Genomic DNA, 114,750 nt, shown 5'->3' with positions numbered 1-114,750 from the left:
CGTCACGGCGTCACCCTCGGCTCCCCGTTCGCGTTGCGCATCGGCAACAGCGAGTGGCCCAAGTGGGAGACGGTGATGAGCCCCGACCCGGTGCCCGCCGAGGCGTTCGCCGCCGCCGACGACGTCAACGCCCCGAAGGAGATCGCCCGCAACCGTCCGCTCACGCGGCCGCGGCCCGGGCACGCCGACCTCGTGGGCATGCAGAAGTACGGCTTCACCGACGCCCGACCCGTCCTCGAACGCGCCTCGGCACGTGAGACGGCCGCCCGCGTCGCGCTCGGTGCCGTCGCCGCGGCGTACCTCGCGCAGACGGCGGGCATTCGCCTCGTGTCGCACACGGTCGCCGTCGGCGGGGCGGGCGTCTCCGACGACGCGCCCCTGCCCGGCCCGGGTGACGTCGCCGCGCTCGACGCCGACCCGGTGCGCGCGTCCGAGGCCGCGGGCTCGGCGGCGATGGTCGCGGAGATCGACGCCGCCCACAAGAGCGGCGACACCCTCGGCGGCGTCGTCGAGGTCCTCGCCTACGGGTGCCCGCCCGGGCTCGGCTCCCACGTCCACTGGGACCGTCGCCTCGACGCGCGCCTCGCCGGTGCGCTCATGGGGATCCAGGCGATCAAGGGCGTCGAGGTCGGCGACGGGTTCCGCACCGCCGCGCGCCGCGGCTCCGAGGCGCACGACGAGATCGGCCGCGACGAGACCGGCGCGATCCGTCGCGCGACGAACCGCGCGGGCGGCACCGAGGGCGGCATGTCCACCGGCGACGTCCTCCGCGTCCGCGCGGCGATGAAGCCGATCAGCACCGTGCCCCGCGCGCTCGCCACCGTCGACGTCGTGAGCGGCGAGCCCGCCACGGCCATCCACCAGCGCTCCGACGTGTGCGCCGTCCCGGCCGCCGGGGTCGTCGCCGAGGCGATGGTCGCCCTCGTCCTCGCCGACGCGATCGCCGAGAAGTTCGGCGGCGACAGTGTCACCGAGACGCGCCGCAACGTCGAGGCCTACCTCGCCGCCATCCCCGAGGAGATGCGATGACCGACGCCGCCTCGACGACGTCCACCTCGTCCACCGCCCGCCCGCTCGCCGTCCTCACCGGGCCGCCCGGGGCCGGCAAGTCGAGCGTCGGGGCCGCGCTCGCGCGTCGCCGCGGGGTGGACCTCCTCGACACCGACGCCCTCGTCGAGCAGCGCGCCGGGATCTCCGTGCCCGAGATCTTCGTCGAGCAGGGGGAGGAGGCATTCCGCGCCCTCGAGCGCACGGCCGTCGCCGACGCGCTCGCCGGTCACGACGGCGTCGTCTCCCTCGGCGGCGGCGCGATCCTCGACCCCCACACCCAGGAGCTGCTCGCCGGGCACCGTGTCGTGTTCCTCGACGTGAGCCTCCGGTACGCGGCCAAGCGCTCCGGGTTCGACCAGGGGCGTCCGCTCCTCGCGCTCAACCCGCGCGGCCAGTGGCTGCAGCTCATGGAGCAGCGGCGGCCGATCTACGAACGTCTCGCATGGCTGCGGGTCGACACCGACGAGAAGGACGTCGAGCAGATCGTCGACGAGATCGCCGACCGCCTGGCCGCCGACGGCTCCGGGCGCGGCGAGCGAACGGGGGAGTGATGGGCGAGGACACGCGCGACGAGACCGTCGTCCACGTCGGCGGCGAACCGGGGACGCCGGGCGCCTACGACGTCGTCATCGGCCGGGGGATCGCCGGACGGGTCCGTGACCTCGTACCGGAGTCGGCCGCCCGGGCACTGCTCGCCCACGCGGCCCCCGTCGCCGACCTCGCCCGGCGGCTCGCCGACGCGCTCGCCGACCGCGGCGTCGAGGTCCACCTCGAGGAGCTGCCCGACGCCGAGTCCGCGAAGACGATCGAGGTCGCGACCCACCTGTGGGGCGTCCTCGGACGTGCCGGATTCACTCGCACCGACGTCATCGTGGCCGTCGGTGGCGGCGCCGTCACCGACCTCGGCGGCTTCGTCGCCGCGACGTGGCTGCGGGGCGTGCCGCTCGTCGACGTGCCCACGACGCTGCTCGGCATGGTCGACGCGGCCGTCGGCGGCAAGACCGGCATCAACACCGCCGAGGGCAAGAACCTCGTCGGCGCGTTCCACCCGCCGGTCGGCGTCCTCGCCGACCTCGACGTCCTCGCCACCCTGCCGCGGGCGGACCTCGCCGCCGGGCTCGCCGAGGTCGTCAAGGGCGGGTTCATCGCCGACCCCGTCATCCTCGACCGCATCGAGAGCGACCCGGAGGCCGCGCTCGACCCCACCTCCGACGTGTTGCGGGAGATCGTCGAACGCAAGATCGCCGTCAAGGCCCGCGTCGTCACCGAGGACCTCCGCGAGTCGTCGCTACGGGAGATCCTCAACTACGGCCACACGTTCGGCCACGCGATCGAGCAGGCCGAGTCCTACCGGTGGCGCCACGGCGACGCCGTCGCCGTCGGCATGGTGTTCGTCGCCGAACTCGCCGTCCGCACCGGGCATCTCGACGCCGACACCGTCGCCCGGCACCGCCGCGTCCTCGCGTCGCTCGGCCTGCCGACGCGCTACGACGGGGCGAGCTTCGAGGAGCTCCTCGTCGTCATGGGCCGAGACAAGAAGACCCGCGGGGCGACCCTGCGGTTCGTCGTCCTCGACGGCGTCGGCGCCCCCACCCGGCTCGTCGGCCCCGACGTCGAGGACCTCCGCGCCGCGTACGAGGCGGTGGCGGGCAGCGCCGACTGACCGGACGCGTTTCCCCGACACGTCCGAGCCGGCCCGACCCGACGGGGCCTCGGCGACAGGCGCGTGCGGCGTCAGAGTCGTGCGGGGTCAGAGGAGCTCGGCGTCGTGGACGCGGACGGCGATCTGGACGCGGTTCTCGAGGCCGAGCTTCTCGAAGATCTTCGAGACGTGCGCCTTGACGGTGGGGACGCTCATGAAGAGTTCGGCCGAGATGCGGGCGTTGGACCAGCCGCGGCCGACGGCGACGGCGACCTCCCGCTCCCGTTCGGTGATCGCGGCGAGGGAGTCGAGCGCCTCCTGGCGCCGCCCGCCGCCGTCGCCGCGCGTCGCAGCGGCGACGACCTGCGCGATGACGGTCGGGGAGAACGCGGGTTCCCCGGCGGCGACCGCGAGGATCGCCGCGACCATCCGCTCCGGCGGCGTCGCCTTGAGGAGGAACCCGGCCGCGCCCGCCCGCAGCGCGTCGAGGACGAGGTCGTCGGCGTCGAACGTCGTGAGGACGAGGACCGGCGGCGCGTCGGGGGCGCTCGAGATCGCGCGGGTCGCGGCGATGCCGTCGCGGCGAGGCATGCGGATGTCCATGAGGACGACGTCGGGGCGGCATCGCGCGACGGCCCCCTCCGCCTCGAGCCCGTCGGCGGCCTCGCCGACGATCGTGACGGGTCCCTTGCCGCCGAGGACGAGCGCGAGACCCTGGCGGACGAGGGCGTCGTCGTCGACGACGACGGCACGGACCTGCGCCTGCTGCGGTCCGGTGCCCTCGGGGGCGGCGGAGATCTGCTCGGGGTGGGGCGTGGTCATACGGGGCTCCGTTCGGGCCAGGGGACGACGAGTCGGGTGCGGTAGCGGCCCCCCTCGGGGCCGTGGTCGAGGTGGCCGCCGGAGAGTTCGGCCCGCTCGGCGAGGCCGAGGAGGCCGACGCCGCTCGTCGGGACGGTCTCGGCGGCGGGGACGCCGGAGGTGTCGCCCCGCGCGGGCAGGGTCGCGAAGAGGCCGGGCGTGCCGGGGACGTCGCCCTGGCCGGGGGCGGAGGCGGTGAGGGGATTGCTCACGTCGACGACGAGGAGGTCACCCGCTCCGCCACGACCGAGGGAGCGCAGCCCGGCGAGGGCTCCGGTGGGCGCGCTCTCGCGGGCGATCCGGACGTCGAGGGGCGCGCCGGGCGCGTGCTTGCGGGCGTTCGTCAGGCACTCCTGCACGGCGCGGTAGACGTGGCGGCCGAGAGGGCCGGGGACGTCGCCGGCGTCGATGTCGACGTCGAGAGAGACGACCTGCCCTGCGGCGACGGCCTCGGCGACGAGGGTGTCGAGGTCGGCGATCGTCGGCTGCGGAGGTTCGGGTACGCCGTGCGCGTCGTCCTCGGCCGTCTCGCGGAGCACCCCGAGGATGTCGCGCAGCTCGACGAGGGCGCTGTGGGCGTTCTCCTGGATGAGGCGGGCGGCGCCGGACACCTCCTCGGGGGTGAGGTCGGTGCGGTAGGCGAGCGCGCCGGAGTGCATCGCGACGGTGGAGATGCGGTGGGCGAGGACGTCGTGCATCTCGCGGGCGATGCGGGCACGCTCGGCGGCGCGGGCCTGGGCGGTGCGCGAGTGCTGTTCGTGTTCGGCCGCCTCGGCACGTTCGCGGAGGGAGTCGAGGAGGGCGTCGCGTGCGCCGAGGTAGAAGCCGACGGCGAGGGCGAGGCTCTCCATGAGGGCGACGAGCACCCCCATGACCCACCAGGAGACCTCGGCCTCGTCGGGCGAGGACGGGTACGGGAACCACGCCTCGTAGGCGAGGGCGGACGCGGTCGCGAGGACGAGGACGAGGACCGCGGGGGCGACCCGGCGTCGCCTCCCGAGGGAGACGGCGGCGAAGGACCACGCGCCGGTCGCCGCGCCGGAGACGGCGAGCACGAGGGACAGGCCCACGGCGACACCGACGGGGAACCGGCGGCGCAGCGGGAGGACCGCGAGGACGGCCACGCCGAGGAAGAGGTCGAGGAAGAGGAAGGCCTCCACGGTCGTGACCGGCCCGGTGGGATCGGTCTCGGGGAGGCCGAGGGCCCACGTGCCGAGCCCGACGAGGAGGGCGGTGGCGTACTTCGCCGCCGCCTGCGGTCGGGAGATGCGTGGTCGCTCGACGGTCGGCATGTCCTCCAGCGTAGGGAGACGGCCGTGATCGCCGGAACGGTCACAGGTCGATGAGGATGCGACGAAAGTCGGTCCCGGGGAGGGACCGGCGGCGCGGCGTGCGGAAAATGGGGTGAGGGGGCCCGGTTCGCTCTCTACCATCGGTGACGTGACCCCTTCCGCGCCGGCCGTGCCCATCTCCTCGACGCCGGCGACGGGAGACCCGGACCGCACCGTGACGTGGCGTCGTCTCTCCTCGCCCGTCGCTGCGGCCGCGCTCGTCGCCCTCACCCTCGGTGCCGTGGGCACGTCGGCGGGCGCCGTCGTCGCGGGGCGCCTCGCGGAGCACGTGACGTGGTCGCTCGTCGGGTGGTTCGCCGCGTGCGTCGTCGGCGGTGCGGTGCTCGACACCGTGGGGCGGTTCCTGTGGGCGGGCGTCGCCGACCGGGCCGAGGGGCGGCTCCGCGAGGACCTCCTCGACGCTGCACTCGGCCAACCGCTGCCCGCGCTCTCGGAGCAGGCGGTCGGCGAGGTCCTCGACCGCGTCGACGACGACACCCGCGAGGTCGGCTCGCTCGTCCGTCTTCAGGTATGGATGATGCTCCGAGCGCTCGTCTCGATCGTGCCGATGCTGGTCGTCGCCGGATGGACGTGGGGGCCTGCACTCGTCGCGTTCCCGCTCTTCGCGGTCGTCGCGTTGTGGTCGATCCGTGGCCTGCTCGGGCCGATCGCGGAACGCAAGGTCGTCGAGGAGGCGGCGTGGACCGATCACGCCGCGGTCCTCGAGGAGGGCATCGCGGGCCGGGACGACCTGCGCACGAGCCTCGGGCAGGCGTTCGCCGTGAAGCGTCTCGCGGGTCTGTCGGCGGAGGTGCACCGGCGGTTCGTCGACGTGCTCGTCCTCGAACGGGCCGTGACCCTGCGCACGGGGCTCGTCCTCCACGGCCTCCTCGCCGTCGTCGCCGCGATCGGGGTCACCCTCACCGTCACCGGCGGCCTCTCCCTCGCCCAGCTCGTCACGCTCTTCCTCATCACGGCGACGTTCGTCGGGTCCATCGGCCGCGTCGCCGAACAGCTGCCCGACCTCCAGGCCGGGCTCGGCGCGATCGTGCGGCTCCGGCAGATGCTCGGCGTCGAACCCGAGCCGGTCGGCGGGGCGCACCTGCCGGATGGTGCCGTCGGTCTCGAGTTCCGGCACACGTCGTTCGCGTACGCCGAGGGGGCGTTCGCCCTGCAGGGCGTCGACCTCGCCGTCCCCGCGGGGGCGACACTCGCGCTCGTCGGGCGCACCGGCTCCGGCAAGTCGACGCTCGCCTCGCTCGTCTCCCGGGCCGTCGAGCCTCGCCCCGGAGAGGTCTTCCTCGGCGGCGTCGACGTGCGGGACCTCGACCTGCAGGCGTTGCGCCAGTCCGTCGGCGTCGTCACCCAGCGCACCGAGATCCTCGCCGGTTCCCTCGCCCAGAACATCACCCTGTTCGCCGACGTGCCGACGGGCCGCGTCGAGGCGGTCGTCGACGAGCTCGGCCTCACCGACTGGGTTGCCGGCCTCGACGAAGGTCTCGACACCCTCCTCGGTCCGGGCGGCACGACCCTCTCCGCCGGTGAGGAGCAGCTCCTCGCGTTCGCGCGCCTCCTCATGCGTGACGTGCAGGTCGTCGTCCTCGACGAGGCGACCGCCCGCATGGACCCCCTCACCGAGGCACGCGTCGTCGCCGCCTCCGACCGCCTCCTCCGTGACCGCACCGGCATCCTCATCGCCCACCGTCTCTCGACGATAGCCCGCGCCGACCTCGTCGCCGTCCTCGCCGACGGCCGCGTCCTCCAGGCCGGGCCGCGGGCCGAGCTCGCCGCGTCGCCCGGCGCCTACCGCGACCTCCTCGACGCGGCCGAGGTGACGCCCGACGCACCCTTCGACGCCGTCACCCGCGACGAGGCAGACGCCCCCGACGCCGAGGTCGACATCGACGCCGAGCGGGCCGTCCCCGTCGACGCCCCCGACGCGACGCCCGCCGCCACGGGCGGAAGGCCCCCCGCCGTCGCGGCCGCCGTCCCGGGGAGCGACCCCGCCGAGGCGACGGGCGCCGAGACGGGACCGGAGGCCGCCCCGGTGCCGGTCACCGCGCTCGGTACGGCGCGGCGTCGCGGAGAGGTTCCCGAGGTGCGCGACCCCGGAGACGGGCCGTCCCTCGCCCGGGGCGTCGTCAACGCGCTCCGCGTCCGTCCGTCGTGGGGACTCGTCGCCGTCGCACTGTTCCTCGTCTTCTCCCTGAGCGGTGCGATGGGCGGCCTCACCGGCTACACGTGGGGCCACACCGTCGAATCCCTCGAACGGGGCGAGACGCCGTGGGTGTGGCTCGTCGCGACCGTCGTCGCGATCCTCCTCGGGCCGGTCGCCCTGTCCGCGGCGGTCGTCCGCTACCCGCGCTGGTGGGTCGAGGTCCTCCTTCGCGTGCGCATGGCCGTCCTCCGGGGACAGACCGACCAGCGGCGCCTCCCCAAGGTCCCGCCTGGCGAGGTCGTCGCGCGCGCGATGGACGCCGACCGGTTCGCCCGGTACGCCGACCGCTGGGTCGACTTCACCAACGGTCTCCTCATCGCGGCGTTCACGGCGCTCGCCGCCCGCACGTGGCTCGCCGGGCTCGTCCTCCTCGTCGTCATGGTCGCCTCCGCGGGGGCGTCCGCCGTCGGGCGTCCCGTCGCGGGGCGCTCGGCCGCGCGTGCGTCCGCCGCACGGGCCCGGTTCGGGCGGGTGCTCGTGTCGACGCTGGAGTCGGCCCGCACCGTCAAGCTCGCCGGCCGGACGGCCGAGATCCGCCGCCACCTCCGCGCCGTCGACGGCGGGCGAGTCGAGGCCGCCGTGCGCGAGCACCGCGTCCAGGCGCTCCTCGACGGGGTGCCCACCGTCATGGTCCAGGCCGGCGCCGTCGCCGCATGGGCGGCCGTCCTCACCGGGCAGTGGGGTCTCGCCACCGCCCTCCTCGTCGTGAGCACCGTCGGCGGCTTCGACTGGTTCGGGCGCGTCGCCGGCGCCGTCGTCACCGAGGCGCCCGGCACCCGGGCATGGCAGGTGGCGACGAGCCGCATGGCCGGTGGTGTCGACCTCGTCGACCTCGCCCCCGGCATCGACCTCCTCACCGGTGAGGCGCCCGAACCGCCGCCCGTGCCCCGCGTGCCGCTCGAACGCGTCTCGATGCGGGGTCTGTCGGCGATGCACGAGGACGGGACGATCGGCGTCGAGGACGTCGACCTCGACATCGACCGCGGCGACCTCGTGCTCCTCGTCGGGCAGGTCGGCGCGGGCAAGTCGAGCCTCCTGCGGGCGCTCGCCGGACTCACCGACCACCTCGGCGAACTGCGGTGGAACGGCACGGACGTCGACGACCCCGAGCTGTTCCTCCGGCCCGGGCAGGTCGCCTACGTCGCGCAGGTGCCGCGCGTCCTCTCCGGCACGTTCGCCGACAACGTCCAGCTCGGACACGACCGGCCGTTCGGCGACCCCGTGAGCGACGCCCGGCTCGACCCCGACGTCGAGCAGGCCGGTGGGGCGCACTCCCTCGTCGGTCACCGCGGCGTGCGGCTCTCCGGCGGCCAGGTGCAGCGCCTCGCCCTCGCCCGGGCGCTCGCGGCCGACGCCGAGCTCCTCCTCGCCGACGACGTGTCCTCCGCCCTCGACGCCCGCACCGAGATCGAGCTGTGGCGGGCGTTGCGTGCCCGTTCGACGACGGTCGTCGGGGCGAGCTCGAAGCGTGCCGCGCTCGCCCAGGCCGACCGGGTCGTCGTCCTCGTCGAGGGGCGCGTCGCCGCCGTCGGCCCGTGGACGGAGTTGTCGCAGCGGTGGGGGCACCTCGCCGGGTGATCCCACCCGGCGGGCCGGCCGGGACGTGTGTCGGCGACCGGCCCGTGGGGTCGGAGCGTCGTCAGCCCTCGCGGGGGCGTCGGATCTGGGTGTAGGCGGGGGAGCCGAAGACGTCGTAGCGCACGTCGGTGACCGCCGGGGACGACACCGCGGCGACGTGGACGTCGAGGAGCGGCACGACCGGCATCGAGGTGAGGATGCGGCGCGAGGCGGAACGGAGGCGCTCCGTGCGTTCGGGTGCCTCCGTGGCGAGGGCCCGACCGAGGGCGGCGTCGGTGATCGGGTCGGCGTAGCCGGTGTCGTTCGTGCGGCCGTCGCCGAGGAACCGTGGCACGAGGAAGCTCTCGAGGAGCGGGTAGGCCATCTGGCGCGTGGCGAGGTGCGGGCCGGTCTCCTCGCCGCTCGCGACCGCGGTGCGGAGTGCTTCCGAGGTCGGGTAGGGGCGTCCCGTGCAGCGCACGCGCAGGTGTTCGACGACGTCGGCGCAGATGGCCGTGACGGTGGGTCCCTCGTCGATGTCCTCCGCGTAGGCGATCGTGAATCCGCCGGGCAGACCTCCCACGCCGTCGAGGATCTCGGCGGCGGTCTCCGGGTCGAGCGTGCACGCGTCGCCGCACAGGTCGGGGGAGTGGCCCTCGACGACGGGGGGAGCGAGGTCGGTCGCGACGTCGCGGGTGCGGGCGTGCACGTCGACGGCGAGGGCCTCCCGGTCGATCGCCATCGAGAGGGCGGTGCGGCGTGCGCTGCCGTCCTTCCCCGTCCACGGGGCCCGATGGACGGGGAAGGCGAGTCCGGTGGACCGGCCGACGGGCTGGTCGACGACGCGCTGGGCGAACGTCGCGCGGAGCGTGGGCAGGCTCGACGGGGAGAGGACGTCGAGGACGTCGAGGCGCCCGTCGCGGACGTCACGGAGCGCGCGGGCCGGGTCGGTGTAGGGACGGAAGTCGATACCGGAGTTGAGTGCCGGGTCGCCCGCCGTGTACGTCGCGCTCGGGCGGAGGGGCAGGACGCCGCGGGCGGACCATCCTCTCGGCAGGAGGTAGGGGCCGTTGCCGACGGGACGGGTGGCGAAGCGATCGGGGTCGGTGAAGGCGACGTCGGGCAGCGGCGCGAGGGCGACGTGGCCGAGGCGCTGCTCGAACCCCGGATGCGGGTGGGTGAGCGTGATGGTGAAGGTGCGCGCGCCGGTGACGGTGAGTCCGGCGAGACGGGGCGAGCGGCCGGTGGGGCGGTCGCGGGCGGGGCCGCGGTCCGTCGCGTCGGACGAGCGGCCGGGCGTGCCGGCGGCGACGGGGACGAATCCGGCCACGGGGGCGAGGAGGTCGCGCATGCGCTTCGGATGGGTCGGGTCCGCGAGGCGGTTCCACGCGTCGACGAAGGAGTCTGCGGTCACCGGTTCGCCGTCGCTGAACCGCCATCCGGGAGCGAGGGTGACCTCGTAGACACGGTGGTCGGTGCTCTCGACGGAGGCGGCGACCTCGGGCACGGCCTTGCCCTTGGCGTCGTACCGGAACAGTCCGCGCTGCACCAGCCCCGCGATGCGGCCCGTGTAGGGGTCGTCGGTGTCGGTCGGGTCGAAGCGGGCGGGCAGCGGGAGGGAGTTGACGACGATCGGATCGCCCGCATCGGGGGAGTGGGTGGGTGAGGCCGTCGGTGGCGGAGTCGGCGTGGTGGGCCCGCAACCGGCGAGCGGGAGAGGCACGACCGCGAGGAGGGCGGCGAGGCCGACGTGCGCCGGTCCCCGGCGTCGAGGGGTCCGTCGCGCGTGGCGGCGCGGACCCGCGGGGACGACGCGGGGAGCGGGGCGCACGACACCTCCTCGGGCGGGGACGGGCGCGCCGCCGGTGGGGCGCGCCCGGTTCGACACCCCGGGACCGGGGCTGCAGGCCGCCATTCTCGCAGCCCGGAGACCGCCACGGGGGCGCTCGGGAGGAGGTGGGCGTCCGTCTCGGTAGAATCGACACCGTTCCCGCCGCCACCGTGCGGCACCGGCGCGCACCGGCGCTCACATCCTCGAGCCCACGCGCCCCTTGATCGACCCGACGACAGAGAGATCCCCACGTGGCGACCACGAACGACCTGAAGAACGGCATGGTGCTCAAGATCGAGGGCCAGCTGTGGACCGTGCTCGAGTTCCAGCACGTCAAGCCCGGCAAGGGCCCGGCCTTCGTCCGCACCAAGATGAAGAACGTCATGTCCGGCAAGATCATCGACAAGACGTTCAACGCGGGCACCAAGGTCGAGACGAGCAACGTCGACAAGCGCACGATGCAGTACCTGTACAAGGACGGCGACGACTTCGTCTTCATGGACGGCAAGACGTTCGACCAGATCACCGTGCCCGCCGCGGTCGTCGGCGACGCCGAGAAGTTCATGCTCGAGAACCAGGAGGCGGTCGTCGCCACGCACGAGGGCACGCCGCTGTTCGTCGAGCTCCCGGCCTCCGTCGAGCTCGAGATCACCTACACCGAGCCGGGCCTGCAGGGCGACCGCTCCACGGGTGGCACCAAGCCCGCCACTCTCGAGACCGGCGCCGAGATCGCCGTGCCGCTGTTCCTCGAGACGGGCACGAAGGTCAAGGTCGACACCCGTGACGGCAGCTACCTCGGTCGCGTCAACTGATGAGTGACCGCCTCGAGTTCTCGTCGGCTCCCGCGTCCTCCACGCGGGAGCCGCAGGACGTCGACCCCGAGAGCACCGCGCCGGTCGCGGGGCGGGAGGGTGTGACGTTCCGTGACGCGGACGCACACGCCTCGACCGACACCTCCGACGTCGAATCCCCGGAGTCGGCCCACGTCGACGACGCCCTCGACGACGCGCAGGACGACGAGCGCGACGACGTGTCGGAGGACGAGGGGTGGAGTTCGGCGCCGTTGCCGGTGCCGTCCTCCCTGCCCGAGGGCGCGGTGCTCTCCGACCGGCGTCCGCGACGTCACGACCGCGGTCGGCTCACGTCGGCGCGGAGCAAGGCGCGCAAGGCCGCCGTCGAACTCCTCTACGAGGCGGAGCAGCGCGGCATGAACGCGGGCACGCTCCTCGAGGAGCGGCTCGCGCGTCCGACGACGCAGACGCCGCTGCGCGACTACACGGTCGCGTGTGTCAAGGGTGTCGTCGACCACTGGGCCGAGATCGACGAGACCCTCGAGACCTACAGCCGCGGCTGGCGACTCAGCCGTATGCCGGCGGTCGACCGAGCGATCCTCCGCGTGGGCACGTGGGAGATCCTCCACAACGACGACGTGCCCGGCGGTGTCGCCGTCTCCGAGGCGGTCGTCATCGCCCAGGTCCTCTCCACCGACGACTCCCCGTCGTTCGTCAACGGCCTGCTCTCGCGGGTCGTCGAGGTCGCCGGCTGACCCGAGTTTCCGCGTGCACGTGGGGGCCCGTCCGATTCGGACGGGCCCCCACGTCGTTCGTGTCAGCGGTCGTCACGTGTCTTCCGTCCCGTGCGGAGGGCGACGAACGCGACCGCGCCGACGCCGAGGAGGGGGACGACGGCGAGGAGGAGACGGATCGGTGGGGCGGGCGACACGACGAACGTCGTTCGGCGCGACACGATGCCCTCCTCCCGACGACGGCGTCGTCGCCGATCGTCGTACGCCCGTCGAACCGGTGGGCGGCGTGGCGGGCGCCGGATCGTCGTCGGGCGGTCGTCGGGCGGTTGTCGGATCCCGCCTCTAAGGTGAGCGCCATGACCGACAACACGCCGCAGCGCGACCCCGAAGAGCAGATCACCGGTCCCGACGACATCATCGGCGGCGGCAACGCCGTCGCGGGCGGCGACCCCGCCCGCGGTGCCGCGTCCCCCGACCAGCGGGGCGAGGCACCCACGAACACCTCCGGCGAGGTCATCGGTGCCGGCGCCCCCGGCGACAACGGCACCGAGAAGGACCCGGCCGAGTGGGTCACCGGCGACGAGCCCATGACCGGCGCCCAGAAGAGCTACCTCGACACCCTCGCCCGCGAGGCCGGGGAGACCCTGCCCGCCGACCTCACCAAGGCCGAGGCGTCCGAGCACATCGACCGCCTCCAGGCGCAGACGGGCCGGGGCCAGAACTCCTGACCGCAGGTCGACCCGAGACGCACGCCGCCGCCCGGCACGGAGAGGATCCGCGCCGGGCGGCGGCGTCGTTCCCGGGGGCGAGGGGTGCCGTGCCCCGGGGTGGGTGGTGCGGTCAGGCCTTCTGCACCGTGATCGTCCAGCTCGCGTCACCGGTGCGGTCGAAGTGGGTGACGGGGTAGCCGTTGTCGGCGGCCCACGTGGGGATCGCCTCGGTGGCCTGGGTGCAGTCGAACCCGATGACGAGTTCGTCGCCGATCTCCAGGCCGTTCATCGCCTGCTTGGCCTCGACGAGGGGGAACGGGCAGACCTGACCTTCGGTCTCGAGAACACGGGTGGCCATGACGGCCTCCTTCCTGACCGGGGGTGTCCGGTCGGATCGGTGGGGGCGCCGCGGGTGGCGGCGTCGAGGGGGGGAGGATCAGACGCCGGTGGTGACGCTCGCCTGGGCCTTCTCGGCGGCGGGGGTGCCGGGGCGCACCTGCTCGGCGGGGCGGTGGCCCATGATGAAGACCTTCGCGGCGGCGCCGGTGCCGAGGAGCATGAACGCGAACGCGATCCAGCCCTGGTAGGTGAACTGGGCCGTCTGCACCATGGCATTGCCGATCGTGCAGCCGCCCGCGAGGGAGGCGCCGACGCCCATGAGGACGCCGCCGACGACGGAGCGTACGGCGATCTGGGCGGAGGGGACACGGACGCGGAACTCGCCGCTGCCCTTGGCTGCGAGGAACGACCCGACGAGCAGACCGACGACGAGGAGCGTGCCCCAGTCGAGGTACTTGGGCTGACCCGTGACGAGCAGGTTGACGAGGTTGCTGCTCGGGGTGGTGATGCCGAGGCCGTCGTTGCGCCCCGTCGCGGTCGACAGCGGCCATGCGGCGATGGCGATCGCGCCGATGAGCAGCGCGGTGACGAACGGGTGCCACGACTTCTCGAAGAGCACGTGGTCGAGGCCGGAACGCCGCGGCGGGAGGGTGGCGACGACGCGCTTGGGCTTGCTCAGGTGGTGGTGGGCGGCCATCGCGACGGCGCCGACGAGGACGACGACGAGCACCCACGGGGAGACGCCGAGGGTCTCGTAGATGGTCCGCACGGGCACGGTGACCGAGCGGACCCCGTCGTTGAACGGCTTGAGGAGGCCCGTCTTCATCATGGCGCTCGACCCGGCGTAGGTGAGGAGCGCGAGCCAGCTGCCGACGAGGCCCTCACCGGCGCGGTAGTAGGTGCCGGTGGCGCATCCGCCGGCCATGACGATGGCGAACCCGAACACGAATCCGCCGACGACGACGGCGAGGATCGGCAGGTCCTTGTTGACGGGGTGGATCGCGCCGGCGGCGGTGAGCGCGAAGATGCCGACGCTCTGCACGGCGACGACGATGAGGAACGCCGTGAGCCACCGCGTGTTGCGGGTGACGAACACGTCGCGGAACGCGCCGGTGACGCAGAAGCGACCGCGTTGGAGGACGAAGCCGAGCACGGCGCCCAGCAGTAGACCGGTGACGATCATCGAGGAACTCCTCGGGGACAGGGGTGGAGGCACGGGCCGTGTCGCCGAGTGGTGACCGGGCGCATGCGTGCGCGGGGCGGTCGGACGGCGGGTGCGCGTACCGGGACGGGGGTACCGGGGGGACGGGTGTGCCGGAGCGGGCCGTCGAGGCGGTGGGGCGGGGCGTCAGCGACAGAGGTCGGCGCGCAACCGCATGAGGTCGACGTGACGTCGGCGGACGAGTGTCGTCACTCGCGGCATCGACGTCATCAAGGTCTCCTCGGCTTCGTTCGGCGGGGTAGCCGTGCAGGGAACACCATGCTCCCCCTCACCTATTCCCCCCAAATGGATCTCATAATGCGAACTTATACGAATCGAGTTCCGTTGGGTCGCAACATCTCTCGTCGCCTCGTGAGCGCAAGGGAGGGGCCGAGGTGCCCGACGAGCGCCCGCGGCCCACGCGTGGAGACTCCGGAACGGCCGGGCACGACTCCACCCCCGCCGCGCGAGGCGACGGGGGCGAGCCGGAAGCGGCAGAGCGGGGCGCAGGGTCGGGGCACGACGTCCCGGGCCCGGTCGGCGAAGCCCTGCTCGGCGAAGGCCCGGTACGCGCGGGGGAACCCGACGCGGAAAGGGGGGAGACGCTGCCGCTGAAGACGAGCGGTGCGTCGGCGAGCGCATGCAGGGCGGCCGCGGCCTGCTCGCGGGTCATCGTCGTCTCGGTCTCGTTCTCGAACAGTTCGTCACCCATGTCCCCATTCGAGCGCGGGCCGCGGAGAAGGGGAAGGGGGTCGGGGAACGGCAGGGCGCCGGGCCCCTCGTGGGGTCCGGCGCCCTGCCGCTCGGTGTCGCCGTGTGTGGCGGCGTCGCCCGACACGCGCGTCGCGGGCCTGCTCAGCCCTGACGGTGGGTGCGGTAGTAGCGGATGAGTCCCTGCGTCGAGGGGTCCTGCGCCTCGAGGGCCTCGGTGTGGCCCGCGACGGCGGGGGTGATCTGCTGGGCGAGCTGCTTACCGAGCTCGACGCCCCACTGGTCGAAGGAGTCGATGCCCCACACGACGCCCTGCACGAACGTGATGTGCTCGTAGAGGGCGATGAGCTGGCCGAGGACGCTCGGGGTGAGCGCGGGCGCCATGATCGACGTCGTCGGCTTGTCGCCGTCGAACACCCGCGCGGGGACGACGGATTCCTCGGTGCCCTCGGCGCGGACCTCGTCGGCGGTCTTGCCGAACGCGAGCGCCGCCGTCTGCGCGAAGAAGTTCGCGAGGAACAGCTCGTGAACGTCGGCGTCGCCGTCCTTCAGCGGGTGCGCGGGCTCGGCGAACGCGATGAAGTCGGCGGGGACGACGCGGGTGCCCTGGTGGATGAGCTGGTAGAACGCGTGCTGGCCGTTCGTGCCCGGCTCGCCCCAGAAGACCTCGCCGGTGAGGCACGTGACGGGGGCGCCGTCCCAGCGCACCGACTTGCCGTTCGACTCCATCGTGAGTTGCTGGAGGTAGGCGGGGAAGCGGTGGAGGTACTGGCTGTAGGGGAGGACGGCGTGGGTCTCGGCCTCGAGGAAGTCGACGTTCCACACGTTGAGCAGGCCCATGAGGGCGGGGACGTTCTTCTCGAGCTCGGTGGTGCGAAAGTGCTCGTCCATCGCGTGGAAGCCGGCGAGGAGGTCGGCGAAGTTCGCGGGGCCGATCGCGATGGCGAGGACGGTGCCGATGGCGGAGTCGACGGAGTAGCGACCGCCGACCCAGTCCCAGAACCCGAACGCGTTCTCGGGGTCGATGCCGAAGTCGGCGACCTTGTCGAGGGCGGTGGAGACGGCGACGAAGTGCTTGGCGACGGCGTCGGCATGTTGCGCCTCACCGGAGATCACGCCGGCCTTCTCGAGGTTCTCGAGCAGCCAGGCCTTGGTGAGGCGGGCGTTCGTGAGGGTCTCGAGCGTCGTGAACGTCTTGCTCGCGACGATGAAGAGCGTCGTCTCGGCGTCGAGCCCGCGGGTGCTCTCGGCGACGTCGGTGGGGTCGATGTTGCTGATGAACCGACATTCGAGGCCCTCCTGCACGTAGGGCTGCAGGGCCTCGTAGACCATGACAGGGCCGAGGTCGGAGCCGCCGATGCCGATGTTGACGACGGTCTCGATGCGCTTGCCGGTGACGCCCGTCCACTCGCCCGAGCGGACCTTCTCGGCGAACGCGTAGACCTTGTCGAGGGTCGCGTGGACGTCCTCGTCGACGTTCTGGCCGTCGACGACGAGCTCCGGGGTCATGCCCTTCGGGCGGCGCAGGGCCGTGTGGAGAACGGAGCGGTTCTCGGTGACGTTGATGCGCTCGCCCGCGAACATCGCGTCGCGACGCTCGGTGAGCTTGACCTCCTGGGCGAGGTCGAGGAGGGCGGCGACGATGTCGTCGGTGACGAGGTTCTTGCTGAGGTCGACGAAGAGGTCGGCCGCGGTGAACGACAGGCGCTCGGCACGCTGCGGGTCCTGCTCGAACCAGCGGCGCAGATCGGGGTCCATGTGGAGTTCGAGCTCGGAGAGCTTCTCCCAGGCCGTGGTCTCTGTGGGGTCGATCGGCGTGGTCATGGAACGGGTTCCTCCTGGCGTCGCTACCGCGCCCGCGTCGAGCGCGTTCGCGGCCCAGCCTAGTTGCGGCGCTCAGCGCACGCGCCGTCGGCGGAGGAGACGCACCCAGAACGGGAGGACGACACCCCCGGTGAGGCCGAGGAGGGCCACCATCGCGGGGGGCGCACCCGCGCGGTATGCGTCGATGACATTCCCCAGGGCGAGCGCGGCGAACAAGGCCGCGAGGGCGAGGGGTGTCGATGGACGACGGACGTCTCCGGACGGTACGTCTCGTCGAGTCCTCGGCGGCCCTGTGCAGCCCGTCGCATGGGGCGCGTCACCCGTCGACGGAGATCGGCAGGTGTCGGGCGCCGAAGGAGCCGGCCTCCGGCTCGAACACGCCGGGGACGACGTGGCCGCAGCGGGGGCAGCGACCACGCCGGTGCGATTCGGCGGTGGGGTCGACCGCGAGGCGATAGGAGAGGACCCGGTAGCGGCCGCGCTCGACGAGGTCGAGGCCACAAACAGGGCACGCCGTCGCCTCGCCGTCGCGGTGGACGACGTTGCCCGTGTAGACGTACCGCTCACCGGCCGCGTGGGCGATGTCACGAGCCCGCAGCAGCGTCGCGAGCGGGGTGCGCTCGACCTCGGTCATCCGGTGGTCGGGGTGGAACGCGGAGAAGTGGTGCGGCACGTCCGGGCCGAGGTTCGCGACGCCCCAGCGGCACATCGCCTCGAGCTCGGCGTCGGAGTCGTTCGCGCCGGGGATGAGCAACGTCGTGAGTTCCACCCACACCCCGGTCGAGGCGAGATGGACGAGGGTGTCGAGGACCGTCGAGAGACGCGCGCCGGTGAGACGTCGGTAGAAATCCTCGGTGAACCCCTTGAGGTCGACGTTCGCCCGTACGTCGTGAGGACGAGCCCGTCCTCACTCCCGGCGCGCACGAAGCAGAACCCCCGTTGCCCCGGACGCAGACGGCACTCCCGCGGGCACAGGTCGCACTGCACCCGCCCGTCGTCGAGGTCGTGCAGTAGCGGGCGGGCGCCCCGTCGATCTCGTCCCCCACCTGTGGGCCGGGACCTGCGTCGAGACGATCGCGGGGCGGACTCACGACTCCTCCCAGGCGGTCACGGTGTACGTCGAGAGGAGGACGTCCTCGTCCCAGAAGTCCGGCGGCAGACCGGCCTTCGCCCGCAGGTGGGCGAGGAACGTCGCCGGGTCGGGCAGCTGCTCCCACACCTGCGGGAGGAACGTGCCGCGGCGCCGGCCGTGTTCGAGGATCACCCCGTCGATGCCGGGACGCAGCGCGGCGAGCGCCTCGCCCTCGTCCGCGACGAGCAGCGGGGCAGGAGCCGACAACACGGAGACCTCGATGACCGTGTCGTCGACCTTCTCGACGTCGAGGGGAGGGAACCGCGGGTCGCGGAACGCCGCGGAGGTCGCGTTGTCCTCGACGTCGTCACGCAGGCCCCGGTACGCCTCGAGCGACCCGATGCAGCCGCGCAATCGCCCCCCGAGGTGGAGCGTGACGAACGAGGCGCCGGGATCGGCCGACCACGCTGCGGCGTCGGTGGATTCGGGCACCACCGGGGGCGTCGCGTCGAGCCGTCGGGTGATCGCGCCGCGGGCGAGGGGGAGGAGGACGTCCCCGGCGTCCGCGGGGACGGGCACCGACGGGGCGCGGGACTCCCGGGAGCCGGTCATGCGCCCACCTCCGTCGTCGCCGACTCGCTGCTCGACGCCCCCGTCGAGAACGTCGCCGACGCGTATCCGACGACGCGGCGTCGATCGCCCGCGGTGTCGCCGGAGTTGCACGCCTCGACGATCCGAGGACGCAGCCCGTGCCGCCGTGCCCACGTGAGTGCACCGTCGAGGGGTGCGGCGCCGCAGGCCTGCTCGGGCAGGATCCTCGCGTCGAGGGCCTCGATCTGCGCGAGCGTGCCGGCGTCGACGCGTCGGGCATCGTCGTAGGGCAGGTAGTGGGAGAGGTCGGAGCTCACGACGACCATCGTCGCCTCGTCGTCCGCGCCGGAGGTCACGGCGTCGAGGACGTCGGCGACGGCCTTGGAGCCGACACCGCCGACAGCGAGCGGGAGGAGCGTGAACTCGCCGAGCACACGCTGCAGGAACGGCACGTGCACCTCGAGCGAGTGCTCCTGCGCGTGGGCGAGGCGGGAGTCGAGGAGCTGGGGGAACGAGGCCCGCAGCTCGGGGGAGAGCGGTTCGACGGGCACCTCACCCCACGGCGTCGCGAACGCGGCCGCCTCCGGGTGCGCGAGGCCCCGCACCGGCACCCGGTGCACGGGGCCGAGGAGGACGACGCGTGAGATGCGGTCGCGGCACGCCTCGACCCGCAGGTATCCGGCGGCGGCGGTCGGCCCGGAGTAGACGTACCCCGCGTGCGGCGCGAGAAGCGCCCGCACCGTGGCCGGGTCCTCCTCGGGCGCGGGCGGCACGCGCCGCCGTGCGTCGTCGAGCAGGCCGTCCACCGACGCGCGGAGGTCGTCGGGGTCGTCGTCGTAGAAGAGTCCCGCCACGGCGGGCGTGCGCACACCGGTCGTCATGGCCCCATGGTGCTCCCCGCGGATGCGCCTGTCGCGTCCGGCCGCCCGCGGACGTGACCGGGTGGACGGCGGAGTCCCGGCACAATGGAGCGGACAGCAACCGGAGGCGTGAGGAGGTCGGTCGACGTGATGCCGAGGAGTCGGGGTGCGCGGCACCGTCTCATCGCCGAGATCCTCGGCCGCCACGCGGTGCGCTCGCAGAACGACCTGCTCGACCTCCTCGCGGAGGAGGGCGTCGTCATCACCCAGGCCACGCTGTCGCGGGACCTCGTCGAGCTCGGCGCGGTCAAGGTGCGGCACGGACGCTCGCTCGTCTACGCACTGCCCGGCCTCGGCGGCGACGCGACCCCGCGTCCGGCCCCCGACTCACGGTTCGTCGAGGAGCGGATCCGCAAGGTGTGCACCGACCTGCTCGTCTCGGCCGTCGCGGCAGGGAATCAGGCCGTCCTGCGCACCCCGCCGGGGGCCGCGCAGTACCTCGCCTCCGCGCTCGACACGACGCCGGGCCTCGGCGTCCTCGGCACGATCGCGGGTGACGACACCGTCCTCCTCATCCTCGCCACGCCCGAGGATGCCGGGTCGTGCGTCGAGCGGCTCCTCACCCTGAGCAGCACCACCTGACCGCGAGGCCCCACCAGGAAGCGCGTCGCCCACCCGGGCCTCATCGACGGAGACGAGACGCCCGGGCACCGGTGGGGATCGCATCGATCCCCACCGGTGCCCCGGGCGTGGTCGGTCCCGATCACGGTCGGGAGTGGCTCACACGTCGAGCGTGAGTTCGTGTCGCGGGTTGAGATCGTCCGGCCCGCCGTAGTTGCCGCCGGGCGTGATGATCGTGCCCGCCTCGCCGTCGAGCATCCGCACCGCGTCGTCGAGGCGACCGATCGCCGCGAGGTCGCCGGTGAGCTCGACGAAGCGGCACGCCGCCTCGATCTTCGGGCCCATCGACCCCGCCGGCGCACCGAGGCTCCGCAGGAACGCCGGCGTCGTCGTCGTGATGGGCTCGGCGTGGTCGGTGCCGAAGTCCTTCATCACGTTGGGCACGTCGGTGAGGATGATGAGCGCGTCGGCCTCGAGCGCTTCGGCGAGACGCCCCGCGGCGAGGTCCTTGTCGATGACGGCCTCGACGCCCTTGAGCTTGCCGCGCTCGTCACGGACGACGGGGATGCCGCCGCCGCCCGAGCACACGACGACCGCACCCGAGCTCAGCAGGAGCCGGATGATGCGGGTCTCGACGACCCGCTCCGGCGTGGGGGAGGCGACGACGCGACGCCACTTGTCGCCGTCCTGCTTGACGACCCAGCCCATCTCCTCGGCCTTGGCCTTGGCGGTCTCCTCGTCGTACACCTCGCCGACGAACTTCGTCGGGTTGTCGAACGCCGGGTCGTGCGCCATGACGAGGGTCTGGTTGACGAGGGACGCCACCTGGCGGCCGGGCAGGTTGTTCTGCAGCGACTGGAGCAACCAGTAGCCGATCATTCCCTGCGTCTCTGCCCCGATCGTGTCGAGCGGGTAGGCGTGGGTCAGCGACGGATCCTTCGCCGACTCGAGCGCGAGAACCCCCACCTGCGGCCCGTTGCCGTGCGTGATGACGAGCTCGTGCTCCTTCGCCAGGGGCGCGAGCGACTTCATCGCCTTCTCGGCGTTCGCCCGCTGCGTCTCCGCATCCGGCTTCTGACCACGTTCGAGGAGGGCGTTGCCGCCCAGGGCGACGACGATCCGCATGTCAGGCCCCCAGGGTGGCGACCATGACGGCCTTGATCGTGTGCATGCGGTTCTCGGCCTGGTCGAACACGATGGACGCGTCGGACTCGAAGACCTCGTCGGTGACCTCGAGGGCCTCCATGCCGGTCGTGGAGTAGATGTCCTCGCCGACCTTCGTGTTGCGGTCGTGGAACGCCGGCAGGCAGTGCATGAACTTGACGTCCGGGTTGCCGGTCTTCTTCATGAGCTCGGCGTTGATCTGGTAGTCCTTCAGCAGCGCGATGCGCTCGTCCCAGACCTCCTTGGGCTCACCCATCGACACCCACACGTCGGTGTAGACGAAGTCGACGCCCTCGACGCCCTTGGCGACGTCGTCGGTGACCATGATGCGCGCGCCGGTCCTCTCGGCGAGCTTCTTCGCCATCGAGACGATCTCGTCGCCGTTCTGCAGCTCCTTCGGGGCCACCATGCGCACGTCCATGCCGGCGAGGGCACCCGCGACGAGGAGGGAGTTGCCGACGTTGTTGCGCGCGTCGCCGAGGTAGGCGTACGCGATCTGGCTCTGCGGCCTGTCGGAGTGCTCGATCATCGTGAGCTGGTCGGCGAGCATCTGGGTGGGGTGCCACTCGTCGGTGAGGCCGTTCCACACGGGGACGCCCGCGAACTCGCCGAGGGTCTCGACGTACTCCTGCTTGGAGCCGCGGTACTCGATGCCGTCGTACATGCGGCCCAGCACGCGCGCGGTGTCCTTCATCGACTCCTTGTGGCCGATCTGGCTGCCGCTCGGGTCGAGGTAGGTGACGCCGGCGCCCTGGTCGTAGGCGGCGACCTCGAACGCGCAGCGGGTACGGGTGGACGTCTTCTCGAAGATGAGCGCGACGTTCTTGCCCGCGAGGCGCTTCTGCTCGGTGCCCGCGTACTTGGCGGCCTTGAGGTCGGCCGAGAGCTTGAGGAGGTACGTCCACTCCGCGGGAGTGAAGTCGATCTCCTTGAGGAAGTTGCGGTTGCGCAGGTTGAAAGCCATGTCAGATGTCCTCTCGTTCGATGGGGCAGCTCATGCAGCGGGGGCCGCCGCGGCCACGGCCGAGTTCACCACCGGCGATGGTGTGCACCTCGACCCCGTGCGCGCGGAGGTAGTCGTTCGTCACGGTGTTGCGCTCGTAGGCGACGACGACGCCGGGACGGACGGTGAGCACGTTGCAGCCGTCGTCCCACTGCTCGCGTTCGGCGTTGCCGAGGCTCTGCGGTGCCGTGAAGGTGCGGATCTCGTCGATGCCGAGGGCGGCACCGATGGCCTTGTGCATGTCCTCGGGGGCGTGCTCGGTGACGCGGAACCCGTGGGGGGTGTCGTCGGGTTCGAGGGTGTAGGAGGGCAGCATGCCGAGGCCGGCGTACTTCGTGAAGGAGTGGTCGTCGACCATCGACATCACCGTGTCGAGGTGCATGACGGCGCGGTACTTCGGCATCTGGAGGCCGACGACCTTCGTCGCGGCACCCTTGGCGAAGAGCTGTTGGGCGAGACGTTCGACGGCCTGCGGGGTGGTGCGTTCGCTCATGCCGACGAGGACGACGCCGCGGCCGAGGACGTGGACGTCGCCGCCCTCCATCGTCGCGAGGCCGGTGCCGAGCCCGCCGCCCCAGAACTCGAACGAGGTCGACTCGTGGGAGAGCTGGGGGTGGAAGCGGTAGATCGCCTCGTAGTTCACCGACTCGCGCATGCGGGCGACCATCCGCATCGAGTTGACCGACACCCCGCCGTACACCCAGCAGGACGTGTCGCGGGTGAAGAGGTGGTTGGGGAGCGGGGCGAGGAGGTAGTCGCTGCCCGCATGGGTCTTGAGGACCATCGACTGGGGGTCGTGGTCGACCCGTTCGAGGGCCTCCTCCTTGGAGAGTCCGCCGATGAGGGCCTGGGCCAGCTCGCCGCTCGACATGCCGTCGAGGACGGACATGAGGGGGTCGATCGCCGCCGGGCCGAACACCTGGGAGTCGAGGAGGGAGGTGAGGAGGAACTTCCGCGCCGCGGGCACGTCCATCGTCTCGGTGAGGAGCCGGTCGAGGTAGAGCACCTCGACGCCGAGCCCGCGGAGCACCTCGGCGAACTCGTCGTGCTCCTCCTGCGCGCGGGGCACCCAGGGCAGTTCGTCGAAGAGGAGCGTGTCCTTGTTCGACGGGGTGAGGCGGGAGAGTTCGATGCCGGGCCGGTGGAGGACGACCCGCTTCAGCTGCCCGACCTCCGATCCCACGTAGGCCTTGCTCATGGATGACACCTCTCTCTCGCCGCGACGGGGTCGTGCGGCGTCGTTCGTCTGAGGGAGGGGCGCACGCGCCGCCGCCGTCCTCGTCGTCTGGTCCCCACGTCGTCGCGCACCGCGTCGTGCTCGTCGATGTGGGATCGCTCACCGTCGACGGTAGGGGGCTCGGAGAGGCGGAGGGGTGGGTTTGACGGAACCTCCGCGGGCGGGGTGAGTGGGCATGCACGCGGGGGAGGTGCCTGCCGGGGACCCCGCGGATACTCATGCAGCGCCCGGCATCCGCACCAAGAGTGATCCTCGTCACACGCTTCGAGGTGCGGGTCGCATCCTGCCGTCCGCCGCACCGCTCGGGGCCCTCCCCGCCCCGGACACGACACCGCCCGGCCACGAGGTGGTCATGGCCGGGCGGTGGCGCGAGGCGGGCGCGTCAGGTCGACGCGACGCGCCCGCGTCGGGTCATTCGGACTGCTGCGGCAGCTCGGGGCGGCCGGCGCTCTGGTCGAGCTGAACATCCTCGACGACCGTGTCGCCGAGGATGTTCGTCGCCGACTGCGGCCACGCGAAGTAACGGAACGCGGTGTTGACCATCGCCTGGAGGCGGTTGCGGCCACCGAGGAGGGTGGCGAGGTGAACGCCCACCCACAGCGCCCACGCGGGGAAGCCGGTGACGGTGCGGCCGGAGGGGAACTGGGCGACGGCGGCGTTGCGGCCGATCGTCGCCATCGTGCCCTTGTCGTCGTAGCCGAACGGCGTGGGCGGCAGGCCCTTGTCGGCGGCGACGATCTCGCGGCCGACGTGGGAGCCCATCTGCATCGCCGGCTGCGCGAGCTGCGGAAGCGGACTGCCGGGCTCGATCGCCGCGTCGCCGATGGCGTAGATGTCGGGGTGGCCCTTGACCTGGAGGTTGGGCTCGACCTCGATGCGGCCGCCCCGGCCCTGCGGCATGCCCCACTCGGACACCTCGGGGTGGGCGCCGAACCCGGAGGCCCAGATGACGAGGTCGACGTCCATCGTCGAGCCGTCGGCGAAGTCGACGGAGTCGGGACGGACCTCCTTGACCGCGGTGCCGAGACGGATGTCGACGCCACGCTTGCGGAGCTGGTGGAGCGTGTAGCGCTGCAGGCGCGGGTCGAACGGGGCGACGAGCGTATCGGCCATCTCGGCGAGGACGACGCGGAAGCTGTCCTGGCTGAGCTCGGGGTAGACGACCGGGATCGCCTCGGACTTCATCTCGGCGAGGGTGCCCGCCATCTCGACACCGGTGGCGCCGCCACCGACGACGAGGACCGTGAAGCGGCGCTCACGGTCGGGCTGGGTCGTCATCTGCTCGAGGCCGGAGAAGAGGAGGTCGCGGACGGCGAGGGCCTCGGCCCGGGAGTAGATCGTGCGGGCGTTCTCCTTGGCGCCGGGGATGCCGAAGAAGTTCGGCCCGGCGCCCTGGGCGAGGACGAGGGTGTCGTAGGGGATGGGTTCCCCGCGATTGGTGAGGACGCGCTTGTTCTCGGTGTCGATGCCGGTGACGGTCGCGCGGCGGAACTTCGTGCGCCCCTTGGAACGGGAGACGAACCGACGCAGCGGGAACGCGATGTCGCCGGGGTTGAGGCCGCCGGTGGCGACCTGGTACAGCAGCGGCTGGAACGTCGTGTACGGGTGACGGTCGACGAGCGTGACCTCGTAACCGGCCTCGGCCAGCTCGTGGTAGGCGTGCTGGCCGGCGAATCCGGCTCCGACGATGACGACGCGGGATGCCATGGGCCCTCCTGGGGAGACGAGACGGACGGGCTCGGCATCGAACCCGTGGTGCGGTGGGGCGTCCACGACCGGGTCGACGGGGTGGTGCGGTGCGCGCCGATGCGCTCCGTCGTCCCGTGGCCGTGGCGAATGGTGCGGGGCGGGGGGACGTCGTGTCCCGGCCGCTGGACGGGACCTCGGTCCCTCTACCTCAACAGTAGGACCTCCGTTCGTCTTCCTCACCGGGGGTGGGCCGCGGACGTCCGACGCGGGGGGTAGGCTTCGAGCCGTTCGACGTCCTTTAACCACCGTCCTGTGAGGCGGGGAAGGAGGTCAGGCGCGGTGACGCGACCCGACTCAGCACAGACCCCATCGGTGAACGAGAGGGGGGCTGAGTCGCTTTCCACCGCGGCCTCGGCCTCCGAGAGCACGAACCGGGCTCCCGACAGGGGCGCTCCCGAGAACAGCCGGGTGGTGCTCGGCTCCGACGAGATCAGCCGTGCCCTGCGCCGCATGGCGCACGAGGTGCTCGAGGGCAACAAGGGCGGTGAGGACCTCGTCGTCCTCGGCATCCCCACCCGCGGTGTGCCGCTCGCGAGGCGCCTCGCCGCCCTCATGAGCGAGGTCGAGGGGCGGGAGATCCCCGTCGGCACCCTCGACATCACCCTCTACCGCGACGACCTGCGCCGTAACCCCACGCGCCGCATGGAGCCGACGACGATCCCCGACGGCGGCATCGACGACAAGGTCGTCGTGCTCGCCGACGACGTCCTCTACTCCGGCCGCACCATCCGCGCCGCGCTCGACGCCCTCGGCGACATCGGCCGCCCCCGCGCGGTGCGCCTCGCGGTCCTCGTGGACCGCGGCCACCGCGACCTGCCCATCCGCGCCGACCACGTCGGCAAGAACCTGCCCACCTCCAGCCGCGAGCGCGTCCACGTCGCCCTCAGCGAGCGCGACGGCGACGACCAGGTCACGATCTCCGGAGGCGACCGCTGATGAAGCTGCCCCACCTGCTCACCGTCGACGGTCTCAGCCGCTCGCAGATCACGACGCTGCTCGACACGGCCGTCGAGATGGAGGCCGTCGGCCACCGCGAGGTCAAGAAGATCCCCGCGCTGCGCGGCGTGACGATCGTCAACGCCTTCTTCGAGGACTCCACCCGCACGCGAATGAGCTTCGACCTCGCGGCCAAGCGTCTCTCGGCCGACACGATGGCGTTCTCCTCCAAGGGGTCCTCGACGGCGAAGGGCGAGTCGCTCCGCGACACCGTCCTCACGATCGCCGCGATGGGCGTCGACGGCTTCGTCATCCGCCACATGGGATCCGGTGCGCCCCAGCGTGCGATGGACTGGACGGGACTGCCCGTCGTCAACGCCGGTGACGGCATGCACGGCCACCCCACCCAGGCCCTCCTCGACGCGTACGCCATGCGCCAGAAGCTCGGCGACCTCGAGGGCAAGCACGTCGCCATCGTCGGCGACCTGTTCCACTCCCGCGTCGTGCGGTCCAACCTCACGTGTCTGCGCACCCTCGGCGCCAAGGTCACCCTCGTCGCGCCGCCGACCCTGCTCCCGCAGGGCATCCGCGAGTGGCCGAACGTCGACGACGGCGTGGCGATCACCACGCACCTCGACGACGTCGTCCCCACGGTCGACGCGCTCATGATGCTGCGCGTCCAGCGCGAGCGGATGAGCGGCGGGTTCTTCCCCAGCGAGGCCGAGTACACCGACGGCTGGGGCCTCACCCGCGAGCGCCTCACACGCCTCCCCGAGCACGCCGTCATCTGTCACCCCGGCCCGATGAACCGCGGACTCGAGATCGCCCCCGAGGCCGCCGACAACGCGAGGTCGCTCATCCTCGATCAGGTCAACGCCGGTGTGAGCGTCCGCATGGCCGTGCTCTTCCACATCTTCGCCGGCGACCCGACGCCGGACGCCGCGCCCGCGAACGACAGCACCCCGGCCGCCGCCGGCAACGAGAACGAGGGGTCCAAGTGAGCCACAACGACAACGGAACGCTGCTCGTCACCGGCGCCGACGTCCTCGGCGGGGGTTGCCGCACCGACCTCCTCGTCGAGGACGGCGTCATCCGGCAGATGGGGGAGGGCCTCTCCGCCCCCGAGGGTGCGCAGGTCGTCGACGCAGCCGGCGCCGTCCTCCTGCCCGGGTTCGTCGACCCGCACACCCACCTTCGTGAGCCAGGCCGGGAGGACACCGAGACGATCGCCTCCGGCGCCCGCGCTGCGGCCGTCGGCGGGTACACCGCCGTCATGGCGATGGCGAACACGACGCCGGTCACCGACTCGGCCGTCGCCGCCGAGTGGGTGTACGACAAGGGGCAGCAGGCGCCGCACGTCGACGTCTTCCCCGTGGGCGCCGTCACCAAGGGGCTGAAGGGTGAGGAACTCGCCGAACTCGGCCTCATGCACCGCAGCCGCGCCGGCGTGCGCATGTTCAGCGACGACGGCAAGTGCGTCCACGACCCGCTGCTCATGCGCCGGGCGCTGGAGTACGTCACCGACTTCGGCGGCGTCGTCGCCCAGCACGCGCAGGATCCGCGCCTCGCGCCGCACACCGCGTGCTGCCATGAGGGCCCCTACTCGGGACGCCTCGGCCTGCCGGGCTGGCCCGCCGTGGCCGAGGAGTCGATCATCGCCCGCGACATCATGCTCGCGAAGGCCACCGGCTCCCGCCTCCACGTCTGCCACGTCTCCACCGCGGGCTCCGTCGAGCTCATCCGGTGGGGCAAGTCGACGGGTGTCGACGTCACCGCCGAGGCGACGCCGCACCACCTCGCGCTCACCGTCGCCGAGCTCGAGGGCTACGACAGCGTCTACAAGGTCAACCCGCCGCTGCGTGCGATGGAGGACGTCGAGGCCCTCCGCGCCGGTCTCGCCGACGGCACGATCGACGTCGTCGGCACCGACCACGCCCCCCACGGTCTCCACGACAAGCAGCACGACTTCGAGATCGCGGCGTTCGGCATGCTCGGCCTCGAGACGGCCCTCTCCGTCGTCTCGACGCACCTCGTCTCCACCGGCCGCATGAGTTGGGCCGACGTCGCCCAGGCGATGTCGGTGCGGCCGGCGCGTCTCGCCGGTCTCGAGGGTCACGGCCGCCCGATCGAGGTCGGTGAGCCCGCCAACCTCACGCTCGTCGCCCCCGCCGCCACCGTCACGGTCGACCGCGACGAGAGCGAGTCGCGCTCCCGCAACAACCCCTGGCACGGCCGCGAGCTCACCGGCCGCGTCGTCGCGACGATCCTGCGGGGCCGCCCGACGTTCCTCCACGGCGCCGTCACCGACCTCGCCTCCGAGAGCACGGTGAACGCCCGATGACCACCGACGTCAACCGGTTCCACACCCGCACCCCCGCCCTCCTCGTCCTCGAGGACGGCCGCACGTTCCGCGGCGAGGCCTACGGCGCCTTGGGGGAGACCGTGGGCGAGGCCGTCTTCTCCACCGGCATGAGCGGTTACCAGGAGACCCTCACCGACCCGAGCTTCCACCGCCAGGTCGTCGTCATGACGGCCCCGCACATCGGCAACACCGGGGTCAACGACGAGGACACCGAGTCCGCCCGTATCTGGGTGAGCGGGTACGTCGTGCGCGACCCTGCGTTGCGGCCCTCGAACTGGCGCAGCCGGCGCACGCTCGAGGACGACCTGCGTGAGCAGGGCGTCGTCGGCATCAGCGGCATCGACACCCGCGCACTCACGCGCCACCTGCGCGAGTCCGGCGCGATGCGCGTCGGCATCTTCTCGGGCCGCGCGCTCGAGGAGAGCACCGACGGGCTCCTCGCCCGCGTCCGCGAGACGCCCGCGATGGCCGGGTCGGCGCTCGCCGCCGAGGTGAGCACGACCGAGGCGTACGTCGTGCCCGCGGAGGGCGACCGGCGGTTCTCCGTCGCCGCACTCGACCTCGGGATCAAGGCGAACACCCCCCGCCTGCTCGCGCAGCGCGGCATCGACGTCCACGTCATGCCGGCGGGCACGACGTTCGTGCAGATCCGCGAGCTCGACGTCGACGGCGTGTTCTTCTCCAACGGCCCCGGCGACCCGGCCACCGCCGACGCCGAGGCGGAGCTCCTGCGGCAGGTACTCGAGGCGCGCATCCCGTTCTTCGGCATCTGCTTCGGCAACCAGATCCTCGGTCGCGCCCTCGGGCTAGGCACGTACAAGCTCAAGTACGGCCACCGCGGCATCAACCAGCCGGTCCTCGACCGCGCCACGGGCCGCGTCGAGATCACCGCGCAGAACCACGGGTTCGCCGTCGAGTGGCCGAACGCGGAACTCACCCCGATCGACACGGAGTTCGGCCGCGTCGAGGTGAGCCACGTGTGCCTCAACGACGACGTCGTCGAGGGCCTGCGTCTCCTCGACCGTCCGGCGTTCTCGGTGCAGTACCACCCCGAGGCCGCCGCCGGACCCCACGATTCCGAATACCTCTTCGACCGGTTCGTCGACCTCATGGTCGGCGTCGGCACCGACGACCGAAAGCACGAGGACGCCTGATGCCCAAGAGGAACGACATCCGAAGCGTCCTCGTCATCGGATCGGGGCCCATCGTCATCGGTCAGGCGGCCGAATTCGACTACTCCGGCACCCAGGCGTGCCGTGTGCTGCGCAGTGAGGGCCTGCGGGTCATCCTCGTCAACAGCAACCCGGCGACGATCATGACCGACCCCGAGATCGCCGACGCGACCTACGTCGAGCCGATCGAGGTGGGCATCCTCGAGAAGATCATCGCCAAGGAACGGCCCGACGCCGTCCTCGCGACCCTCGGTGGACAGACGGCGCTCAACGCCGCCATCGCCCTCCACGAGCAGGGGATCCTCGAGAAGTACGGTTGCCCGCTCATCGGCGCCAACGTCGACGCGATCCAGCTCGGCGAAGACCGGGAGGCGTTCAAGGGCGTCGTCGAGCGATGCGGCGCGGAGTCGGCGAAGAGCCGCATCTGCCACACGATGGACGAGGTGTGGGCCGCGGCCGACGAGCTCGGCTACCCGATGGTCGTCCGCCCGAGCTTCACGATGGGTGGTCTCGGCTCCGGGTTCGCCTACACCCCGGAGGACCTCGAGCGGTACGCCGGTGGCGGTCTGCACGACTCGCCGACGAACTCCGTCCTCCTGGAGGAGTCGATCCTCGGGTGGAAGGAGTACGAGCTCGAGGTCATGCGCGACCACGCCGACAACGTCGTCATCGTGTGCTCCATCGAGAACCTCGACCCGATGGGCGTCCACACCGGCGACTCGATCACCGTCGCGCCCGCGCTCACCCTCACCGACCGCGAGTACCAGCGCCTCCGCGACGTCGCGATCGACGTCATCCGCGAGGTCGGCGTCGACACCGGCGGCTGCAACATCCAGTTCGCCGTCAACCCCGACGACGGACGCGTCATCGTCATCGAGATGAACCCGCGCGTCTCCCGCAGTTCGGCGCTCGCGTCGAAGGCGACGGGGTTTCCCATCGCGAAGATCGCCGCGAAGATGGCGATCGGCTACACCCTCGACGAGGTCCGCAACGACATCACCGAGGTGACGCCCGCGAGCTTCGAGCCGACGCTCGACTACGTCGTCGTGAAGGTGCCCCGGTTCGCGTTCGAGAAGTTTCCCTCCGCCGACCCGACGCTCACGACGACGATGAAGTCCGTCGGCGAGGCGATGGCCATCGGCCGCAACTTCACCGAGGCCCTGCAGAAGGCGCTCCGCTCGATCGAGAAGAAGGGCGGCTCGTTCTCGTGGAAGCGGGGCACCCGCCCGAGCCGTGAGCAGGCGCTCGCGCTCCTCCAGGAGGCCGTCACCCCCACCGACGGACGTCTCCTCCTCGTGCAGCAGGCGTTGTGGGGCGGCTGCACCGTCGAGGAGGTCCACGACGCCACCGGCATCGACCCGTGGTTCCTCGACCAGATCGACCTGCTCAACGACCTCGCCGACCACCTCGGCGAGTCGGTGACGCACGGGCGCTCGCTGTCGCCGGAGGTCCTCGGCCTCGCCAAGCGGCACGGGTTCTCCGACGCGCAGATCGGTGAGATCACGGGGATGAAGGAGGACGTCGTCCGCGGCGTCCGCCACGCCCTCGGCCTGCGACCCGTCTACAAGACGGTCGACACGTGTGCGGCCGAGTTCGCCGCCCGCACGCCGTACCACTACTCGTCCTACGACCTCGAGACCGAGGTGGCGCCGCGGGCCAGACCGGCCGTCGTCATCCTCGGCTCCGGGCCCAACCGCATCGGTCAGGGCGTCGAGTTCGACTACAGCTGCGTCCACGCGAGCTTCGCCCTGCGCGACGCCGGATTCGACACGGTCATGGTCAACTGCAACCCCGAGACGGTCTCGACCGACTACGACACCTCGAGCCGCCTCTACTTCGAGCCGCTCACGCTCGAGGACGTCCTCGAGGTCGTCCATGCCGAGCAGGTTGCGGGTCCCGTCGCGGGCGTCATCGTCCAGCTCGGCGGCCAGACCCCGCTCGGCCTCGCGGCGGCGCTCAAGGCCGAGGGCGTCCCGATCGTCGGCACCTCCCCGGAGGCCATCGACCGCGCCGAGGACCGTGGCGCGTTCGGACGGATCCTCGCCGAGGCGGAGCTCCCCGCACCGCGGCACGGCATCGCGTACGCGGCCGACGAGGCCATCGAGATCGCCCGCGGCATCGGTTACCCGGTGCTCGTGCGTCCGAGCTACGTCCTCGGCGGCCGGGGCATGGAGATCGTCTACGACGACTCGACGCTCACCCGCTACATCGACAACGCGACGACGCTCGCCCAGGGAGACACGGCGCACCCGGTCCTCATCGACCGGTTCCTCGACGACGCGGTCGAGATCGACGTCGACGTCCTCTACGACGGCCGTGACATGTACCTCGGCGGGATCATGGAACACATCGAGGAGGCCGGCATCCACTCCGGCGACTCGGCGTGCGTCCTCCCGCCGGTGACGCTCGGCCCGGGTGAGCTCGAGCGGGTGCGAGAGTCCTCCCGTCGTCTCGCCGAAGGCATCGGCGTCCACGGCCTCATGAACGTCCAGTTCGCCCTCACCGGCGACGTGCTCTACGTCCTCGAGGCCAACCCGCGTGCCTCGCGCACGGTGCCGTTCGTCGCCAAGGCGACGGGCGTCCCCCTCGCGAAGGCCGCGGCCCGCATCATGCTCGGCGCGAGCATCGCCGACCTCCGCACGGAGGGTCTCCTGCCCGCCGAGGGCGACGGTGGCCGCATGCCGATCGACGCGCCCGTCTCCGTCAAGGAGGCGATCCTGCCGTTCAAGCGGTTCCGCACCGCCGAGGGCGGCGTCGTCGACGCCCTCCTCGGCCCCGAGATGCGCTCCACGGGCGAGGTCATGGGCATCGACCACGACTACGGCGCCGCGTTCGCCAAGACGCAGCTCGGGTCGTTGTGGGGCCTTCCCACCTCGGGCCGGATCTTCGTGTCGATGGCGAACCGCGACAAGCGCGCGATGGTGTTCCCCGTCAAGCGGCTCGCCGAGCTCGGCTTCGAGATCCTCGCGACCGAGGGCACCGCCGAGGTCCTCCACCGCAACGGCATTCCCTCCACGGTCGTGCGCAAGCACTCCCAGGGAGCGGGTCGGGACGGCGAACCGACGATCGTCGAGCAGATCCTCGCCGGCGAGGTCGACATGGTCGTCAACACGCCCGGCAGCGGCGACGCCCGCCGCGACGGGTACACGATCCGCACGGCGACGACGAGCATGGACCGCCCGATCATCACGACGGTCCAGCAGCTCGGTGCGGCGGTCCACGGCATCGAGGCGCTCATCGCGGGCGACCTCGGCGTGGCCTCGCTGCAGGAGCACGCGGACCACCTGCGCCACGTCCGTACGCAGAAGGAGACGTCATGACCGAGTCCGTCCCGGCCCCGACCCGCGAACGGGGGGAGAGCGGCGTGCGCCAGGTGCAGGCGCGCGTCGTCGCCACCCGGCGCGAGGGCGCCTACCAGTACATGACGTTCGCCGCGTCGGGCGTGCCCGGTCTCGCCCGGCCCGGCCAGTTCGTCGCGCTCACCGTCGGTGGCGACACCTCCTCGCTGCTCCTCCGCCGCAGCTTCTCCATCCACGCAGCGAGCCCGGCGAGCGAGGAGGGCGAGGAGGACATCCTCGACCTCGTCATCGCCCCGCACGCCCCGGGAACCGAATGGATCACGAGCCGGGAGGTCGGCGACGTCGTCGACCTCGTCGGCCCGCTCGGCCGCCCGTTCCCCATCCCGCGGGAGAAGGTCTCGTGCGTCCTCGTCGGTGGCGGCTACGGCAGCGCCGCGCTGTTCATGCTCGCGATGGCGCTGCGTGACCGAGGCTGCCACGTCGAGCTCGTCCTCGGCGCGGCGACGACGGACAAGCTCTTCGGCACATACAAGGCCGACCGGTACGCCGACGCCGTGACGATCACGACCGACGACGGCTCCGAGGGAACGAAGGGCTGGGTGAGTGACGTTCTCCCCGAGGTCATCGAGCGTTCCCAGGCCGCCGTCGTCTACGCGTGCGGGCCGATGGCGATGCTCGAGTCCGTCGGGCGCGTCGCCGCCGAGGCGGGCGCCGTGAGTCAGCTCGCCGTCGAGGAGGCCATGGCCTGCGGCGTCGGCGTCTGCATGACCTGCGTCATGCCCGTCGTCGGGAACGACGGCCTCACCCGCATGGTGCGGTCCTGCGTCGAGGGACCCGTCTTCCGCGGCGACCGGCTGCGGTGGGACGCGATCTCCGGCGGACGCTGCGTCGTCCCCGACGACGCCGTCGGCGCCCCCGTGCCGCAGATCCCCTCCACGCCCGTGCCCGGTGCCGAGGAGGCCGACCTCGCGGCGCAGACGCGCACCGCCCCCACAGACCTGCCCCAGGGATCGCCCGACGGGCCTCCCGAGACGGCGGTCCCCGACCCCTACGCCGCCGGCACGCCGGGGGAGACGTGGGCCGGTGAGGTCACGGGTGCTCCCGAGGTCGACGCGACACCGGGCGCCGACACGACGACGAAGGGCGGGCGCTGATGTTCGAGTGGCTCAAGGGTGAGAAGAGGGCCGAGCTGTCCCCGGTGACGGGTGTCGACGGGCGGACCGACGCCCCGGTCGGCGGCCGCCGCCGGCCCGAGACCGGGACGGCGAACCGTACCGGCGACCACGGCGGTGCCGACGCCGGCGACCGTCCCCGTACGCGGGAGGAGGAGATCGCCGAGGCGCTCGCCGCCGTCGACCTCTCCACCGACCTCTCCGCGCGTGTCCCCCTCGCCAACCCGATGATGACCGCCTCGGGCTGCGCCGCCAACGGCCGCGAACTCGACCGGTTCTTCGACATCACCGAGCTCGGCGCGTTCGTCACGAAGACCGTGATGGCGAACCCCCGCTCCGGTCGCGGCACGCCCCGCATGGCGGAGACGCCGTCGGGGATGCTCAACTCGATCGGGCTCCAGGGCCCCGGTATCGAGGCGTTCTGCGAACAGGACCTCCCGTGGCTCGCCGAACGCGGGGCCAAGGTGCTCGTGTCCATCGCAGGCGGCGACGCGGAGGAGTTCGCCTACGTCGCGGCCACCCTCCGCGACTGCGTGGCCGCCGAGGCCGTCGTCGGCGTCGAGGTCAACATCTCGTGCCCGAACGTCGCCAACCGCGGCCTCGTGTTCAGCTGCGACCCGGAGTCCTCCGCGCGCGTCGTCTCCGCCGTCGCCGCGCAGCTCCCGCCGGAGTGGCCCGCGTTCGCCAAGCTCACCGCCGACGTCACAGACATCGTCACGATCGCCCGTGCGGCGCTCGAGGCGGGGGCATCGGGGCTCACGGCGATCAACACCCTCCTCGGGCTGCGCATCGACACGACGGCGATGCGGCCCCACCTCGGCGGCATCACCGGCGGGCTCTCCGGCCCGGCGATCCGGCCGGTCGCCGTCCGCGCCGTGTGGCAGCTCCGCGCGGCGATGGAGACCGGAGCGCTCCCCCTCGCGCCGATCATCGGCGTCGGCGGCGTCGCGACCGGTGAGGACGCCCTCGAGTTCCTCGCCGCGGGTGCCTCCGCCGTCCAGGTGGGCACGGCGACGTTCCACGACCCCCAGGCCCCGAGGCGCGTCCGCGACGAGCTCGCGCTCGCCCTCCACCGCCGCGGCCTGGGTTCCGTCCGTGAAGTCGTCGGCGCGGCCCACGGCTGACCGGCGTTCCCGTCGACCCGTACGCGCGACGCGTCCGTCGCGAGGGCCCTCCTCGCTCGGACCGTCTGCGGCGGGTGACTCGGCCGGGAGACCCACCTGCCCGTCGTCCCGCGTCGCCGCCCTGCACGACGCCTCACCGCGACCCCCACGGCACACCGCCTCGGGTCGCCCCATACCCGCACCTGCACCCGCAGTCCTCCGGCCGTGCACACGCACACGCCCAGGCACACGCACACGCACGGCCAGCATCCACGCGCATCCGACGCCCGCACGACGATCGAGGAGAGACATGACCCCCTTCGGCGCCCGCCTCAGTGAGGCGATGGACACCCACGGCCCCCTCTGCGCCGGCATCGACCCGCACGCGGGCCTGCTGCAGGCGTGGGGACTCGCCGACGACGTCGACGGGCTCGCGACCTTCGCGTCCCGCTGCGTCGAGGCCTTCGCGGGCACGGTCGCCTGCGTCAAGCCGCAGTCGGCGTTCTTCGAGCGCTTCGGTTCGGCCGGTGTGGCCGTGCTCGAGAAGACCCTCGCCGACCTCCGCGAGGCGGGCACCCTCGCGATCCTCGACGTCAAGCGCGGCGACATCGGTTCGACGATGGGCGGATACGCGCAGGCCTACCTCGGGGAGTCCTCCCCACTGCGGGCCGACGCGATCACCGTGAGCCCTTACCTCGGGTACGGCTCGCTGCGCCCCGCGCTCGACCTCGCCGCCGAGCAGGGGCGGGGCGTGTTCGTCCTCGCACTCACCTCCAATCCCGAGGGTGCGAGCGTCCAGCACGCCAGCCGCGCGGGGGAGGGCGGAAAGGAATCCGTCGCCGGCTCGGTCGTCGCCGGCGTCACCGCCGACAACGTGGCCGCGGCCGCGGAGGGGCGCCTCGGCAGCGTCGGCATGGTCGTCGGCGCGACGATCGGTTCGGCCGTCTCCGACCTCGGTCTCGACCTCGCCGCCGCGAACGCGCCGCTCCTCGCCCCCGGCGTCGGTGCCCAGGGCGCCACCGCCGAGGACCTCCGCGCCGTCTTCGGTGCCGCCCTGCCCGCGGTCCTCGCCTCGAGCAGCCGCGACGTCCTCTCCGCCGGCCCGGACGTCGCCGCGCTCCGCGAGCGTGCCCGCACCGTCGCCGACGGCGTCCGCGCGATGGTGGCGTCGTGACCGCGGCCCCCGGGACCGGCACCGGGTCCGACGACACGCCCGACACTCCCGACGCGTCCCCGCAGGGGGACGACGCGACGGAGACGCAGGTGCCGGGCGCGTCGGGGGAGGCGGCGGAGGTCCCCGCCGAACTCCTCGAGATCCGCCGCAGCATCGACAACATCGACGCCGCGCTCGTCCACCTCCTCGCCGAGCGGTTCAACAACACCCAGCGGGTGGGGCGCCTCAAGGCCCGGCACGGTCTTCCTCCCGCCGACCCGGCCCGTGAAGCACTGCAGATCGCCCGTCTCCGGTCCCTCGCGGCCGGCGCCCGGCTCGATCCCGACTTCGCGGAGAAGTTCCTTCAATTCCTCGTCGAGGAGGTCATCCGCCACCACCGGGCGATCGCCCGCGAGGAGGGGGGTGCGGCCCCCGCGGACGCCCCGGACGGCGACACCCCGGGCGAGGATCCGTCCAGGTGATCGCGCCCCTTCGTTGCACTGGGACCTCGCCGCCCGCTAGGTTCGACCCTGACTGGATGCGGGCCCCCTCTTGACCTGGACCTGGCGTGCCAGCCGATCGTTCACTTCATCTTTCGCCGAGGAGACAACGTGGCACTTCCCCAGCTCACCCCCGAGCAGCGCGCCGAGGCTCTCGAGAAGGCTGCCGTGGCCCGTCGCCAGCGGGCCTCGATCAAGAATGCCCTCAAGAACGGCGAGACCCCCCTCAAGAAGGTCATCGCCGACGGCAAGAAGGACGACGTCATCGGCAAGATGAAGGTCTCCTCCCTCCTTGAGTCGATGCCGGGCGTCGGCCGCGTGCGCGCCCGCCAGATCATGGACGAGGTCGGCATCTCCGAGACGCGTCGCGTGCGTGGCCTCGGCGCCAACCAGATCACCGCACTCCTGGAGCGTTTCGGCACCGAGTGAGCACCGACATCCCCACGGACGCCACGACTCCGTCCCCGTCCCCCCGTCCCCGCCGGCGGCTCGTCGTCCTCGCGGGGCCCACCGCGGTCGGCAAGGGCGCGGTGAGTTCGTACATCCGTGAGCACCACCCCGAGGTGTGGCTCTCGGTCTCCGCGACGACCCGCCCGCCGCGACCCGGCGAGGTCGACGGGCAGCACTACCACTTCCTCGATGCGGACACCTTCTCATCGATGGTCGAGGCCGGTGAGTTCCTCGAGTACGCGGTCGTCCACGGACGCAACTGGTACGGCACGCCGCGTCGCGCCGTGGAGGAACGGCTCGACGAGAACCGTCCCGTGCTCCTCGAGATCGATCTCGCCGGTGCCCGGCAGGTGCGGCAGTCGATGCCGGACGCGTTGTTCGTCTTCCTCGCCCCGCCGAGCTGGGACGAGCTCGTGCGTCGCCTCGTCGGCCGAGGCACGGAGGACGAGGACGAACGGGCCCGCCGACTGGCCACGGCGAAGATCGAACTCGCGGCCCAGGACGAGTTCGACGTCACCGTCGTCAACGACGAGGTTCGGCGCGCCGCCGAGGAGCTCGTATCATTGATGGACGGTGCGGTCCCACCGCTCCACCACGGCCTACCCGGCGTCTCGCGCCGAGACGGCACGGCCGCCCCCTGAGAGCGGCCGTGGACGGCTCCGGCCCAACCCGCCCCACCGATTCCGACGAAACGAGATGCGACACGTGACCGCCACGCCGACCCCCGAGGGCCTCACCAACCCGCCCATCGACGACCTGCTGGACATCGCCGATTCCAAGTACGCGCTCGTCATCTACGCAGCCAAGCGCGCGCGTCAGATCAACGCGTACTACAGCCAGCTCCAGGAGGGCCTGCTCGAGTACGTAGGGCCGCTGGTCGAGACGGAGATCCACGAGAAGCCGCTGTCGGTGGCCCTGCGTGAGATCAACGACGGCCTGCTGACCTCGACCCCGTTCGAGGCCTGAGGATCGCTCCATGTCTACGACGCCCCCGGCGGAGCCCACGGGTGCCCTGACGTCCTCGGCGTCGCGGCCCGGTTCCCGGGGGCGTCGCCGTGTCGTCCTCGGGGTCGGGGGCGGGATCGCCGCGTACAAGGCGGCACTCCTCCTCCGGTTGTTCAGCGAGTCGGGCGACGACGTCACCGTCGTGCCCACCGCCGCGGCCCTCAACTTCGTCGGCGCCCCCACGTGGGAGGCGCTGTCGGGCAAGCCGGTCTCGGACCGGGTGTGGGACCGCGTCGAGGAGGTGCCGCACGTCCGCATCGGCAAGGATGCCGACCTCGTCGTCGTCGCGCCCGCCACCGCCGACCTCCTTGCGAGGGCCGCACACGGTTTCGCCGACGACCTGCTCACGAACGTCCTCCTCACGGCGCGCTGCCCGGTCGTGTTCGCCCCTGCGATGCACACCGAGATGTGGGAGCACCCGGCCACCCGGGCCAACGTGGCGACGCTCCGCGAGCGCGGCATGCACGTCGTCGAGCCCGCCTCCGGTCGACTCACCGGCGCCGACACCGGACCCGGCCGCCTCCCGGAGCCCGAGGTCATCCATGCCGCCTGTCTGCGCATCCTCGAGGACGGCGCCGACGCCGCAGGCCCGGCCGGGCAGGACTCGACCGTCTCCCCGGACGCCCCTGCCAGGACCCCCGCTCACGACTCGGCCCTCGCCGGTCTCCGTGTCGTCGTGAGCGCCGGTGGCACCCGCGAACCCCTCGACCCCGTGCGCTACCTCGGCAACCGCAGCTCCGGCAAGCAGGGCTATGCCCTCGCCGCCGAGGCGCTCCACCGCGGCGCGCACGTCACGCTCGTCACGACGGCCTCCCTCCCGGATCCCGTCGGCGCCGACGTCGTCCGCGTCGAGACCGCCCGGGAGCTGCAGGACGCGATGACCGCCGCGGCCGCCGAGGCCGACGTCGTCGTCATGGCCGCCGCCGTCGCCGACTTCCGCCCCGCGGAGTACGTCGGCACGAAGATCAAGAAGACCCAGGCCGCGCCGGGGGAGGAGGAGCCCGACGACGCGCCGGTCGTCCGCCTCGTCCGCAACCCCGACGTCCTCGCCGGGCTCGTCCATCACCGCGACGAACTCCGCACGCGCACCGGGGACCCCGACGCCGGTCCCCTCGTCGTCGGCTTCGCCGCCGAGACGGGCGACGAGACCGGCGACGTCCTCCACCACGCCCGCGCCAAGCTCGCGCGCAAGGGGAGCGACCTCCTCGTCGCCAACGAGGTCGGTGTCGGCGTCACCTTCGGTCAGGACGACACGACCGTGCACGTCCTCGCCCCCGGAGGCCGCGTCCTGCTCACCGCAGGACCCACGACGAAGGCCGCCGCCTCGGCGGCCGTGTGGGACGCCGTGGAAGAGGCCCTGCGGGGTTGAACGGGCGTCCTTTGTAGACTCGACCCCCGACCCTCAGCCCTGCCGCCGGGTCGTCACCACCAGTGAGGAGCTCCACCCGTGTCACGACTGTTCACCTCCGAGTCCGTCACCGAGGGTCACCCCGACAAGATCTGCGACCAGATCAGCGACGCGATCCTCGACGCGATGCTCGAGCAGGACCCGCACGCCCGCGTCGCGGTCGAGACGATGGTCACCACCGGCCTCGTCCACGTCGCCGGCGAGGTCGCGACCACCGGGTACGTCGACATCCCCAGCCTGGTGCGCAAGACGATCATCGGCATCGGGTACGACAGCTCGATCAAGGGGTTCGACGGTCGCACCTGTGGCGTCGAGATCTCCATCGGTGAGCAGAGCCGCGACATCGCGCAGGGCGTCGACACCGCCTATGAGAACCGCACCGGTGGCGTCGACCCGCTCGACAAGCAGGGTGCCGGCGACCAGGGCCTCATGTTCGGGTACGCCTCCGACGAGACGCCCGAGTTCATGCCGCTGCCGATCTTCCTCGCGCACCGCCTCGCCGAGCGGCTCACCGCCGTGCGCAAGTCGGGCCAGATGGCCTACCTGCGTCCCGACGGCAAGACTCAGGTCACCATCGCCTACGACGGCGACAAGGCCGTGGGGCTCGATACCGTCGTCCTCTCCAGCCAGCACGCCGAGGACGTCTCCCTGGAGGCGCTCCTCCAGCCCGACGTCGAGAAGCTCGTCGTCAAGCCGGTCCTCGCCGAGCTCGCCGACTCGGGTGTCGACCTCGACGTCTCCGACTACCGTCTCCTCGTCAACCCGACGGGCAAGTTCGTCACCGGTGGCCCGATGGGCGACGCGGGCCTCACGGGCCGCAAGATCATCGTCGACACCTACGGCGGCATGGCCCGTCACGGTGGTGGCGCGTTCTCCGGCAAGGACCCGTCGAAGGTCGACCGTTCCGCCGCGTACGCCACCCGCTGGGTCGCGAAGAACGTCGTCGCCGCCGGTCTCGCCAAGCGCTGCGAGGTGCAGACGGCCTACGCGATCGGCAAGGCGCAGCCCGTCGGTCTCTATGTCGAGTGCTTCGGCACCGAGGCGCACCCGCTCGAGAAGATCCAGAAGGCGATCACGGACGTGTTCGACCTGCGTCCGGCCGCGATCGTCGACCAGCTCGACCTGCTGCGTCCGATCTACCAGCCCACCGCGGCGTACGGCCACTTCGGTCGTCGCACCGCCGACGGTGCGACGAACCCCTTCACGTGGGAGCACACCAACCGCGTCGAGGAGCTTCAGCGCGCGATCAAGGGCTGACTCCCGCGTTCACGAACCCCCCGATCCCGGCACAGGGATCGGGGGTTCGTGCGTTCCGCCGGGAAGGGGCCGGTCAGGCGCGGGTGCCCGGTTCGAGGCGTACGCCGCGGGAGACCTCGACGCCTCGGCCGACCGCGCTCTCGCGGCCGACGAGCGAGATGTCCTCGTCGACGGGGAGTCGGGTGCCGGTCTCGACGCCGAGGCGCGACCCGGCGGCGAACTCGACGCGGTGGTCGACGATCGCGGTGCCGACGAACGCGTCCCGGCGGACGACGACGTCCTCGAAGACGACGCTGTCGACGATCTCCGCGCCGGGCTCGACGACGACGCCGGGGCCGAGGACGCTGCGCACGACCCTGCCCGCGACGTCGCAGCCGGGGGAGATCATGCTGTCGACGATCTCGGCGCCGGCGCGCACCTGGGCGCCCGGGCGATTCGTCGTCGCGCCGAGCAGCGGCCGCTTCGGGTGGGAGAAGAGGTCGACGCGCCCGTCGAGGAGGTCGCGGTGCGCCCGCAGGTAGGAGTCGGGGCGGCCCGCGTCGCGCCAGTAGCCCTCGTGGGGGTGGACGACGACGGTGCCGTGCTCGACGAGGTGGGGGAGGAGCTTGTCGCCGAAGTCGCCGAGGCCCGTGTCGCCTCCCTCGGCGTCGTCGTCGGCGGCGTGGAGCGTGCCGAGCGCGTCCATGAGCACCTCGGGGTCGTAGGCGATGACCTCGGTGGAGACGATCGACGTCTCCGGCGACGACGGCTTGTAGTCGACCGACGACACGCGGGCCCCGGCCTCGTGCCCGCCGTCCTCGAGCTGGACGACGGCGTGGTTGACCGCCTCCTTCTTCGACAGGTCGTACGTGAGGAGCGTGCAGTCGGCGCCCGTCTCGACGTGCGTCGTGAGGAGGTCGTGGTAGTCGGCGCTGTAGACGTGGTCGGCCGAGAGGACGAGGACGACGTCCGGATCGGAGCGGCGGATCTCGTGGCGGTAGCGACGCAGCAGGTCGGCGTTGCCGGTGGAGAAGCCGCTGCGTTCGGCGCCGCGGCCCTCCTCGGGGCCGACGACGAGGAGCCCGCCGCGCGTGCGGTCGAGGTCCCACGGGCGTCCCCCGCCGACGGCCCGTTCGAGGTCGACGGCGTGGTACTGCACGCACATGAGGACCTCGTCGATGCGGCTGTGACGGAGGTTCGACAGGGGGATGTCGATGAGGCGGTGGGTGCCGCCGAAGGGGAGGACGGGCTTGGGGCGTTCGCGGGTGAGGACGTCCATCCGGGATCCTTGGCCGCCGGCGAGGATCATGGCGAGCACGCGTGGGGGTCTCATGGCAGGTGTCTCCACTTCTGGGGGCGCCGCGCTCAGGGCACGCGGCGACGACGACCGGTGAACGGCGGAGGGCGGGCCGGGGTTCCGCGTGGGTGGGTCGATGCGGGGTTGTCGGTGGGAACAGGTAGAAACGGAGCATGACGTCGGCGCAGGAGGACCCCACTCTCGTGGTCGTGCCTGCCCCGACACCTGCTCCCGAGTCCGCCACCGCGCCGACCTCGACGACCTCTCGCGGGCCCGCCGAACCCACCGCCGAACCGGAGCTGCCCGTCGCGCTCGTCGCCGTCCAGGTGCCGCTGCCGCACCTCGACCGCGGGTTCGAGTACCGCGTCCCCGCCGAGATGGACGCCGGCGCCGTGCCGGGCGCGCGGGTCAAGGTGCGATTCTCCGGGCGGGAGGTCGACGGGTTCGTCCTCGAACGGCGCGCGAAGGCCGATCACGTCGGCACGCTCGCGCCGCTGCGGCGGGTGGTGAGTCCCGAGGCCGTCCTCACTCCCGAGATCGCGGGGCTCGCCCGCGCCGTCGCCGACGCGCACGCCGGGTCGCTCGCCGACGTCCTCCGGCTCGCGGTGCCGCCGCGTCACGTCCGGGCGGAGAAGGCCCTCACCGCGCGACCACCGACCCCGCCCGCGGAGGAACTCCCCGCGCCTGACGAGGAGCCGTGGGCGAGATACCCCGCCGGGCCGAGCTTCCTCCGCCGCGTGCGTGCGGGTGAGGGGCCGTGGGCGGCGTGGTCGGCACTGCCCACCGTGGACCCCACGCTCGACTGGCCGGCGGCGTTCGCCTCGGCCGCGGCGGCCACGCTCGCCTCCGGGCGGGGCGTCGTCCTCGTCGTGCCCGACCATCGCGACGTCGCCCGGGTCGAGGCCGCGCTCGTCACCGCGCTCGGGCCGGGGCGACACGTCCGGCTCACCGCCGACCAGGGGCCGCAGGCCCGGTACACCGCCTGGCTGTCGATCCTCCGCGGTCATGTGCAGTGCGTCGTCGGGACGCGAGCCGCCGCCTACGCGCCGGTACACGATCTCGGCCTCGTCGGGTGGTGGGACGACGGTGACGACCTCCACGCCGAACCCCGCGCCCCGTACGCCCACATGCGCGACGTCCTGCGCCTGCGCGCCTCCCACACCGGGGCCGCCCTCCTCGTCGGCGGGCTCGCCCGCTCCGTCGCGATCGAGCAGTGGGTCGCCGAGGGCGTCGTGCGAGAGGTCGTCGCCGACGTGCCCGAACGTCGGGCGCTCGCGCGGGTCCACGTCGTCGGCGAGGGCCACGACGAGGAACGCGACGGGCCAGGCGCCCGCGCCCACCTGCCCTCCGCGGCGTGGCGCGCGGCCCACGCCGCGTTGCAGCGGGGTCCCGTCCTCGTCCAGGTGCCCCGTCGCGGATACCTCCCCTCGCTCTCGTGCCAGGGGTGCCGGGCGCCCGCGCGGTGCCCGCACTGCCACGGACCCCTCGCGCTGCCGGGGCCCGGCGCACCGCCCGCATGCCGCTGGTGCGGGCGTACCCCTACCGACTACACGTGCCCCGAGTGCGGCTCCCACCGGCTTCGCAGCAGCGTCGTCGGCGCGCGCCGCACCGCCGAAGAGCTCGGCCGTGCGTTCCCCGGCGTACCGGTGCGCACGTCCGGCTCGCCCGAGGTACTCGAACGGGTCGAGGGCACACCGGCGCTCGTCATCGCGACGCCCGGCGCCGAGCCGCCCGCCGACGGCGGGTACGCCGCCACGCTCCTCCTCGACGCGTGGGCGAGCCTCGACCGTCCGGCCCTCGACGCGGGAGAGGAGGCGCTGCGCCGGTGGCTCACGGCCGCGGCCCTCACCCGTGACGCCGCGGCCGGGGGCGTCGTCGTCCTCGCGGGGGCCCCGCTCCACACGCCGCTGCCCGTCGTCGAGGCCCTCGTCCGGTGGGCGCCCGAGTGGTTCGCGGGGCGGGAGCTCGCCGAGCGAGCGGAGCTCTCCCTCCCGCCCACGGTGTGGATGGCCCGGGTCACCGGCGCCCTGTCCGCGGTGCGTGGGTTCGGCGACGACATGGTCGCGGCGACCCGTGCGGCGGACGTCCCACTCGAACGGCTCGGTCCGATCCCCGTCGGTGACGAGGACGCCCACCTCCTCCTCCGCGCGCCGCTCGCCGACGCCGCCACGGCCACCGCCGCCCTCGGCGCCGTGCGACGCACCCGCAGCGCCCGCAAGGACCGCGACGCCGCCTCCGTGAGGATCGGCGTCGCCGACGTCACATGAACCCGCGTGGATAGACTGACGAGCCACGTCCGGTGAGTGCGTCACCTCGCCCCCGCCGGCACCCCATCCGCCCACACGCAACCGGGCCACGGTCGTGCGCGGTGCCATCGGGTCGGCGTCCATCGGTCCACCCGCCCCATCCCGACCCTGCGGAGACACCCATGACAGTCCTCGACATCCGCCGCATCGGTGACCCGGTCCTGCGCACCCCTGCACGGGAGGTCACCGACTTCGACAGGGAGCTGCGGACGCTCGTCTCCGACCTCGAGGCGACGATGCTCGATGCGCCGGGCGTGGGGCTCGCCGCACCGCAGATCGGCGTCGGTCTCCGCGTCTTCACGTACTACGTCGACGGGGTGCTGGGCCACGTCGTCAACCCCCTCCTCACCCTCGACGGCGAGCCGGAGGAGACCGACGAGGGGTGCCTCTCGATCCCCGATCTCGTCGCCCTGCCCAAGCGGGCGCCCCGCGCCGTCGCACGCGGGTTCGACCAGCACGGCGAACCGATCCGCATCGAGGGGACCGCGCTGCTCGCGCAGTGCTTCCAGCACGAGACGGACCACCTCGACGGGGTCCTGTTCATCGACCGTCTCGACACCGTCGAGCGCCGCCGCGCGCTCAAGGTCATCCGCTCCGCCGAGTGGGCCGGCGAGGTCGTCGTCAAGGAGAGCCCGCACGACTCCCGTGCGGGTGGAGGGAGTCGCTGATGCGCGTCGTCTTCGCCGGAACCCCAGAGGTGGCCGTGCCCTCGCTGCGGGCACTGCTCGACTCCCACCACGAGGTCGTCGCCGTCGTCACGCGCCCCGACGCCCGCGCCGGACGTGGACGCACGCTGCGGCCGAGTCCCGTCTCCGTCGCCGCGCAGGAGGCGGGTGTCGAGGTCCTCACGCCGCCGAACGCGCGCGACCCCGAGTTCCTCGCCCGCCTCGCCGAGCTCGCCCCCGATGTGGTGCCCGTCGTCGCCTACGGCCACCTCGTGCCGCGGGAGGCCCTCGACGTCCCCCACCACGGCTGGATCAACCTCCACTTCTCCCTCCTGCCCCGCTGGCGGGGTGCGGCTCCGGTGCAGCAGGCACTCATCGCGGGCGACACCCGCACCGGCGCCTGCGCGTTCGTCCTCGAGGAGGGCCTCGACACCGGCCCGATCGTCGACTCCCTCGTCGTCGACGTCGACCCGGAGGAGTCCGCGGGCGACCTCCTCGACCGCCTCGCCGTCGTCGGCGCGCCGCTCCTCCTCCGCGCCCTCGACGCGCTCGAGGACGGCGCCGCCACCCTCACCCCGCAGGAGGGCACGCCGACGCACGCGCCCAAGCTCGAGCGCGCCGACGCCCGCATCGACTGGTCGCTCCCGGCGACGCGGATCCACGACCTCGTCCGCGGTTGCACCCCGGCCCCGGGCGCGTGGACGACGTGGCACGGCGCACCGGTCAAGGTCCTCGAGACGCGGGTCGTCCCCGCGGAGGACGCCTCCACCGAGGCGTTCGCCGCGACACCGCCCACCGACGAGGCGCCGACGGGGCCCGCGCAGATCCGGGCCGGCCGCACGCACGTCGTCGTCGGGACGGGGGAGGGGCTCCTCGAGCTCCTCCGGGTGCAACCACAGGGCAAGAAGCCGATGGCCGCCGCCGACTGGGCGCGTGGCGCGAGGACCGACGGGGAGACCTTCGACGATGAGTGAGCACGACGACCGACGCCGACCGCGCACCGGCGGTGACGGAGCTCCCGGCGGCCGTGGCCGCCGCGACGACCGGTCCGCAGAACGCCCCCACGACGACCGCAGTCACGACCGCCGTGACGACCGCCGTGACGACCGCCGTGACGACCGCCGTGACGACCGCCGTGACGACCGCCGCGACGACTCCTCGGCGCAGGGCACGGGACGGGTGAGTCACGGCGGGCAGGCCCGATACAGCGACCCCGCCCGGCGCAGCGCCCAGCGTCCCTCCGAGCGGCGACGTCAGGCCGACCCGGCCCGTCGCGTCGCCTTCGCGTCGCTCCGGGCGATCTCCGACGGCGCCTACGCCAACCTCGATCTGCCCGGTCGTCTCCGCGACGCCCGCCTCGGCGCCCGCGACGCGGCGTTCGCCACCGAACTCGTCTACGGCGTCACGCGGATGCGCGGGTTCTACGACGCGGTGATCGCGCGGGGCGCGGGGCGCGACGTCGAGAAGATCGACGCGCCCGTCCTCGACGCGCTCCGCCTCGGTGCGCACCAGCTCCTCGGCATGCGCGTGCCCGCCCACGCCGCCGTCGACGCCACCGTCGGCCTCGTGCGGTCCGAGATCGGTGCCGGGCCCGCCTCGTTCACGAACGCCGTCCTACGCCGGGTGAGCGAGCGCTCCGCCGAGCGGTGGCGTGACCTCCTCGCCCCGCACGCCGACCTCCCCGCGGACGATGCCGGGTCGGAACGCCTCGACCTCGAGGACGTCGCCGTCGCCCACAGCCACCCCGCGTGGATCGTCCGGGCGCTCCGCACGGCGCTCCTCGCGCACGGCACGAGCACTCCCGACACCGTCGACGCCGACCTGCTCGCCGTGCTGCGTGCCGACAACCACCCGGCCGACGTCGCCCTCGTCGCCCGGCCCGGACTCGTCGACCCCGAGGAGCTCCTCGAGGCCGGTGGCCGACCCGGCCCGTACGCGCCGACCGCCGTCGTCCTCGACCGCGGGGGAGACCCCGGCCGGTTCCGGGCCGTCCGCGAAGGCCGCGCCGCGGTGCAGGACGAGGGTTCGCAGCTCCTCGTCCACGCCCTCGTGCGGGCCTACGACGACCTCACCGCCGGGCGCGTGGACGATCCCGCCGCGTCGCCCGACGGGCCGCGGTGGCTCGACCTCGCGGCGGGTCCCGGTGGCAAGGCGGCGCTCCTCGCAGCGCTGTCGATCCCGCGGGGTGCCCAGCTGTTCTGCAACGAGGTGAGCGAGCACCGGGCCGAGCTCGTCGAGTCCACCCTCGGTGCGGCGATGGACGCCGGCGCGGAGGTGTTCGTCGGCGTCGGCGACGGCCGCGGTGTCGGCGCCGAGGAACCGGATTCGTTCGACCTCGTCCTCCTCGACGCGCCGTGCACGGGTCTCGGCGCGTTGCGTCGCCGACCGGACGCCCGGTGGCGCCGCGTCCCCGCCGACGTCGCCGACCTCACCGCGCTCCAGGAGGAACTTCTCGTCTCGGCGCTCGGCGCGCTCCGTCCCGGCGGGGTGCTCGCGTACGCGACGTGCAGCCCGCACGACGCGGAGACCCTCCAGGTGCTGCGTCGGGTCCTCGCAACCCGGGACGACGTACGCCTCCTCGACGCGCCGGCCTACCTCGACGCCGCCGCGGTGACGCCCCTGCCCGATCTGCGACCCCGCATCGACGCCGGCGACCTCGCGGCCCGCACGGTCCAGCTCTGGCCGCACCGGCACGGCACCGACGCGATGTTCCTCGCGCTCCTCGCCCGAGATCGGTGACCGCCGCAGGCTAGTCGTTCCTCATCCCACCCGCCCTGCCCGGCGCGTGGCGGCCAGCCGGTGGCCCGATCTGCCGATAGGGAGGGAGGGCCGGGGCCCGCCGGCGCCGACGAGGCGTGCATCGACGTGCGGGGCCCGTACGACGGGGCGGAGACACCATGAGACTTCTGCGCTCCCGAGACGTGGGGACGGCAGCCGGCGACGCGACGGACGACGAGCTGGTCCACTACGTCCGGGCACTGGAGACGGTCGTCGACCGCACCTCCCGGGCGACGACGACGGACGAGGTGCTCCAGGCGGCGATGGACGTCGTCCGCGACTCCTTCCACATGCAGTACGCCTCGGTGTGGTGGATCGCGCCGGGTGCGGACGTCCTCACGTTCCGTTCGGAGTCGGGGCAGGTGGGTCCGGAGTTCCGTCGCGTCACCTTCGAGGCGTCCTTCCCGCGCGGGGTCGGACTCGCCGGGCGGGCGTGGGCCGAGGGACGTCTCGTCTTCGCCGAGGACCTCTCCACGGTCACCGACTGCGTGCGTGCACCCGTCGCCTCCCAGAGCGGGGTGCTCTCCGCCGTCGCGATGCCGCTCCATCAGGACGGTGCCGTCGTCGGCACGATGGACTTCATGGCCGACCCCGCCCACACGCCCGGACCCGTGCGCCTCACGGTGCTGTCCGCGGTGGGCAAGCTGGTCTCGCAGGCGCTCGACCGCGTCGCGCAGGCCGACCGCCGGCTCGAGACCGACAAGGACATGGCGGCGATCAACGAGGTCGTCCGCCGCGTGAACGAGGCCCGCACCGAGGAGGAGGCCGTCCAGCAGGCCCTCGACACGGTGCGGGCCGAGTTCGGGTGGGAGTACGGCTCCTACTGGGTCGTCGACGAGGACGAGCGGGTCCTCAAGAACGCCCGCGAATCCGGCAGCGCCGGTGAGGAGTTCCGTGAGATCACCCGCGTCGCGACGTTCGCCGAGGGGGTCGGTCTCGCAGGCCGCACCTGGTCGACGCGTGACCTCGTCTTCGAGCCCGACATCGGCCTCGTCAGGGACTGTGTGCGTGCCCCTGCGGCGCAGCGCGTGGGCGTGAAGTCGGGCGTCTCGATGCCGATCGTCGTCGAGGGCCAGGTCGTCGGCACCCTCGACTTCTTCACCACCCGCACGATCATCCTGTCGAGGGACCGCAAGAACGCCCTACGGAACACGGCGGTCATGCAGTCGAGCGCGATCGACCGGCACCGGGCGACGGCCCAGACGCGTCACGCCGGTGAGGAACTGATGAGTTCGATCACCGAGGTGGAGCGGAACGTCCTCGAGGCGACGACCGTCGCGAACGAGGCGCAGCGCCTCACCGAGGACACGACCGCCATCGTCGGCCGCCTCAACACGAGCAGCGCGGAGATAGGCGCCGTCGTCAAGACGATCACGATCATCGCCGAGCAGACGAACCTCCTCGCCCTCAACGCGACGATCGAGGCCGCCCGCGCCGGGGACGCCGGCAAGGGGTTCGCCGTCGTCGCCAACGAGGTCAAGGATCTCGCCCGCGAGACGGCGAACGCGACCGAGGAGGTCGACGGGCGTGTCTCGGCGATCCAGGCGGACGCGAGCAGCGCCGCCTCGGCGCTGCACCAGGTGGCCGAGACGGTCGCGCGCATCAACGACGCGCAGAACATCATCTCCGGGGTGCTCACCGAGCAGAACGCCGTGACTCGCAACGTCCTCGGCGCCTCCTGAACCGGTCCTGGTCACCCCGGGAGGCCGGGGGCCGGGGTGGCCCGGGTCCCGTCGTGGGGTCCGCGTCGCCGAGGGCCCGTCCGCGGGTCGGTCGGGGCCGTGGTGAGGACCGGGGAGGACCGGCCGGGGACATCCCTTGGGCCCGGTAGATTCGGGGAGTGCAGATCTCACCCAGCATCCTCTCGGCCGACTTCGCCAACCTCCAGGACGAGTTGGAGGCGATCGCCCAGGCGGACTGGGCGCACGTCGACGTCATGGACAACCACTTCGTGCCCAACCTCACGCTCGGGCTGCCCGTCGTCGAGTCGCTCCTGCGGGTGAGTCCGGTGCCGATCGACTGCCACCTCATGATCGAGGACCCCGACCGGTGGGCCCCGCCGTACGCGGGGGCGGGCGCGAAGTCGGTGACGTTCCACGTCGAGGCCGCCCACGACCCGAAGACGCTCGCGCGGGAGATCCGCGCGCAGGGTGCACGGGCGAGCATGGCGCTCAAGCCGGGCACTCCGTGGGAACCGTACGAGGAGCTCCTGCCCGAGCTCGACATGGTGCTCGTCATGACGGTCGAGCCCGGGTTCGGCGGTCAGACGTTCATGGCCGACATGATGCCCAAGGTGGCGGCGGTGCGGCAGTCCGTGCGTCGCCACGGCGGTGAGGTGTGGATCCAGGTCGACGGCGGCGTCTCGGCCTCGACGATCGAGCAGTGCGCCGACGCGGGCGCCGACGTCTTCGTCGCCGGTTCCGCGGTCTTCAACGCCGAGGGTGCCGCGAGCAACATCGCCCGTCTCCGCGAACTCGTCACGGGGCACACCCACCCCTGACGTCGCGGCCACCACACGGAGGCCCCCGTGCCCACCCCCGCTCGGCCGGTGTTTCGCGCGTGACACGACCGGCCCGCCGCGCCGGGTGCGGGCGGTGGCATACTGAGCGGCACGTGCTCCGGGGTCGGTGTAATTCCGAGCCGGCGGTGACAGTCCGCGACCCGCGCCCTTCAGGTCCCTCCCGGGATCAGGAGGCCGGTTGACCTGGTGGAATTCCAGGACCGACGGTGAAAGTCCGGATGGGAGGCGCACGTGGCGGGCCCGTGCCCGCGGTACGTCGGACGCCGGTGGCGTCCGCGTCGCCGCGTGCGGTCCTCCGCCGAGCCTCCCCTCGCCCGGACGAGCCGGCGAGGAGGCACCGATGGGCATCGCGACCACCCGCGACACCGACGAGACGTATCTACGTCGTGCGCTCGACCTCGCCGCCCGCGGACCGCTCGGTGACCCCAACCCCCGCGTCGGAGCCGTGATCCTCGACGCCGACGGCACGGTCGTCGGCGAAGGTTGGCACCACGGCGCCGGCACCCCCCACGCCGAGGCCGAGGCCCTCCGCGCCGCCGGGGATGCCGCCCGCGGCGGCACCTGTTACGTCACCCTCGAACCCTGCGACCACGAAGGCCGCACCCCGGCCTGCTCCCAGGCGCTCCTCGCCGCCGGGATCGCCCGGGTCGTCGTCGCGGGCACCGACCCCCACCCCGTCGCCGGCGGCGGCCTCGCCCGCCTGCGCGCCGCGGGCGTCGACGTCGCCCACGGCGTCCTCGTCGAGGCGGCCGAGGCCCTCAACCGCGAATGGCTCCACGCCGTCCGCACCGGCCGCCCGTTCGTCACGTGGAAGGTCGCCTCGACCCTCGACGGCCGCATCGCCGCCGTCGACGGCACGAGCCGCTGGATCACCGGCCCCGCGGCGCGCCGCGACGTCCACGAGATCCGCGCCCGTGTCGGCGCCGTCCTCGTCGGCACCGGGACGGCGATCGCCGACGACCCCGCCCTCACCGTCCGCGACGCCGACGGGGAGGACGCGGCGCGACAGCCGCTCCGGGTCGTCATGGGGGAGCGGAGCACCGCGCTGCCCGCCGACGCCCGCCTCCGCGACGGCGCCGCCACGACGCTTCTCCTCCCCACCCGGGACCCCGCCGTCGCGCTCGCCGCGCTGACGGAGCGCGGCGTCCGCCACGTCCTCCTCGAAGGCGGCGGTCACCTCGCCGCCGCGTTCCTCCGGGAGGGGTTCGTCGACGAGGTCGTCGCGTACCTCGCCCCCGCCCTCCTCGGCGCCGGCACCCCGTGCCTCGCCGACCTCGGCATCACGACGATCGGCGACGCCGCGCGGTTGCGCGTCACCGACGTGCGGCTCGTCGGCGACGACGTCCGCCTCACCGCCACCCTCGAAAGGTCCTGACATGTTCACCGGAATCGTCGAAGAACTCGGCCGCGTCGTCGGCGTCGAACAGGGGGCGGAGTCCGCGGTCCTCCGCATCGAGGGCCCGCTCGTCGTCTCCGACGCGACGCGCGGCGCCTCGATCGCCGTCAACGGCGTCTGTCTCACCGTCGTCGAGCACGACGAGCGGAGCTTCTCCGTCGACGTCATGGCCGAGACGCTCGACCGCAGTAGTCTCGGTGCGCTGCAGGCGGGCTCGACGGTCAATCTCGAACGGGCGATGCCGGCCGACGGGCGGTTCGGCGGTCACATCGTCCAGGGCCACGTCGACGGCACGACCCAGTTGCGCTCGCGCACGCCGGGGGAGGCGTGGGAGGTCCTCGAGTTCGACCTGCCCGCCGAGCTCGCCCGTTACGTCGTCGAGAAGGGGTCGACGACGATCGACGGGGTGTCCCTCACCGTCGCCGCCCTCACGCCCGAGACGTTCACGGTGAGCCTCATCCCGACGACACTCGAGAAGACGATCCTCGGCGGGCTCGCCCCCGGCGCGACCGTCAACCTCGAGGTCGACGTCGTCGCGAAGTACGTCGAACGTCTCGCCGGTCAGGCGACCGCCCCGCACGGTGAGGCACGCCCGTGACCGAGCAGCTCCTCCGTCTCTTCGACGCGCAGGTCGACGTCGCCGGCTACCCGTTGTACTGGCGCGAGATCGTCGGCAACCTCTTCGGGTTCGCCTCCGCCCTCGGCGGACTCAAGCGCCGGGTGTGGGCGTGGCCGATCGGGATCGTCGGAAACGTCATCCTCTTCACGGTATTCGCCGGCGCCGCGTTCGCGATGCCCGACGGACGTCACCCCCTCTTCGGCCAGGCCGCGCGACAGGTGTTCTTCGTCATCACGAGCGTCTACGGCTGGTGGCGGTGGAACCACGTGCGCCGCGGTCGCTCAGCCGACGCCCCTGCGATCACGCCCCGCTGGGCCACGCCCCGCGAGCGCGGCGTCCTTCTCGTCCTCGCCGCGCTCGGCATCGTCCTCGCCCAGGCCGTGTTCGCCGCGGTCGGCGCCGGCTGGCCCGCCCCGCGCTGGTACTACTGGGCCGACGCCTGGATCTTCGTCGGCTCGATCGTCGCCACCTACGCCATGGCCCGCGGGTGGACCGACTTCTGGCTCGCGTGGATCGCCGTCGACCTCGTCGGCGTCCCGCTCCTCTGGGTCTCGCACTACTACCCCTCGGCGGTCCTCTACGCCGTCTACGGGGCACTCGTCGTCTCCGGATTCGTGGTCTGGAGGCGCGCGGCGGTCGTCGAGACCCCGCGGACAGGCATCGATGGCAAGGGAGCTGTGGCATGACGACGCAGAGCGGAACGCCCGTGACGACCGGGACGGACGAGCACGTGGATGCGCGCCGGTTCGCCCGCATCGAGGACGCCCTCGAGGCGATGCGGCAGGGACGCCCCGTCCTCGTCCTCGACGACGAGGACCGGGAGAACGAGGGCGACGTCGTCGCCGCCGGTCAGACCCTCACCGACGAGTGGATGGCGTGGATGATCCGCCACGGCTCGGGCTACGTGTGCGCCCCGATGCCGGACGAGTGGGCCGACCACCTCGACCTGCCGCCGATGGTGGCGCGCAACGAGGACACCCGCCGCACCGCCTACACGGTGACGTGCGACGCCCGCGACGGTGTGACGACGGGCATCAGCGCCGCCGACCGCGCCCACACGGTGCGGCTCCTCGCCGACCCGTCGATCGACGCGGGCGACCTCGTGCGTCCCGGCCACATGGTGCCGCTGCGGGCGCGACCGGGCGGTGTCCTCGAACGCCGCGGCCACACCGAGGCCACCGTCGACCTCTGCCGCCTCGCCGGCCTCGAGCCGGTCGGCGCGATCGCCGAGCTCGTCCACCACGACGGCACGATGATGCGCGCCCCCGCCGTCCTCGCCCTCGGTGCCGAGACCGGCCTGCCCGTCGTGACGATCGAGCAGCTCGCGGCCTACCGGTCGCGGCACGACCGGGTGCTCCGTACCGCGGCGACGCGGCTCCCCACCGACGACGGCCTCTTCACGCTCATCGGGTACCGCGACCTCCTCACCGGGGCCGAGCACGTCGCCCTCGTCTCCCCACGTGGCCTGCACGGCGATCTCGCGTCGGCGCCGGAGGGTGTCACGACCCCTCGCGACGACACCTCGCCGCAGGGACGGGTCCTCGCCCGGGTCCACTCGGAGTGCCTCACCGGTGACGCCTTCGGCTCCCGCCGATGCGACTGCGGCCCCCAGTTCCGGGCCGCGCGCCGCATCGTCGCCGACGAGGGTGGCCTCCTCGTCTACCTCCGTGGTCACGAGGGCCGCGGCGTGGGCCTCCTCGCCAAGCTCGCCGCGTACGAGCTCCAGGACGAGGGCGCCGACACCGTCGAGGCCCAGACCCGACTCGGCCTGCCCGTCGACGCCCGCGAGTACGGCGCCGCCGCCGCGATCCTCGCCGACCTCGGCGTCGAGTCCGTCGACCTCCTCACGAACAACCCCGCGAAGCGCGAGGGACTGCTCGCCGCCGGGTTCGGCGACGTCGGCACCCGCCCCCTCCACGCCGACGTCAACGCCGACAACGTGCGCTACCTCCGCACGAAGGCCGAACGCATGCGCCACACCTTCGCCGAGACCGACCTCCACGTCCCCGGCGAGGACTGACACCCACCCCTCGCCGGCCCGCCCGGCCGACCGACCCGCGAACGAAGGAGACCCACCGATGAGTGGAGCAGGAGCCCCCGACATCACCGCCGACGGCAGGGAGCTGCGCGTCGCGATCGTCGCTGCCTCGTGGCACACCGAGATCATGGACGCCCTCGTCGCCGGTGCGCAGCAGTACCTCGACGAGTGCGGCTGCACCGACGTCGAGACCGTGCGCGTCCCCGGCAGCTTCGAACTGCCCGTCGTCGCACAGGAACTCGCGAAGACGTACGACGCCGTCGTGGCGCTCGGCGTCGTCATCCGCGGCGGCACCCCGCACTTCGACTACGTCTGCGGGGCCGCGACGACCGGCCTCACGACGGCGAGCCTCCAGACGGAGACGCCCATCGGGTTCGGCGTCCTCACCTGCGACGACGAGCAGCAGGCCCGCGACCGCTCCGGCCTGCCCGGCAGCTCCGAGTCGAAGGGTCACGAGGCCGCGTCCGCCGCCGTCGCGACCGCCGTCACCCTCAAGCGCCTCCGCAGCAGCACCGAGCCCGAGCTCTGATGCTCACCCTCTCCCCGCCGGGGCGTGCCGTCCGCCGCACGCCCCGGCCGTCCCCCTCCGACGGAGCGGACATGGGCGCCTTTCGCCATGCGAACGCGATGACGCCCCTCCCCACCACGACCGATAGGCTCACCGCGTGAAGACCTTTGAGGACATGTACGCCGAGATCCTCGCCAAGTCGCAGGAGCGCCCCGAGGGATCGCGCACCGTGACCGAACTCGACGCGGGGGTCCACTTCATCGGCAAGAAGGTCGTCGAGGAGGCGGCCGAGGTGTGGATGGCCGCCGAACACGAGGGCGACGACCGCTCCGCCGAGGAGATCAGCCAGCTGCTCTACCACACCCTCGTGCTCATGGTGGCGCAGGGAATCTCGCTGGAGGACGTCTACCGGCATCTGTGACGCCGGCCCGCTGCACGATCGGCCGCGCCACCGCCCGGCGACGCCGTCGGCCCCGGCCCCGGCTCCGACTCCGACTCCGACTCCGGTCGAGCGGACCTCCGCCCCACGACGCCCCGTCCTTCCCCCACCTGCCCTCCCAGGAGAGATCCATGCTGCGTGTCGCCGTCCCCAACAAGGGATCGCTGTCCGAGTCCGCCACGACGATGCTGCGCGAGGCCGGCTACAGCGTTCGCCGCGACGCCAAGGAACTCGTCCTCGTCGACGCCGACAACGACATCGAGTTCTTCTACCTCCGTCCTCGTGACATCGCCGTCTACGTCGGTGCGGGCACCCTCGACGCCGGTATCACCGGTCGCGACCTGCTCCTCGACTCCGGCGTCGAGGCCCACGAGGTCCTCCCGCTCGGGTTCGCCCGGTCGACGTTCCGATTCGCGGGCCGCGCCGGCGTCGCCGGGTCCGCCACCGACCTCCAGGGCCGCCGCATCGCGACGTCCTACCCGGGCCTCGTGCGCCACCACCTCGCCGAGCGGGGTGTCGAGGCCGACGTCGTCCGCCTCGACGGCGCCGTGGAGACGTCGATCACCCTCGGTGTCGCCGACGTCATCGCCGACGTCGTCGAGACCGGCACGACGCTCCGCAACCAGGGCCTCGTCACGTTCGGTGAGCCCATCCTCAAGAGCGAGGGCGTCCTCATCGCCCGACCCGACCCGGCCCAGCCCGACCGCCTCGAGATCCTGCGACGCCGGCTCTCCGGGGTCATCACGGCCCGCACGTACGTGATGATGGACTACGACATCCGGGTGGAGCTCGTGGACCGCGCCACCCGGATCACGCCCGGCATCGAGTCACCGACGGTGTCTCCGCTCCACGACGAGCAGTTCGTCGCCGTCCGCGCCATGGTGCCGCGCGTCGGCATGAACAAGGTGATGGACGAGCTGTACGGCCTCGGTGCCCGCGGCATCCTCGTCACCGACATCGCCGCCTGTCGCCTGTAGGTCCCCGCCGGAGGAGGTCGCCGTGAGCACGTCGTCGGAGTCGAACCCGTCACCCCGCGCCGAGGGCGCTCGAGCAGGCGCTGCCGGGCGCGCCCGTCCCCGCCGCGACCCCTATGCGGTCATCCGGCCACGCCGCGGTCGGGTCGTCCCCGTCGTCGCCGCCGCGCTCGTCTTCGTCACGTTCACCCTCTCGGCCGTCATCGTGCCGGGGCAGGCGGCCCAGAAGGGCGACTGGGCGATCTCCGACCGGCTGCTCATGTTCCTCATGGGCGTCGCCATCGCGTGGTTCCTCCTGCGGTTCGCGCAGATCCGCGCCGTGCCCACCCGTGAGGGACTCGCGGTGCGCAACCTCCTCATCACCCGTGAGCTCGAGTGGGCCGAGATCGTCCACCTCCAGTTCGGTGGCGGCTCGCCGTGGGCGTATCTCGACACGGCGGACTTCGAGACGGTGCCGCTCATGGCTGTGCAGAAGGCCGATGGGGAGTTCGGACGCGCCGAGGCCGCCCGTCTCGCCGCCCTCATCGACTACCACTCCGCCCGCGAGCCCGAGCCGGCGTCGTCGATGCCCCCGGCCACCGCGGCCGACCCGCACCCCGACGCCACCGACGCGGCTCCGCACGACCCTGACCTCACGGGGTCCGACACCTCCGAGGACGACGGCACCGACACGTTCCGCTGAGGCCGTCGCCTCCCGACGAGGCTGCGGCGGCAGCCGTTCACGCCTCGGGCGTGCCCCGTTCCGGTCCGTCCTCGTCGTGGGGAGGTCTCGTCGCGCCGGGGCGGTGCTCCTCGTCGAGCGGCCGGCGCTCGTGCGGGTCACGATCGGCGGCGGTCCTGACCGTCGTGGTGTCGGCCTCGTCCGCACCACGTGGGTCGTCGCGAACGGAGGTGCTCGCCCGGGCGCGGTCGAGCACCTCGGGCGTCCGCGACCCGTCGGGGTCGTCGTCGGAATCGTGATCGGCGCCGTCGAGGACGAAATCGGGCAGGTAGTCGCCCTCGTCGCCACCGAGCGTGTAAGAGGTGGGAATCCCGGCGAAGGCCTCCTCGAACGACAGGCCGGTCACCATGAGCAGATCGAGGACGATCGAACGCACCTGCGCCCGGATGACCTCCGACGACAACGTCGGACGAGACGTGACGTACGTCGTCATCTCCCCGAGCTCGTACATCGCCGCACGATGCCCGTCGGGCAGGTGGCGGTCCTGGAGGTCCTCCGCCATGGCGGCGGTGATCTGCGCGAGCTCGTCGACCATGTCGATGTACCCCTTGGGGACGACCTCGCCCTGACGTAGCGCGATCGTCGCCCGCCGCACGAGCACCCGCAGGTTGCGCATCGCCCGGTCGAGAGGGGGGAGGAGATCGGCGATCTCCTGCACGGCGGGGAGGTGACGACGCCGGAACGGGGAGGACCGGATCACCGACAGGCCGTCGTCGGCGAGCGACTCGAGCGTCGCGAGGGCCTCCTCGCTGTCGCGGGCGCGGGCGAGGGCGCGTTCGGCGCGGGCGAGGTCGCGTTCCCGCAAGGACGCCGTCGTCTCGGCGAACAGCTCGGACATCTCGGAGACGATCTCGGCCGTGTGCTGCCGAGGACGCCGCAACGGCGAGGCCGGGGTGATCGTCGAGGCGAGGAGCGCGACGACACCGCCGACGACCGCGTCGATCCATCGCGACAGGGCCTGGTCGGGTTGGGCGACGAGGATCGTCACCATCGCCGACTGCAGACCGGCCTGCGTCGTCGGTAGCACCCGGCCGTCCACGACTGTCATGATCGCCATCGACGAGAAGACGATGAGCGCGAGCTGCCAGTACCCGCTGCCGATGATCGAGACGGCGACGTCACCGATGAGGACGCCGACGGCGACGCCGAAGACGATCTGCACCGCCCGTTCGATGCGCTGCCCGAACGAGAACCCGAGCGCGACGACGGCGGCGACGGGCGCGAAGAACGGCTGCGTGTGCCCGATGATGTCGCGCGAGATGAACCAGGCGATCGCGGCGGAGAGGGCGATCTGGGTGATGAAGAACAACCTCTCCTGCAACCGCCGGTACCGCTTGGCGAGGGAGTCGCGCCCACGACGACCCGCCGCGACGGTGCGTCGCGCGAGGGCGTCCTGCAACTCGCTTGGGTGGGGCACGGGCACACCCCCACGATAAGCGGCCCGGGCGTCTCTGCCCACGGGCTCCGGCCACGACGATCATGGCGAGTCCCCGCAGGTCGTGATCGGCCGTCGTGGACGACGGCCCGGCCCGTGCGCCGCAGTTCCTAGACTGGCCGCGTGAGCCTCGCGACCCGTGTCATCCCGTGCCTCGACGTCGACGCCGGACGCGTCGTCAAGGGCGTCAACTTCGAGAACCTCCGCGATGCGGGGGACCCCGTCGAACTCGCCCGCACGTACGCGGCGCAGGGTGCCGACGAACTCACCTTCCTCGACGTCACCGCGAGCAGCGGCGACCGGGAGACGACCTACGACGTCGTCGCCCGCACGGCCGAGCAGGTCTTCGTCCCCCTCACCGTAGGCGGCGGGGTGCGCAGCGTCGTCGACGTCGACCGACTCCTGCGGGCCGGGGCCGACAAGGTCGGCGTCAACACGGCGGCGATCGCCCGGCCGGAGCTCATCGACGAGGTCGCCGCGCGGTTCGGCGCGCAGGTGCTCGTCCTCTCGGCCGACGTGCGCCGCCAGCCCGAGGGCTCCGCGCATCCCCGCTGCGAGAGCGGCTTCGAGGTGACGACCCACGGCGGGCGCCGCGGGACGGGCCTCGACGCGCTCGCCTGGTGCGAGGAGGCGGCCCGGCGCGGGGCGGGCGAGATCCTCCTCAACTCGATGGACGCCGACGGCACCAAGGCGGGCTTCGACCTCGAACTCCTCGGGGCCGTGCGGGCGCGGGTCGACGTGCCGCTCGTCGCGAGCGGCGGTGCGGGAGACGTCTCGCACTTCCTCCCCGCCGTGCGTGCCGGCGCCGACGCGGTGCTCGCCGCGAGCGTCTTCCACTTCGGTGAGATGACCGTCGCCGACGTCAAGCGCGCCCTCGCCGAGGGCGGCGTCGAGGTCCGCTGACCGACGTCCACCCGCGCGCGGTGCGGGACGGCGTCGCTGGCCGCGACCTCGGCACGGCGCGCGGGCAGCAGGGTGCGCTCTCGACGACGGACACGTCTGCGTCGGGGTCGACGGGCCCTGCACCTCACCGCATCTGCGGCGTGGCGCCCTGCCGGCGTGCGGAAGACGGCCCGGAACGGACGGCGGCCCCGGTGGGGGGGACCGGGGCCGCTGGGTCCTGCACAGCCGGGGGGAGGCTGACGAACCATCGCCAGAGTACGAGGCGGACGCACGACTTGAGGTCAGGAAAGCCCTTGCGCGAGTACGAAATCGGTAAAGAAGTGCTCAGTGGGCGCCGGCGCGGGCGGCGTTCGCCAACGTGATGGCGCGAGCGGTGCCGGTCGTCACCCAGTGCGGGGTCGACGCGTCCCCGAGGCGGGCCCGTAGGCGACGTGCGTCGAGTTCGGGGACGAGTGCGGCGGCCGTGCGGCGAGGGTGGTGCGTCGTCCCGAGGAGCGACAGGAGCATCCGCGTGTCGGGGCGGGCCTCGTCGCGGGCGGCGGTGACGTCGTCGGCGAGGACGACCGTGCGCACCCGTTCGAGGATCTCGTCGCGGAGCGGGACGTCGAGGAGGGGATGGCGGACCCGTGGCAGCATGCCGAGCACCGTGTCCTCCTCCGCGCCGAGGACGCCCTCGTCGACGAGGCGGCGACGCTCGGCGCCGAGGACGGGGCGGGCGCAGTCGAACACCCACCGCCACGGCGTGCGGGGCACCCGGACGGTCGCGACGTTCGCGAGGACCTCGTCGAGGACGGGGTGGCCGGTCGGGGTCTCGTCCTCGACGCGCACCGTGCGCCCGGGGCAGGCGAGGCGCCCTGCGAGGGCGAGGTCGGCGAACGCCGCCCCCGCGACGAGACACGGCAGGTCGGTCACCGCGTGGCGGCCCTCCGGCGACGTGCCGAGGACGAGCATCTGGTCGACGACGGCCGCGGTCATGAGCCGATCGTCGCAGACCACGTCGTGATGGCGCGGGAGGGCGTCCACGCCGTGAACCCGCCGATGTGTCCGACTCGCTCGACGGCGATGCGGCCGAGGAACCCGCCGTGCCGACGGTGGGCGGCGAGGAGGAGCGCCTCGGTCTCGTGCGTCACCGCGTTCGCGACGATGCGACCGCCCGGGCGCAGGGCCGCGAGGCAGAGGTCGAGCAGGCCCGGGGCGGTGAGTCCGCCGCCGACGAACACCGCGTCGGGGGTCGGCAACCCGTCGAGGGCCTCGGGGGCCCGCCCGACGACGACCTCGAGACCGGGGGCGCCGAGCGTCGCGGCGTTGCGGGTGATGCGCTCGGCCCGGTCCGCGCGCGGTTCGACGGTGACGGCGCGGCACGACTCGTGGGCGCGCAACCACTCGATGCCGATGCTGCCCGAACCGCCACCGACGTCCCAGAGGAGCTCCCCGGGACGCGGCGCGAGGAGGGCGAGGGTCACCGCCCGCACCTCGCGCTTCGTGATCTGGCCGTCGTGCTCGTACGCCTCCTCGGGGAGGCCGGGGGTGAGGCCCCAGTCGTCCGAGGCGGGCGTGCCGGGGGTCGAGGCGCCCGGGGAGGTCGCGGCAGCGACGGGTGCGGCGGTGTCGGACACGGATGCGTCGGACACGGATGGTGCGTCGTGGGCGGAGGGCATGGTCTCCAGCCTACGGCGGGCGTGGTCGGCGGCCGGGTGGGCGTCGGGGTGGCCGGGACCTCCCGCCGCACGTCGCGGCACCTACATCCGCTGCTCCACCCCGAGGGTGAATCGGGCACGCAGCCGCGTCACCGGGGCGAGGCGTTCCACCGGGCCACGCAGGTGCCCGGCGGGCCGTTCGACGCACCACGTCGACACCTCGGCGAGGCCGAGGGTGACGACGAATGCGACGAGGGTCGAGCCGACTCGCCCGACGTGGGGGTCGAGGTGCGCGGGCAGGCCGAGGACCACCGGGTAGTGCCACACGTAGAACGCGTAGGAGACCCGCCCGACGTGCGCCATCCGCGGGGAGGCGAGGACGGTCGCGACGGGGGAGTCGGGGACGAGGACGACCACGCCGACGACGGCAGTCGCCGCGAGCGCGACGAGCGTGAGTCCGCCGAGGTAGGTCCACCTCGGGTCCTCCATGAGGCGCGGGGAGGTGACGGTGACGAGCCCGATCACGGCGGCCCCGGCGACGGCCGCCGCGGTCCAGGCGCGCCGTGCGCCGGGCGAATCCGCTCGGACCGCACCGGTGTCGAGGCCGAGGGCGAGGAGGGCTCCGGCGAGGAGTCCGTCGACGTGGGTGTCGGTCGAGTGGTACCAGTCGGTGTGGCCGGGCACGTGGCCGAGGCCGACGGCGGCGCGCCACACCCCCACGGCGACGATCGCGAGCGCGACGACGCCCATGAGCGACCGCCGGGACAGGTGCCGCAGCCCCGCGAGGAGGAGCGGCGGCCACAGGAGGTAGAACTGCGCCTCCACCGAGAGCGACCACAGGTGCCCGTCCCACGTCGTCGCCCCGCCGGTCGCGGGGAAGGCGTAGTTGTAGACGCCCGCGAGCACGGCGACGGCGTTGAGCGTGATCTGCGGCAACGCCTCGGGGCGGGTGACGGCGGCGACGACGAGGCCGACGGCGAGGAAGGTCACGACGGCCGGGAGCAGCCGGAACGCCCGCCGCAGCCAGAAGCCGACGAGGTCGATCGCACCCGTGCGGGTCGCCTCGTCGAGGAGCAGCGCCGTGATGAGGAACCCCGACAGGACGAAGAAGAGGTCGACACCGATGAACCCGCCGTGGAGGAGGTCGGCGTGGACGGTGAGGACGAGGACGATCGCGACGGCGCGGATCCCGTCGAGACCGGGCAACCGCGTCCGTCCCCGGGCCGGGGCGTCCTCGGGACGGTGGGCGGTCACCCGTCCGCGGAGTCGGCGTCGGCGGGGATGGAGCGGCCGACGATCGTGCCCGACCGGTCGATGCAGATGACGTCGACGGTCACCGGTGCGCCGCCGAGGACATCCGTCGCCTGTGCGGCGGCGGTGCGCGCGACGGCGTCACCGAGGGGCACGCCCGCCTCCCGGCACAACGTGAGGGCCTCGAGGCCGGTGTTGCCTGCGCGGATCCGCGCGGCGAGGCCGGCGTGGGCGCCCGCCTCGACCGCGAGCCCGGCGAGGTGGTCGAGGTCGACCTGTGAGCGTCCGGAGTGCAGGTCGAGGTGCCCGGCCGCGAGCTTGGAGAGCTTGGCGAACCCCCCGCAGATCGTCAGCCGGTCGACGGGGTGGCGGCGGAGGTGCTTGAGCACGGCGCCGACGAAATCGCCCATGTCGAGCAGGCTCGTCTCCGGCAGGTCGTACTCGGCGACGACGACCTTCTCGCTCGTCGAGCCGGTGCATCCGGCGACGTGGGTGTGGCCGAGGGCGCGGGCGACGTCGATGCCACGGTGGATGGAGTCGATCCACGCCGCGCACGAGTAGGGGACGACGACGCCGGTCGTGCCGAGGATCGAAAGGCCACCGAGGATGCCGAGGCGCGGGTTCCACGTCTGCGCGGCGATCCTCTCGCCGTCGACGACCCCGACCGTCACCTCGAGATCGGGTGCCACGCCGTGGGATTCGGCGACGGCGGTGACGTGCTCGGTGACGAGTCGGCGGGGAACCGGGTTGATCGCCGGTTCACCCACCTCGAGCGGCAGGCCGGGGAGCGTGACCGTGCCGACCCCGGGCCCGGCGACGAACGTCACCCCGGAACCCGGCTCGCCGCGGCGCACGGTCGCCTCGACGACGGCGAGGTGGGTGACGTCGGGGTCGTCACCGGCGTCCTTCGTCACCGAGGCGCGCGCCCACGGGCCGCGCTCGTCCTCGCCGCGCTCCTCGCGGGTGAGCGCGAAGGCGGGGGTGCGGCCCTTGGGCAGCGTGATCGTCACGGGGTCGGTGAACTCCTCGCCGAGGAGGGCCGCCGTCGCAGAGGTCGCCGCCGCGGTCGCGCACGCTCCCGTCGTCCACCCCGGCCGCAACCCGGTGTGGTCGAGCTGCGCCTGGCGCCCACCGGTTTTCGCCCCCGGTGCCGCGGCGGCGGGCGTCGTCGTCGCGGCCTCGGACGTGGGCGTCGGTGCGGCGTCGGGATCGGCGTGGGCGTGCTGCGGCTCTGTCACGCCGACATCGTGCCAGCCGCGCCCCGTCGTGCGGGCGCCGCCCGGCGGCGTCGTCGCGCGATCCTCCGGGCCCTGCGCCGACGTCGCGCCCTGAGAACGGAGTCGACGTGGCCGATCGCGCCACGGGAAGACGACGACCTGCGCCGATGCCGGCCGTGACCGGATCGAATCCGTTCTGAGGGCGCCACGTCGAGACAGCGACTGGCGTCGCGAGGCCTCCCGTGGGGTGCGGACACGTCGACGAGGCACCCGCGCGGGGTGCGGTCGAGGTGGGGTGGGCTGCCACACTGGCGGGCATGGCACCCACGCGCATCCTTCTGCTCGGCGGCACCTCCGAGGGGCGGCAGCTCGCGCGCGACCTCGTCGGGCTACCCGGGGTCGAGCTCACGAGTTCCCTCGCCGGTCGGGTGCGTTCGCCCGAGCAGCTTCCGGGCGAGGTGCGCATCGGCGGGTTCGGTGGGGTGAACGGGCTCATGGCGCACCTGTTCGCGGAGAAGGTCGATCTCGTCATCGACGCGACGCACCCGTTCGCGGCGGAGATGACGCACAACGCCGCGAAGGCGTGCTCGATCACCGGCGTCCCTCTCGTCCGCGTCGATCGCCCCGCCTGGCAGCCGCTGCCCGGTGACACGTGGCACGAGGTCGACACGCTCGCGGAGGCGGCGCGGACCGCCGATCGGATCGGGACCCGCCTGTTCGTCACGACGGGCCGCCAGGAGGCGAGCGAGTTCGCCGGGGTGAAGGCGTGGTGCCTCATGCGGAGCGTCGAGGCCCCCGAACCACCGCTGCCGGCCCACCACGAGATCCTCCTCGCGAAGGGGCCGTTCGTCGTGCCCGAGGAGGTCGCCCTCATGCGCGACCGCCGCATCGACTGCCTCGTGACGAAGAACAGCGGCGGTGGCGCGACGATCGCGAAGATGTCCGCCGCTCGTGAGCTCGGCATCCCCGTCGTCCTCGTCTCCCGACCGCCGCTGCCTCCCGGCCTCCTCACCGTCCCCGACCCCGAGGCCGCCGTCGACTGGGTCGCCCGCCGCCTCGTCCGCTGATCGTCGAACCGTCCGGCTCTCCCGACCTCAGGACACCCACCGGTCGAGCGGCGTCGCCGTGTAGGCGGCCGCGGCCTCGAGTCGTGCGAGGGCGGGATTGCCGTGCACCGCTCGGGTCAGCGCCTCGTACGTGTCCGCGCCGAGTTCGAGGCCGTGGACGCCGAACAGTTCCGTCTCGCTGTCCGAGGCGACGGCCACGGTGAGGAGGGCGCGTTCCCGGGGCTGCAGGTCCTGGACGTTCGCGCCGCGGGAGACTGGGCACGTCTGGTCCGGATCCGATCGGGGTCGGCCCCACGCCTCTCGTCGCGCCGTGGCCTACACGCGGCGACCCCGGCGGGCCACGTGTCTCTGCTCACCGGGGCGGGCGCGGGCGTGACCACGGGCGGGTGCCGGCCGCTGTGAGAGGCATCGGGATCGATGTCGATGGAACGGTGCCCTTCCGCCATCCCGCCGTACGTCACCGCTCGCACGACGGGGCCGACGCTGCAGGTGCGGGGTTCGCACGCACCGCGCATCGTCGACGGTGCGCGCGGGTCGCGTCGTCCGTGTCACGGGGTCCTCGGTCTCCCGCGGCGCCGAGGGCGTCCGGGTGCCGCTGCAGCGGCACTACTCCCGCAACACCTGGCGGACGGTGAACAGCGGCGTCATCCGCGCGAGCGGTGCGTTCATGCTCACGGCGCAGCCTCCCCGCAAGGGCATGAACACCTACCGTGTCCAGGTCGCGCCGCAGGGGCCGTGGGCGCGGTCCACCTCCCGGCCGTTCGTCATCCGGGGGCGCTGAGACCCCCGCCGGGGGCCCGCCGTCGCCGGACGGGTGGTCCCCGCTGAGGACGCACGGCCCGGGACCCCCGACTCCCGCTCCCACGCCTTCGCCGCGCCCGTAGAGTGCTCGGGCGGCGTGAAGGAGGAACGGATGAGCGAGGACACGACCCTCACCGGCGGCCACCCCGTGCACGTCCACGGGTGGATCGGGGCCGCGGCGCCCCTGCCGGCCTCCGCGCGCGCTGACATCGCCTTGGCCGACCTCGTCGTCGGCGGTCGTCGTCACCTCACCGCCCTCGGCGTCCCCGAGGAGCGCCGCGTCGTCCTCGGACCCGTCGACCCCGCCCTCGACGCCCTGCGCTCCCTCGGGCCCGGGCAGCGGGGTGTCGTCGTCGCGAGTGGTGATCCCGGCTTCTTCGGCATGGTCCGCCGTCTCCACGGCGCCGGTCTCGACCTCGTCGTCCACCCCGCCCCGTCGGCGTGCGCGCTCGCGTTCGGGCGGGCCGGGTTGCCCTGGGAGGACGCCCAGATCGTCTCCGCGCACGGCCGCGATCTCCGGCGCGCCGTCAACGTCATCCGCGCCCACGAGCGCGTCGCCGTCATGACGACCGTCGGCGCCGGGATCCGCGAGATCGCCGCCGCCCTCACCTCCTGGCCGCGGCGTCTCGTCCTCGTCGAACACCTCGGCGAGGAGGGCGAGCGGGTGCGGTGGTTCACCCGCGAGGAGGCCCTCGCCCTCGACCCCGCCGACATCGGCGAACCCAACGTCGTCCTCGCTGTCACCGACGGACTCGAGGGGGACCCCACGGGGGACACGGCCGCGCCCTCGCCGTGGAGCGGCCCCGGCATGCCGTGGCGTCTCGGCGAGCGCGGCACCCACGCCCGCGCCGCCGACCTGCGCACCGACCCCCTCTCGGCTCTCGTCGTCGGCGCGTTCGGCGCTGCTCCTGGAGACCTCGCTCTCGTCGACGGCGACCCGCTCGTCGCCGCGGCGGTGGAGGAACGCGGTGCGGCCGTGCGGGGGGCGTCGCCGGCCCCGACACTCGCGGGCCTGCCCGCCCTCGACGAACCCGACCTCGTGTTCCTCGCCGTTCCCGGAGCCCCCGACCTTGCTGCCGTCGCCGACTGGGACCGCGCCCGCTGCGTCGTCCTGGCGGGCGAAGGACCCGCACCGCACGACCTCGGCGAGGCGCCCGCGGGGTGGGGGATCTCCGCTCTCACCGTCCCCCGGATGACGCCCGCCCCCATCGACGCCCCGGTCGACGCACCGCCCACCCGCCACCTCGTCATCGGACACCGCCTCCAAGGAGCCCCATGAGCACGCCCACCCCGCTCGGCCTGCCCGCGCTCGACGACCTCGCCTGGCCCATCAGCGGCCGTGCCGCCGAGGTTGCCGCGGCCCTGCGGTCGCGCCAACCCGTCGACCTCGACGACCCGATGGGCGTCGTCGGTGGTGACCTCCCGGAGAACCTCGTCCGCGCCGCCGAGGCCCCCGCCGCGCGCGTCGTCGTCACCGACATGGATCCCGCGCTCGTCGTCGGCATGTCACCGATCCCCGTCGCCGTGCTCACCCCGCCGACCCTCGTCGTCGGCGTCGGCCTCCGCGACGGCGTCGACGCCGCCACCCTGCGCGGCCACGTCGACCGGGTGCTCGCCGACAACCTCCTCGCCGCCGCCGCGCTCGCGGCCCTCGCCACCGTCGACGGCAAGGCCGACGACCCGCAGGTGCAGGCATTCGCCGACGGACTCGGCGTCCCCGTCCGCGCCTTGCCCGCCGAGACCCTCGACGCCCAGGCCGTTCCCACCCCGAGCGACGTCGTCGCCGACGCCGTCGGCACCCGCAGCGTCGCCGAGGCCGCCGTCCTCGCCTGCGGGGCGCGGCTCGTCGTCCCCAAGCACGTCTCCGGAAGCTCGACCGTCGCCGTCGGTCGTCTCGCCCCCGAGGAGCTCTCGTGACCGTCCACTTCATCGGTGCCGGACCTGGTGCCGCCGATCTGCTCACGCTGCGGGCCGTCCGCATCCTCGAGTCGAGCCCCGTCTGCCTCTACGCGGGCGCGCTCGTGCCGCCGGAGGTCCTCGACCACTGCCCGCCCGGCGCGCGACTCGTCGACACCGCCGACCTCGACCTCGAGGCGATCACGGCAGAACTCGTCGCCGCCCACGAACGCGGCGAGGACGTCGCGCGGCTCCAGTCGGGCGACCTGTCGGTGTACTCCGCGGTGTCGGAGCAGATCCGGCGGCTGGAGGAGGCCGGGGTGCCGTACTCCCTCACGCCGGGTGTGCCCGCGTTCGCCGCGGCCGCCGCGTCGCTCGGGCAGGAACTCACGGTGCCCACGGTCGGGCAGACGATCATCCTCACCCGCGCCTCCCGCAACGCGACCACGATGCCGCCGGGGGAGGAGCTCGACAACCTCGCGCGCACGGGCGCGCTCCTCGTCCTCCACCTCGCGACGAACCTCGTCGAGGACGTCGTCGAGACCCTCCTGCCGCACTACGGCGAGGACTGCCCCGCCGCCGTCGTCGCCATGGCGAGCCGTGACGACGAGGTCGTCGCCCGGTGCCGACTCGCCGACCTCGCGACCACGGTGCGCGGCAAGGGGATCCGCCGCACGGCGCTCCTCTTCGTCGGACGCGCCCTCGAAGCGGGGGACTTCGAGGACTCCCACCTCTACTCCACCGCCTGCGCCGCCGCCCGCCGCGACGACCCCCTCCCGCCTCCGCTGCTCCGGAGTTGACCGACGTCAGCGCGGTTCACCGGATGCGGGTCGTGTCGGCCCCACGACGGTTCCTCTGCGGACCCCGCCGTCATATGACGAGATATGTAGAACGAGACCGGCAGGGGAGGGATACGCATGACCATGACAAGTGTCGACCTCGACCCGGAGCTCATCGCACGCGCCCGTGAGGTCACCGGTGAGCGCACCAATGGGGCGGTGATCGACCTCGCGCTTCGTCGCCTGGTCGCGTCCCGTCAGAAGGGCACCATGATCGAGGCAATCGCCGAGCTCGACGGCCTGGCCGAGGGGTTGGCGGCTCCCGTCGTCACTCCGCCGTCGACACGACCGACTACCTCGTCGACAACTCGATCTGGTCGCGGCTGAGCCTGGGGACCCGGCGGTCGCCGACCGGTTGCGACGTATCAAGCGCTCGCCGGCCGACTATCTCGTCACCTGCCCACCGCAGGTGCTCGAGTTCTGCCGTGCCGCACGCGATCCGCAGGAGTGCGACGAGTACCGGCGACGCATCTCGATGGGGTTCCCACTCGAACGGGCGCCGGAGGAATCGCTCGTTCTCGACATGCAGTCCGCGCTGTGGAAGACAGGTCTGGTCCGTGCCGCCGGCGCCATCGACATCCTCATCGCGGGGTATGCCATCGCGAACGACGCCACAGTGCTCAGCGCCGACCACGACTTCGTGCACATCGCCGAGTGAGTGCCCTGCGACAGGAATACGTCCCGCCCTCGCTCTGAGGAGCGCCCATCGATTCCGCGGGGGTCACCACCACGGCGCGCTCCACGCTCCGCCTGAGCAGGGGAGTCACGGGGCGGCTGCTCACGCCGTCGAGGGCGTCGTCCACTCCTCGCGGAGCAGGGCGAAGTGGAGGTCGTCCCACCACGTGCCGTCCCAGGCCAGGACGACACGTGAGGCGTGGCCCTCCTGCCGGAATCCGATCTTCGTGAGCACGCGGGCCGAGGCGCCGTGCTGGGCGAAGCACACCGCCGTCATGCGATGCACCGGCAGGTGCGTGAACATGACGTCGCAGAAGGCGCGGCCCGCGCGGGTCGCGACGCCCGCGCCCCACACGTCGGGGTGCAGCGTGTACGCGAGCGAGCACTCCCACCAGTGGGTGGGGCCCACGATCGACTTGGTCGGGGTGAGTCGACCCGCGACCTCGCCCACGGGTCGGCCGTCGCGCTCGACGAGGAACCACAGCGCCGCCGGATCGGCCAGCCGCTCCTGGAGGAACCGTGCCGTCGCCGCCCGGTCGAGCGGTGGCCGCGACGTGTACCGGGCGACCTCCGGGAGGGACCGCCACGTCGTCACCGCGTCGACGTCGGCGGACGTCAGGGGACGCAGCACGATCCCCGCGCCGGCGTCGAACGGGCCGGTCGTCGCGGCGACGGCCGCGTGGAGCTCGCCCTCCTCGACGATCGGCACGACCGGGGCGCCGAGACGCCCGGCCGCGGTGCCCGGTGACCGTTCAGTCAAGAGCGCCCTTGCGGAGCACGATGCTGCTGCCGCGCTCGCGGGTGCCGGTGACGACGACGACCGCCGCGCCGACCATGTTCTCGTAGAAGCCCGCCCGGGGCAGGGCCGCGACCTCGACGTCGCCCGCGAACAGCGGCTCGTACCGCTCCCAGCTCGGCGGTGGGTTGCCGTCGTCGTCGCCGAGGAGGATGACCTGCTCGTCGGAGGTCATGTCGAGCGGCATGAGCTCGAGGACGGCCGCGAGGAGATCGACGATCTCGACGCCGTCGGCGCGGAGCACCTGCGGGTGGACGCTGTGCGCGGGCAGGCCGGCCTCGCCGAGGACGATCTCGTCGCCCTCACCCATCTCCATGAGGGCCTTGACGAGGTCGGGGGACAGGACGGACGGGATGTGACGGAGCATCGGGAATCCTTCAGGCCGTGGGGGAGTCGGAGGTGAGTGCCGGGTCGGCGTCGGAGGTGGGCGTCGTGGCCTCGGGGTAGCGGCGCGGCGTCCACGCGACGAGTTCGCCACCGTCGGGAGCCGCGGCGCCGACGGAGCCCGCACCGCCGTGGCGGTGGTCGACACGGGTCTGGCTCGACCCGACGACGAGCATCGTGCGCATGTCGACGACCTCCGGGTCGAGGTCGTCGAGGGTCGTCACGGTGACGCGCTGACCCTCGGGGTCGCCGACGGCGCGGGCGACGATCACCGGCGTCTCGGGCGCGTGGATCGCGAGGAGGTCCTCGCGGATCTGCGCGACCTGGCTGCGCCGCTCCTTGCTCGCCGGGTTGTACATCGCGATGACGAGGTCGGCCCGGGCCGCGGCCTGCACCCGCTCCCGGACGACGTCGAACGGCTTGAGCCGGTCGGACAGCGAGATCGTCGCGTAGTCGTGGCCGAGCGGCGCACCGACGACCGAGGCGACCGCGTGCGAGGCGGTCATGCCCGGCACGACCCGCACCGGGACGCGGGAGTACCGCTCCTCGCCGGCAACCTCGAGGACCGCCGTCGCCATGCCGAACACGCCCGCATCGCCCGAGCTCACGACGACGACCCGGTGGCCGCGCATCGCGAGATCGAGGGCGAACTCGGCCCGCTCGGACTCGACCTTGTTGTCGCTGTCGTGCTTGACGAGACCGGGGCGCTCGGGCACGCGACTCACGTACGTCGTGTAGCCGACGATGTCCGTCGCCCGGGCGAGTGCCTCCTGCGCCTGCGGTGTGCGCCACTCGTCCCCGGCCGGGCCGAGCCCGATGACCTCGACGTATCCGCCCTCGGCGGGCGTTCCGGCCTCGGTCGACGGTGACGGCGACGGCGCCGACGTGGACGCCGTGTTCTCCGTGGCCGCCGCGCTGACGGCGGGAGTGGTCGTCGCGGAATCCCCTTCGGCGCGTGCGGCGCTCGGCATCCACGGCGCCGCGCCGACGCGGCTCGGGATCACGGCGAGGGAGAAGTACGGCACCTGTTCGGGGTCGACCTCGTGCAGCGGCATGACGTGCTGACGCTCGCCCATGGAGACGCGTTCGGCGTACCAGGCGTCGTCGAGGCGACCGGCCTCCTCGATCGCCTGACGCACGGCGCCGAAGGTGCGGCCGAGCTTCATGACCACGGCGCAGTCGGTGGAACGGAGCACCTCGACGAGACGGTCCTGCGGCAGCGTGCCGGGGACGACCGTGAGGAGTTCGGTGTCCTCCACCAGGGGGCGCCCGAGCGCGGCACCGCTCGCCGTGACGGAGCTGATGCCGGGGATGACGGTCGTCGGATAGCGGTCGGCGAGACGTTCGTGCATGTGCTGGTAGGAGCTGTACATGAACGGGTCGCCCTCGGCGAGGAGCGCGACGGTGCGGCCCACGTCGAGGTGGGCGGCGAGGCGGGAGGCGGCCTCGGTGTAGAAGTCGTCCATCGCGCCGCGGTAGCCGCCAGGGTGGTCGGTCGTGCCCGTCGTCACGGGGTATTGGAGGACCTCCTCGATCTGGCCCTCACGGAGGTACTCCGCGACGATGCCCCGAGCGTTCGACGGGCCCTTCGTGCCGCGGTGGTAGGCGACGACGTCGGCCGTGCGGATCGCGTCGACCGCGGCGATCGTGAGCAGCCGCGGGTCACCCGGGCCGACACCGACACCGAGGAGACGACCGGTCGTGGTGGCGGGGGCGGGGGCGCTCATGGGGACACTCGATTCGTGGGGCGAGGGGTGGGCGGGATCGGGCATGGGGTCGGTCACTCGGCCGGGGAGGCGAGGGCGTTGAGGGCGCCGCACGTGATCGCGGAACCGCCGCGGCGGCCGCGGACGGTGATGTACTCGAGGCCGAGGTCGTTCTCGACGAGCGCCTCCTTCGACTCGGCGGCGCCGATGAACCCGACGGGGATACCGAGGACGACCGCGGGCCGCCACGGCGAGTCGTGGAGCAGGTCGAGGAGGTGGAAGAGGGCCGTGGGGGCGTTGCCGAACGCGAGGACGGCGCCGTCGATGCGTTCGCCCCACATCTGCACGGCGGCGGCGGTGCGCGTGTTGCCGATCTCGCGGGCGAGCTCGGCGACGCCAGGGTTGCGCAGGAGGCAGATCACCTCGTTGTCGGCCGGGAGGCGCTTGCGGGTCACGCCGCTCGCGACCATGTTGACGTCACAGAGGATCGGCGCGCCCGCCCGCAGCGCGGCCTGCGCGGCGTCGGTGGCTCCGGGGGAGAACACGATGTCCTCGGCGAGGTCGACCTCACCGGCGGCGTGGATCATGCGGACCGCGACGCGCTCCTCGTCGGGCGTGAACCGGGCGAGGTCGGCCTCGGCGCGGATCGTCGCGAAGGAGCGGCGGTAGATCTCGGCGCCGTCGGTGATGTAGTCGTACACGTCTCGTCCTTGTCGTGGTCGTCGGCAGGGGGTGTCGGCGGGGTGTCGGCCGGGCGGGGGGCCTGTGGTGGTCGGTCAGCGGGCGGCGAGGAGGCTACCGAGGTCGTCCTGCCCCTGCGGAAGTGGTGCGCCGGTCGCGGGGGATCCGTCGGCGTGACCGGTGGCGTACTCGTCGGCGCCGGCGACGGCCTCGAGGTGCGCGCGTCGCGGGTGGCCGCAGCGTCGGTCGCAGCCGCTCACGTGGAGGGGGAGGCGTTCGTCCTGCGGCGTGGGGTCGAGGTCGGCCGCGCGGAACGTCTCGAGCGCCGCGCGGAGGTCGCCCCGCACGTCGGCACGCGACTTCTCGCATCCGGGCAGGCCCGTGCACGCGCTCGCGCCGACGGCCGGGTCGGCGGGGTCGACGACGAGACCGAGCTCGGCGGCGCGGCCCAGGAGGGCGTCGCGTTCGGCGGTGTCGAGACCGGCGAGGAGGACGCTGCGCCACGGGGTGGTGCGGACCAGCTCGTCGCCCCGGCGCGCCACGTCGGCGAGTGCGGCCCACGTCGTGGCGGGCGCCTCGCCGAGAGGCAGGACGAGGTGGGCGGCGTGCTCACCGACCGGCCCGGGCGGGACGGGCGTGCCGTCGTGGACGGGCGCGGGAGTGAATCCGTCGTCGGGGATCCCCGCCGCGCCGGCACCGACGAGCGCGTCGACGATCGCGGTGACGACGTCGTCGGACGACCGCAGTTCGGCGAGGCGCCAGCCCGTCTCCCCGGCCGCGTCGCGGGCGTCGAGGAACGCGCACGCCGCGGTGACGAGCGCGCGGGGCACGTCCTGCGCGGCAGCGACGAGGACGGGCATGCCGCCGACGACGATCTCCGCGGAGTCGGGGGAGACCCACCGGGCGGCGACGTCGGGGGCGAGGGCGAGCACGTCGCCGCGGCCGTCGTCGAGACCGAAGAGGAACCGGCCGGACAGGTCGGCGGCTCGGGGCGTGTCGAGGAGGAGGGCGTCGAGGGCGCGGACGACGTCGACGAGGCCGTGCGTGTGACCCTCCCCGTCGAGACCGGCGGTGGGGCTGACGACGACGTTGCGGACGCGTTCGTGCGTCGTCGAGGGGAGGACTCCCGCATCGGCGAGGAGCGTGCCGAGTTCGGCACCGCCCGCCTCGGAGAGGCCCCGGATCTCGACGTTGCCGCGGGCGGTGAGGTGGATCGCGTCGTGGCCGAGCCGGTGCGCGGCGTCGGCGAGGACGTCGACCTGCGCGGCGGCGAGAAGACCGCCGGGCACTCTCATACGGGCGAGGCCCCCGTCGGCCGCGGGATGCAGGCGGATCGCTCCCGGGCATCGGTCGCCGCTGACACGGGTGGGCGGGTCGGTGCTCGTCACGTCGCCGAGCCTACTGGGACGTACCGGCGGGCGTCCCGGCTCCGCGTCCACGTCGGGACCTTCGTTCGGGTCCGGACGATAGGGCGGCCCCACGCACCCCTCGACGTCAGGGGGTCGTCGTCACCGCCGTCGCGCCCGGCCCGCCCTCGTGGGGGCCGGCGGGGTCGACGGCGTGCTTCTCCCGGTGGCGCACCTGCACCCAGATGCGGTGGGCGAGGACGACGGAGCATGCCCACGCCGCCCCGACGAGCAGACCGGCGAGGACGTCCGTCGCCCAGTGCGCGCCGAGGTAGACCCGGCTCAGGCCCACGCACATCGGGTCCGCCGTGCACAGACCGATCGTCGCCCAGCGCGCGATCACGTGGCGCGCGGTGATGACCGCGAGGTAGGCGACGAGGACGGCGAGCACCGTCGTGTTCAACGTGTGTCCGCTCGGGAAGGACGGGGACGTCTCGTACGGCGGCAGCATGAACTCCCGCGGGGGACGGACGCGGTCGGTGATGCGCTTGCCGACGACGGTGAGGCACAGCGAGCCGAGCAGGCCGGTGAGGAGGAGGACGGTCGGGGTCCAGTCACGCCGATGCCACGTGAAGAGGACGAGGGCGACGACGCCGAGCAGCGGTGTGCCGATCCGCCCGGCCATGCCGGTGAGTGCGACGGCGACGTCGGTCCATCCCGGACCCCGGGCGTCCACGGCCGCGTGCAGCACCGGCTGGTCGATGGCCTCGATCCCGTCACCGGCCGCGACGGCCTCGTACACCTCCACCGCCGAATGCGTCGCGAACGCCGCCACCGCGAGCAACGCGGCCACGACGAGGAAGAACGTCACGTGGGCGGGAATCCTCGCCCGACGCGCGGCATCGGCGGCCTGGGGAACGGTCATGCCCGCCATTGTCGGTGCCACACCTGAAAGTCCGATGAGGCGATGACGCTCTCCGTGGCCGGTCGCCACGTCAGGAACCGAGCGTGCGCCACCAGGCGTCGAGGCGGTCGGTGAGGGCCGGGCCGGTCTGCATCGGGAGCGAGTGGGTGGTGTGCGCCCACGTCTCGACGAGGCCGTGGGGGAGGGTACGGGCGCGGTCGGCGGCGCGGGTGCCACCCGCGAGGGAGTCGCGTTCGGCGAGGGCGACGTACACCGGCATCGTCAGGCCACGAATCGCCTTCTCCGACAGGGGCGTCGGTGTCGGTGCGTGACCGTCGTAGTGCTCGGTGGCCAGGGCGATCATGCGGCCGAGTGGATCGTCCGTGCGGACCTCGGCCACGTCGACCCCGCCGATCTGCGCGAGCGCGTGCTCCCGCCACGTCGCGGGAACGCCGGGCAGGGACGCCACGGTCGCCCACACGAACGTCGCCGGAGCCGGATACGCCAGGGTGAACGCGGGCTCGAGGAGGGTCAGGCTCGCCACCCGTTCCGGGTGACGGCTCGCATGCGCCGCCGCGAGGGCCCCTCCGAAGGAGTGCCCGACGACGTGGACGCGAGGAAGCGACGCCCCAGCGAGAGCATCCTCGATCCAGGCCGCTTGCTCGACCTGCTCTCGCAGGGGGACGGACTGTGTCGAGAGCCCTGCGTCCCCCACCGCGTCGAGGGCGTACACGTCGCGGTGTCGCCGCAGTTCACGAACCTGGTCGGCCCACATCGGCGTCCCCGATCTCATCCCGGGGAGGAGGACCACGGGGATGGGGTCGGTCGGTCCCGACCGATCGGTGCGCCGCCAGCCGTAGAGACGAGCGGTCCCGTAGGAGGTGGCGACGTCCTCGACGGTGTCGGGACGCGGCAGGGACCGCATGGCCTCCTCGTAGGCGACGAGATAGGCCGCTCGGCCCTCGACCGAACGCCAGGAACCCACGCCGTCGCCGCCGCGGAACGCGCCTCCGAGGGCCACTCCGAGCGCGAGAGCGAGAGCCACGGCGACGCCCGTCCTGACCATCGGGCCGCTGCGGCGAGCTCTGGGTTCCCTGCCCTCGGGAGGGGGCGTGGGCCGGTGCGGACGTATTGCTTTCACGATACGACTGTATTGCTAGGGTGTGAGTGTGACAAGGGACAGCACCAGCCGCACCGACATCGTCCACGGGGTCTGGGCCGTCATCGCCGAGTCGGGCCTCGACGGTGTCTCGATGCGGAGCGTCGCCCGCGCCGCAGGAGTGTCGGTCGGGCGCATCCAGCACCACTTCGGCAGCCGTGCCGACCTCGTCCGGGAGAGCGCCCGGGCGATGATCGGCGGGGCCGCGGCGAGCTACGCGCCGCCCGAGACGGGCACCGGCGCCGTGGACGCATCCACGGCGCGCCTCCTCGTCACGCATGTCGTCCCCGTCGCCCCGGACCAGCGGCGGGGAACGACGATCTGGCTCTCCTACCTCGCCGCGTCCGTCGCAGACCCCGTGCTCGCGGAGATCCTCGGCGAGGCCAAGCGGGGGCAGGAGGGCGCCGTCACACGGCTGCTCGTCGCCGACACCGGGGAGCCGGAGGCCATCTGCCGTGTGCGCGCACGTCGCCTCATCGCTCTCGCGGACGGACTGGCTTCGCGCGTGCTGGTCGGCGACCTCACTGCGGCCGACGCCCTCGCGGTGATCGACGACGCCTGGGCGGACTGACGCGCGCGCCGCGTCGAGGGAGCCCGTCGGGGCCCTGCCGCCGCCGGACTCCCGGACTCAGTGCGCGTGCCGGTGGTGGGCATCGGGGTAGTGGGGGTGGCGGTGGGTGAGGGGTGCGTGGGTGTGTTCGTGGACGTGGCGTCCGTCGGGGAGGACGGTGACGCAGATCCCGGGGGAGTGGTCGTGGACGTGATGGTCGTCGTCGTGACGGTGGGCGTGGCTGTGGGTGAGCCGCTCGTGCGTGTGCTCGTGGTCGTGCCGCTCGGTGACGTGGTGAGGACGATCGCACCCGCCGCGATGAGGACGAAGCCCGCGACGATGCGCCGATCCGTGCTCTCCCGGAACACGACCCAGGCCAGGAGCGCCGTGAAGATCCCCTCGGCGTTGAGCAGCAGCGACGCCTCCGAGGCGGGCATGCGCGACAGGTCGAGGAGAAGCAGCGCCGGCCCCACCACCCCGCCCGCGACCACGGCACCGGCGACCGCGCCCTGGTCGCGGCGAGCCAGACGCAGGCAGGGGCCCCGCGCCACCGGCGACATCCCCACAGCGCCAGCCCGGACGACGTGTACAGGATGCCCGCGAGCAACCACGGACCCACCCCGCCCAACAACGTCTTCGACGCCGGGGTGCCCGCCCCGAACAACACGGCGGCACCGAGCGCCGCAGCGACACCGGCCTGAGACGGGCGCCTCGAGGATGCGGTCACGAGGACGAGAATCGCCGCGCCGCGGGGCGGCACGGGGATCCGGACCGGCCCGGCGCCCGCCGACGACGGGACGACCGGCGCGAGTGACGACCAGAACTGTGGCCGGTGGGCACGGTGGATGCGGTGACCTGGGGTGCCGGGCGGGGTGCGTGACTTTCGGTCGTCGTTCGGAGTGGGCGGGCGTGATGCGCACAGGGCGAGGGGCTGTCGGGTAGGCCTCGAGCGGCCCCGGGTGCGGCCACCGTCGTGATCCCGGCCCCTCGGTGCCGCCCGGCAGATCACAGGGGGCGGACGTCGCCGGTGGTCGCTGTTAGCCTCGTGCGCGGGTCCGACGACGGGCCCGTCGAATCCGACGGACGGCACAGCGGAGGAAGCCGGTGAGAGCCCGGCACGGTCCCGCCACTGTGACCCCGGCCCGCGACGCGCGGCGCGGGGGAGTCAGGAACTCCGGTCGCCCGTTACGACCCCGCGGGGCGCGGACCCCGAGAGAGGCCACGATGTTCCTCCTGCTGTCGACCTCCGACACCGACCTGCTCAGCGCGCGCGCCGCCAACGACCTCGCCACCGGCGAGGGAGCCGCGGCGATCGAGTGGCGCTACGCCAACCCCGTCAAGCTCGACCGCCTGCACCTCGGCGTCGACGAGGGGGACGAGGCCGCCCAGGCCGCCTCCCGCCGCGCGCACCTCGCAGCCCAGCTCGACGAACTCCTCGACGGGGTCGACCTCGTCGTCGTCCGGCTCCTCGGTGGGCGCCGCGCGTGGGAGGACGGCCTCGACCTGCTCCTCGCGCCCGAGCAGACCCGCCCCGTCGTCGTCCTCACCGGTGAGCAGGCGCCCGACGCCGAGCTCATGGCCGCCTCGACCGTGCCCGTCGGGGTCGCGACGCAGGCCCACGCCTACCTCGCGCACGGCGGCGCCGCCAACGTCGCGCAGCTCGGGGCGTTCCTCTCCGACACCGTCCTCCTCACCGGTCACGGGTTCGCCGCGCCGCAGGCCGCGCCCGCGTGGGGCTCCCTCGGCTGCACCGGCACGTGCCTCGCCCGGCCCGCCGCGGAGCGTCCCCTGTGCGGCGAGCCGTCGTGCCGGGCCTGGTCCGAGACCGACGGCGCCGGGCAGGGCGATGTTGCCAGTGCCGCCGACACCCGCCCCGTCGTCGCCGTCCTCTACTACCGCGCGCACCACATGAGCGGGAACACCGCGTTCGTCCACGCCCTCTCCGACGCGATCGAGGCCGCGGGTGGGCGCCCCATGCCGCTGTACGTCACCTCCCTGCGCGAGCCCGACGCCGACCTCATGGCGACGCTGCGCCGCGCCGACGCCGTCGTCACCACCGTGCTCGCCGCGGGTGGCACCGTGCCCTCGGCCGCGCAGGCCGGCGGCAGCGAGGACGCCTGGGACGCGGGCGCGCTCGCCTCCCTCGACGTGCCGATCATCCAGGGGCTCGTCCTCGGCTCGTCCCGCCAGGAGTGGCTGGACAGCGACGACGGCGTCACCCCGCTCGATTGCGCCACCCAGGTCGCCGTGCCCGAGTTCGACGGGCGGATCATCTCGGTGCCGTTCTCGTTCAAGGAGATCGACGCCGACGGCCTGCCGCACTACGTGCCCGACCCCGAGCGGGCGGCACGCGTGGCGGGCATCGCCGTCTCCTACGGCCGCCTGCGCTCGACCCCGCCCGCGGAGCGTCGCCTCGCGATCGTCCTGTCGGCCTACCCCACCAAGCACGCCCGCATCGGCAACGCCGTCGGCCTCGACACCCCCGCGAGCGCGATCCGACTGCTGCACCGCCTCGCCGAGTCCGGTTACGACATCGGCCCGCTCGCGGGCGAGGGCTCGCTGCCCGGCGTCGAGTCGGGCGACGGCGACGACCTCATCCACGCGCTCATCGCCACCGGTGGCTACGACCAGGCGTGGCTCACCGAGGAGCAGCTCGCGCACAACCCGCTGCGCGTGCCCGCCGACCTCTACGAGACGTGGTACTCCCGACTGGAGCCGGAGCTGCGCGAGCTCGTCGAGGAGGCGTGGGGCCCCGCGCCCGGCGAGCTCTACGTCGACGAGCACACCGCGCAGCGCCGGGGCGGCAAGCCCGGCAAGTCGCTCATCATGGCAGGGGTGCAGGCGGGCAACGTCGTCGTCATGATCCAGCCGCCCCGCGGCTTCGGCGAGAACCCCATCGCGATCTACCACGACCCCGACATGGCGCCCAGCCATCACTACCTCGCCGCATACCGCTGGCTCGAGGCCCCCGTCGAAGAGGGCGGGTTCGGCGCGCACGCCGTCGTCCACCTCGGCAAGCACGGCAACCTCGAATGGCTGCCCGGCAAGTCCACGGCGATGGCGGCCACGTGCGGCCCCGACGCCGTCCTCGGCAACCTGCCGCTGATCTACCCGTTCCTCGTCAACGACCCCGGCGAGGGCACCCAGGCCAAGCGCCGGGCCCACGCCACCCTCGTCGACCACCTCGTGCCGCCGATGACCCGCGCCGACTCCTACGGCGACATCGCCAAGCTCGAGCAGCTGCTCGACGAGTACGCGCAGGTCAGCGTCATGGATCCGGGCAAGGCGCCCGCAGTGCGCCAGCAGATCTGGACCCTCATCCAGGCCGCCCGCCTCGACCACGACCTCGGCCTCACCGGCGAGCGGGCCCTGGACGACAAGCTCGACGACACCGACTTCTTCGACGACTTCGTGCTCCACGTCGACGGGTGGCTCTGCGAGATCAAGGACGTCCAGATCCGCGGCGGCCTCCACGTGCTCGGCCAGGCGCCGACCGGGGAGGCGCGGGTCAACCTCGTCCTCGCCATGCTGCAGGCCGCGCAGATCTGGGGCGGCGAGCACGCCCTTCCCGGCCTGCGCGAGGCCCTCGGTCTCGACGAGGGCCACAAGGAACGCCAGGCCACCGACGACGTCGAGGCCGCCGCCCGCGGGCTCGTCGAGGCGATGGAGGCCGCCGACTGGGCGACCGACGCCGTCGCCGACGTCGCCGCCCGCGCCCACGAGCTCGTCGCCGCCGGGGTGCGCGGCGAGGCCGGGGTCGGGGCGAGCCTCGACACCGACAAGGTCGCCGCGATCCTCACCTTCGCCGCCACCGAGATCGTGCCCCGCCTCGCCGCGACGACGGACGAGATCGACCGCCTGCTGCACGCCCTCGACGGCGGGTTCGTGCCGCCGGGCCCCTCGGGCTCCCCGCTGCGCGGGCTCGTCAACGTGCTCCCCACCGGGCGCAACTTCTACTCCGTCGACCCGCGCGCCATCCCCAGCCGCCTCGCCTACGAGACCGGCCGGGCCCTCGCCGACTCCCTCGTCGAGCGGTACGTCGCCGACCACGGCGAGCCGCCCGCCAACGTCGGCCTGTCGCTGTGGGGCACGTCCGCCATGCGCACCGCCGGCGACGACATCGCCGAGGCGCTCGCGCTCATGGGCATCCGGCCCGTGTGGGACGACGCCTCGCGCCGCGTCAAGGACCTCGAGGTCGTCCCGCTCGCCGAGCTCGGCCGCCCCCGCGTCGACGTCACGCTGCGCATCTCGGGCTTCTTCCGCGACGCGTTCCCGCACGCCACGGCCCTGCTCGACGACGCCGTCGCGCTCGCCGCCGCGCAGGACGAGGCCGAGTCCGACAACTACGTGCGCGCCCACGTCGAGGCCGACAAGGCCGCCGGCGTCGACGAGCGCGCCGCTCGCACCCGCGTGTTCGGATCCAAGCCGGGCACGTACGGCGCCGGGCTGCTGCAGCTCATCGACTCCCGCGACTGGCGCACCGACGCCGACCTGGCCGAGGTGTACAGCGTGTGGGGCGGCTACGCCTACGGGCGCGACCTCGACGGCGTCCCCGCACGGGAGACGATGGAACGCACGTACAAGCGCATCCGCGTCGCCGCCAAGAACGTCGACACCCGCGAGCACGACATCGCCGACTCCGACGACTACTTCCAGTACCACGGCGGCATGGTCGCCGCGGTCCGGCACCTCACGGGCTCCGACCCCGAGGCGTACATCGGCGACTCCACCCGCCCCGAGCTCGTCGCCACCCGCACGCTCCTCGAGGAGACGTCGCGGGTGTTCCGCGCCCGCGTCGTCAACCCCAAGTGGATGGAGGCGATGCGCGAGCACGGCTACAAGGGCGCGTTCGAGATGGCCGCGACCGTCGACTACCTGTTCGGCTACGACGCCACGACCAACGTCGTCGCCGACTGGATGTACGAGCGCCTCACGCGTGAGTACGTCCTCGACCCCGTCAACCGCGACTTCCTGGCCCAGTCCAACCCCTGGGCCCTGCACGGTATGACCGAACGCCTGCTCGAGGCCGTCGATCGCAAGATGTGGGCCGAGCCCGATCCCGAGGTGCTCGCCGAGCTCACGCAGGCGTATCTCGACGCCGAGGGCGACCTGGAAGGCGACGAGGAGGACGAGGAGCCCCCGCCGCGCCGCCGCCGCACCGACGCCGCGGGGGAGGAGCGCCGATGAGCAGCGAGACGACCTTCCCGTTCTCCGCCGTCGTCGGTATGGACGACATGGGGCTCGCCCTGTGCCTGTCCGCCGTCGCGCCCGGCATCGGCGGCGTCCTCGTGCGCGGCGAGAAGGGCACGGCGAAGTCGACGATGGTGCGTGCCCTCGCCGACGTCCTCCCTCCCATCGAGGTCCTCGACGGATGCCGGTTCGCCTGCGACCCGGTCGCGCCCGACCCCGACTGCCCCGACGCCGACCGGCACCGGGGCACCGGCCACGAGCGTCCGGTGCGGCTCGTCGAGCTCCCCGTCGGGGCGAGCGAGGACCGCGTCGTCGGCTCGCTCCACCTGCGGGAACTGCTCGCGAGCAGCCAGGTCGAGTTCGAGCCCGGTCTGCTCGCCCAGGCCAACCGCGGCATCCTCTACGTCGACGAGGTCAACCTCCTGCCCGACCACCTCGTCGACACCCTCCTCGACTCCGCCGCCATGGGTCGAGCTCGAGTCGAACGTGAGGGCGTGTCGGTCACCCACGCGGCGCGGTTCGTGCTCGTCGGCACGATGAACCCCGAGGAGGGCGAACTGCGCCCCCAGCTCCTCGACCGGTTCGGGCTCGCCGTCGACGTGGCCGCGAGCCGCGACGTCGACACGCGTGTCGAGGTCGTCCGGCGTCGTCTCGCGTTCGAGGCCGACCCCGCCGGGTTCGCCACCCGGTACGCCGCGAAGCAGCGCACGCTCGCCGGGCGGGTCGCCCGGGCCGAGGAGCTGCTGACCCACGTCGAACTCACCGACGAGGCCGTGCGGCAGATCTCGACGATCTGCGCCGAGTTCGACGTCGACGGCATGCGCGGTGACCTCGTCACCGCCCGCACCGCCTGCGCCCATGCCGCCTGGTGCGGACGCACCCGCGTGACGAGAGAGGACGTCCGCGTCGCGGCCCGCCTCGCCCTGCCGCACCGGCGCCGCCGGAGTCCTTTCGACGACCAGGGGGCCGACGACCTCGAGGACATCCTCGACGAGACCCTGGGGGAGGAGCCGCCCGAGCCACCGGAGGACCCGCGCGGTCCCGACGACGGGCCGGACGACGACCCCGACGGCCCCGACGACGACCCCGACGGCCCCGACGGCGGCGGCTCGCCCGATCCCTCCGAGCCTCCGTCCGACGACGCCGCGACGCCGTCCGAGACGACACGGGAGCCCGAGCCTCCGGCGGATCTGCCCGACCCGCCGGAGACGCCCGACCCCGACGCCCCTCGCCCACCCTCGCCCCCGGCGCAGGGCGGGACGCAGGGGACGCGCCCGGATCGTCCGTACCGGACCCGGCTCTTCGCCCTCCCGCACGCGGGTGCCGGTGTCGCCGGCCGCCGGTCCTCGGCCGACGTCGCGACCGGACGCCACGTCCGCGCCGTCGGCCCGAGCGACCCCCGCGGGCGCGGTCTCGCCCCTGCCGCGACGGTGCTCGCCGCCGTGACGCGTCACGCCACAGACGACGCCATACCGGGGGAGTCCTCGTCGGAGGACGTCTGGAGCCACGGTCCACCACGCGGCCGGACCGGCGCGATCACCCAGTTCTTCCCTCACCCTCACGATGACGTTGAAGGATTCGATGCCATCGGGGACCCTCGATCCCGAGTCGAGGTGCAGCCCTCTGACCTGCGACGAAGCGTGCGACGAGGCAAGGAGGGGAATCTCGTCGTCTTCGCGGTCGACACCTCGGGGTCGATGGGTGCCGCCGAGCGCATCCGGCAGGTGAAGACCGCGTGCGTCTCCCTCCTCCTCGACGCGTACCAGCGGCGCGACAAGGTCGCGGTGGTGACGTTCGCCAGACGGGAGGCGCGTGTCGTCCTTCCGCCGACGAGCAGCGTCGACCTCGCGCAGCGGCTTCTCGCCGACGTTCCCACCGGTGGGCGGACGCCGCTGGCGGAGGGCCTCACGAGTGCCTGCGAGGTGATCCGCCGCGAGCGCGTGCGGGATCCGCATCGGCGTGCGCTCCTCGTCGTCCTCACCGACGGCCGGGCGAGCGCGGGGGGCCGTACCGCCCTCCCGCGCGCTCATCGGGTCGCCGACGGGATCGCCGAGGACGCCGCCCGCACGGGGGCGTTCGGGTGCGTCGTCGTCGACTGCGAGTCCTCCCGCGCGGGGTTCCGCCTCGGCCTGGCCCGTGAGCTGGCCGGGCACCTCCACGCGGAGTACGTCGACCTCCCCGAACTCGGCGCCCAACTCCTCCCCGCCCGCACGGCCTGACCGTTCACGCGGCCGCGCGCCCCCCGTCCGGTGTCCGGGAGAGCACCTGACGCCATCGGACCGTGGGCGCTCACCCGAGGGACGTGCGTCCTCCCAGGAGCGGAGTCCCCGCTGTCCCCGCGGCGCTCGACGAGCAACCCCTGAGCGCCTCTCCCCCGGCCGACCGTGCCGTCCGGAGATCGGCCCGGCGCGGAGCGCAGAGGGGCGCGCGTGAACGTCACCGGCCCCATCGCCGCTCCCCGCACGTGGCACGGTCCGGCCGATCCTGTCGCCGAGGGGGCTGGTCGGGTTGGCGGAGTCCTTCGTCCACTGCTCGAGCCCGGAGGTGACGACTCCGAACCGGGGTGCGGCCTTGTTCGCGACGCGTGTGATGCGCGCGAGGGGAGGGCCGAGGGGCTTGTCCACGAGCCGTGCGGGGAGGTCGGACAGAGCGGGGAGGCGACCTGTGAGGGACTGCACCGCGCGGCTGCCGGCGCGGTCGGCGGTGACAAGACCGGAGCACATCCATCCCGGGGGCGGTGGCGCCCATGCGTGCGCCCCATCCGCTCGAGAGGAGGTTCCTCGCGGCGCCGGCCACATCGCCCGGCACCCCGGCCTGCCGGTACGTCCGACGGACGGCGCGAAGCCGATTGGGATCCACGGGGGAGGCGCCGCCGGTGCCGCGCGCCGCGACGATCTGCAGGCGCTCGGCGGCGTCGTTGACGACGTCGGCGACCGCCAGGACGTTGGCGGTGAGGCCGAGCCCGGGGGAGCACCGAGGCCATCTCGGCGTGATGCTGCTGCAGACGTGTGCCGTGAGCGCGCAATGCCCCGGCGACGGCGGTGAACGTCGTGGCGACACGGGCCATGGCAGCGGACGTCGGGTCGGCACCGAAAGGACGGACCAGGAGGTGGCCTGCTGCCCGTCCACCGCGGCGATCGCGCCGCCCGCCTGCGAGACCGCCCTGCCGAGGGCGGAGAGGGAACGGCCCCACGCTCGAGTTCCGGCGTCCACGTCGGCAGCAGCGCGGCGACGGCGGCCTCCACCCGCGGGTCGGCTCCGACGAGCATTGTGGGCCGCAGCGCACGCTCGTCTCCGCCCAGAGTGGCGAGGGTCGAACCGGTGGTGCCGAGCTCGTCGGGGTCGACGTGAAACGCCGAGGATGCGCGGGGTGGGGCGTACGGTCGGCAGCATGACGTCACGCCCGGTCGACCTGCTCGGGGGCGAGGTGTGGGTCGCAGACGGGGGACTCGCGACGCAGCTCGAGGCGATGGGACACGACCTCATCGACGCGTTGTGGTCGGCCCGGTTGCTCCACGACGACCCGGAGGCGATCGTCGAGGCCCACCTCCACTTCCTGCGGGCGGGGGCGCGGATCGTCACGACCGCGAGCTACCAGGCCACCGACGAGGGATTCGCCGCCGCCGGCATGGACGCCGACGAGACGACGCAATTCCTGCGCCGCTCGGTGGATCTCGCGCGCGAGGCCGTCGACCGGCACGTCGCCGACGGCGGCACCCGGGCGCTGGTCGCCGCGTCCGTCGGGCCCTACGGGGCGATGCTCGCCGACGGGTCGGAGTACCGCGGCCGCTACGGTCTCACCGTCGCCGACCTGCGCGAGTTCCACGCGCGTCGCGTCGACGTCCTCGCCGGGGAGGTTGCCGACGGCGGGGCGGATCTCCTCGCCCTCGAGACGATCCCGGACGTCGACGAGGTGGTCGCCCTCACCGACCTGCTCGGGGCGGCCGGCGTGCCGGGGTGGGTGAGCTGCACCGTCGAGGCGGGTCGGACCCGCGCGGGACAACCCCTCGCCGACGCCGTCGCCGCGGCGGCCGACACCGGCGAGGTCGTCGCGATCGGCGCGAACTGCTGCGCGCCGCGTGACGTGGAGGCCGTCCTCGACGCCGTCGCGACGGCCGGCCGCGGCCGACCCGCCGTCGTCTATCCCAACAGCGGGGAGGGCTGGGACGCCCGTGCCCGCACGTGGACCGGTACGGGGACCGACCTCGCCGCCCTCGCGCCCGGCTGGGTCGAGGCCGGCGCCCGCATCGTCGGTGGGTGCTGCCGCGTCGGCCCGGACCGCATCGCCGCGCTGGCCCGGGCGGTCACTAAGAGCACACGGGTGAACTGACCTCCCCGACGCCGAGTCAGAGCACGAAGCGGCGGACGACGTCCTGGAGGTCGGAGGCGCGGGCGGAGAGCTCGGCGGAGGTCTGCGCGGTGGTCTCCGCGGCGGCGTCGGTCTCGGCGGACGAGGCGACCGCGGCCGCGACCTGCTCGACGATGGCGGCGGTGAGGCCCGCGGCGGCGACGGCGTTCGCGCCCATCTCGTTCGTCGTCGCGTTCTGCTGCTCGACGGCGGCGGCGATCATGCGCTGGGTGTCGTCGATCGTGCCGATGACCTCACCGATCTCGGCGAGGGCGCTCACCGCGTCGTCGGTGTCGGCCTGGATGGCGCCGATGCGTTCGGTGATGTCCTCGGTGGCGGTGCTCGTCTCCTGCGCGAGATCCTTGACCTCGTTCGCGACGACGGCGAAGCCCTTGCCGGCCTCACCGGCCCGGGCGGACTCGATCGTCGCGTTGAGCGCGAGGAGGTTGGTCTGGCCGGCGATCTGACCGATGACGGCGATCACGTTCCCGATCTCGGCGCTCGAGGTGCCGAGCTTGCCGACGGTCGCGTTCGTGCGGCCGGCGACCTCGACGGCGTTCCCGGCGACCTGTGCGGCCTGGTGGGCGTTGTCGGCGATGGCGCGGATGGAGGCGCTCATCTCCTCGGTTGCGGTGGCGACGGTGTCACGGAGTGCGTGACCTCGGTGGTCGACCCGGCGATCTCCTCGAGGCGTCGGCGCGTCGTGTTCGACGACGTGCCGAGACGGTCGGCGACGGCGGAGAGGCCCGAGGACGACTCGCCGACACGGGTGCTCGCGTCCTGCACGGCGGCGATGACGTCACGCATGGAGACGCGGGCGCGTTCGATGGCGGCGGCGATCGCGTCGATCTCGTCGGAGGTGCCGCTCTCGCACGGGACGGTGAGGTCACCGATGCCGAGCGCCTCGATGCTCGTCTGCGCGGCGCGGATGCGGCGGATGAGGCGGGTGGCGACGCGGACGGCGGCGAAGATCGCGAGCGCGGTGAAGAGGAGGAGCGTGAGGACGACGGCGGCGACCGTGTCGCGGGCGCGGTCGGCGACGATTTCCCGTTGGCCCTCGATGCGGGAGGCGACGGAGTCCCCGAGTTTCCGACCGGCGGTGTCGATCGCGTCGTAGGTCGTCACGCAGACGCCCTCGTCGATGATCTTCGTGCCCTTCTCGAGGCCGGCGGGCGTGCCGGTGCGGAACGCGGCGACGGCCTCGTCGTCCCCGGCGAGGTAGGCGTCCCAGTTCGTCCGCATCTCCGTGAGGAGCGTCTTCTCCTCGGCGGTCATCGCCGTGGTGTCGATGCCGTCGAAGAGGGCGGTCGTCGCCTTGGCGGCCTCGACGAATCCCTCACGGTTGGTGTCGGGCCCGCCCTCGACGGCCTCGACGGGGCCGAGCTTGCGCGTGTCCCACGCGTAGAACCCCTGCCAGCCGTTCGTGTCGGAGTTGCCGAACCGCAGGTCCTGGACCTCGTCGCCGAGCTTCTCGAGCGTCGCGAGCTGCGTGTTCGCCTCGCGCATGCGGCTCACGTTGACGACGGCGACGGCGCCGACGATGACAGCCGCGAGGAGTCCGAGGAGCCCCACCGTGAGGATCTGGCGGAGGACACCCCGCCGGGACGTGCGGGACGGGGCGCCGGGCAGGGCGGTCGACATGCGCGGTCTTCTTTCGCGGACGGGAGGGACGCCGTCCTATCGGTCGCGGGGTGCCCGTCGTGAGTGGTTGTGCCGCACGGGGGAGGGCCGCGGGTCGGGGCGAGTGGACGCACCCCATGTCGAGCACGCCCCGCGTCGTCCCGCGCACCCCGCACCGCACCTCGTGTCGTTCGGCCCGCCGTCGGTCCCGTTCCACGCTCCGGACGCCGGTGCCCGGCCCCGACGGGGCGTCGGCTCCGCGTCCGTGTACGGGGTCGGACTCCTGGCCCCGCCCTGCGTCGGGCGCTAACGTCGGCCGGACGAGACGGCCCCGTCTCGTCACCGACCGATCGTCGTCCACGAGGAGAACCCATGCCCCAGGGAAAGCCCACCGTCGTCCCCGAGGACGGACTCACGACCCGTCAGCGACGCAACCGCGCCGTCCTCGCCGTCCACACGGGCCGGGGGAAGGGCAAGTCGACCGCCGCGTTCGGGCTCGCGCTGCGCGGCTGGAACCAGGGCTGGGACATCGGTGTCTTTCAGTTCGTCAAGTCGGCGAAGTGGAAGGTGGGGGAGGAGAGCGTCCTCACGCGCCTCGGGCAGCTCCACGAGGAGACCGGCGAGGGCGGCCCCGTCGAGTGGCACAAGATGGGCTCCGGCTGGAGCTGGACGCGGAGCAGCGAGGGCGAGGACACCGAGGCCCGCCACGCCGCCGACGCCCGTGAGGGGTGGGAGGAGATCAAGCGTCGCCTCGCCGGGGAACGGCACGACCTCTACGTCCTCGACGAGTTCGCCTACCCGATGAAGTGGGGCTGGGTCGACGTCGACGACGTCGTCGCCACCCTGCGCGACCGCCCGGGGCGCCAGCACGTCGTCATCACCGGCCGCGACGCCGACCCGCGTCTCATCGAGGTCGCCGACCTCGTCACCGAGATGACGAAGATCAAGCACCCCATGGACGCCGGCCAGAAGGGGCAGCGCGGCATCGAGTGGTGAGCGGCGCGCACGTCCGTCCGCCCCGCCCGCACGGCACAGGAGTGTCGGGGCGGGCGGGGCGGGCGGACGTGCGATGATCCCGACACGCACGGGAATCGGGAGGGCCATGAGCGGGTTCGTCCACTGGCTGGATTCACGTCAGCGCCGCCACCCGATCCTCGGCGGCCCCCTCGCCGTGCTCTACAAGTACTTCGACGACCAGGGCTTCTACCTGTCGGCGCTCATCGCGTTCTACGCGTTCCTCTCACTCTTCCCCCTCTTCCTCCTCTTCTCGACGATCCTCGGCTTCGCCCTCGAGAACGATCCCGCGCTGCGCACGCAGATCCTCGAGTCCGCCGCCCGGCAGATCCCCGTCATCGGCCAGCAGATCGAGACCCAGCAGCTGCGCGGCAGCGGCACGGCCCTCGCGATCGCCGCCGGCACGGCCCTCTTCGGTTCGCTCGGGGTGGCGCAGGCGATCCAGAACGCGATGAACGTCACGTGGGGCGTGCGGCGCAACGAACGTCCCAACCCCGTGACGAGCCGCCTCCGCAGCGTCGGACTCCTCTGCGTCCTCGGCGTGTTCGTCGTCGCGACGACGTTCATCTCGCAGGTCGGCGCGTTCCTCGACTCGAGCCTCCCCTGGGGGCGCGACACCTCCGGGATGTTCCTCGTCCTCGGTTCGTTCGTGCTCTCGGCGATCGCCTACGTCGTCATCTGCCGCTTCGGCACCGCGCAACCGCCGGCGGTCTCCGACCTCCTGCCCGGCGCGATCCTCGCCGCGTCCGCGTGGCAGGTGCTCCAGACCGGTGGGAGCGCGTTCGTCACCTCCGTCGTCGCCCGCTCCTCGGCGACGAACGGCGTGTTCGCCATCGTCCTCGGTCTCATCGCGTGGCTCTACATCGGCGCGATCTGCCTCGTCTTCTGCCTCGAGACGAACATCGTCTACGCCAAGCGCCTCTATCCGCGCTCGCTCCTCACGCCGATGACCGACCGCGTCGACCTCACCGAGGCCGACCGGGCCGCCTACTCCCGGCTCGCCCGCGCGCAGAGCCTCAAGGGGTTCCAGAACGTCGAGGTCACCTTCGACCACGACGGCCAGTACGCGAGCGCGTACCGCCGCCGCAAGGCCGAGGAACGCGCCGACGTGGAGGTCGACGAAGAGACCCCCGTCACCCGCATCCTTCGCCTCGGCGGCGGCCTGCGACGCGCCCTGCCGAGCTCCGTCGACACCCACTTCGACGCGCTCGCCGACCTGGTGCGGAAGCCGTTCTCCGGCACCCTGACCGACATCGCCACGCCCGACGAGGAGGACGGATCCCCCGCCGCGGGCGAGCGACGGGCCGCCGCACCGGCGGATCGCACCCGGCCCGGCCCCGGTACGCGACCGGCCGGCCCCGGCCCCGCCCCACGTGGGGACGGCGCCTCCGTGGACGACGCCGACGAGCCCCCGACGGCGACCGCCCCGTCCGCCGCCTTCGGCCACGAGGCCCCACGCGACGCCCGCGGCGACCTCGGGCGCGGCACCGCGGTCACCTCTGCCGTCGGGTCCGACGAGCGTGGAGAACCACGCCCGGCGCCGACCGCCGGAACGCCGACGTCGCCGCTGCCGTCGACCCCCTCACCGGCCCGCGGCTGCGCTCGTGGGACGGAGGTCACCCCCGGGGTCGAGCGCGCCCGTCGGCGTGGGGGGCGCTGATAGGCTCACCGCCGCCGACCCGCTCGGGACGGCACGTCGTCGCAAGGCCGACACCTCGGAGGAAACCGGTGCGACACCGGTGCGGTCCCGCCACTGTGACCACGACTCGACGGGTCGTGGGAGCCAGGAACTCCGGTCGGTCGTGAGCCGTTCGGGACGCGGATCCCGGAAGGAAGGCCGTCTCGTGTCCCCCTCATCCCAGTCCCCGCGCCCGGCGGACGACGCCGCCACCGGCGACGCCGAGACCCGTTCCGGCGACACGGTCCCCGTGTCCGACGTGCGCGCGTGGACGCTCCCGCGGGTCGTCGTGGCGGCACCCTCCTCGGGCAGCGGCAAGACGATGGTGACGACGGGCCTCCTCGCCGCCCTCCACGACAGGGGCGTGCGGGTGAGCCCCCACAAGGTCGGCCCCGACTACATCGATCCCGGCTACCACGCCGCCGCGTGTGGTCGTATCGGTCGTAACCTCGACGCGCACATGCAGGGCGTCGACCGCATCGTCCCCCTCCTCCTCCACGGCGCGCACACGCCGCAGCCCGCCGACGTCGCCGTCATCGAGGGGGTCATGGGCCTCTTCGACGGTGCCCTCGGCCGGCGCGGGTTCGCGAGCACGGCCCATATCGCCGAACTCACCTCGAGTCCCGTCGTCCTCGTCGTCGACTGCGCGTCGACGTCCCGCAGCATCGGCGCCCTCGTCCACGGCTTCGCGACCTTCGGTACCGGGATGCGCCTCGGCGGCGTCCTCCTCAACAACGTCGCGTCGCCGCGCCACGAGCGGGAGGTGCGCGCCGGGGTCGCCGACGCGGGCGTGCCCGTCCTCGGCGCGATCCCGCGACGCACCGACGTCGTCGTCCCGAGCCGCCACCTCGGTCTCGTGCCCGCCGCCGAACGCGCTCCCGAGGCGCAGTCGGCCGTCGCGGCGCTCGCGCGGCTCGTCTCCGAGCATGTCGACCTCGACGCGGTGCTCGACCTCGCCCGCACCGCACCGGATCTCGTCGACACCGCCCCGTGGAACCCGGCCGCCGAGCTGCGCGCCGCCGGGTGGCGCCCGGGGTCGCGCCGCGCGCGCGTCGCCGTCGCCGGTGGGGAGGCGTTCACGTTCTCCTACGCCGAGAACACCGAACTCCTCGAGGCGGCCGGCATCGACGTCGTCACGTTCGACCCCCTCACCGACGCCCTGCCCACCGGCATCGACGGGCTCCTCGTCGGTGGCGGGTTCCCCGAGGTCCACGCCGCGGCGCTCTCCGCCAACGTCGTCCTGCGGGAGCAGATCGCGGCGTTCGTCGCGGGCGGCGGCGTCGTGTCGGCCGAGTGCGCCGGGCTCCTCTACCTCGCGCGCAGCCTCGATGACCACCCGATGTGCGGGGTGCTGCCGATCACCGGCCGGATGACGCCGCGACTCACCCTCGGCTATCGGGAGGGCGTCGCCCTCGCCGACAGCGTCCTCGGCACCGAGGGCGCCCGCGTCGTCGGTCACGAGTTCCACCGCACCGTCGTCGAACCCGCCATCGGCGCAGGCCATGAGGACGTGCCCCACCGGGCGTGGGCGTGGCGCGACTCCGACGGCGAGACCCGCCGCGACGGCTGGGTCGACGGGTCCGTTCACGCCTCCTACCTCCACCTCCACTGGGCGGGCGCCCCCCGCGTCGCCGCGTCCTTCGCCGCCGCCGTCGGTGCCGGGGATCTCTCGTGACCGACCCGGTGGCCGCCTCCGGCGTCGGTGACGCCGAAGGCGCGGGCCCGTCGACAGGCGAGGGAGTCACGGGGAGGGCGAGCACACCCACCGCGACGGATGCGGCGGCGTCGGTGACCCCCGCGACCGGCGTGACCGCCACCGAAAACGAGGCTCAGGCCGTCGACGCGGCGCACATGGGCCTGCACCACCACGGCGACGTCGAGGCCCGCGGCATGCGGGACTACGCCGTCAACGTCGCCGTCGCCACACCGCCGGCGTTCCTCCGCGACGCCCTCGCGAGCGCCCTCGACGGCCTCGCCGCCTATCCCGACCCGGCCCCGGCGACGGCGCGTCTCGCCGCACACCTCGGGGTGCCGGAGGAGCGCGTCCTCCTCACGAACGGGGCGGCCGAGGCCTTCCATCTCGTCGCCCGGCTGCGGCCCTGGCGCCGGCCCGTCGTCGTCCACCCGCAGTTCACCGAGCCCGAGGCGGCGCTTCGCACGGCCGGTCTCGTTCCCTACCGGCACATCCTCCCCGCGCCGGGGTTCGCCCTCGACGCGGACACCCTCGACGCCGGTCCCGACGCGGAGGCCGACCTCGTCGTCCTCGGCAACCCGACGAATCCGACGTCCCGTCTCCACCCCGTCGCCGAGATCCTCCGCCTGCGACGCCCGGGGCGTCTCGTCGTCGTCGACGAGGCGTTCCTCGACGTCGTGCCGCGCGAGCAGGACACGGCACTGCGGCACGCCGCCTCGGGGGAGGGGCTCCTCGTCGTGCGCAGCCTCACGAAGACGTTCGGGCTCGCGGGCGTGCGGGCGGGATTCCTCGTCGCCGAACCCGAGATCGTCGCCGCCTGCGCCGCGCTCCAACCGCACTGGTCCGTGAACTCCCTCGCGCTCGCCGCGGTCGAGGCGATCTGCAGCGCGGACGGCGTCGCCCACACCGCTGACGTCACCGCACGTCTTTCCGCCGATCGCCCCCACCTCGTCGAGGGACTCACCGCCCTCGGCCTGGAGGTGTGCGGACCCGCGGCCGCGCCGTTCGTCCTCGCCCGCCACCCCCGTGCGGCCGAACTCCGCACGCGCCTCCGGGAGAGGGGGATCGCGGTCCGCCGCGGCGACACCTTCCCCGGCCTCGACGGCGAGTACGTCCGCATCGCCGTCCGCGGACCGCAGGAGACCGACGTGCTCCTCGCCGCGCTCGCCGACCTCCTCGGGGGTGGCACGGACGACGCGCAGGACGACGCTCTACCCGGCGCGCAGGACGACCACCGGGGCGACCCGCAGCACGACCCGGCGGGCGGCACCGCCGGTACGCCCGGCGACGCCACGCCACCCCCGGGGACGACCACGCCCGGCGACGATCGGGAGGACCGATGACGACACTCGCCAGCTCCAGGAACGCGCAGTCCGCGCCCGACGTCACGCCACCGATGTCGGAGGAGGCGCGCGCGGCGTTCGCCGAGGTCGTCGCGAACCGGCGCGACATCCGCAGCGGCTTCACGATGGATCCCGTCGACGACGAGGTGCTCCTCCGCGTCCTCTCGGCCGCGCACCAGGCGCCGAGTGTCGGGTTCTCCCAGCCGTGGGACTTCCTCGTCCTCCGTGACCTCGAGGCCCGCACCCGTGTCCAGGCCCTCGCCGCGGCCCAACGCGACGCCTTCGCCGCGTCCCTGCCGGGCGGGCGAGCGCGACAGTTCGACGGACTCAAGGTCGAGGCGATCCTCTCGACGCCCCTCAACGTCGTCGTCACGTGCGACTCCACCCGTGGCGGCCCCTACACCCTCGGCCGCCATGCCGACCCGCGCATGGCGCCGTTCTCGGTGGCCTGCGCCGTGCAGAACCTCTGGCTCGCCGCCCGCACCGAGGGCCTCGGCGTCGGCTGGGTGAGCTTCTTCGACCCCGACGAGCTCCGCGACGAGCTCGGCCTGCCCGACCACCTCGACGTCGTCGCCTTCCTCTGCGTCGGCCACGTCGACGAGTTCCCGCCCGCCCCCGAGCTCGCGCTCTCGGGCTGGGCCCGCCGCCGCCCCCTCGCGTGGGCGGTCCATCACGACACGTGGGGCGAACGTCGCCTCCCGGGAGGAGAACCCATGTCACTCGTCGACGAGACGATCGCGGCGATCGAGCCGCCGGACGAGTCGGCCCGCGAGGCCGCCCTCGCCCGCCAGGGCCGACTCATCAAGCCCGCGGGGTCGCTCGGGGAGCTCGAGGACATCAGCGTGCGCCTCGCGGGGATCACGGGGGAGTGCCCGCCGCCGGTGCCCGAACCCGCGGCGCTCGCGGTGTTCGCGGGCGACCACGGCGTCTACGACCAGGGCGTCACCGCCTGGCCCCAGGAGGTGACCATGCAGATGGCCCTCGGTGTCCTCGACGGGGGTGCGATGACGAGCGTCCTCGCGCGCGGCGTGGGTGCCGAGGTCGCCGTCGTCGACATGGGCGTCAAGGGCGACCTGCCCGAGCAGCCGGGCCTGCTCGTCCGCAAGATCGCGCGCGGCACGGCCGACATGACCCAGAGCCCCGCGATGACCCCCGAGGAGTGCACCCGCGCGATCGAGGTCGGCATCGACGTGGCCCGCGACCTCGTCGCCCAGGGCAACCGCCTCCTCCTCACGGGAGACCTCGGCCTCGCGAACACGACCCCGTCGGCGGCGCTCGTCGCGGCGATGACCGAGCGGCCCGCCGCCGAGGCCACCGGCCGCGGCACCGGCATCGACGACGCGATGCTCGCCCACAAGGCCCAGGTCGTCCAGCGCGCGATCGACCTTCACGGGGCGAGCCCCGAGGACCCGCGCGCCACCCTCGCCGCCGTCGGCGGGTTCGAGCACGCCGGTCTCGTCGGGTTCCTCCTCGGCGCCGCCGCGCAGCGCACCCCCGTCGTCCTCGACGGCGTCATCGCCCTCTCGGCCGCGCTCGTCGCCGCCGCCCTCGCCCCCGACGCGCGCGATTACTGGTTCGCCGCGCACCACTCCACCGAACCCGCCTGCCGGTACGCGACGGAGAAGCTCGGCCTGCGCCCCCTCCTCGACCTCGGGCTCCGGCTCGGCGAGGGCAGCGGCGCGGTCTGCGCCGTGCCGCTCGTGCAGGGCGCTGCCCGGGTCCTCGCCGAGGGCGCCACCTTCGAGGACGCAGGAGTGTCGGAACGCGATGAGTGATCTCCCCCCGCAGACCGTCGACCTGCTCCTCGCGGGACGTCCCTGCCTCGTCGTCGGCGGAGGTGGCCACGCCATCGGCCACGTCGGCCGACTCCTCCGCGCGAGGGCGCAGGTGACGATCGTCGCGCCCACCCTCGTCGCCGCCCTCGAGGACCTCGTCGACCGCGGCCTCGTCACGTGGCACCCGCGCGACTTCGGCACGACGGACCTCGACGGCAAGCTCGTCGTCGCCGTCGCGACCGACTCCCCGGACGCCGACGCGGAGGTCCACGCCGCGGCCCTCGCCGCCGGCGTGCTGCTCCTGCCCTCGGGCGCGGGTCGACGCGGCGCGTCCCCCACGGCCGGTGCCTCGGCCGAGGACGAGCGGCCGACCTCCACCGACGCCTCCCTCGACGTCGCTCGCGCCGATGCGACGCCCACCGATCCGGCAGCGCCGGGGCGAGGATCCGTCGTCCTCGTCGGCGGTGGGCCGGGCTCGCCGGACCTCATCACCCTGGCCGGCCGTGACGCCGTCCTCGGCGCCGACGTCGTCGTCGTCGATCGCCTCGCCCCCCTCGCGCTCCTCGACGACCTCGGCCCGGAGGTCGAGATCGTCGACGTCTCCAAGATCCCCCGCGGCCGGTTCACGCCGCAGGAGGAGATCAACGCCGTCCTCGTCGACCGCGCCCTCGCCGGCAAGCGTGTCGCACGGCTCAAGGGCGGCGACCCGTTCGTCTTCGGCCGCGGCATGGAGGAGCAGATCGCCTGCACCGCAGCCGGGGTGCCCGTCGAGGTGATCCCCGGCGTGACCTCGGCGGTCTCCGCGCCGGCGCTCGCCGGTATCCCCGTGACGCACCGCGGACTCGTCCAGGGCTTCGCCGTGATCTCCGGACACGCCGCCCCGGACGACCCCCGCAGCACCGTCGATTGGGACGCGCTCGGTCGCAGCGGCGTGACGATCGTCGTCCTCATGGGCGTCGAGACCCTCCCGCGCATCGCCCGCGCCCTCCTCGACGCGGGTCGCTCCCCGGAGACGCCCGTCGCCTCCGTCATGGACGCCGCGCTGCCCAGCCAGCGCACCTACGTCTCGACCCTCGGCACCCTCTCGCAGGGCGCGCCGGCCGAGGTGACGCCGCCGGCCGTCACCGTCGTCGGTGACGTCGCCGCCTTCGCCGACCCCGCCCGCTCCGGCCCGGACGCTAGGGTCGCCCCATGAGCACATGGACATGGCGGTGCGAGGACGCGAGCGGCAACCCCGTCGAGGACGACGTCGTCCCCACGACCGGGTTCCCCGGACAGGGCGAGGCCGAGGCCTGGCTGTCGGAGAGCTGGGTCGACCTCGCCGACGCGGGCATCATGCAGGTCACCCTCCTCGAGGACGACCGGGTCGTCTACGGCCCGATGAGCCTCGAGGCCGGCTGACGACGGGCCCCGACGAACCACGAGCGCCCCTTCCGCATCACCTGCGGGAGGGGCGCTCGGTCGTGCGAGGCGCGGGCGACGGTCAGGACCGCGGCGCCGCCGGGGTCATGGGGGCGCCCTTGCGGGTGACGCGCGGACGGGGGACGCGCCCGGCGCGCATCTGCACCGAGCGCGAGAACACGTACCAGAACGTGCCCTTGGCGGGCTCCTCGCCGAGACGGCTACGGATCTCGTTCTTAGCGCGGCGGGCGAGGAGGACGGCGTCGAGCACGGTGAGGACGATCATGCCGTAGAGCACGACGAAGCCGACGATGTAGGCCCACCGGTTGGGCAGCATGCTGATCGGCAGCGCCACGATCATGATCGGCAGGAGGAACTCGCCGACGTTCCAGCGGGAGTCGACGAGGTCACGCACGAGACGACGCTGCGGGCCCTGGTCGCGCGGGCCGAGCGCCCACTCCTCGCCGCGGTACATGCCCTCCCGGTAGCGCGCCCGCTCGGCACGCTCCTTCTGCCGCGACTCCTGCTTGGCGGCCTTGCGATCGGCGGGCACGATGGGGCGCTTGCGGGCCGCCTCGGCCTCCCGTCGCGACGGGGTCGGACGGTTCTTCGCCCCGGGACGGACCGGCGTGGCCGGGGTCACGACCGGGGGCTCCTCCTGCTTCTTCCATCGATACACGCCCACACCTTATCCACGACCGGGCCCCCTCGCGGCACGCGCTCGTTACGCTGGGGCGATGACCGAGCCGACGCCCCCCACCACCGAGGGCCCCGCCCCCGTCGACCACTGGCGCTCCCGCATCCACGACCTCATGCCGGCCGTGCGCGCCGACCTCGAGGGCCTCGTCCGCATCCCGAGCGTCTCGCTCGGCTCCTTCGACGCCTCCCACGTGCGTCGTAGCGCCGAACGGGTCGCCGAGCTGTTCCGCGACGCGGGCGCCGACGTCGAGGTCGTCCAGATCGGCGACGGGCACCCCGCGATCATCGGTGGGGTGGACGGTCCCGAGGGCGCGCCCACCGTGCTCCTCTACGCCCACCACGACGTCCAGCCGCCCGGCCCCGACTCCGACTGGCGGTCCCCTCCGTTCGAGCCCGTCGAGCGCGACGGCCGCCTCTACGGCCGTGGATCCGCCGACGACAAGGCCGGCGTCATGGCGCACGTCGCCGCCCTCCGCGCCCACGAAGGAGCGCCGCCGGTCAACGTGCGGCTCTTCGTCGAGGGTGAGGAAGAGGTCGGCAGCGCCTCCCTCGGCGCGATCCTCGAGCGATACGCCGACCGCCTCGACTGCGACGCGATCGTCATCGCCGACTCCGCCAACTGGGCCGTCGGCACCCCGAGCCTCACGACGTCGCTGCGCGGCAACGTCCGCGTCAACGTCGAGACCCGCACCCTCGACCACGGCCTTCACTCCGGCATGTTCGGCGGCGCCGTGCCCGACGGCATCACCGCGATGTGCCGTCTGCTCGCCACCCTCCACGACGAGGAGGGCGACGTCGCCGTCCAGGGCCTCGTAAGCGAACCCGACCCCGAGATCGACTACCCGGTGGAGACGCTGCGCGCCGACTCCGGCATCCTCGACGGCGTCGACCTCATCGGCACGGGCTCCCTCGCGGGCCGGCTGTGGTCGCGCCCCTCGGTCAGCGTCATCGGCCTCGACGCCCCCGCCGTCGACGTCGCCGCCAACCTCCTGTCGCCGTCGTGCCGCGCCAAGATCTCCATGCGTATCGCCGCGACGCAGGACCCGCAGGCCGCCTACGAGACGCTCAAGGAGCACCTCGAGTCCCACGCGCCGTGGGGCACGCAGGTCACCGTCGAGCTCGTCGACGCCGGCGCCGGGTTCACGGCCTCCACCGAGGGGCCCGTCGTCGAGGCGGCCCAGGCCGCCCTCGGGGACGCGTGGGGCACCGAGCCCACGACGATCGGACTCGGCGCGTCCATCCCGTTCATCGCGGACTTCGCCGAGACGTTCCCGCAGGCCGCCATCCTCATCACCGGCGTCGAGGACCCCGACACCCGCGCCCACGGCCCGGACGAGAGTCTCCACCTCGACGACTGGGAGAACGTCTGCCTCGCCGAGACGCTCCTCCTCGATCGGCTCGGCCGCCTCCCCGGCCGCGAGGCCTGACCGAATCCCGACCCGGAGTCGAACGACGGGGCGCGGATCCCGACCGGGTGCCCGCGTCACCGTCCGCTCCGCACCCATCCCGTCCGAGACGTCCCCGACGCAAGGAGATCCCCGTTGCGTGTGCTCATCAGCCCCGCCGCGTTTCCCGGCATTCTCACGGCCGTGCAGGCCGCCGAGGCGATGGCCGAAGGCTGGCGGCGACGCGCCCCCGGCGACGACCTCACGCTCGCCCCGCTCTCGGCCGGCGGACCGGGATTCCTCTCCGTGCTCGCCACCGCCGTGGGCGGTGTCTCGGTCGCGACGACCGTGAGCGACCCCCACGGCCGGGAGGTCCCCGCCTCCCTCCTCCTCGTCGAGGACGGGCCGGGCACCCGCACCGCCTACGTCGAGGCGGCGCAGGCCTGCGGCATCCACCTCCTCGCCGCCGACGAACGGAACCCCCTCGTCACGAGTTCCTTCGGTCTCGGCCAGCTCGTCCGCGCGGCGCTCGAGGAAGGCGTGCACCGCATCGTCGTCGGGGTCGGCGACAGCGGCGTCAACGACGGGGGAGCGGGCCTGCTCTGCGCGCTCGGCGTCGGCGACCCGGCCCGCCTCGCCCGGGGCGGCGGTGCCCTCCACGAGATGGACGCCGACGCCCTCGACGGTCTCGAGGAGGCACGGGACCTCCTGGCCGGCACCGAACTCGTCGTCGCGACCGAGGACCGCTGCCCCCTCCTCGGCTTCGACGGCACCTCCGCCCTCGACGCCCCCGAGCGGGGCGCCTCCCCGGAGCAGTGCCAGGCGCTCGAGACGGCCCTCGGCCACTTCCACGACCTCGTCCGGCGCGCGAGCACGCCTCCCACCGATCTCCTCACCGGCCTGCCCCGCCGCCTCGACCGGGAGCCCGGCGCCGGTGCGGGCGGCGGACTCGGCTACGCCCTCCTCGTCCTCGGCGCCCACGTCGAGAGCGCCGTCGACATCGTCCAGCGCGCCTGGGGCATCGAGGAACTCCTCGCACGCCACGACCTCGTCCTCACCGGCGAGGGCTGCTTCGACTGGACCTCGCTGCGCGGCGGCGTCGTCTCCGGTGTCGCGTCCCTCGCGGCCATCCGTGGACTGCCCACCGTCGTCCTCGCCGGGGAGGTCACCGTGGGGCGCCGCGAGACGATGGCGCTCGGCGTCTCCGGCGTCTACGCCGTCGCCGACGACCCCGAGCGGGCCGCGCTCATGATGGCCGACCCCGTCGGATCCCTCACCGCCCGCACGGAGCGTCTCGCCGGCACCTGGTCGCCCTGACAATGCGTCACCTCGTACAGGCTCCTCACCTCGCATGCCGCCGCTGCCGCCGTGGCCGCTCCTGCGCGGGGACGGGCGGCACCACGGGCGGACGCCGGTCGGCCGGGAGAGGAGGGCGCCTCGCGCGGGAACACCCTCCACCCGTACTGTGTTGAGAAGGGTAGCCTCACCCCTCACGGGTCGACCGCGTCCGACGTCCGGCCTGCGCGACACCCCCGGGGGGACCCGACGGGCACTCCGACCGAACGATCTAGGGAGCAACATGACTGTGCAGAACGAGACGAAGGCGCAGACCGCCGAGCACGGCGTCCTCCTCACCGATGTGGCCTCCACCAAGGTGAAGAGCCTTCTCGAGCAGGAGGGTCGCGACGACCTCCGACTGCGGGTCGGCGTGCAGCCCGGTGGCTGCTCGGGGCTCATCTACCAGCTCTACTTCGACGAGCGCACCCTCGACGGTGACGCCGTGCGCGACTTCGACGGTGTCGAGGTCGTCGTCGACCGCATGAGCGCCCCCTACCTCGACGGCGCGACGATCGACTTCGCCGACACCATCGAGAAGCAGGGCTTCACCATCGACAACCCCAACGCGGGCAGCTCCTGCGCCTGCGGCGACTCCTTCAGCTGATCGCACCGGGCTCCTCGCCCGACACGACGCCACGGCACCGTCGTCCCTCACCGGGGCGGCGGCGCCGTTCGTCGTCAACACCCCGCGCGGCCCGGCGTCCCCGCCGAAATCCCACGGCCCCAGCCCGACGCGCCGCCGGCTCGTCTCGGCCCGTGCCGGGCCTCGCCGCGGCTCGCGATAGATTGGCCGTGTGCCTATCGCCGTAGCCGGGTCCATCGCGACCGACCACCTCATGACCTTCCAGGGACGTTTCGCCGACTCCCTCATCGCCGAGCAGCTCGAGAAAGTGTCGCTCTCCTTCCTCGCCGACGGACTCGAGATCCGTCGTGGGGGGGTGGGCGGCAACATCAGCTTCGGCATGGGCCTTCTCGGCGCTCGCCCCGTCCTCGTCGGCTCTGCCGGGCCCGACTTCGACGACTACCGTTCGTGGCTCGAACGTCACGGCGTCGACTGCGAGTCCGTCCACATCTCCGAGACCGCGCACACCGCGCGGTTCGTGTGCACGACCGACTCCGTCCTCGCCCAGATCGCCACGTTCTACCCCGGTGCCATGTCGGAGGCCCGCGAACTCGAGTTCGGGCCCGTCATCGACCGCGTCGGAGACCTCGACCTCGTCCTCATCGGCCCCGACGACCCCGAGGCGATGCTCCGTCACACCGACGAGTGCCGCGAGCGGGGGATCCGCTTCGCCGCCGACCCCAGCCAGCAGATGGCGTTCATGGACGGCCCGTCGATCCGTCGCCTCATCGACGGCGCGACCTACCTGTTCACCAACGAGTACGAGTCACACGTCGCGGAGAAGAAGACGGGTTGGACCGCCGACGAGATCGCCGAGCGCGTCCAGGTCCGCATCATCACCCGCGGGTCCGAGGGGTGCACCGTCGCCGCACGCGGCGAGGAACCGATCAACGTCGACGTCGTCCCGGCCCGCACGGTCGTAGACCCCACCGGCGTCGGCGACGCGTTCCGCGCCGGATTCCTCGTCGGCCTCGACAGCGGCCTCGGATACCGCCACTGCGCCCAGCTCGGCGCCGTCATGGCGACGCACGTCGTCGAGACCGTCGGCACGCAGGAGTACTCCGAGGCGCTCACCGGGCTGCGGGACCGTCTCGCCGAGACCTACGGAGACGCCGACGCCGACACCATCGCCGCGCACCTTCCCCAGGACCGTGTCTGACCTTCCGCCCGAACCGATCGAACCTCCCCCGTCCCATCACCGTTTCGACGCCCGTGGCGGGTGGGGGAGGGAGGTCGTCGGTGTCGGCGCCGACCTCGAACCGGGCACGCTCCTCGAAGCGTACCGGTCCGGCGTGTTCCCCATGGGGGTCGGGCGGCACGGCGCCGGGCCACTCGTGTGGTGGGCGCCGGATCCGCGGGGCGTCCTCCTCCCCGGTGGTCTCCGCGTCTCGCGGTCGCTCCGCAAGTCGATGCGGACGTTCGACGTGACGGTCGATGCGGACTTCGCGGGCGTGCTCGCGGGGTGTGCCGACCCCGGCCGCGAGGGGCGATGGATCACCCCCGCGGTCGCCGCGGCCTACACGCGCCTCCACCGGCTCGGGTGGGCGCACTCCGTCGAGGTGTGGCGCGACGGCGACCTCGTCGGAGGGTTGTACGGCATCGCCGTCGGCGGCCTCTTCGCCGGCGAGTCGATGTTCCACCGCGCCACCGACGCCTCCAAGGTTGCCCTCGTCGCCCTTGTCGAGCGCTGGTTCGCCGACCACGACCCCCGACGTCTCGTCGACACCCAATGGTCGACACCGCACCTCGCGTCCCTCGGGGTCGTCGACGTCCCCCGGACCGACTACCTCCGGCGTCTCTCACGGGCCCTGGAGGCCTCCCCGACGCTCGTGCCGACCACGGTCGACGCATCCCGGTGAGGGATGCCACACCCTCTCGACCCCCCGGAATCCATGCCCGACAACCGGAGCCGGGAGGTACGCTCCGTCCAATCGCCACGCCTCCTGGTCTATGCTGGCGACGTCCATGACCCCGGTGAGCAACTCGCCGGGCGCCGGCGCCCTTCACGTTCCGCGGGGGCGCTACCACCGAACCGGAAGGTGTACCTTGCCTCGGCACGATGACTCACGGAGGCGCGGACGTCGCTCGCGCCTCGCGCTAGGCGGCGTCGCCGCTCTCGCGGCGCTGACGCTCAGCGGCTGCTCCGAAGCGCTGCAGCGGGGGTACCTGCCCAAGGGGGCCTCCGCCGGCGCCGACCGCGTCACCACTCTCTGGGTGGCGAGCTGGATCGCCGCCCTCGCCGTCGGGGTCCTCGTGTGGGGCCTCACGATCTGGTGCATCGTGCGCTACCGCCGCAAGAAGGACGACGTGGGCCTGCCGCCCCAGCTGCGGTACAACGTGCCCATCGAGATCCTCTACACCGTCATCCCCGTGATGATGGTCGGCGTCATGTTCTTCTTCACGGCGCGCGACGAGAAGGTTCTCCTCGACACCACCGCCAAGCCCGACTACACGATCAACGTCGTCGGCAAGCAGTGGAGCTGGGATTTCAACTACATCGACGACAAGGTGTGGGATTCCGGCGTCCAGGCCGAGCTCACCGGCCAGCCCGGCGTCGAGGAGAAGCTCCCGACGCTCTACCTGCCCGAGAACTCGCGGGTCGAGTTCGTCCTCACGGCCCGCGACGTCATCCACTCCTTCTGGGTGCCCGCCTTCCAGCAGAAGCTGGACATGGTGCCCGGCAAGGTCAACAAGCTTCAGATCGAGACCCGCCAGCAGGGCACCTTCCAGGGCAAATGCGCTGAGCTCTGTGGCGCATATCACGCGACGATGCTGTTCAACGTCAAGGTCGTCTCCCAGCAGGAGTTCGACAAGCACATGACCGATCTCGAGGCGAGGGGTCAGACCGGCCTGCTCGACAACTCGCTCAGCCGAGCACACCTGGAGCCGGGGCAACCCGCTTACCAGCAGTACCAACCGCAAGGAGGTGGCAACTGATGGCGTCGATCATCACTCGCCCCGAGCACACCGGTCACGGACCGGCACCTGAGCCGAACACCTCCTTGGGTCGTCGGTTCGTCAAGGTGATCACCAGCACCGACCACAAAGTCATCGCAAACCTCTACTTCGCCACGACGATGGCCTTCTTCGCCATCGGCGGTATTCTCGCGCTGATCATTCGCGCGGAGCTTTACTCGCCCGGCCTGCAGGTCCTGCAGAACCTCGAGCAGTTCAACGCCATGTTCACGATGCACGGCTCGATCATGCTGCTGCTGTTCGCGACCCCGCTCTTCGCGGCGTTCTCGAACCTGCTCGTGCCGCTGCAGATCGGTGCGCCCGACGTCGCCTTCCCGCGGCTCAACATGCTCGCCTACTGGCTCTACCTCTTCGGCGGCGTCGTCGCGGTCTCCGGCTTCCTCGTCCCGGGTGGCGCTGCCTCCTTCGGATGGTTCGCCTACACGCCGCTCTCGAACGGTGTGTTCTCCCCGAGCCTCGGCTCCGACCTCTGGATCCTCGGCTTCGCCGCCACGGGATTCGGCTCGATCATGGGTGCCGTCAACTTCATCACGACGATCGTCTGCATGCGCGCCCCGGGCATGACGATGTTCCGCATGCCCCTGTTCACGTGGACCTCGCTCGTGACCTCGCTGCTCGTGCTCATGGTCTTCCCCGTGCTCACCGCCGCCTGGTTCGCCCTCGCGGGTGACCGCATGTACGGCATGCACATCTACGACCCGATCAACGGTGGCCCGATCCTCTACCAGCACCTGTTCTGGTTCTTCGGCCACCCCGAGGTGTACATCATCGCCCTGCCGTTCTTCGGCATCATCAGCGAGATCCTCCCGGTCTTCTCGCGCAAGCCGATCTTCGGCTACAAGGGCATCATCTTCGCCACGATCGCCATCGCCGCCCTGTCGGCCACCGTGTGGGCCCACCACATGTACGTCACCGGCCAGGTCCTTCTGCCGTTCTTCTCGATCATGACGATGCTCATCGCCGTCCCGACCGGCGTGAAGTTCTTCAACTGGATCGGCACGATGTGGGGCGGCTCGCTCACCTTCGAGACGCCGATGCTGTGGTCGCTCGGTTTCCTCGTCACGTTCCTCTTCGGTGGCCTCACCGGCGTCATCCTCGCCAGCCCGGCCCTCGACTTCCACCTGTCCGACACGTACTTCGTCGTTGCGCACTTCCACTACACCGTCTTCGGCACCGTGGTGTTCGCGATGTTCGCCGGCTACTACTTCTGGTGGCCGAAGATGACGGGCAAGATGCTCGACGAGCGTCTCGGCAAGATCCACTTCTGGATGCTGTTCTTCGGCTTCCACCTGACGTTCCTCGTCCAGCATATTTTGGGTGTCGACGGCATGCCCCGCCGCTACGGCGACTACATGGTCGAGGACCGCTTCACCTTCCTGAACCAGTTCTCCACGTTCGGCTCGATCCTCCTCGGCGCGTCGATGATCCCGTTCTTCATCAACGTGTGGAAGACGGCCAAGCACGCCCCCAAGGTCACGGTCGACGACCCGTGGGGCTACGGCTCCTCGCTCGAGTGGGCCACGTCCTGCCCGCCCCCGCGGCACAACTTCGACGCCCTTCCGCGCATCCGCTCGGAGCGTCCGGTGTTCGACCTCAACCACCCGGAGGTCGCCTCGTTCGACACGCCGACCCCCGACCGGGGCGTGCTTGCCGAGCTGTACGGCGAGCCCGACCTCGAGGGCGAGGCCGCCGGTGCACAGGGTCGTCGTGCTGGAGGTGTCCGATGAGGCAGACCTCGGCGCTCTTCAACGCCGCCGCGATCTTCTTCCTGCCGGTCATGGTGATCTACGGCATCTTCACCAAGTGGACCGAGCCGGTGGGCCTTGTGGCTCTCACCCTCCTCGGGTTCATGGGTCTCATGGTGGGCATGTACCTCCGGATGACCATGAAGAAGCTCGACCGCGACCCGGCCGACGACCCCCGTGGTGAGCAGTGGATGCAGGAAGGCGAGTACGGCTTCTTCAGCCCCCACTCGTGGTGGCCGCTTCCGCTGGCCGTGTCCGCGATCATCGTCTTCCTCGGTCTACGTCTCGGCTTGTGGGTCTTCCTCGTCGGTGTCGTGTTCGGCGCCGTCGCCCTCATCGGGTGGGCCTTCGAGTACTACCGCGAAGACATGGTCATCTGATCTGCAAAACCCGTTTCAGGAACGAACCCCGCTGCACCGCAGCGGGGTTCGTTCCTTTTGTTGCGGGGTTGTTGTATGTCACCGCTGGAAACGGGCCTGCGGATGGGCCACCATGGACGGAGTGCCGAACGCGGACGCCGCTCACCGGGTGGGGGTCATCCGAGCCGTGACGGCGACAGTCATGAGGGGCCGTGAGAGATCGGTCGGCAGGAGGAAGCTGGGTGCTCCCGAACACAGGGATGAAGCGTGGACGCCGCGTGGGCGTCGGGATGGCGATGACGTCGCTCCTGCTCGTCGCGGGGTGCAGTTCGTCCGGAGGCGTCGGGGGGGCCGACAATCCTCCGCCGGCACCGCCGGCGGACCTGGTGTTCTCCGTCAAGGAGAACACCAAGAACGTCAAGCCCGATCAGCGCCTTACGGTGAAGGCCGAGGACGGCGAGCTCGTCATGGTGCGTCTCACCGGCGCCGACGGCAAGGTCGTCCCCGGCAAGGTCGTCGACGGAGTCTGGAGCACCTCGGCCGACACGCGACTCGTGCCGAACGCCCCCTATCGGTGGGCGGCGACGGCGAAGAACGAGGAGGGTGAGGTCTCCCGGCGCGAGGTGGCGTTCACGACGCTCAAACCCAAGGTGGAGGCGACCTACCGTGTCACACCCGACGGGGTGACCGTCGGGGTGGGCATGCCGGTGATGGTGACCTTCGACAGTGCCGTGAGCAGCCCCCAGATGCGCGCGGACGTCGAAAAGCGGATGCGCATCAAGGTGACGCCGGCGCAGAAGGGCTCGTGGGGATGGTTGGACGAGCGCCAGTTCATGTGGAGGCCCGACTCGTACTGGAAGCCGGGCACCAAGATCAAGGTGTCCGCCCCGCTCACCGGGGTCTCCACCGGCACGGACAAATGGGTGACGGAGGACAAGGGAGCAGAGTTCTCCATCGCCGATCGCGCGAGGATCATGCGGGTCGACCTCGCAAGTCATGTCATGTCCGTCTCGGACGATGGCAGGCGGATCGCCAGTTACCCCATCAGCGCGGGCAGGGCGACGCCCTCGTGGGAGACCCGTTCGGGCACGAAGGTCATCACAGAGAAGCACGCGGAGTACGTCATGGACTCGGGGACGCTCGGCGTCTCGGAGGGGGACCCCAACTACTACCGCACCGAGGTCAAGTACGCGATGCGCGTGACGAACACGGGGGAGTTCCTCCACGCGGCGCCCTGGTCGGTGTGGGCGCAGGGTCGTCGCAACGTGAGTCACGGATGCGTCAACCTCGGCCCGTCGGCGGCCGCGCAGCTCTACCGCGGCACGATCGTCGGTGACGTCGTCGAGTTCACGGGCTCCTCGCGGCGCATGAAGCCGGGCGACGGCCTCTCGGTGTGGCTGTTCTCCGCGAAGGAGTGGCGTGCACGTAGCGCGCTGGCGAAGAAGGCCCCGCGCCCGACGCCCACGTCGGCCTCGCCCACGTCTTCGGGCTCACCGTCCGGTTCTTCGTCCGACCAGGCCTCCGAGGGTCCGCAGGATCAGGAGACGGGCCCCACGACGTCGGAGACCACCACTCCTTGATCGTCGGACCGCCCTGACGCGACCGCATCCGTTACCGCCCGAGACCCGGAGTCGGTGGGTCGCCGTGCCGACGCGAGGCGTCCGTGAGGTGCCGCGTGTGGGGAGGCGACGTCGGCAGCGACGGGTGGGCCTGACGCCTCCGGAGACGCCGTGTGACGGCGGCTCGGGCGGGCCGGCCACCCCTGCTCGAGGCAGTGGGTGTGACGGCGCGCGCCCGCATGGTGCTGCGTCGGTGACCGCGTCGATGCTGCGCCTGCCCCGGAGCCGTTTTCGGTGCCCCATGGCGGCCCCGCCGACACTCGACGGTACGTCTTGTCCGGGGCCCCGAGCGACGACGCGGGATCACAGGGGGTCGCAGGCCACTGCGGGAGAAGACGCCCCTGTCGTCGTGGAGGACTCCTACCGGCCCGCTGCGCCTCTTCCCGAGGCATGTGTCCCTTCGTCGAGGAGCCCTCTCAGGGGGTTCCGGGGTCGGGCCGTGGGGTCCCGAACGTCGCGCGCCGTCCGGTCGCAGCGCCTCCCTGCGTGGCTCCGTATGGGGAGGTCGAGACGGAGCAGCCGTCGACCGGTGGCGGAGACCAAACGCTGTGTCGTCAGCCCCAGCCCAGGGCGTGGAGTCGTCCGTCGTCGATGCCGAAGTGGTGGGCGATCTCGTGCACGACGGTGACGGTCACCTCGTGCGCGACCTCCTCGTGGGTCCGGCACATGCGCAGCAGGGGACCGCGGAAGATCGTGATGCGATCGGGCAGACCGAGGTCGCCCCACATGCGCTCGGTTCGGGGCACACCCTCGTAAACGCCGAGGAGCTCCTCACCCGACTCCGGCTCGTCCTCGACGAGGAACACGAGGTTCTCGAGCATGTCGATGAGTTCGGTGGGTACGGCATCGAGAGCGTCGGCGACGAGGTCCTCGAACTCCTCCCTCGTGAGATCCATGACGGTCACCCTCCCATGGTGCACGATTCCGACGCAGACGGGGAGAGACACGACGGCAGCCCGCCGTCGGGGCCTGCGCGCTGCGTGGTGGTGCTCCTCGCTCTCTTCCACGCGACCGGCGGCGGAGGACGGCCACGCCAGGCCGGACTCCTCGCGGGCCTGCGTCAAGGGCCGCCTGGCCATGAAGGGAGGGGCGAGAGCGACGTGGCGATCCGGGGGGTGCCGGGAGGCGGTGACCCGCATTCTCCTTCGTCGCGATTCGTCCCGAATCGAGAGCGGGCCCCGCACCGTGAGGTGCGGGGCCCGCGTCGAGAGTCGAGATCGCCGATCAGTGCTTGGCGTCCTCGAGGATCTCGTCGTGCGTGGCGTCATGGCCGGCGAGGAGCGCGCGGTCATCCGCCTGATCGTGGTGCGCGTGCGCCGACTCGAGCTCCGCAGGAGTGACGGGCGCGACGCGGTCCTTGAAGAAGAACCGGGACCAGGCGGCGCGGCGCTTGTCCTTGCGGGCGGTGGGGGTGGCCACACCGCGCGAGTCCTTACCGTCCGTGAGCTCCAGCGGGGCCGGGCTCTCGTGACCGACGAGCTTCCACATCTCGTACTGATCGAGCGGCTCGTGGTACTCGCGGAACTCGCCACCCGCCGTTCGGACGATGCGGCCGCTCTCCTTGCCGTGGAGCACGAGGTCGCGGTCGGCACGCTGGAGAGAGAGGCAGATGCGCTTCGTCAGCCAGAAGCCGAGGATCGGACCGGCGAAGAACAGGAACCGCAGGACGTGAGTGATGTCGTTGATCGACAGACCCAGTTTGATTGCCATGATGTCGTTGCCGGCGGCGAAGAACATCACCAGGTAGGCGATGAGGGCGCCGATGCCGATGCCGGTGCGGACCGGGCGGTTGCGCGGGCGGTCGAGCAGGTGGTGCTCGCGCTTGTCACCGGTGACCCAGGCCTCGAGGAACGGGTAGGCCCCCGCCAGGGTGAACACGAGCGGCAGGAGCACGATCGAACCGAGCGCCACGTTGAGCGACAGCGTGTAGCGGAAGATCGTGAACTCGAGCCACCCCGGCAGCAGGCGGAGCGCGCCGTCGGCGAAGCCCATGTACCAGTCGGGCTGGACGCCCGCGGTGACGGGGGAGGGGTCGTACGGACCGTAGGCCCACACCGGGTTGATCGTCACGAGACCCGAGATGAGGCTGATGATGCCGAAGACGATGAAGAAGAACCCACCGGCCTTGGCGGCGTAGACGGGCATCACGCGGAAGCCGACGACGTTGTCGTTCGTGCGACCCGGGCCGGGGTACTGCGTGTGCTTGTGGACCATGACGAGCACGAGGTGCGCCGTGAACAGACCGATGAGCAGAGCCGGGACGAGCAGCATGTGCGCCATGTAGAGGCGCGGGATGATGATATCGCCGGGGAAGGCGCCGCCGAACATGATGTAGCTGACGTACGAACCGAGGATCGGCGTCGACTCGACGAAGCCCTCCATGACGCGGAGGCCGGTGCCGGAGAGCAGGTCGTCGGGGAGGGAGTAGCCAGCGAAGCCCTCGATCATGGCGAGGAGCAGCAGGACGCAGCCGATGACCCAGTTGATCTCACGGGGCTTGCGGAAGGCGCCGGTGAAGAACACGCGGGCCATGTGCATGCCGACCGCGGCGACGAAGAAGAGCGCCGCCCAGTGATGGACCTGACGGATGAGGAGACCGCCGGGCACCTCGAACGAGATCTTGAGCGTGGAGGCGTACGCCTCGCTCATGAGGATTCCGTTGAGAGGGGCGTAAGGCCCGTTGTAGTGGACCTCGCCCTGGGAGGGGACGAACCACAGCGTGAGCGCCACGCCGGAGATGAGCGCGACGATCATCGAGTACATCGCGACTTCACCGAGCATGAACGACCAGTGGTCCGGGAAGACCTTGCGCATGAGGTAGCGCATGGGGCCTGCGAGGCCCGTGCGCTCGTCGAACCAGTTCGCGACGGATCCTTCGCGGGCGCCGCGGCCACGGCGGGGCGTCGGCTCCTCGGCGCGAAGCCGATCGGCCGCGCGGGCGGTTGCTTGGGTGCTCATCGCTCACGACTCCAGAAGCTCGGGCCGACGGGCTCCATGAACGGCTGGGCCGCCACGAGGTACCCCTCGTCGTCGACGGTGATCTTCAACTGCGGCAGGGGGCGCTTGGCCGGGCCGAACACGACCTTGCAGTCCTGCGTGACGTCGAAGGTGGACTGGTGGCACGGGCAGAGAAGGTGGTGCGTCTGCTGCTCGTACAGGCCCACGGGGCATCCGGCGTGGGTGCAGATCTTGTTGTAGGCGACGATGCCGTCGTGACCCCAGTCACGGGCCTTCTCGCTCTTGAAGTCCTTGGGGTCGAGGCGCATGAGCAGCACGGCGGCCTTGGCCTTGCGCTGGAGGAGGTTGAGGTCCTCGTCGTGCTCGAAGTGCTGACCCTCCTCGGGCTCCTTGGGGGCCGAGTCGATGCCCTCGGGGAGGACGTGGAAGACGGCGCCCAGGTGGACCTCGTCGGCGCGGATCGGCGTCATCTGCGGGTCCCGCATGAGACGCATCCCCTTCTGCCAGAACGTGTGGTGCAGTTCGCGGCGGGGGAGGTGGCCGAGGCCACCGACGATCGGGAACAGCGGGGGCAGCGCGAAGAGGCCGAGAGCGGTGGCGCCGAGGGCGCCGATCATGGGACGACGGCCGAGCTGGCTGCCGCGGTAGCCCTCGCCAAGGGTCTCGGCGAGCTCCGCACGCGTCTCGGGGGAGGAAGCCGTGGGGTGACGGTCCTCGATCTCCTCCGTGTCGGGCATGAGCGTCTTGGCCCAGTGGACCGCGCCGAGCCCGATCCCGAGGAGGCTGAGGGCGAGGCAGATGCCGAGGAGGCTGTGCTGCACGCTGATGCGCCCGAAGACGGGGACGAACACCATGTCCTTCATGTCGAGCATGAGGTAGGCGACGATGAACCCGATCGAGCCGATCACCGACAGCGTGAACAGCGCCAGGACCTGACGCTCGGCGCGCTTGGCGGCCTTGGGGTCGACGTCCGCGTGTCGGAGGACGTGCGGCGGGAGGCCGGGGTTCTCGAACCTGTCGGGAAGCGTGTCCACGACCCCCGTGTGGTCGGAGTCTCCGGCGAGGTCACGGCCGACCGGAGCGGCGGAGCTGCCGTGGGCCGGGCGCTCCCCTCCCGGAGTGGTGCCGTTCTCGTTCATGTCATCGTTCCTGTCGCTGTGGTGCCTGCGGGGTGTCGTCATGGATCAGGCCGCCTTGCGGCCGAGCCAGACGGCGGCCCCGATCATGAGGGGGATCGCGAAGAACCAGAGGAAGAAACCGTCGGCCACCGGGCCCAGGTTGCCCAGGCTGTGCCCGCCGTAGTTGTTCCGCTGGTCGAGCTGGTGCAGGTAGGCGATGATGTCGCGCTTGGCCTGCGGGTCGATGTTGGCGTCGTCGAAGACCGGCATGGACTGCGGGCCGGTGAGCATGGCCTCGTAGATGTGCTTGCCCTCGATGTTCTTGAGCGGCGGGGCGAACTTGCCGCGGGTGAGGGCGCCTCCGGAACCGGCGAAGTTGTGGCACATGGCGCAGTTCACGCGGTAGATCTCGCCACCGCGGGCGACGTCGCCACCGACGCCGCTCGCGTACTTCTCGTCGGGCACGCCCGGGCCGGGGCCGAGGGAGTCGACGTACGCCGAGAGCTGACGAATCTGCTCGTCGGAGTAGGCGACGTGGCTGTTGCGCTTGGCCTGCACGCCGGGTCCGGCGAGGGGCATACGACCGGTGCCGACCTGGAAGTCGACGGAGGCCGCACCGACACCGACGAGGGACGGGCCGGCCGTCGTGCCCTGGGCCTGCTGGCCGTGACACGTGGAACAGTTGGCCTTGAACAGTCGGGAACCGGCGGCGACGTCGGACGCGGTGTACGAACGCGTGTCCGCGGTCGCCCGGCCTCCGGAGGAGACGAGGGAGTACACCCCGCCGACGGCGACGAGCGCGACGACGAGCAGGGCGAGAAGGACCGCGGGGTGCCGGCGTCGGGTCACGGTAGAGGCAGTCACGAGGGCATCCTTGACATCGGGGATTCGGGGACGGGACGGGCTCGGGTCGCCGAGAGGGGGGCGAGCGCCGTCACTGGAGGATGTAGATGACGGCGAACAGGGCGATCCAGACGACGTCGACGAAGTGCCAGTAGTAGGACACGACGATGGCGCCGGTGGCCTGTCGATGGGTGTAACGGCGGGTCGTGAAGCTGCGGCCGATGATGAAGAGGAACGCGAGGAGGCCGCCGATGACGTGGATGCCGTGGAAGCCGGTCGTGATGTAGAAAGCCGAGGTGTAGGCGCTGGCCGACAGGGTCAGACCGTGCGAGGCGAGCTCGGCGTACTCCATGATCTGGCCGGCGACGAACACCGAGCCGAAGAGGTACGTCAGGACGAACCACTCCCGCATGCCCCACTTCTTGAACTCGAACAGGCGCCCCGTGCGGGAGCCCTGTCCGCGCTCTGCGGCCGCGACGCCGAACTGGCACCAGACGGAGCTGATGACCAGGATCGTCGTGTTCGCGAACGCGAAGGGCACGTTGAGATGAGAGGTGCCGGCCTCCCAGAGGTCGGGGCGCACGGATCGCAGCGTGAAGTAGATGGCGAACAGTCCCGCGAAGAACATGAGTTCGCTCGACAACCACACGATCGTGCCCACGGAGGCCATGTCGGGTCGGGTGACGGGACCGTGTCCCGGGGTCGTGCCCGGTCGAGGTCCCGGTGAGTGAGTATGAGCAGAGGAAACAGTCGCCACGGGCGCCATTATGGGCCATGTCGGGGATCGATTGGGACGTTAGGGACCCGCGGGTGTCTTTCCGGTGGACGTGACGAGGCCGCTCACGGTGCTCGTCCCCCAGGAGAACCGCCCCCACGACGGGGCGGGCGGGGGGTCTCCCGTGCGGCCGGACGCGCGAGACGCGGGCCGTCGGTGCACGGCCCCCGCCCCGCTGGTCGACCACTCCGGGAGCGGGCAGGCGCGCCGTCCACCCCGTTCCGGCCGCCCTGCGTGTCGCGGGTGGAGGGTTCGGGTCGAGTCCGGTGGGCCACAGGTGGTGGCCCGCCCCACGGCCGCCGAGGGTCCCCGACGTGGGCGCGGCCGATCACTCGGCGGGTCGCCCGGTGGGTGCGGCTCCGGAAGGTGGGGGGATATCGGTAGGATTCGGCGCATGACAGGCCTCAGCAGCGAGACGGCGACCGCTTCGTCCGACCCCACCCGTGGTGGGCGTCGCTCGGTGCGTGTCCTGCTGTTCAGTGACGACCGCACCACCCGTGACTCCGTACGCCTCGCCGTCGGCCGGCGACCGGCTCCGGACGTCGAGATCGACTCCTGGGTCGAGTGCGCCACCGCGCCCGCCGTCCTGGAGGCGGTCCACGACGGCCGGGCCGACGTGCTCATCCTTGACGGAGAGGCCGCACCGCTCGGTGGACTCGGGCTCTGCCGCCAGCTCAAGCACGAGGTGTTCGACTGCCCGCCCGTCGTCGTCCTCACCGGCCGCCCCCAGGATGCGTGGCTCGCGTCCTGGTCCTACGCCGACGCCGCCGTCGCCCAGCCGTTCGACGCCCTGACCATGTCGCAGGCCGTCGTCGACGTGGCACGGGCGCTCCCGGACCCCACGGACCACTGAACTCCGTGGAGCGGGCCCACACCTGGCCCGAGGTCCTGTCCGCGCTGATCGCCGGGGAGGATCTCGACCCGGCCTCCGCGGCCTGGGCGATGGGCCGCATCATGACGGGCGAGGCGACCCCCAGCCAGGTCGCCGGTTTCGTCGTGGCCCTCCAGTCCAAGGGCGTCTCGGTCTCAGAACTCGTCGGCGTGGCGGACGAGATGCTCGCGCACGCGCGACGCATCGAGGTGCCGAATCCGAGCCTCGACATCGTGGGCACCGGTGGCGACCGGCAGAACACGGTGAACATCTCGACGATGTCGGCGATCGTCGCCGCGGCCGCCGGGATCACCGTGGTCAAGCACGGCAACCGGGCCGCGTCCTCCTCCTCGGGGACGGCCGACTGCCTCGAACAGCTGGGCGTGATGCTCAGTCTCGGGCCGCGCGGGATCGTCGAGGTCGCCCACGAGGTGGGCATCACCTTCTGTTTCGCCCAGGACTTCCACCCCTCCATGCGGCACGCCGCGGAGAGCCGTCGGGAACTCGGCATCCCCACCGTGTTCAACCTCCTCGGCCCGCTCACGAACCCCGCTCAACCGACGTATGCGGCGGTCGGGGTGGCGTTCGAGCACGCGGCCCCGCTCGTGGCCGGGGTGTTCGCCGACCGCGGTCGCCAGGCCGCGGTGTTCCGGGGCCGGGACGGCCTCGACGAACTGACCGTCACCACCGAGTCCGACGTGTGGTGGGTCGGTGGCGGCCACGTCGAGAAGCTCGTGGCCGCGCCGGAGGCCGTCGGTCTGTCCCGCCACCCGCTGGACTCGCTGCGTGGCGGAGACGCCGTGCACAACGCAGGGGTCGCTCGTAGGTTGCTCGACGGGGACACGGCGGGCACGATGACGGCCGTCCGCGACGCCGTCCTCCTCAACGCCGGCATCGCCCTCGCGCTCACCCACGGATCGGCACGGGTGCAGGATCAGGACACTTTCGTGGCCGCACTCGGCGACGGCGTCGACCGGG

101 protein-coding genes, 2 pseudogenes and 3 riboswitches (2 of these 106 only partly in view) are annotated in these 114,750 nt (G+C 72.7%); of the genes and pseudogenes, 66 read left to right on the top strand and 37 right to left on the bottom strand.

Annotation, left to right across the window (positions count from 1 at the left end):
* The 3 genes in view from aroC to aroB are tightly spaced (each overlapping or abutting the next) and all read left to right on the top strand, a layout consistent with a single transcriptional unit that may run on beyond the window.
* A protein-coding gene (gene aroC, locus MOPEL_RS13540) for a chorismate synthase (protein ID WP_009483442.1) crosses the window boundary here: on the top strand, positions 1–1,029 show its 3' portion. It extends 186 nt beyond the left edge of the window; 1,029 of the gene's 1,215 nt are visible here — the last part of the coding sequence; its start codon lies off the left edge, out of view; it ends in the stop codon at positions 1,027–1,029.
* A complete protein-coding gene (locus MOPEL_RS13535) occupies positions 1,026–1,601 on the top strand; it encodes a shikimate kinase (protein WP_009483441.1) in 576 nt (191 codons plus the stop codon). Before aroC ends, MOPEL_RS13535 begins: the two co-directional genes overlap by 4 nt.
* Positions 1,601–2,713 carry a 3-dehydroquinate synthase gene (gene aroB, locus MOPEL_RS13530; protein WP_009483440.1) on the top strand — a complete coding sequence of 371 codons (1,113 nt, stop codon included), beginning with the start codon at positions 1,601–1,603 and terminating at the stop codon, positions 2,711–2,713. The genes MOPEL_RS13535 and aroB overlap by 1 nt, the downstream gene beginning before the upstream one ends.
* Positions 2,714–2,800: 87 nt before the next feature.
* Here aroB and MOPEL_RS13525 read toward each other — a convergent pair whose 3' ends face one another.
* Together MOPEL_RS13525 and MOPEL_RS13520 are read right to left on the bottom strand one after the other, a co-directional pair.
* A complete protein-coding gene (locus MOPEL_RS13525; protein WP_009483439.1) occupies positions 2,801–3,514 on the bottom strand; it encodes a response regulator transcription factor in 714 nt (237 codons plus the stop codon).
* Entirely contained in the window at positions 3,511–4,845 is a 1,335-nt protein-coding gene (locus MOPEL_RS13520; protein WP_009483438.1) for a sensor histidine kinase, read from the bottom strand. The genes MOPEL_RS13525 and MOPEL_RS13520 overlap by 4 nt, the downstream gene beginning before the upstream one ends.
* A gap of 169 nt (positions 4,846–5,014) precedes the next feature.
* Here MOPEL_RS13520 and MOPEL_RS13515 point away from each other — a divergent pair, with 169 nt between their 5' ends.
* Positions 5,015–8,680: an ATP-binding cassette domain-containing protein gene (locus tag MOPEL_RS13515; protein WP_009483437.1), complete on the top strand. Its 3,666-nt coding sequence runs from the start codon at positions 5,015–5,017 to the stop codon at positions 8,678–8,680.
* 61 nt (positions 8,681–8,741) lie between these two features.
* On the opposite strand, the gene MOPEL_RS13510 is transcribed toward MOPEL_RS13515, so the two are convergent.
* The gene (locus tag MOPEL_RS13510) at positions 8,742–10,490 is read right to left on the bottom strand and encodes a peptide ABC transporter substrate-binding protein (protein ID WP_009483436.1); all 1,749 of its coding nucleotides are present in this window, start codon (positions 10,488–10,490) and stop codon (positions 8,742–8,744) included.
* Positions 10,491–10,741: 251 nt separating this feature from the next.
* Here MOPEL_RS13510 and efp point away from each other — a divergent pair, with 251 nt between their 5' ends.
* Positions 10,742–11,302 (top strand): elongation factor P, encoded by a 561-nt coding sequence (gene efp / locus MOPEL_RS13505; RefSeq protein WP_009483435.1) that lies wholly within the window; start codon positions 10,742–10,744, stop codon positions 11,300–11,302.
* Positions 11,302–12,036 (top strand): transcription antitermination factor NusB, encoded by a 735-nt coding sequence (gene nusB, locus MOPEL_RS18860; protein ID WP_009483434.1) that lies wholly within the window; start codon positions 11,302–11,304, stop codon positions 12,034–12,036. Before efp ends, nusB begins: the two co-directional genes overlap by 1 nt.
* 62 nt (positions 12,037–12,098) lie before the next feature.
* Here the strand turns inward: nusB and MOPEL_RS17830 are convergent, their stop codons facing one another.
* Complete coding sequence (locus tag MOPEL_RS17830) at positions 12,099–12,236, bottom strand: hypothetical protein (protein WP_169316320.1); 138 nt, start codon at positions 12,234–12,236, stop codon at positions 12,099–12,101.
* Positions 12,237–12,530: 294 nt separating this feature from the next.
* On the opposite strand from MOPEL_RS17830, the gene MOPEL_RS18610 reads away from it, so the two are divergent.
* Positions 12,531–12,743 carry a DUF3072 domain-containing protein gene (locus MOPEL_RS18610; protein WP_040634728.1) on the top strand — a complete coding sequence of 71 codons (213 nt, stop codon included), beginning with the start codon at positions 12,531–12,533 and terminating at the stop codon, positions 12,741–12,743.
* A 112-nt stretch (positions 12,744–12,855) separates the two neighbouring features.
* On the opposite strand, the gene MOPEL_RS13490 is transcribed toward MOPEL_RS18610, so the two are convergent.
* The 6 genes and pseudogenes from MOPEL_RS13490 to amrB all read right to left on the bottom strand — a co-directional run bounded on the left by MOPEL_RS13490 (position 12,856) and on the right by amrB (position 19,344).
* Entirely contained in the window at positions 12,856–13,083 is a 228-nt protein-coding gene (locus MOPEL_RS13490) for a sulfurtransferase TusA family protein (protein WP_009483432.1), read from the bottom strand.
* A gap of 78 nt (positions 13,084–13,161) precedes the next feature.
* On the bottom strand, positions 13,162–14,247 hold the full coding sequence (locus MOPEL_RS13485) for a YeeE/YedE family protein (RefSeq protein ID WP_009483431.1): 1,086 nt from the start codon (positions 14,245–14,247) through the stop codon (positions 13,162–13,164).
* A gap of 873 nt (positions 14,248–15,120) precedes the next feature.
* On the bottom strand, positions 15,121–16,800 hold the full coding sequence (gene pgi, locus MOPEL_RS13475) for a glucose-6-phosphate isomerase (protein ID WP_009483429.1): 1,680 nt from the start codon (positions 16,798–16,800) through the stop codon (positions 15,121–15,123).
* Between the two features lie 316 nt (positions 16,801–17,116).
* Positions 17,117–17,668, bottom strand: a pseudogene (locus tag MOPEL_RS13470) (hypothetical protein); the annotation flags it as partial.
* Positions 17,669–17,887: 219 nt separating this feature from the next.
* The gene (amrA, locus tag MOPEL_RS13465) at positions 17,888–18,484 is read right to left on the bottom strand and encodes an AmmeMemoRadiSam system protein A (protein WP_009483427.1); all 597 of its coding nucleotides are present in this window, start codon (positions 18,482–18,484) and stop codon (positions 17,888–17,890) included.
* A complete protein-coding gene (gene amrB, locus MOPEL_RS13460; protein ID WP_040634549.1) occupies positions 18,481–19,344 on the bottom strand; it encodes an AmmeMemoRadiSam system protein B in 864 nt (287 codons plus the stop codon). The genes amrA and amrB overlap by 4 nt, the downstream gene beginning before the upstream one ends.
* 129 nt (positions 19,345–19,473) lie before the next feature.
* Between amrB and MOPEL_RS13455 the strand changes: the two genes are divergently transcribed.
* Positions 19,474–19,965, top strand: coding sequence for an arginine repressor (locus MOPEL_RS13455; protein ID WP_009483425.1), 492 nt, complete (start codon positions 19,474–19,476; stop codon positions 19,963–19,965).
* Positions 19,966–20,103: 138 nt separating this feature from the next.
* On the opposite strand, the gene arcC is transcribed toward MOPEL_RS13455, so the two are convergent.
* From arcC to MOPEL_RS13435, 4 genes are all read right to left on the bottom strand, one after another.
* The gene (gene arcC, locus MOPEL_RS13450) at positions 20,104–21,069 is read right to left on the bottom strand and encodes a carbamate kinase (RefSeq protein ID WP_009483424.1); all 966 of its coding nucleotides are present in this window, start codon (positions 21,067–21,069) and stop codon (positions 20,104–20,106) included.
* Position 21,070: 1 nt separating this feature from the next.
* Positions 21,071–22,072, bottom strand: a complete 1,002-nt coding sequence (argF, locus tag MOPEL_RS13445) for an ornithine carbamoyltransferase (RefSeq protein WP_009483423.1) — start codon at positions 22,070–22,072, stop codon at positions 21,071–21,073.
* Position 22,073: 1 nt separating this feature from the next.
* A complete protein-coding gene (locus tag MOPEL_RS13440; protein ID WP_009483422.1) occupies positions 22,074–23,309 on the bottom strand; it encodes an arginine deiminase in 1,236 nt (411 codons plus the stop codon).
* Between the two features lie 450 nt (positions 23,310–23,759).
* A complete protein-coding gene (locus MOPEL_RS13435) occupies positions 23,760–25,055 on the bottom strand; it encodes an NAD(P)/FAD-dependent oxidoreductase (protein WP_009483421.1) in 1,296 nt (431 codons plus the stop codon).
* A 354-nt stretch (positions 25,056–25,409) separates the two neighbouring features.
* Here MOPEL_RS13435 and pyrR point away from each other — a divergent pair, with 354 nt between their 5' ends.
* From pyrR to metK, 14 genes are all read left to right on the top strand, one after another.
* Positions 25,410–26,033 (top strand): bifunctional pyr operon transcriptional regulator/uracil phosphoribosyltransferase PyrR, encoded by a 624-nt coding sequence (pyrR, locus tag MOPEL_RS13430; protein ID WP_083841862.1) that lies wholly within the window; start codon positions 25,410–25,412, stop codon positions 26,031–26,033.
* The gene (locus tag MOPEL_RS13425) at positions 26,033–27,034 is read left to right on the top strand and encodes an aspartate carbamoyltransferase catalytic subunit (protein ID WP_009483418.1); all 1,002 of its coding nucleotides are present in this window, start codon (positions 26,033–26,035) and stop codon (positions 27,032–27,034) included. Before pyrR ends, MOPEL_RS13425 begins: the two co-directional genes overlap by 1 nt.
* Entirely contained in the window at positions 27,031–28,374 is a 1,344-nt protein-coding gene (locus tag MOPEL_RS13420) for a dihydroorotase (protein ID WP_009483417.1), read from the top strand. Before MOPEL_RS13425 ends, MOPEL_RS13420 begins: the two co-directional genes overlap by 4 nt.
* A complete protein-coding gene (carA, locus tag MOPEL_RS13415; protein WP_009483416.1) occupies positions 28,371–29,549 on the top strand; it encodes a glutamine-hydrolyzing carbamoyl-phosphate synthase small subunit in 1,179 nt (392 codons plus the stop codon). The genes MOPEL_RS13420 and carA overlap by 4 nt, the downstream gene beginning before the upstream one ends.
* Entirely contained in the window at positions 29,549–32,887 is a 3,339-nt protein-coding gene (gene carB / locus MOPEL_RS13410) for a carbamoyl-phosphate synthase large subunit (protein ID WP_009483415.1), read from the top strand. The genes carA and carB overlap by 1 nt, the downstream gene beginning before the upstream one ends.
* Positions 32,884–34,020 (top strand): dihydroorotate dehydrogenase electron transfer subunit, encoded by a 1,137-nt coding sequence (locus tag MOPEL_RS13405; protein ID WP_009483414.1) that lies wholly within the window; start codon positions 32,884–32,886, stop codon positions 34,018–34,020. The genes carB and MOPEL_RS13405 overlap by 4 nt, the downstream gene beginning before the upstream one ends.
* A complete protein-coding gene (locus MOPEL_RS13400) occupies positions 34,020–35,162 on the top strand; it encodes a dihydroorotate dehydrogenase (RefSeq protein ID WP_009483413.1) in 1,143 nt (380 codons plus the stop codon). The genes MOPEL_RS13405 and MOPEL_RS13400 overlap by 1 nt, the downstream gene beginning before the upstream one ends.
* A 289-nt stretch (positions 35,163–35,451) precedes the next feature.
* Positions 35,452–36,315, top strand: coding sequence for an orotidine-5'-phosphate decarboxylase (gene pyrF / locus MOPEL_RS13395; protein WP_009483412.1), 864 nt, complete (start codon positions 35,452–35,454; stop codon positions 36,313–36,315).
* 89 nt (positions 36,316–36,404) lie between these two features.
* Positions 36,405–36,776 (top strand): chorismate mutase, encoded by a 372-nt coding sequence (locus tag MOPEL_RS13390; RefSeq protein ID WP_040634713.1) that lies wholly within the window; start codon positions 36,405–36,407, stop codon positions 36,774–36,776.
* A gap of 129 nt (positions 36,777–36,905) precedes the next feature.
* Entirely contained in the window at positions 36,906–37,223 is a 318-nt protein-coding gene (mihF, locus tag MOPEL_RS13385) for an integration host factor, actinobacterial type (RefSeq protein WP_009483410.1), read from the top strand.
* Positions 37,220–37,885 carry a guanylate kinase gene (gene gmk / locus MOPEL_RS13380; protein ID WP_009483409.1) on the top strand — a complete coding sequence of 222 codons (666 nt, stop codon included), beginning with the start codon at positions 37,220–37,222 and terminating at the stop codon, positions 37,883–37,885. Before mihF ends, gmk begins: the two co-directional genes overlap by 4 nt.
* 55 nt (positions 37,886–37,940) lie before the next feature.
* The gene (gene rpoZ, locus MOPEL_RS13375; RefSeq protein ID WP_009483408.1) at positions 37,941–38,210 is read left to right on the top strand and encodes a DNA-directed RNA polymerase subunit omega; all 270 of its coding nucleotides are present in this window, start codon (positions 37,941–37,943) and stop codon (positions 38,208–38,210) included.
* A gap of 10 nt (positions 38,211–38,220) precedes the next feature.
* A complete protein-coding gene (locus MOPEL_RS13370; protein ID WP_009483407.1) occupies positions 38,221–39,618 on the top strand; it encodes a bifunctional phosphopantothenoylcysteine decarboxylase/phosphopantothenate synthase in 1,398 nt (465 codons plus the stop codon).
* Between the two features lie 78 nt (positions 39,619–39,696).
* A complete protein-coding gene (gene metK, locus MOPEL_RS13365; RefSeq protein ID WP_009483406.1) occupies positions 39,697–40,914 on the top strand; it encodes a methionine adenosyltransferase in 1,218 nt (405 codons plus the stop codon).
* A gap of 73 nt (positions 40,915–40,987) precedes the next feature.
* On the opposite strand, the gene MOPEL_RS13360 is transcribed toward metK, so the two are convergent.
* Positions 40,988–42,226 (bottom strand): glucose-1-phosphate adenylyltransferase family protein, encoded by a 1,239-nt coding sequence (locus MOPEL_RS13360; protein ID WP_040634545.1) that lies wholly within the window; start codon positions 42,224–42,226, stop codon positions 40,988–40,990.
* Between the two features lie 137 nt (positions 42,227–42,363).
* Here MOPEL_RS13360 and MOPEL_RS13355 point away from each other — a divergent pair, with 137 nt between their 5' ends.
* The 14 genes from MOPEL_RS13355 (at position 42,364) to MOPEL_RS16830 (ending at position 57,116) form a co-directional block, all read left to right on the top strand.
* Positions 42,364–44,457, top strand: coding sequence for a primosomal protein N' (locus MOPEL_RS13355; protein WP_051992322.1), 2,094 nt, complete (start codon positions 42,364–42,366; stop codon positions 44,455–44,457).
* Positions 44,458–44,618: 161 nt separating this feature from the next.
* A complete protein-coding gene (gene def, locus MOPEL_RS13350; RefSeq protein WP_009483403.1) occupies positions 44,619–45,164 on the top strand; it encodes a peptide deformylase in 546 nt (181 codons plus the stop codon).
* Entirely contained in the window at positions 45,164–46,135 is a 972-nt protein-coding gene (fmt, locus tag MOPEL_RS13345) for a methionyl-tRNA formyltransferase (RefSeq protein ID WP_009483402.1), read from the top strand. Before def ends, fmt begins: the two co-directional genes overlap by 1 nt.
* Complete coding sequence (locus tag MOPEL_RS13335) at positions 46,128–47,900, top strand: RsmB/NOP family class I SAM-dependent RNA methyltransferase (protein ID WP_083841861.1); 1,773 nt, start codon at positions 46,128–46,130, stop codon at positions 47,898–47,900. The genes fmt and MOPEL_RS13335 overlap by 8 nt, the downstream gene beginning before the upstream one ends.
* A 158-nt stretch (positions 47,901–48,058) precedes the next feature.
* A complete protein-coding gene (locus MOPEL_RS18790) occupies positions 48,059–49,621 on the top strand; it encodes a GAF domain-containing protein (protein ID WP_009483399.1) in 1,563 nt (520 codons plus the stop codon).
* A 158-nt stretch (positions 49,622–49,779) separates the two neighbouring features.
* Positions 49,780–50,439 (top strand): ribulose-phosphate 3-epimerase, encoded by a 660-nt coding sequence (gene rpe / locus MOPEL_RS13325; protein ID WP_009483398.1) that lies wholly within the window; start codon positions 49,780–49,782, stop codon positions 50,437–50,439.
* Between the two features lie 110 nt (positions 50,440–50,549).
* A riboswitch (FMN riboswitch) is annotated at positions 50,550–50,694 on the top strand.
* 106 nt (positions 50,695–50,800) lie between these two features.
* The gene (ribD, locus tag MOPEL_RS13320; RefSeq protein ID WP_009483397.1) at positions 50,801–51,835 is read left to right on the top strand and encodes a bifunctional diaminohydroxyphosphoribosylaminopyrimidine deaminase/5-amino-6-(5-phosphoribosylamino)uracil reductase RibD; all 1,035 of its coding nucleotides are present in this window, start codon (positions 50,801–50,803) and stop codon (positions 51,833–51,835) included.
* A 1-nt stretch (position 51,836) separates the two neighbouring features.
* The gene (locus MOPEL_RS13315; RefSeq protein WP_009483396.1) at positions 51,837–52,454 is read left to right on the top strand and encodes a riboflavin synthase; all 618 of its coding nucleotides are present in this window, start codon (positions 51,837–51,839) and stop codon (positions 52,452–52,454) included.
* Positions 52,451–53,161 (top strand): nicotinamide mononucleotide transporter family protein, encoded by a 711-nt coding sequence (locus tag MOPEL_RS13310; RefSeq protein WP_009483395.1) that lies wholly within the window; start codon positions 52,451–52,453, stop codon positions 53,159–53,161. Before MOPEL_RS13315 ends, MOPEL_RS13310 begins: the two co-directional genes overlap by 4 nt.
* Entirely contained in the window at positions 53,158–54,495 is a 1,338-nt protein-coding gene (gene ribB, locus MOPEL_RS13305; RefSeq protein WP_009483394.1) for a 3,4-dihydroxy-2-butanone-4-phosphate synthase, read from the top strand. Before MOPEL_RS13310 ends, ribB begins: the two co-directional genes overlap by 4 nt.
* A 58-nt stretch (positions 54,496–54,553) precedes the next feature.
* Entirely contained in the window at positions 54,554–55,042 is a 489-nt protein-coding gene (gene ribH, locus MOPEL_RS13300; protein ID WP_009483393.1) for a 6,7-dimethyl-8-ribityllumazine synthase, read from the top strand.
* A 136-nt stretch (positions 55,043–55,178) separates the two neighbouring features.
* On the top strand, positions 55,179–55,442 hold the full coding sequence (locus MOPEL_RS13295; protein ID WP_009483392.1) for a phosphoribosyl-ATP diphosphatase: 264 nt from the start codon (positions 55,179–55,181) through the stop codon (positions 55,440–55,442).
* A gap of 149 nt (positions 55,443–55,591) precedes the next feature.
* A complete protein-coding gene (hisG, locus tag MOPEL_RS13290) occupies positions 55,592–56,437 on the top strand; it encodes an ATP phosphoribosyltransferase (protein ID WP_009483391.1) in 846 nt (281 codons plus the stop codon).
* Positions 56,438–56,459: 22 nt separating this feature from the next.
* A complete protein-coding gene (locus tag MOPEL_RS16830) occupies positions 56,460–57,116 on the top strand; it encodes a PH domain-containing protein (protein WP_009483390.1) in 657 nt (218 codons plus the stop codon).
* A 37-nt stretch (positions 57,117–57,153) separates the two neighbouring features.
* Here MOPEL_RS16830 and MOPEL_RS13280 read toward each other — a convergent pair whose 3' ends face one another.
* Positions 57,154–58,572 (bottom strand): FUSC family protein, encoded by a 1,419-nt coding sequence (locus MOPEL_RS13280; protein ID WP_009483389.1) that lies wholly within the window; start codon positions 58,570–58,572, stop codon positions 57,154–57,156.
* Positions 58,573–58,713: 141 nt separating this feature from the next.
* Between MOPEL_RS13280 and hisF the strand changes: the two genes are divergently transcribed.
* On the top strand, positions 58,714–59,493 hold the full coding sequence (gene hisF, locus MOPEL_RS13275; RefSeq protein ID WP_009483388.1) for an imidazole glycerol phosphate synthase subunit HisF: 780 nt from the start codon (positions 58,714–58,716) through the stop codon (positions 59,491–59,493).
* A 324-nt stretch (positions 59,494–59,817) separates the two neighbouring features.
* On the opposite strand, the gene MOPEL_RS16175 is transcribed toward hisF, so the two are convergent.
* The 4 genes from MOPEL_RS16175 to MOPEL_RS13255 all read right to left on the bottom strand — a co-directional run bounded on the left by MOPEL_RS16175 (position 59,818) and on the right by MOPEL_RS13255 (position 63,619).
* The gene (locus MOPEL_RS16175; protein ID WP_009483387.1) at positions 59,818–60,468 is read right to left on the bottom strand and encodes a GOLPH3/VPS74 family protein; all 651 of its coding nucleotides are present in this window, start codon (positions 60,466–60,468) and stop codon (positions 59,818–59,820) included.
* Positions 60,465–61,124 carry a precorrin-6Y C5,15-methyltransferase (decarboxylating) subunit CbiT gene (gene cbiT, locus MOPEL_RS13265; protein ID WP_245544786.1) on the bottom strand — a complete coding sequence of 220 codons (660 nt, stop codon included), beginning with the start codon at positions 61,122–61,124 and terminating at the stop codon, positions 60,465–60,467. Before cbiT ends, MOPEL_RS16175 begins: the two co-directional genes overlap by 4 nt.
* A gap of 108 nt (positions 61,125–61,232) precedes the next feature.
* Positions 61,233–62,384 carry an acyltransferase family protein gene (locus MOPEL_RS13260; protein ID WP_009483385.1) on the bottom strand — a complete coding sequence of 384 codons (1,152 nt, stop codon included), beginning with the start codon at positions 62,382–62,384 and terminating at the stop codon, positions 61,233–61,235.
* Entirely contained in the window at positions 62,381–63,619 is a 1,239-nt protein-coding gene (locus tag MOPEL_RS13255) for a cobalt-precorrin-5B (C(1))-methyltransferase (RefSeq protein WP_009483384.1), read from the bottom strand. The genes MOPEL_RS13260 and MOPEL_RS13255 overlap by 4 nt, the downstream gene beginning before the upstream one ends.
* 296 nt (positions 63,620–63,915) lie before the next feature.
* On the opposite strand from MOPEL_RS13255, the gene MOPEL_RS13250 reads away from it, so the two are divergent.
* A complete protein-coding gene (locus MOPEL_RS13250; protein WP_040634542.1) occupies positions 63,916–64,665 on the top strand; it encodes a cobalt-precorrin-6A reductase in 750 nt (249 codons plus the stop codon).
* A gap of 27 nt (positions 64,666–64,692) precedes the next feature.
* On the opposite strand, the gene MOPEL_RS17825 is transcribed toward MOPEL_RS13250, so the two are convergent.
* Positions 64,693–64,863: a hypothetical protein gene (locus tag MOPEL_RS17825; RefSeq protein ID WP_009483382.1), complete on the bottom strand. Its 171-nt coding sequence runs from the start codon at positions 64,861–64,863 to the stop codon at positions 64,693–64,695.
* 325 nt (positions 64,864–65,188) lie between these two features.
* Between MOPEL_RS17825 and MOPEL_RS13245 the strand changes: the two genes are divergently transcribed.
* From MOPEL_RS13245 to MOPEL_RS13220, 6 genes are all read left to right on the top strand, one after another.
* A complete protein-coding gene (locus tag MOPEL_RS13245; RefSeq protein WP_009483380.1) occupies positions 65,189–65,446 on the top strand; it encodes a hypothetical protein in 258 nt (85 codons plus the stop codon).
* 132 nt (positions 65,447–65,578) lie between these two features.
* Positions 65,579–66,745 carry a precorrin-6y C5,15-methyltransferase (decarboxylating) subunit CbiE gene (cbiE, locus tag MOPEL_RS13240; protein ID WP_009483379.1) on the top strand — a complete coding sequence of 389 codons (1,167 nt, stop codon included), beginning with the start codon at positions 65,579–65,581 and terminating at the stop codon, positions 66,743–66,745.
* Positions 66,742–67,383, top strand: a complete 642-nt coding sequence (locus MOPEL_RS13235) for a cobalamin biosynthesis protein (RefSeq protein ID WP_009483378.1) — start codon at positions 66,742–66,744, stop codon at positions 67,381–67,383. The genes cbiE and MOPEL_RS13235 overlap by 4 nt, the downstream gene beginning before the upstream one ends.
* Positions 67,380–68,162, top strand: coding sequence for a precorrin-4 C(11)-methyltransferase (cobM, locus tag MOPEL_RS13230; protein ID WP_009483377.1), 783 nt, complete (start codon positions 67,380–67,382; stop codon positions 68,160–68,162). The genes MOPEL_RS13235 and cobM overlap by 4 nt, the downstream gene beginning before the upstream one ends.
* 117 nt (positions 68,163–68,279) lie before the next feature.
* On the top strand, positions 68,280–68,528 hold the full coding sequence (locus MOPEL_RS13225; protein WP_009483376.1) for a type II toxin-antitoxin system VapB family antitoxin: 249 nt from the start codon (positions 68,280–68,282) through the stop codon (positions 68,526–68,528).
* Between the two features lie 28 nt (positions 68,529–68,556).
* Positions 68,557–68,859: a PIN domain-containing protein gene (locus MOPEL_RS13220; protein WP_009483375.1), complete on the top strand. Its 303-nt coding sequence runs from the start codon at positions 68,557–68,559 to the stop codon at positions 68,857–68,859.
* Positions 68,860–68,979: 120 nt separating this feature from the next.
* On the opposite strand, the gene MOPEL_RS16170 is transcribed toward MOPEL_RS13220, so the two are convergent.
* The 7 genes from MOPEL_RS16170 to MOPEL_RS13185 all read right to left on the bottom strand — a co-directional run bounded on the left by MOPEL_RS16170 (position 68,980) and on the right by MOPEL_RS13185 (position 75,738).
* Complete coding sequence (locus tag MOPEL_RS16170) at positions 68,980–69,636, bottom strand: GNAT family N-acetyltransferase (RefSeq protein ID WP_009483374.1); 657 nt, start codon at positions 69,634–69,636, stop codon at positions 68,980–68,982.
* Complete coding sequence (locus MOPEL_RS13210) at positions 69,629–70,039, bottom strand: RbsD/FucU domain-containing protein (protein ID WP_009483373.1); 411 nt, start codon at positions 70,037–70,039, stop codon at positions 69,629–69,631. Before MOPEL_RS13210 ends, MOPEL_RS16170 begins: the two co-directional genes overlap by 8 nt.
* A gap of 10 nt (positions 70,040–70,049) precedes the next feature.
* Positions 70,050–71,783: a precorrin-3B C(17)-methyltransferase gene (gene cobJ / locus MOPEL_RS13205; protein ID WP_009483372.1), complete on the bottom strand. Its 1,734-nt coding sequence runs from the start codon at positions 71,781–71,783 to the stop codon at positions 70,050–70,052.
* Positions 71,784–71,836: 53 nt separating this feature from the next.
* Positions 71,837–72,463, bottom strand: coding sequence for a precorrin-8X methylmutase (locus tag MOPEL_RS13200; RefSeq protein WP_009483371.1), 627 nt, complete (start codon positions 72,461–72,463; stop codon positions 71,837–71,839).
* A 75-nt stretch (positions 72,464–72,538) separates the two neighbouring features.
* Positions 72,539–73,831 (bottom strand): ferredoxin-like domain-containing protein, encoded by a 1,293-nt coding sequence (locus MOPEL_RS13195; protein WP_009483370.1) that lies wholly within the window; start codon positions 73,829–73,831, stop codon positions 72,539–72,541.
* Between the two features lie 106 nt (positions 73,832–73,937).
* A complete protein-coding gene (locus MOPEL_RS13190) occupies positions 73,938–74,714 on the bottom strand; it encodes a phosphatase PAP2 family protein (protein WP_141631350.1) in 777 nt (258 codons plus the stop codon).
* 70 nt (positions 74,715–74,784) lie between these two features.
* Positions 74,785–75,738, bottom strand: coding sequence for an alpha/beta fold hydrolase (locus MOPEL_RS13185; protein ID WP_009483368.1), 954 nt, complete (start codon positions 75,736–75,738; stop codon positions 74,785–74,787).
* 124 nt (positions 75,739–75,862) lie between these two features.
* On the opposite strand from MOPEL_RS13185, the gene MOPEL_RS13180 reads away from it, so the two are divergent.
* On the top strand, positions 75,863–76,423 hold the full coding sequence (locus MOPEL_RS13180) for a TetR/AcrR family transcriptional regulator (RefSeq protein WP_009483367.1): 561 nt from the start codon (positions 75,863–75,865) through the stop codon (positions 76,421–76,423).
* 284 nt (positions 76,424–76,707) lie between these two features.
* Here MOPEL_RS13180 and MOPEL_RS19030 read toward each other — a convergent pair.
* Positions 76,708–76,962 (bottom strand): annotated as a pseudogene (locus MOPEL_RS19030) (EamA family transporter); the annotation flags it as partial.
* A 535-nt stretch (positions 76,963–77,497) separates the two neighbouring features.
* Positions 77,498–77,576: riboswitch (cobalamin riboswitch) on the top strand.
* 50 nt (positions 77,577–77,626) lie between these two features.
* On the opposite strand from MOPEL_RS19030, the gene cobN reads away from it, so the two are divergent.
* The 3 genes from cobN to mmuM all read left to right on the top strand — a co-directional run bounded on the left by cobN (position 77,627) and on the right by mmuM (position 85,922).
* Entirely contained in the window at positions 77,627–81,589 is a 3,963-nt protein-coding gene (gene cobN / locus MOPEL_RS13175) for a cobaltochelatase subunit CobN (protein ID WP_009483366.1), read from the top strand.
* The gene (locus tag MOPEL_RS13170) at positions 81,586–83,811 is read left to right on the top strand and encodes a magnesium chelatase subunit D family protein (protein WP_009483365.1); all 2,226 of its coding nucleotides are present in this window, start codon (positions 81,586–81,588) and stop codon (positions 83,809–83,811) included. Before cobN ends, MOPEL_RS13170 begins: the two co-directional genes overlap by 4 nt.
* Before the next feature lie 1,172 nt (positions 83,812–84,983).
* Positions 84,984–85,922 carry a homocysteine S-methyltransferase gene (gene mmuM, locus MOPEL_RS13165; protein ID WP_040634536.1) on the top strand — a complete coding sequence of 313 codons (939 nt, stop codon included), beginning with the start codon at positions 84,984–84,986 and terminating at the stop codon, positions 85,920–85,922.
* Between the two features lie 16 nt (positions 85,923–85,938).
* Here the strand turns inward: mmuM and MOPEL_RS16165 are convergent, their stop codons facing one another.
* Together MOPEL_RS16165 and MOPEL_RS16160 are read right to left on the bottom strand one after the other, a co-directional pair.
* Positions 85,939–86,559: a methyl-accepting chemotaxis protein gene (locus MOPEL_RS16165; RefSeq protein ID WP_009483363.1), complete on the bottom strand. Its 621-nt coding sequence runs from the start codon at positions 86,557–86,559 to the stop codon at positions 85,939–85,941.
* Complete coding sequence (locus MOPEL_RS16160) at positions 86,556–87,581, bottom strand: methyl-accepting chemotaxis protein (RefSeq protein ID WP_009483362.1); 1,026 nt, start codon at positions 87,579–87,581, stop codon at positions 86,556–86,558. The genes MOPEL_RS16165 and MOPEL_RS16160 overlap by 4 nt, the downstream gene beginning before the upstream one ends.
* Positions 87,582–87,932: 351 nt before the next feature.
* Between MOPEL_RS16160 and cobO the strand changes: the two genes are divergently transcribed.
* The 7 genes from cobO (at position 87,933) to MOPEL_RS13120 (ending at position 96,464) form a co-directional block, all read left to right on the top strand.
* On the top strand, positions 87,933–88,556 hold the full coding sequence (gene cobO / locus MOPEL_RS13150) for a cob(I)yrinic acid a,c-diamide adenosyltransferase (protein WP_009483360.1): 624 nt from the start codon (positions 87,933–87,935) through the stop codon (positions 88,554–88,556).
* Between the two features lie 106 nt (positions 88,557–88,662).
* Positions 88,663–90,234 (top strand): YihY/virulence factor BrkB family protein, encoded by a 1,572-nt coding sequence (locus MOPEL_RS18175; protein WP_009483359.1) that lies wholly within the window; start codon positions 88,663–88,665, stop codon positions 90,232–90,234.
* A 58-nt stretch (positions 90,235–90,292) separates the two neighbouring features.
* A riboswitch (cobalamin riboswitch) is annotated at positions 90,293–90,367 on the top strand.
* Between the two features lie 51 nt (positions 90,368–90,418).
* The gene (locus MOPEL_RS13140; RefSeq protein WP_009483358.1) at positions 90,419–91,927 is read left to right on the top strand and encodes a cobyrinic acid a,c-diamide synthase CobB; all 1,509 of its coding nucleotides are present in this window, start codon (positions 90,419–90,421) and stop codon (positions 91,925–91,927) included.
* Positions 91,928–92,058: 131 nt separating this feature from the next.
* Complete coding sequence (cobC, locus tag MOPEL_RS13135; RefSeq protein ID WP_083841868.1) at positions 92,059–93,288, top strand: Rv2231c family histidinol phosphate aminotransferase CobC; 1,230 nt, start codon at positions 92,059–92,061, stop codon at positions 93,286–93,288.
* Entirely contained in the window at positions 93,285–95,063 is a 1,779-nt protein-coding gene (cobT, locus tag MOPEL_RS13130) for a nicotinate-nucleotide--dimethylbenzimidazole phosphoribosyltransferase (protein ID WP_141631349.1), read from the top strand. The genes cobC and cobT overlap by 4 nt, the downstream gene beginning before the upstream one ends.
* Entirely contained in the window at positions 95,056–96,258 is a 1,203-nt protein-coding gene (cobA, locus tag MOPEL_RS13125; RefSeq protein WP_009483355.1) for a uroporphyrinogen-III C-methyltransferase, read from the top strand. Before cobT ends, cobA begins: the two co-directional genes overlap by 8 nt.
* Positions 96,255–96,464: a hypothetical protein gene (locus MOPEL_RS13120; RefSeq protein WP_009483354.1), complete on the top strand. Its 210-nt coding sequence runs from the start codon at positions 96,255–96,257 to the stop codon at positions 96,462–96,464. Before cobA ends, MOPEL_RS13120 begins: the two co-directional genes overlap by 4 nt.
* Positions 96,465–96,546: 82 nt before the next feature.
* Here MOPEL_RS13120 and MOPEL_RS13115 read toward each other — a convergent pair whose 3' ends face one another.
* A complete protein-coding gene (locus MOPEL_RS13115) occupies positions 96,547–97,143 on the bottom strand; it encodes a DUF3043 domain-containing protein (protein ID WP_141631348.1) in 597 nt (198 codons plus the stop codon).
* A gap of 58 nt (positions 97,144–97,201) precedes the next feature.
* On the opposite strand from MOPEL_RS13115, the gene MOPEL_RS13110 reads away from it, so the two are divergent.
* The 9 genes from MOPEL_RS13110 to MOPEL_RS13070 all read left to right on the top strand — a co-directional run bounded on the left by MOPEL_RS13110 (position 97,202) and on the right by MOPEL_RS13070 (position 107,168).
* Positions 97,202–98,590 (top strand): dipeptidase, encoded by a 1,389-nt coding sequence (locus tag MOPEL_RS13110; RefSeq protein WP_009483352.1) that lies wholly within the window; start codon positions 97,202–97,204, stop codon positions 98,588–98,590.
* 120 nt (positions 98,591–98,710) lie between these two features.
* Positions 98,711–99,865, top strand: coding sequence for a glycerate kinase family protein (locus tag MOPEL_RS13105; protein WP_306305778.1), 1,155 nt, complete (start codon positions 98,711–98,713; stop codon positions 99,863–99,865).
* A 262-nt stretch (positions 99,866–100,127) separates the two neighbouring features.
* Positions 100,128–100,490 carry a HesB/IscA family protein gene (locus tag MOPEL_RS13100; protein WP_009483350.1) on the top strand — a complete coding sequence of 121 codons (363 nt, stop codon included), beginning with the start codon at positions 100,128–100,130 and terminating at the stop codon, positions 100,488–100,490.
* A gap of 190 nt (positions 100,491–100,680) precedes the next feature.
* Positions 100,681–101,667: a carbohydrate kinase family protein gene (locus MOPEL_RS13095; protein ID WP_009483349.1), complete on the top strand. Its 987-nt coding sequence runs from the start codon at positions 100,681–100,683 to the stop codon at positions 101,665–101,667.
* Positions 101,660–102,367: a leucyl/phenylalanyl-tRNA--protein transferase gene (aat, locus tag MOPEL_RS13090; protein ID WP_009483348.1), complete on the top strand. Its 708-nt coding sequence runs from the start codon at positions 101,660–101,662 to the stop codon at positions 102,365–102,367. The genes MOPEL_RS13095 and aat overlap by 8 nt, the downstream gene beginning before the upstream one ends.
* A 187-nt stretch (positions 102,368–102,554) precedes the next feature.
* Positions 102,555–103,445: an aa3-type cytochrome oxidase subunit II gene (gene ctaC, locus MOPEL_RS13085; protein WP_009483347.1), complete on the top strand. Its 891-nt coding sequence runs from the start codon at positions 102,555–102,557 to the stop codon at positions 103,443–103,445.
* Positions 103,445–105,211: an aa3-type cytochrome oxidase subunit I gene (ctaD, locus tag MOPEL_RS13080; RefSeq protein WP_009483346.1), complete on the top strand. Its 1,767-nt coding sequence runs from the start codon at positions 103,445–103,447 to the stop codon at positions 105,209–105,211. The genes ctaC and ctaD overlap by 1 nt, the downstream gene beginning before the upstream one ends.
* Positions 105,208–105,609, top strand: a complete 402-nt coding sequence (locus tag MOPEL_RS13075; RefSeq protein ID WP_009483345.1) for a cytochrome c oxidase subunit 4 — start codon at positions 105,208–105,210, stop codon at positions 105,607–105,609. The genes ctaD and MOPEL_RS13075 overlap by 4 nt, the downstream gene beginning before the upstream one ends.
* A gap of 221 nt (positions 105,610–105,830) precedes the next feature.
* The gene (locus tag MOPEL_RS13070) at positions 105,831–107,168 is read left to right on the top strand and encodes a L,D-transpeptidase (RefSeq protein ID WP_009483344.1); all 1,338 of its coding nucleotides are present in this window, start codon (positions 105,831–105,833) and stop codon (positions 107,166–107,168) included.
* A 593-nt stretch (positions 107,169–107,761) separates the two neighbouring features.
* Here the strand turns inward: MOPEL_RS13070 and MOPEL_RS17375 are convergent.
* The 5 genes from MOPEL_RS17375 to ctaE all read right to left on the bottom strand — a co-directional run bounded on the left by MOPEL_RS17375 (position 107,762) and on the right by ctaE (position 112,892).
* Positions 107,762–108,103, bottom strand: coding sequence for a metallopeptidase family protein (locus MOPEL_RS17375; protein WP_051992325.1), 342 nt, complete (start codon positions 108,101–108,103; stop codon positions 107,762–107,764).
* Between the two features lie 328 nt (positions 108,104–108,431).
* Positions 108,432–110,165, bottom strand: coding sequence for a cytochrome bc1 complex cytochrome b subunit (qcrB, locus tag MOPEL_RS13060; RefSeq protein ID WP_009483342.1), 1,734 nt, complete (start codon positions 110,163–110,165; stop codon positions 108,432–108,434).
* Positions 110,162–111,304, bottom strand: a complete 1,143-nt coding sequence (gene qcrA / locus MOPEL_RS13055; protein WP_009483341.1) for a cytochrome bc1 complex Rieske iron-sulfur subunit — start codon at positions 111,302–111,304, stop codon at positions 110,162–110,164. The genes qcrB and qcrA overlap by 4 nt, the downstream gene beginning before the upstream one ends.
* A gap of 45 nt (positions 111,305–111,349) precedes the next feature.
* Entirely contained in the window at positions 111,350–112,147 is a 798-nt protein-coding gene (gene qcrC / locus MOPEL_RS13050) for a cytochrome bc1 complex diheme cytochrome c subunit (protein ID WP_009483340.1), read from the bottom strand.
* 70 nt (positions 112,148–112,217) lie between these two features.
* A complete protein-coding gene (ctaE, locus tag MOPEL_RS13045; protein ID WP_444542959.1) occupies positions 112,218–112,892 on the bottom strand; it encodes an aa3-type cytochrome oxidase subunit III in 675 nt (224 codons plus the stop codon).
* 403 nt (positions 112,893–113,295) lie between these two features.
* On the opposite strand from ctaE, the gene MOPEL_RS13040 reads away from it, so the two are divergent.
* Positions 113,296–113,754, top strand: a complete 459-nt coding sequence (locus tag MOPEL_RS13040) for a response regulator (protein ID WP_040634526.1) — start codon at positions 113,296–113,298, stop codon at positions 113,752–113,754.
* 5 nt (positions 113,755–113,759) lie between these two features.
* Positions 113,760–114,750, top strand: partial view of an anthranilate phosphoribosyltransferase gene (trpD, locus tag MOPEL_RS13035; protein ID WP_009483337.1) — the 5' portion only. It continues 92 nt past the right edge of the window; 991 of the gene's 1,083 nt are visible here — the first part of the coding sequence; its start codon is at positions 113,760–113,762; its stop codon lies beyond the right edge, outside the window.

Origin of the sequence: Mobilicoccus pelagius NBRC 104925 (assembly GCF_000247995.1) — a bacterium.
GTDB classification, from domain to species: Bacteria; Actinomycetota; Actinomycetes; order Actinomycetales; family Dermatophilaceae; genus Mobilicoccus; species Mobilicoccus pelagius.
This window is presented reverse-complemented; position numbering and strand designations above follow the sequence as displayed.

Bases quoted from the DNA above. Each gene is read 5' to 3' on its own strand.
- MOPEL_RS13535 (WP_009483441.1), top strand. From the start codon at position 1,026: ATGACCGACGCCGCCTCGACGACGTCCACCTCGTCCACCGCCCGCCCG.
- aroB (WP_009483440.1), top strand. From the start codon at position 1,601: ATGGGCGAGGACACGCGCGACGAGACCGTCGTCCACGTCGGCGGCGAA.
- MOPEL_RS13525 (WP_009483439.1), bottom strand. From the start codon at position 3,514: ATGACCACGCCCCACCCCGAGCAGATCTCCGCCGCCCCCGAGGGCACC.
- MOPEL_RS13520 (WP_009483438.1), bottom strand. From the start codon at position 4,845: ATGCCGACCGTCGAGCGACCACGCATCTCCCGACCGCAGGCGGCGGCG.
- nusB (WP_009483434.1), top strand. From the start codon at position 11,302: ATGAGTGACCGCCTCGAGTTCTCGTCGGCTCCCGCGTCCTCCACGCGG.
- MOPEL_RS13490 (WP_009483432.1), bottom strand. From the start codon at position 13,083: ATGGCCACCCGTGTTCTCGAGACCGAAGGTCAGGTCTGCCCGTTCCCC.
- MOPEL_RS13485 (WP_009483431.1), bottom strand. From the start codon at position 14,247: ATGATCGTCACCGGTCTACTGCTGGGCGCCGTGCTCGGCTTCGTCCTC.
- pgi (WP_009483429.1), bottom strand. From the start codon at position 16,800: ATGACCACGCCGATCGACCCCACAGAGACCACGGCCTGGGAGAAGCTC.
- amrA (WP_009483427.1), bottom strand. From the start codon at position 18,484: ATGACCGGCTCCCGGGAGTCCCGCGCCCCGTCGGTGCCCGTCCCCGCG.
- amrB (WP_040634549.1), bottom strand. From the start codon at position 19,344: ATGACGACCGGTGTGCGCACGCCCGCCGTGGCGGGACTCTTCTACGAC.
- MOPEL_RS13455 (WP_009483425.1), top strand. From the start codon at position 19,474: ATGCCGAGGAGTCGGGGTGCGCGGCACCGTCTCATCGCCGAGATCCTC.
- arcC (WP_009483424.1), bottom strand. From the start codon at position 21,069: ATGCGGATCGTCGTCGCCCTGGGCGGCAACGCCCTCCTCGAACGTGGT.
- argF (WP_009483423.1), bottom strand. From the start codon at position 22,072: ATGGCTTTCAACCTGCGCAACCGCAACTTCCTCAAGGAGATCGACTTC.
- MOPEL_RS13440 (WP_009483422.1), bottom strand. From the start codon at position 23,309: ATGAGCAAGGCCTACGTGGGATCGGAGGTCGGGCAGCTGAAGCGGGTC.
- MOPEL_RS13435 (WP_009483421.1), bottom strand. From the start codon at position 25,055: ATGGCATCCCGCGTCGTCATCGTCGGAGCCGGATTCGCCGGCCAGCAC.
- MOPEL_RS13425 (WP_009483418.1), top strand. From the start codon at position 26,033: ATGAAGCTGCCCCACCTGCTCACCGTCGACGGTCTCAGCCGCTCGCAG.
- carA (WP_009483416.1), top strand. From the start codon at position 28,371: ATGACCACCGACGTCAACCGGTTCCACACCCGCACCCCCGCCCTCCTC.
- carB (WP_009483415.1), top strand. From the start codon at position 29,549: ATGCCCAAGAGGAACGACATCCGAAGCGTCCTCGTCATCGGATCGGGG.
- MOPEL_RS13405 (WP_009483414.1), top strand. From the start codon at position 32,884: ATGACCGAGTCCGTCCCGGCCCCGACCCGCGAACGGGGGGAGAGCGGC.
- MOPEL_RS13400 (WP_009483413.1), top strand. From the start codon at position 34,020: ATGTTCGAGTGGCTCAAGGGTGAGAAGAGGGCCGAGCTGTCCCCGGTG.
- pyrF (WP_009483412.1), top strand. From the start codon at position 35,452: ATGACCCCCTTCGGCGCCCGCCTCAGTGAGGCGATGGACACCCACGGC.
- rpoZ (WP_009483408.1), top strand. From the start codon at position 37,941: ATGCGACACGTGACCGCCACGCCGACCCCCGAGGGCCTCACCAACCCG.
- MOPEL_RS13370 (WP_009483407.1), top strand. From the start codon at position 38,221: ATGTCTACGACGCCCCCGGCGGAGCCCACGGGTGCCCTGACGTCCTCG.
- MOPEL_RS13360 (WP_040634545.1), bottom strand. From the start codon at position 42,226: ATGAGACCCCCACGCGTGCTCGCCATGATCCTCGCCGGCGGCCAAGGA.
- MOPEL_RS13355 (WP_051992322.1), top strand. From the start codon at position 42,364: ATGACGTCGGCGCAGGAGGACCCCACTCTCGTGGTCGTGCCTGCCCCG.
- def (WP_009483403.1), top strand. From the start codon at position 44,619: ATGACAGTCCTCGACATCCGCCGCATCGGTGACCCGGTCCTGCGCACC.
- fmt (WP_009483402.1), top strand. From the start codon at position 45,164: ATGCGCGTCGTCTTCGCCGGAACCCCAGAGGTGGCCGTGCCCTCGCTG.
- MOPEL_RS13335 (WP_083841861.1), top strand. From the start codon at position 46,128: ATGAGTGAGCACGACGACCGACGCCGACCGCGCACCGGCGGTGACGGA.
- MOPEL_RS18790 (WP_009483399.1), top strand. From the start codon at position 48,059: ATGAGACTTCTGCGCTCCCGAGACGTGGGGACGGCAGCCGGCGACGCG.
- ribD (WP_009483397.1), top strand. From the start codon at position 50,801: ATGGGCATCGCGACCACCCGCGACACCGACGAGACGTATCTACGTCGT.
- MOPEL_RS13315 (WP_009483396.1), top strand. From the start codon at position 51,837: ATGTTCACCGGAATCGTCGAAGAACTCGGCCGCGTCGTCGGCGTCGAA.
- ribB (WP_009483394.1), top strand. From the start codon at position 53,158: ATGACGACGCAGAGCGGAACGCCCGTGACGACCGGGACGGACGAGCAC.
- ribH (WP_009483393.1), top strand. From the start codon at position 54,554: ATGAGTGGAGCAGGAGCCCCCGACATCACCGCCGACGGCAGGGAGCTG.
- hisG (WP_009483391.1), top strand. From the start codon at position 55,592: ATGCTGCGTGTCGCCGTCCCCAACAAGGGATCGCTGTCCGAGTCCGCC.
- MOPEL_RS16175 (WP_009483387.1), bottom strand. From the start codon at position 60,468: ATGACCGCGGCCGTCGTCGACCAGATGCTCGTCCTCGGCACGTCGCCG.
- MOPEL_RS13250 (WP_040634542.1), top strand. From the start codon at position 63,916: ATGGCACCCACGCGCATCCTTCTGCTCGGCGGCACCTCCGAGGGGCGG.
- cbiE (WP_009483379.1), top strand. From the start codon at position 65,579: ATGAGCGAGGACACGACCCTCACCGGCGGCCACCCCGTGCACGTCCAC.
- MOPEL_RS13235 (WP_009483378.1), top strand. From the start codon at position 66,742: ATGAGCACGCCCACCCCGCTCGGCCTGCCCGCGCTCGACGACCTCGCC.
- MOPEL_RS13225 (WP_009483376.1), top strand. From the start codon at position 68,280: ATGACCATGACAAGTGTCGACCTCGACCCGGAGCTCATCGCACGCGCC.
- MOPEL_RS13210 (WP_009483373.1), bottom strand. From the start codon at position 70,039: ATGCTCCGTCACATCCCGTCCGTCCTGTCCCCCGACCTCGTCAAGGCC.
- cobJ (WP_009483372.1), bottom strand. From the start codon at position 71,783: ATGAGCGCCCCCGCCCCCGCCACCACGACCGGTCGTCTCCTCGGTGTC.
- MOPEL_RS13190 (WP_141631350.1), bottom strand. From the start codon at position 74,714: ATGACCGTTCCCCAGGCCGCCGATGCCGCGCGTCGGGCGAGGATTCCC.
- cobN (WP_009483366.1), top strand. From the start codon at position 77,627: ATGTTCCTCCTGCTGTCGACCTCCGACACCGACCTGCTCAGCGCGCGC.
- MOPEL_RS13170 (WP_009483365.1), top strand. From the start codon at position 81,586: ATGAGCAGCGAGACGACCTTCCCGTTCTCCGCCGTCGTCGGTATGGAC.
- mmuM (WP_040634536.1), top strand. From the start codon at position 84,984: ATGACGTCACGCCCGGTCGACCTGCTCGGGGGCGAGGTGTGGGTCGCA.
- MOPEL_RS16165 (WP_009483363.1), bottom strand. From the start codon at position 86,559: ATGAGCGCCTCCATCCGCGCCATCGCCGACAACGCCCACCAGGCCGCA.
- MOPEL_RS16160 (WP_009483362.1), bottom strand. From the start codon at position 87,581: ATGTCGACCGCCCTGCCCGGCGCCCCGTCCCGCACGTCCCGGCGGGGT.
- cobO (WP_009483360.1), top strand. From the start codon at position 87,933: ATGCCCCAGGGAAAGCCCACCGTCGTCCCCGAGGACGGACTCACGACC.
- MOPEL_RS18175 (WP_009483359.1), top strand. From the start codon at position 88,663: ATGAGCGGGTTCGTCCACTGGCTGGATTCACGTCAGCGCCGCCACCCG.
- cobT (WP_141631349.1), top strand. From the start codon at position 93,285: ATGACGACACTCGCCAGCTCCAGGAACGCGCAGTCCGCGCCCGACGTC.
- cobA (WP_009483355.1), top strand. From the start codon at position 95,056: ATGAGTGATCTCCCCCCGCAGACCGTCGACCTGCTCCTCGCGGGACGT.
- MOPEL_RS13120 (WP_009483354.1), top strand. From the start codon at position 96,255: ATGAGCACATGGACATGGCGGTGCGAGGACGCGAGCGGCAACCCCGTC.
- MOPEL_RS13110 (WP_009483352.1), top strand. From the start codon at position 97,202: ATGACCGAGCCGACGCCCCCCACCACCGAGGGCCCCGCCCCCGTCGAC.
- MOPEL_RS13100 (WP_009483350.1), top strand. From the start codon at position 100,128: ATGACTGTGCAGAACGAGACGAAGGCGCAGACCGCCGAGCACGGCGTC.
- ctaD (WP_009483346.1), top strand. From the start codon at position 103,445: ATGGCGTCGATCATCACTCGCCCCGAGCACACCGGTCACGGACCGGCA.
- MOPEL_RS13075 (WP_009483345.1), top strand. From the start codon at position 105,208: ATGAGGCAGACCTCGGCGCTCTTCAACGCCGCCGCGATCTTCTTCCTG.
- MOPEL_RS17375 (WP_051992325.1), bottom strand. From the start codon at position 108,103: ATGGATCTCACGAGGGAGGAGTTCGAGGACCTCGTCGCCGACGCTCTC.
- qcrB (WP_009483342.1), bottom strand. From the start codon at position 110,165: ATGAGCACCCAAGCAACCGCCCGCGCGGCCGATCGGCTTCGCGCCGAG.
- qcrA (WP_009483341.1), bottom strand. From the start codon at position 111,304: ATGAACGAGAACGGCACCACTCCGGGAGGGGAGCGCCCGGCCCACGGC.
- ctaE (WP_444542959.1), bottom strand. From the start codon at position 112,892: ATGGCGCCCGTGGCGACTGTTTCCTCTGCTCATACTCACTCACCGGGA.
- MOPEL_RS13040 (WP_040634526.1), top strand. From the start codon at position 113,296: ATGACAGGCCTCAGCAGCGAGACGGCGACCGCTTCGTCCGACCCCACC.